Genomic DNA, 109,933 nt, shown 5'->3' with positions numbered 1-109,933 from the left:
CTCTGGCCAGAGCTCAACTGGTTCTCCACAGGCACCACGTTCACCCTGTAGCGCTCGCGTTCTTGCTCTTCCCAGCTGGGGCCACCAACGCCCAGCTTTTCGAGAAAACCACTGTTGAGCTGCTTGAGTTTCTCCTCAGCCCCCTCGTACACAATGATCCGGTCAGCCCCGCTGCTCACGATTTCGTCGACTGGGATCTCCCAGGTGCTGAGAACTCCTTCACCTAAGAGGGGCACGCCCACGGCCCCCATCACGAGTGTGGTGAGTTCTCCGGTTTCGATATCGAAAGAGAAGCCAAGCACCCTGCCGAGTTGCTGGCCCGATTCGGTGATCACCTGGCAGTTGATCACGCGGCTGTAGCGCTCGGGTGAAAAGGCTTCACTCAGTGAATCGGCGGAATCCACGAGGATCACGTCGCCCACCTGACGGATGCGATCGAGGGGCATCCAGCGGGGAAGCCCCGGAAGGAATCGGGTGAGAGGGTTATCGCGCAAACCAAGGGCCACGACTTCGCGGCCGTCAATGTCCACGATCACCTCACCCACCACACCGAGGCGACGTCCGGTATCGCGGGTGATCACCTGGGTGCCCATGAGCTCTGATCTCAGCCAGAGGCGATCACTGGGCACGTTGGCCAGAGGATCATTAGAAGACGACGACAAACTCAACCGCAGGCCTCAGCCGGAGGGATTTGCGCCATTTTGACGCAAGGAGCAGACACCGGCTCGTCAGGCTGCATCTGGAAGGCCAACCACCTGGGTGTGGGCGCCCCGAGCCTGGGTCACGCCGATGGTTCTGGTCGAGGCACCGATCATGGGTCTGCGGTGGCTCACGACAAGGAACTGGGCCTGCTCGGCCTGTCGGGCGATCAGCGCCGCCAGACGCTCCACATTCACGCCGTCCAGAAAACTGTCCACCTCATCGAGGGCATAGAAGGGCGAAGGTCTGAAACGCTGCAGCGCAAACAGGAAGCTCAGAGCGGTGAGAGATTTCTCCCCGCCTGACATCGCCGCCAAACGACGCACTGCCTTGCCCTTGGGGTGGGCGACCAGGGTCAGGCCTCCCTCAAGGGGGTCATCGGCATTGTCGAGTTGGAGCTTGCCGTCGCCATCGGAGAGGCTCGCGAAGATTTCGCGGAAATGACCATCCACTGCTTCGAAGGCCTCCATGAAGGCCTCCTGGCGGAGCGTGGCCACTGTTCCGATCCGCAACAGCAGTTCCTCCCGTTCCTGACTAAGAACAGCAAGGCGTTCGCCGAGATCGCCAAGGCGTTGTTCGAGCTCTTGCAGCTCTTCCAGCGCCAGCATGTTCACAGGCTCCAGGGCCTCCATGCGCCGTTGAAGCTGCTGAAGCTGCTCCTGCAGAGCCTCAAGACCACCGTCACGAACGCCATCGCTGATCTCCGGCAGTGGGTCTGGCAGAGACGATTTCAGCTCCTCCAGGCGAATGCTGCCGCTGCGCAACTGCTCCTCCAGGCCCGCCCGTTCCTCGCGCAACCGTTCCAATTCCCAGCGCGCCTGCTGCAGCCCCTGTCGTTGCTCCGCAACGGTGGCCTCTGCTTCATCGCGGGCGCGACGTTCCTCGCCGAAACGTGTCTGCAGCTCCTGTTGCTGAACGTTGAGGGCATCGCGCCGGGTTTTCAGATCCTGCTGCTGCTGCCGCCAACGGCCATGGGTTTCGGCAAGGGCTTTCACAGCCTCTTGGAGAGATTGTTCCTCGCGTTCGAGAGCCTGCAGCTGATCCGCCAAGCGCTGACCCGACATCTGCCGCTCCCGGTCTTGCTGCAGCAGGGTGTCGCGCTGACGGCGGGCCGCCTCTAAGGCTCCGTCAGCCTGTTCAAGGGTTTGTTGGAGGGCTTGCCAGCGTTCGGCGTCACCGTTGGGTTCCACCTTGGCGTCCTGCTGATCCAGTTGCTGGAGCTCGGTTTGCAGAGGTGTCAGCGCCGTCTCGATGTCCTGGAGGCGACGGTTCTCCTGGCTGCCTGTCTCCTGCAGCTCCTGAAGCCTGCGCTGACGTTGCTGCAGGCGTTCCAGCAGGGGGCCGTGGGAGCGGCGCGCTGCCTGGCGTTCCGCCTCCAGGGCTGCTTGGCGTTGCTCAAGCTGGCGCAATCCCGGGCGTTGCTCCTCAATCTGTGCCGTCAGGCGTTGCTCTTCACGGCAGCAGGCAGCCAGGGTTTCCCCCAGCTCCAGGAGGCGTTGGCGCAGGGGAGCCGCTTCGTCACCGTCGTTGCTCACGCCGAAGCTCAGGCTGCCGCTGCGCTGGCTCAGGCTTCCGCCGGTCATGGCTCCGCTCTTTTCCAGAAGCTCGCCTTCGAGGGTGACGGCCCGGGAGCGGCCCAGGACGCGTCGGGCACTGCCCAGGTCTGTGAAGACCTGGGTGTCCCCGAACACATAGGCGAACACCTCGCCGTAAATCGGTTCGTACCGGATCAGGTCGACGGCTCTGCCGATGAGGCCATCGGCGTTGCCACCGTCCGGTCTGCGTCCGCGGGCCATGGCGGAGCCGCCACCACCGCCAGGGGCCCGGATCTTGTTCAGTGGCAGAAAGGTGAGACGTCCGGCTCTACGGCTTTTCAGTAGATCGATGGCCCGTGCAGCGATGCGGTCGTCGTCCACCACCACCTGTCCCATACGTGCACCGGCCGCCACCTCGAGAGCCATGCGATGGCGCTCCTCCACCTCCCCAAGCTGGGCGACCGGTCCATGGATTCCTTCCAGTCCGGATTCGAGTAGGAGGCGCAGGGCTCCAGTGCCGCGGCTCTCCTGAAGGGCTTCACGCCGACTGTCCTGTCGCGCAATGTCCCGTTCCAGTCGCGTCTGTTCCTGCTCCAGGCGGGCGCGGGTGCGCTGCTGAATCGCCAAGGACTCCGCCAACTGCTGCAGCTGCTCCTGTCCCGTACGGATTGCGTTGAGCAGGGTCTGCCACTCCTGTTCCAGTTGCTCCAGCAGCCTCTGCACCTTGTGGTCTTCCGCACCGTCTTGATCTCGCTCCTGCTCCAGGTCGAGCTTGCGTTCCTCCGCTTGGCGCAGCCGCTCTTTGAGTTGCTGACGCTCATCCTGAAGAGGGGCCAGGGAGGCCTGCAGCTGCTGGCGGCGGGAGCTGCGCTGGCGTTGCTCCTCAATCCAGGTGCCTGAGCGGCCCGCCACCTCGCCCAGCTGCCGGCGGGAGCGTTCCACGGCGGCCTCCGCATCCCGGCAAGCCTGTTCCGCGCGCGCGAGCCCGTCCGGATCAGCGCTGAGCCGAAGCGACTCCGATTCGGATTGAATCTGTCCTCTGCGTCCCTGGAGGTCATGGCGCACGGCCTGAAGCCGTTCGCCCTCCTGCTGGTGCTGGGCGGCCTGCCGATCCAGTTCGCGGCTTTGGGGATCGAGGCCTGCCAGTTCAGCCTGCACGCCTAGCAACTGGTCTTCTCCCAGAGCCTTGACGTTGTCCTGAAGTGTTTTCAGCTTGCTGGCCGCGTCCTGCAGTGTCGTTTCCCGCTCTTCAAGGGCTCGGGAGTCGCGGGCATCCTGATCTCCCAGGTCTTGATGCCGCTGCTGCAGGCGTCGGCGTTCGGCCTGAGCTGCTTCGTAAGCCAGAACCAGTTCCTGCCGGCGACCCAGCTGGAGCTGCTCGCGCAGCTCCTGATAGGCGCGGGCCTTGGCGCAATCCTTCTCAAGCCGCTGACGCGCCGCCAGAAGTTCCTGTTCCACGATCCGGCAGCGTTCCTGCCGTTCCTGCACATCGTCCAGTTTTCTGCGGGTCTGTTCGATGCGGGTGTCGAACAGGGCCACTCCGGCCAATTCATCAATGAGGCCGCGGCGGTCCCGGTTGCTCATCGACACGATGCGGGTCACATCGCCCTGCATCACCACGTTGCTTCCTTCAGGATCGATGCGGAGCCGTCGCAGCTGGGTTTGGAGCTGCTGCAGGTTGCAAGGGATTCCGTCGGCGCTGTAGCTGCTGCTGTAGGAGCCGCCCGGCATCACCCGTAATTTGCGGGTCACCGTCCACTCGGTTTGATCCGGACGGATCCAGGGACCTTCCTCTGGAGCCTCGATGCCCTCTTCGGCGGCATCGGGTTGCCAGTCCGAGAGGTCGAAGCGCACGCTCACCGTGGTCTCGGCTGACTTGCCAGCCTTGAGAACCCCGCTGTTTACAAGATCCGGCAAGCGATCGGCCCGCATGCCACGGCTGTTCGCGAGCCCGAGGCAGAACAGCACGCCATCAAGAATGTTGCTTTTGCCAGATCCGTTCGGACCGGTCACCACCGTGAAGCCCGGCTCCAGGGGGATGCTCATCGCCCCGCCGAAGGACTTGAAGTGCGTGAGCCCAACTTGATTGATATGAACCAACAGGGGCCACGGCTGTCAGCGCTCTGAAATTAGCGAAGCCCCTGAAAAGCTCAAGCGTTGCGTTCAGTTTGTTGATCTCGAGGCTGGCTGAGGCAGCACAGACCCTCGATCATGGAAAGACAGACGGGATCCGGCATCCCGATCGCCGCCATCCCTTCAAGGTCCAGGCTGAACGGCGCATCCACCGTGGCTGGAAGAGTGCCGCGGTACTGCCCCCCCACGACCCGTCGCGCCCAACCCCGTCCTCCGGACACCGCTGCGGCCTCTCGATCGAGCCACACCAGCCGGTGGGGGGGGAGCGGCGTGGCGCTCTGGCCAGGGCCGTTCAGGAGCGGAATCGCTTCAAGCCGCCAGCTGCGGCAACTGTCACCGTCTTCCAATAGAAGGTCGAGATGGCAACCCCGGGGATCATCAGGAGCCCCGAAATGCTCAAGCAGCACGTATCGGTGTGGATCGACGGGCATGGGTTTCATCCGCAGGACACCACCCCTACCCTGCAGGTGGCCACCAGGATCGCCATGGATTCAGCTCCATCCCCTGCCGAGTCGACTGCAGAACCCCAGGATCTGGCGCATCGATTCCGAGATCGCTTTGAAACGCTCCTGCCTGAGATTCAGCGGCGCTGGCCGGAAGTGACGCATCAGGCGCTGGAAGCGACCCGCGGAAGCCTTGATGATGTGGTGCACCTGATTGCCACACACACGGACCGCGCTTCGATGACGGTGCGCCATCAGCTTGAGGAGCTGATGCATCAGGCCGGAGACCGAACTCGCCATCTGGCTGACAGCCTTGAGCCCCTCGAAGAGCAGCTTGAGCAGTTGCTGGATGATCTCAACCGCACCCTGCGGCCGAAAATCGAGAAGCCCCTGCGTGAGCGGCCTCTCCTCTCTGTGGCTGTTGCCGCCGGAGTTGGGGTGTTGGTGGGTGCTTTGCTCAGCGGTGGCCGGCGGTCCTCATGAGCGAATTGCCTCGTTCACAAGAGCCCCGTCCGCGCGGGCTTGGTGCAGCCGCCAGGGTGACGGCCTTGGCAGGCTCCGTGATGGATCTGCACGTGCGCATTGCACTCCAAGAAGTGGATCGTGAAAAACGCCGCTTGATTAGTGGTGGCGTGTTTCTGGCCATGGGCGGCACCTTGATGCTCCTGGCCTTGGTGGCCGGAGAAGCCGCCCTGTTGGTTTGGGTGCTCGAGGCATGGGAGTGGTCCCTGCTTCAGGCGTTGCTCGGTTTGGCTGTGCTCAACCTGGTGGTGGCGGGCATCAGCCTGCGCGTGGGCGGGATGCTGGCCAAGGGCCCTTACCTGCCCCAGACCCTTGAGGGACTGTCGCGCACGACCCGCGCTGTTCTAGGCCGTTGAACTTCAGCGCACGTCGTAGTGCAACCAGCGGCAGTCGATGCCGCCATTGCTGATCGGAATCCTGCGGGTGGCCTTCATGCGCAGAGCTCCAGTGAGCTGGGGGTTGCCACTGAGCACCCACAGCGCCCACCCCGATCCGTGTTCTTTGGCGTAGCGGCCCAAATCGGAATAGAGACTCTCCAGATCGCTTTCCGCGCCGATGCGTTCGCCGTAGGGCGGATTGCACACCAGCGTTCCAGGTTCCTGAGGCAGGGCGAAGTGGTGGAACGATCCTGTCTTGATCTCAACGACGTGCTCCAGGCCTGCGGCCTGGACGTTGGCTCGGGCTTGATCGGCGATGCTTGGATCGGCTTCAAACCCCTGAATCAGGGGAAGGTTCCGCTCCCGGCATGCCCGTGCTTTAGCGCGTTGTCTCTCGGCTTCCCATTGATCCAGATTGAAATCAGCCCAGCTTTCAAGAGCGAAGACACGATCGAGTCCTGGTGGAAGCTGCAGAGCCATCGCTGCTGCTTCGATCAGCAGGGTGCCGGAACCGCAGAGAGGATCCACCAATGGGCTGCTGCCGTCCCAGCCTGAAAGCTGGATCAGACCTGCGGCCAGATTTTCCTTCAAGGGCGCCGCGCCCATGGCCGCGCGGTAACCGCGCCGGTGCAGGCTGCCGCCGGAGCCATCGAGGCTGAGTGTGGCTTCGCCGCGGTGCAGATGCAGGTGCAGGTTCAGATCGGGTTCTTCCAGGTCGATGGACGAGCGTTCTCCCCAAAGGTCCCGCTGCCGATCGATCACCGCATTTTTCACCTGAAGGGCCGTGAAATGGCTGTGATTCAGGCCCGGGGCAGTGCCGGTGACATCCACCCGGAAGCTCATGGAGGGATGCAACCAGCGTTCCCAGTCGAGGGCCTGCTGGATGCCGTCGTAAAGATCATCACGCCCATTGCAGCGGAAATGGCTCATCTCGCGCAGCAGGCGAAACGGCAAGCGCGCCTGTAGATGCAGCCTGTAGAGGCAGGCCATCTCGGCTTCAAAAGACGCCGCACGGCGCAAGGGCTTCACCTCTTTGGCGCCAAGGGCACTGAGTTCGGCAGCACCGATGGCCTCCAGGCCCTGGGGCAGCACGGCGATGCAGGGCAGCCGTCTGTGTGGATGGCGGTGTTCCCTCCCCACGCTGCTGTGCTCCACGTCACCACTGCTGTCAGAATGGCAGTGTCCGGATCTTCCGGACTAGGTGATCCACACCAGTGTTTCGGACAGCGGTTCGATTCCGCTCAGCTCCATTTCTCCCTTTCCGGGGCTGCAATGGTTTCGACGGGGCATGAGGAGGGTGACTGAAGCCTGCTCGGTGAGAGCAAACCCGTAACTGCGAACAACATCGTTCGTTTCTCCCGTCAAGCAGCCCCTGTTGCTGCCTGACCCTTAGGGGAGATGGGGTGAAGTCAGCCTTATCACCCAAATGACTCATGGGGGCTGGAAGGCCCCCTTAATTATTCCAGTGCAGCGGATCTCAAGGGTCCACTTTTATGTTGCTTGGCCGTCCGTGGGCATCCCCGTGGGCATCCCGACCTGTTGCTCGTGTTGTGGGCATCCCAGCTCCAGCTCCGCTTCGGTGATCACCAGAACCGGCCCGAGCTGCTGAATCGTCAGCTGCATGTGATGCCCCAGCAATCGATAGGCCGCGGCAACTGCCTCTGGATCACGGCTCTCCATGCAGCCCATCCAGTCGGTCTCCATCTGATCCAGTTCCGACAGCACCCCAGCCGCCCTCCATCAGCTGCTCCAGCGGGGAATGCTTTCAGCAGTTGCGCCAGACCAATGACCCTCGACACGCAGATGACCATCGCGTTGCTGCAGGAGCTGCTCCTATCCCTTCGTGCCGAAGATGTTGATGGTTGCGGAAGATGACCGCCTAAAGGACTGGCAGATGGGCGCAGCGGTGGCTTGACTGCATGGGAAGGATAAAACTTTGTCTCCGCCTCCGCTTGATGCTCCGCCGCCTCACCATTGGTCTTCTGGCTTTTGCTGTTGCAATGGCGCCTCTGCCTCTCAATGCCCAAGAGGGCAGTGCAGGCGACCTTGGCGTCATGAGCATCAGCCTCAAAGACGTCATCAAGCCACGCGTTGGCATCCAAGGGCAGACCCAAGCTGCTGGCACCCCCAACCAGGCAGGGATTGGTGGCTTCCTTCCCCTCGTCGTTCGAGACAACAGCGTCTTCTTTGCTGACGTGCTCGCCAACGCCAACTTCGCTGATTTCAACAACTACAGCAGCATCATCAACACCACCGTTGCTGGCACCACCATCTCCACCTCATCCCGTCTGGGCTATCGCTGGCTCAATGGCGACCGCAGTTGGATGTATGGACTGAATGCGGGCTATGACACCCGACCAATGAGCACGGGTGATGCCGACACAGGTGTCCCACTATTTGGTACTGAGAAAACTGTTTTCTTCCAGCAGGCTGCTGTGAATGCAGAAGCGGTGAGCGATAAGTGGGCATTCAATGCTTATGCGCTCATCCCAACGGGTGATACCGAGCAGAAGGTCAACTGGTTCTACAACGCTGGAGCACTGGATACCTTTGGCTTGGATGCTGGTTACAACATCACGCCAGCCCTAAAAGCATCTATTGGTTACTACTACCAAAACGGCGATGCAGGGGAAGCAGATGGATCTGGCGTCTTGGGTCGTTTGGCATATGCCATCAACAATGACCTATCCATTGGTGCCAATCTCTCCTACGACGAAGCCTTTGAAACTCGCTTCTCCGCTGACATCAAGTGGCGTTTTAATACAGCAGGAATTTCGCAAAGCGAGAAGCAGAAGAAAGCGTGGGAGAAGCCAACGATTAAGGCATTAACTGAGAGCGTAAAGAGAAGGGATGTGCGTGTTGCTGACCCCCCTGCCGCTAGGCTGATCGATTTTCACGAAATCCCAATGATCCTATTATAGATCATTTATTTCTTCAATAGACCAATAAGAGCCATCATTCAGCCTCCAATACCTGGCACAATTTTCTTCAATTAAGTAACAGTAGTGCGTCAGCAATGGCGGGGTATGTGTTGCCTGCTGTCAACTCACCTTTCACCCAGCAGGTCGCTCCAGGTCACTGATCCATATCCCCCCTCTCGCAGCTGGCGTCAACGTTGGCAACTTGATGTCCGCTTTTAGCGGTTTTCTGTAAAGCTGATCGAATTGCCGTTTTTGTGCTTTAAAAGGATTCCATTGTTGTTATGAGTGCTACTTGTCCAAATGCCGCCATTCTTGTCAGTGAACTCGCCATTGCCCTGATGCGCATAGGTTTCTGTGACACCGTCACCCCAGCGCATCGTTAATGTGAATGGATTCTGAGAGACCGAACAAGGCATCGTTAGTGAGTTGAACGAACAGGTGCCTTTGTATTCGGCTGCTTGGGCGGTGGATGCCAAGGTGGTGGGAATGAGTGTAATAACGGCTAAGAGAAACTTTTTCAAAGTGAAGTGCATGATTCATTGTTCAGAATGCTATCAATTTGGTTGTCACGACCCATGGCAGCGCTGTATTCCGCTGGCATCGAGCGGTTCACCGGAAATCCACCAGAACTGCACCCCAACTGCACCAAGGCTGTGGAGCAGCGTTCACCAGAAGGGCTGTGATCTTGAAGGAGTCGAGGGGGTTCGCTCCCAACTGATTTCACTCAATCATCATGACGAAGATTCTGCTCGCTGCATTGATTCTGTTGATGCCTGCCTCACCGGTTCAGGCTTACAAGGTCCGCTCCGCCCCTTTGCCCGCTCGTCGCTATCAACCAGTTCCATCGGAGCGTTACACACCGGTGCCGACGCGTCGATACCGGCCTGCGCAACCTTCTAGAGCAACCCAAGCGAAGCCCTATCGTTCGCGTCTGGATGCTCCACGCTTTCGCTTCAGATAAAGAACCATTCCCCGCCTCACTGGCGGATCTCGGTTCAAAGGGTTGATCACTGCATGGCCACAGGATTGCCCCGTGCTCCTGCATCGGCCTGGGCACGTCCTTATGCTTTGAACCAATTCCTGCAGAAGCTATGGGTCTCACTGTTATTCGTAACTCCAACGACATTCTTCGGGGCAAAACGCTTACGACGACCAATGTCCTCCAGGGATCTTTGCATCGCCAGGGTGATTACGAACTGGTTGTGTTTGAAATTCCAGCCCATACGTCTCAAAAACCTCATTACCACCGCCATGGGATTATCGACATCTTTATAGTTCAGGACGGTGAAGGCTTGCTTCATCTCAGCAAGATTCGTGATGGAGTTCCTGATCCGGCATCGTGTGAAGTCCATCCACTGAAGGCTGGGGACACCTATGCGCTAAGCGTGGGGACGCTTCATGCAATTGAGACGAAAGATCAACGCATTGTCGTGATGAATATTGCTCAGCCGACCCACAGCGCTTATGTGAATGCCAGTGATGATTCGGCGATTGATATTGTTTTCCCTTGACTTGAATGGTTGGCAGTTCGTCAAGGTGTGATTGCTTGCATGAAGGAATCAATCAAGAAATCTGGCAGTGCTCTGCTAGCTATGGCGCCAATTTTTGCCTCGCTGGTCACAAAATATCGTCTCTTTGGGTGGTTGCTGGTTATTGCGTGGAGAACCTTGCGGGCGACGATTTCAGGTGATTGCATCCTTTGCCCCGCGTGATGGTTTGATGCGGTTTGTTTTTCAAGTGTTTGTTTGTATTCGGAATGAAAATGGCCTTTTGTTGAGAGCTTGCTTTGAAGATTCTTCATGGCATTGCTGCGCAGGTTGGAGCGAATGGCCCCAGGCTCGATCAGGCTTAGGGCAACGCCGCTGCCTCGCAGTTCCATGCGTTGGGCATTCGCCAGTGCTTCGAGGGCATATTTGGATGCGCAGTAGCCACCAACCATTGGTGCTGTGAGCACTCCAAAAATTGAGCTGATGTGCACAATCCTCCCCCATCCCTGATGGCGGAATGTCGGAATAATCGTGTTCGTTAGTTCCTGCAGGCCAAAAACATTGACCTCAAATTGTTTACTGAGGTCCTCGCGTGAGAGGTCTTCCACTGCGCCTGGGATCACGATGCCGGCGTTGTTCACCAGGGCGCCAATGCCGCTTGGACACCTCTTGGCGAGGGATGAGACGCAGTCTTTGATGGAGCTTGGATCCAAAACATCAAGCTGGAGAGCCTGGAAGCCGTGGCTGCGCAGATGAGCAAGATCGTGTTCCGATCTTGCGGTTGGATAGACATTCCAACCTTGATGTCGCAGGTGGAATGCGATGGCTCGGCCAATGCCTGATGAACATCCTGTGACCAATGCTGTTTTGCCCTGCACCGAGGCGGCTTTCATCGTCCTCTGCTTGGAAGGCTCACCTTGTGCAGGGTGTCATTGAGAGGCCTCCATTGCACGAGGTGGTTCGGATCGATCTGATGCGTGTCTAGGCAATTCCAGATGTCTGTTCCTGAAAGGGTCGCCTTGGCCCAGTGGTCGCCTTCGCTTTTCATTTGTTTGCTGTTGTCATCTTTCCAGTCGATCCACTCGATTGTTGGATAGTGGTCAACAAACTGATTGAGAATCACGACCGAAAACTCCATGGCTTCTTTGAGAAATTGCTAGCCCAATCGTAAGGGATCATGAGTCTTGATTGGCTTGTAACGCTTCTAAGGGCTGATCCGCACGCTTGGCGTTGTGGCCAATATGGATCAATCGCTGAATCGGTGCTTCAATCAATCATCCTCAACAGTTCAATGGAAACCACGGTCTGGACGTTCAACCTCAGTGTTCCCTTCGCTGAATGGGCTGCGATTTACGACAGCGACGACGTTGCCAAGATGCACGCCGCTGTGGGTTTGAAATCACTGTTTCGTGGTGTCAGCAAAGACGACCCCAGCCAAGTCTGCGCGGTTCAGCAGGGGCCTGTTGGAGTCGCGCACAAGATCTTTGAAGACAACAAGGAGATGATCCGTGGCGCAGGCCACGTGATCGAAAGCACGGTGATCAGTTCCTACCTCGATGCCTGATCATCCCCCAATCGCCATTGGCGTTGATTCTTTTATTGAGGGATGTAATCCAGAGGGTCGTCAAAGGTTCCCTCACCGCAGGGCGTTTGCGAACGCCCTCCCGGTAGATACTGTTGCTGAATCATTCCGTCCTGGTACTCCTGGCACAGTTCTGCAGGGGTCTGGCTGTCGACCCAGCCTTGGTAATCGCTTGCGATAAATAGCTGGGCGATCAAAAGAGAATTGATCATGGGTGAATGCACCTTTGTGTGGTTTAGATCGGAAGCCCGAGGTCGGCCTCAGGCTGTTGCGATGGTTCTTGTTCTCTAACTGCTGCGGCTTCTGAGCTCGAGTGCGGTTCCACGCCCATGGGGTTCGGGCACCCTCATGGCGATACAAGCCAAGACCGGTAAGGCTGAATTCATCAAGTTTGGTTGATGAATCAATGGTTTCCTACCCACCCGTTCCTTCCTTCGAGCAGTTCCAGCCCGTTCAAGCGATCACTCACCGGCCAAGAATCCTTGCCCTGTATGGCTCGTTGCGTGTCAACTCCTGCTCGCGCTGCCTCACCCTGGAGGCCCAGCGCATCCTTGAGGCCATGGGGGCTGAGGTCAGGGTGTTTGATCCCCATGATCTTCCCCCTTTTGACTCTGAGTTGTCGGATCATCCGAAGGTGAAGGAGCTCAGGGACTTGGTGGCTTGGTCGGAGGGGCAGTTCTGGTGTTCACCAGAACTGCACGGAAATCTCAGTGGTGTTTTCAAAAATCAGATCGACTGGATCCCGCTTCAGAGTGGCGCCTCCAGACCCACGCAAGGGAAAACTCTTGCTCTCGCGCAGGTATCGGGCGGGTCTCAGTCGTTTAATACCGTGAATAGTCTTCGAATTCTTGGTCGCTGGATGCGCATGATCTGCATCCCGAATCAGAGCAGTGTTCCTCGCTCCACAGCTGAATTCAACGACGACTGCACGATGAAGCACTGCACTCCTCGTATCGCGAGCGTTTAATTGATGTGTGCGAGGAATTGATTCGTTTCACCGTTCTGATCCGTTCCAATCAGCGCTTGCTGGCGGATCGTTTCAGTGAGCGTGAGGAGACGGCGCAGATGCTTGAGCAGCGCATGGGCATCGCTGCCATCACCGAAGGCCAATGAGGCGGATGCTTCAACTGTTGAGGCGCTGATCGGCTTCACGTAAAGCCTCGAGGCGCGTATCAACGAGAGATGGAATGCCGAAGAGCTCAAGCCGGTGTTTCACCTTGCCGGCTGCACCGGCTACGAGCACCTGTCGATCGTGTTGCGCCGCCTCCTGCACCATGCGCTCGATCGCCAGGCTGGCCGTGACCCCGAGATGGGGGACATCCGTGATGTCCAGCAGAAGGATTCGGTATTGCCGTACCAACATCATTCGCTCACTGATGCCTTTGGCTGCACCAAAACTCAGAGGCCCTTGCAGTCTGAACAGCATCAGATCATCGCCGCAGCGTTTTAGCAGGGTTTGCTCTTCAGCGTTCAGCGGTTCCTGGTGCTGGTTCATGGTGCCGAGCTGATGGGCGGTGAGGGACTCGATCGTGAGCAGGTTGGCCACGAACATTCCCACCAGCACGGCGCCGATCAGGTCCCAAAACACTGTCATCAGCAGAACACCCCACATCACCAAAGCTGTCTTGAAGGAGAGGCGGTGGGCGCGGCGCAGGAACCCCCAGTCGATGATGTCGACGCCCACCTTGATCAGGATTCCCGCCAACAGGGCCGTGGGGATCCCTTCGGCCAGAGGTCCGGCGCCCAGAAGCAGCACCAGCAACACGATCGAGTGGGTCATCCCCGAGAGGGGGGTGCGTCCTCCGGATTGGATGTTGATCACCGTGCGCATCGTGGCCCCTGCACCTGGCAGCCCGCCGAAGAGTCCGGCCACGCTGTTGGCGATGCCCTGGCCGACCAGTTCGCGATCGGATCGATGCCGTGTGTGGCTGATGTTGTCGGCAACCAAGGAGGTGAGCAACGAATCGATCGCTCCAAGAAGGGCCATCACCAATCCAGCCCGAAGCAGAACCGGCAGATGCTCCTGCCAATTCGGCAAGGTGAAGGTCAGTCCCCCCTCCGGGATGGTGCCGATGCGCGGCAGCTGCTCCGGAAACAGCCACAGCGAGAGCGGCGTGATCAGCACAAGAGCTAGCAGAGGCGACGGGATCACCTGGCTGAGCCGTCGCGGACAGCCGAACACCACCAGCAGGGTGGCGGCACCCACCAACAGCGCCGCCGGCTGGGGGCTGAACTCTGTGAGCACCATCTGCAGCGATTGCAACACGCCGCCGCGGCTGGCGATTCCCAGCAAGGGGCCGACTTGCAGGCAGAGGATGATCACCCCGATGCCGGTCATGAAACCGGAGACCACCGAATAAGGCACAAGCGTGATGTAGCGACCGAGCCTCATCGCTCCCATCAGGATCTGAAAGAGTCCTCCGATCACCACGGCGGCCATCACCAGCGGCAGCAGCTCCCCGCTGCTGAGTTCACGGCTGACGCCAACGGCCGCAAGGCTGCCCACAACACCGGCCACGGTGACGCTCATCGGGCCCGTCGGCCCGCTGACCTGGGCCGGCGTTCCCCCGAGCAGAGCCGCGAAAAACCCCGTCACGATGGCTCCATAGAGCCCATAGATCGCTCCTCCCGGACCAAGGGCGGCATTGCCAAAAGCCAACGCCAGGGGCAGTGCCACCACCGCCGCGGTCAGCCCACCAGAGAGATCGCCACGCCAATGGTTCCAGCTGAAGCCGTGAATCAAAGCGTGCCGGCGTTTGTTCATCACCTCAGGGTGTTGTGCTCATCCCTGACCACACCTGAAGTTCCTCCAGCGATTGCACCCCCTCGCGGCGTTCACCTGACGGCAAGATCCAGGTTGGATAGGCGCGAATTTTTGCTGTTTTGCAGGCAGCGGCCTGAATGGGCAGCTCCTTGGGTTTGGCGCATTCCACGTACGGAAGCTTGATAACCGCATCGCCGAACAGGCGACCTTGCGCCTGACAGGCGGGGCACCGCCAGGATCCGTAGTACAGAACCTTGGTTTCGCTGAGATGGTCAGCCAGAGCCGCTGGGTCGGGGGCCGAGTGCACCATCTCCGCACCGAGAAGACCGAGCCCCGCACTGGAGAGCGTGCCGAGAAGAAAAAGTCGGATCATTTTGAAAATGTACGTGCGCTCGGGCGTACGGGCATCCGGCCTGCTGCCAAGGTCCCGAACTCAGGATGGAACTGGGAGACTCAATAGCAGTGGAGTCCTTGGGCTGAACGATCACCATGGCAGGCAGTGGGTACCGCGATTACTTCAAGGTGCTCGGTGTGGATCGTGGAGCCGATGCTGATGCCATCAAGAGGGCGTTCCGCAAGCTGGCGCGCCAATATCACCCGGATGTGAATCCTGGAAATAAAGACGCTGAGGCCAAGTTCAAGGAAGTCAGTGAGGCTTACGAGGTTCTGTCGGATCCTGAGAAGCGAAAGCGCTACGAACAGTTCGGGCAGTACTGGAACCAGGCCGGAGGCGGTGCTGGCGGTATGGATGTGGATTTCGGTCGGTACGGCAATTTCGATGATTTCATCAACGACCTTCTTGGGCGTTTCGGGGGCCCGGGGGCTGGTGGGTTCGGTGGCGCGCCAGGCGGTTTCGCTGGTGGTGGTTTTCCCGGTGGCTTTGCCGGCGGCGGCTTTCCCCGAGGGGCGTCCCGCCCTCCGGTGAATCTCGATGCAGAGGCCACGGTGAAAGTGAGCTTTGCTGAGGCGTTCCGCGGGGGTGAACGCACACTTTCGGTGAACGACGAACGGGTGCAGGTGCGGATCCCAGCGGGTGTGAAGAATGGCTCTCGCCTGCGACTCAAAGGGAAGGGCAACCTCCAACCCGGCACCGGACGTCGCGGCGATCTTTACTTGAACCTGGAGGTTCAGCCCCATCCCGTGTGGCGCTTCGAGGGAGATCAGCTGCGGGCTGATCTCCCAGTGGCTCTCGATGAGTTAGCGCTTGGAGGCACCGTCACTGTGATGACACCGGACGGTGAAGCCGAAGTGTCGATCCCGGCGGGCACCAGCCCGGGCCGCAGTCTGCGCCTCAAGGGCAAGGGCTGGCCGCTGAAAACCGGTCGTGGAGACCTTCTGCTCACGCTCACCCTGCAGTGGCCGCCTCAATGGTCGGAGACGCAGCGTTCCCTGCTTGAGCGGTTGCGTGAGGAGCGCGGCGATGACCCCCGCCGCGACTGGCTTCAAACCGCTCGGCTCTGAAGAACTTTTCAGGCTTGCGGCCTACGATCGCAGCCTCGATTTGGCCTGCTGATGGACCTCACCTACCGCCCACGTCGCCTGCGCCGCACCGCTTCACTGCGGGCCATGGTGCGTGAAACCAGTCTTTCAGCTGCCGATTTCATCTATCCGCTGTTTGTGCATGAAGGCGCAGCTGTGGAGCCGATCGGGGCGATGCCCGGGGCCAAGCGCTGGAGCCTGGAGCAGCTCACCGGTGAGGTGCGGCGTGCCTGGGATCTCGGAATCCGCTGTGTGGTGTTGTTCCCGAAAGTGTCAGAGGGACTCAAAACCGAAGATGGTGCGGAATGCTTCAACGAGAACGGGTTAATCCCGCGGGCTATTCGACAGCTCAAGCAGGAGCTCCCCGAGATGGCGATCATGACGGACGTGGCCCTCGACCCCTACTCCTGCGATGGCCATGACGGCATCGTCAGCGACCAGGGTGTGGTTCTGAACGATGAAACGATTGAGTTGCTCTGCAAGCAGGCCGTTGCCCAGGCCAGAGCCGGTGCTGATCTGATTGGACCCAGCGACATGATGGACGGTCGGGTCGGGGCGATCCGTGAAGCCCTCGATGACGAAGGGTTCGAGCATGTGGGGATCATTAGCTACACAGCCAAATACTCCTCGGCGTATTACGGGCCCTTCCGCGAAGCTCTTGATTCCGCTCCAAGGGCCGCCGGGAGCAAGCCGATTCCTGGCAACAAGGACACTTACCAGATGGATCCTGCCAATGCTCGGGAGGCCATCACCGAGGCCCAGCTCGATGAACAAGAAGGGGCCGACATCATGATGGTGAAACCCGGTCTCGCCTATCTCGACATCATTCACCGCTTGCGGGAAGAGTCGGAGTTGCCCATTGCGGCTTACAACGTCAGTGGTGAGTACTCCATGGTGAAAGCGGCCGCCGAGCGTGGCTGGATCAATGAGAAAGCCGTGGTGTTGGAGACCCTGCTCAGCTTCAAGCGCGCCGGTGCGGATCTGATCCTCACCTATCACGCTTGTGATGCCGCTGAGTGGTTGAAGCAGGGCTAACAGAAACGAGCTAATCAAGAGTCAGTGCTCGTCGCTTTATGGCTTCAGGTCGTCCGATGCGTTTCTGGAGCCCTCTCCCTTTCGTTTGTGCAGCCGTGGCTTTCATTCTCGCTGGGCATCTGCTCACCAGCGGTGATCGTCAGGATCGTTCAGAGGGATTGGTGCTGTTTGGGAGTGGATTGATCTGCTTCTCGATTGGATGTGTCTGCCGTACGTCATGGGGCATTTCCTTTGCCCAGGCACCTCGCCCTGGGAGGTCGACCTCTAGCCAGAACGACCCCAACCTGCTCTCGCCGGACGTCGAGCACCATTCAGAATGATTTGATTCGATATCCGGTCCATGCCAGTGGTGGAGCGCCTAGGCCACGTCGCCATCCGCGTTGAAGATATGGACAGGGCTGTGGCTTTCTATTCCCAGTTGGGAATGGAGATGGTCTGGAATGCAGACGACTGGTGCTACATGGAAGCCGCTAAGTCCCGTGACGGTCTCGCTCTGCTTGGACCGAACTACAAAGCTGCAGGTCCGCACTTCGCGTTCCACTTCCGTGACCGTGCCGAAGTGGATGCGGTTCACGCTCAATTGAAGGCTTCGGGTGTGGCCGTCGGTGCCGTTCATGATCATCGCGACGGCACTGCCTCCTTTTATCTGCGTGATCCGGAGGGCAACTGGCTGGAAATGCTCTACGAGCCTCCTGGTGGCATTCCCTCCAATCAACCAGGAGCAACCGCAGCCGATTGATGTCTGCACTTCAGGAAACCCTGGAGCTGCTGGAGTGGCCGCGGCTCTGTGACCACCTCGCCAGTTTCGCCAGCACCGTGCAGGGACGTCGTCACTGCAAAATCGATCCCCTTCCCGCCTCGCTCGCAGCCAGCCTCACGCTTCAGGCTCAGACCTTGGAGATGGCGTCCCTGGATGGTGTTCTCGACGGGGGGCTGAGTTTTCAGGGTGTGCGTGATCTCGCTTCAACCTTGTTGCGTTGCAGTAAAGGGGGAGTCGCCTCGGGTGAGGAGCTTTTAGAGGTGGCTGACACCCTGGCTGCTGCCCGCCGTCTGCGCCGCCAGATCGATGAACCGGAGTTGCGTCCTGTCTGCACAACCCTGCTCGAGGATGTGGCGACCTTTCCCGATCTCGAGCAGCGCCTGAAATTCGCCATCGAAGAAGGGGGACGGGTTGCCGATCGCGCCAGCCCTGGTCTCGATGGTCTGCGGCGGCAATGGCAGGAGCTGCGGGCCAGGCGCCGGGACAAGTTGCAGGACGTGATCAGGCGTTGGGCCGCCCATCTCCAAGACACGGTGATTGCCGAGCGCCACGGCCGGCCCGTCCTGGCCGTGAAAGCCGGTGCAGGTGGACAGTGCCCGGGAATGGTGCACGACAGCTCCGCGTCCGGCAGCACGGTGTTCGTGGAACCCAAAGCAGTGATCGATCTGGGGAACAGGCTTGCTGATGTGGATGGCCGGATCCGTGAGGAGGAGCAGCGCGTGCTCGCTGAGCTCAGTGCGGCTGTCGCTGAGCAGGTTGAGGGTCTCGAGCATCTGATGGGGGTGCTGCTCAAACTGGATCTGGCCCTGGCGCGCGGCCGCTATGGGCAGTGGCTCGGTGCAGTCCCTCCCCGTTTGGAGTCAGCCGTTGATGCACCGTTCGAGCTGAAAACGCTCCGCCATCCGCTGCTCGTCTGGCAGGAGCGCAAAGAGCAGGGACCCACCGTGGTGCCCGTCAGTGTGGAGGTGTCGTCCTCGCTGCGTGTGGTGGCGATCACTGGGCCGAACACCGGTGGTAAAACCGTCACCCTGAAGAGCATCGGTTTGGCGGCCTTGATGGCCCGGGCAGGGCTGTGGGTGCCGTGCAGTGGCAGCCCCACCCTTCCCTGGTGTGCCCAGGTGCTCGCTGACATCGGCGATGAGCAATCGCTGCAGCAGAGCTTGTCCACCTTCAGCGGTCATGTGAAACGGATCGGTCGCATCCTGGAGGCGATTCGTTCCGGGCCGGCTCCTGCTCTGGTGCTGCTGGATGAGGTCGGTGCCGGTACTGATCCCAGTGAGGGCACGGCTCTGGCCACAGCACTGTTGCGCACCCTGGCCGATCGTGCACGGCTCACCGTGGCGACCACCCATTTCGGCGAGCTCAAGGCTCTCAAGTACAGCGATTCGCGCTTTGAGAATGCCTCGGTCGCCTTTGACAGCGACACGCTGTCGCCCACCTATCACCTGCTCTGGGGGATCCCAGGTCGCAGCAATGCGCTGGCGATCGCCACCCGTCTGGGGCTGGAAGGCAGTGTGATCGATGAGGCCCGCGCCCTGCTCTCTCCCGCAGGCGATGGTGAGGTGAACACCGTGATTCGTGGCCTGGAGGAACAGCGCATGCGCCAACAGGCAGCGGCGGAAGACGCCGCTGCCCTCCTGGCACGGACCGAACTGCTGCATGAAGAACTCCTGCAACGTTGGGAGAAGCAGAAACAGCATTCCGTTGAACGGCAAGAACAGGGACGACAGCGCCTGGAGACCTCGATTCGTGCTGGGCAGAAAGAAGTGCGTCAGCTGATCCGCCGGCTTCGCGATGACCGTGCTGATGGCGAAACCGCTCGAAAAGCGGGACAGCGACTGCGCAAACTGGAGGATCGTCACCGTCCTGAGCCAGAACGTCGCCGGCATCAAGGCTGGCGACCGCAAGTGGGAGATCGCATCCGCTTGCTGGCCCTGGGCAAAGCCGCCGAGGTCCTGAAGGTGTCCGACGATGGTCTGCAGCTTCAGGTGCGCTGCGGCGTGATGCGCAGCACCGTTGAGCTGTCGGCAGTCGAGAGCCTGGACGGCCGCAAGCCTGACCCCCCAGCTGCTCCGGTGGTGCAGGTGCAGGTGAAGGCTCGGCGGGGGAGCGGCAGTGCCGAGGTGCGGACATCAAGGAACACCGTGGATGTGCGCGGAATGCGCGTTCATGAAGCCGAGTCGGCTGTGGAAGAGTTGCTGCGCGGTGCGAGCGGTCCTGTGTGGGTGATTCACGGCATCGGCACCGGACGGCTCAAGCGTGGCCTCAGGGACTGGTTTCAATCCCTGCCGTATGTGGAACGGGTTGTGGATGCCGAACAGGGAGACGGGGGGGCAGGCTGCAGCGTGGTGTGGGTGCGTTGAGGGCTTCCACCAGTGTCACTTCAGCTCAGGTTGGGCAGAAGTGGCTCGTTGTCGCTCGACCGGGATGATTGGGGCCTGGCAATGGCCTCTCCAAGACGATCGAACAGTCGCCATGCGCTGGGCTCGGCTTCCAGGTGCACGCGGGATCCCGGTCGGGCTTCGAGGTCAGGATCGGCCCGAACCTGAATCAAGTGGCCGCCATCGAGCAGTCGGCAGGTGATCAGTTGTTCGTTGCCTAAAACTTCGCTGTGACTGACATCCGCTGGAAGGTTGCGGTTGGTCGCTGGGGCAATCCGAAGCTGTTCTGGGCGGATTCCGCCGTTCAGATGCTGGCTTTCAAGAGCAGGCAGGGCATCGGCCAAGGCGCCTTCGACTGGTAGGCGACGCTCACCCAGCAGCAGGGTTGCCGCTGAGCCCACTGTCACGGGAAGCACATTCATCGGCGGGCTGCCGATGAACTGAGCAACAAACAGATTTGAGGGCCAGCGGTAGAGCTCCATTGGTGTGCCCAGCTGCTGGAGCCGGCCCTGATTCAGCACCGCGATCCGGTGCCCCATGGTCATGGCTTCCACCTGATCATGGGTGACGTACAGCGTGGTGGTGCCCAGCTGTCGCTGCAGATCAACGATGCGCGTGCGGGTGCTTCCGCGCAACTTGGCATCGAGATTGCTCAGAGGCTCATCCATCAGGAAGACGTCCGGTTGCCGTGCCATGGCCCGTCCCAGCGCCACCCGCTGTTTTTGGCCCCCAGACAGTTCCTTCGGGAGCCGATCCAGCAGCTGATCCAGTTCGAGGGCTTCGGCGACCTCATTCACCCGGATTTCTAGGCGCGCTTCCCGGGGAGAACTCAGCGAGAGAGGCTGAGGAAAGCGTCGGGTGGTGCGATGCAGCTGGTCCTCGATTTGCTGCAGAACAGTGCGCTTGCGGCTTCGCCTCAATCCGAATCCCAGGTTGTCGCGCACGCTGAGGTGGGGATAGAGCGCGTAGCTCTGAAACACCATGGCCACATTGCGCTGGGCCGGTCGCAGGCGACTAACAGGATGATCTCCGATGAAGATTTCTCCGGAACTCGGAGTTTCCAGGCCCGCCATCAGGCGCAGGAGGGTGCTTTTCCCGCAGCCTGATGGGCCGACCAGCACCAGAAATTCCCCGTCTTCAATCGTCAGAGAGAGCTCACGGATCACTTCGACAGGATCGGACCCTCCCCGGGGTGGATAGCTCTTGCTGAGCGCCTCAAAGCGAACGCCTGCCAAGCCCAATCTCCGGCACTGCACGATCCTAGGGTTGGTGGTTGGGCCCATCGAGGGGTTTCGTGCAGTTCATCGATCAGGCACGCATCACCGTGCGGGGAGGGCGCGGGGGCGACGGCATCGTGGCCTTCCGAAGGGAGAAGTACGTCCCTGCCGGGGGACCTTCGGGCGGAGATGGTGGGCACGGTGCCGATGTGGTGCTGGAAGCCGATGCCAACCTCCAAACTCTTCTGGATTTCAAATACAAGCGTCTGTTCGCGGCCATCGACGGACGTCGGGGTGGCCCCAATCGCTGCACCGGTGCCTCCGGGCAACCTCTGGTGATCCGAGTGCCGTGTGGCACCGAGGTGCGCCATCTCACGACGGGGATCCTGTTGGGTGATCTCACGAACCCGGGTGAAAGGCTCACGGTGGCCTTCGGCGGGCGAGGCGGTCTCGGGAATGCGCACTACCTCAGCAATCGCAACCGAGCTCCTGAGAAGTGCACCGAAGGCAGGGAGGGCGAGGAGTGGCCTCTGCAACTCGAGCTCAAGCTGCTCGCTGAGGTGGGCATCATCGGGCTCCCCAACGCGGGAAAAAGCACCCTGATCAGTGTTCTCTCCGCAGCCCGTCCCAAAATTGCTGACTATCCCTTCACCACCCTGGTGCCGAATCTCGGCGTGGTGCGCAGGCCCTCGGGGGACGGCACCGTGTTTGCAGACATTCCAGGGTTGATTGCGGGCGCGGCCCAAGGCGCTGGCCTGGGCCATGACTTTCTACGCCACATCGAGCGCACCCGCTTGCTGATTCATCTGGTGGATGGCGGGGCCGACGATCCTCTCGGCGATCTGCGTGTGGTGGAAAAGGAGCTCGAGGCCTATGGCCATGGGCTGGTGAGCCGTCCACGCCTGCTGGCGGTGAACAAACTCGAACTTCTCGATGAGCAGGGGAGAGAGGAACTGCTGGAGAGTCTGGAGGCCTCGAGTGGGCGTCGTCCTCTGCTGATTTCCGCTGTGATGGGAAAGGGGCTGGATGCCTTGCTGGATCAGGTCTGGCAGCAGCTCGGCGTGTGACAGCCTCCGGTTTGCCCCGGTGTGCGGGGGCACATCCGCCCTTGTCCGATGCCGGTGTCCCGGCGATAAAGGACATGAGGATGAACCCAATCTCATGACTTTTTTCAGTTGCTTTGACGATCAGGGACAACTGATCGCCCGTTGTCAGACCCGTGAAGAGATCGAAGCCCTTCGTCGCCGCGGGCGTCCGATCGCCGAGATTCGCGAGATGAAGCCGGAGGAGTCGGTGGTCTGCAGCCTCACCGGTAGCCCTGCGGACTTCAATGAAGACCAGTGAGTCTTCAGAAGCCCCATGGGCAGGGGGATTTAAAAGCAAAAAGCGGGGCAATCGCCCCGCTTTTCAATGGCACTGAATGGTGAACGGTGAGGCGTCAGTCGTCGTAGACCCGACATTCGTCAGCTTCGGGATTGGCTTCGCAGTAGAGCTCCAGAGGCGTTGGATCGTGGGAATCTTCGGGGTGCTCTTTTTTGTATTCCTGCAAAGACTCCAGCTCTTCACTGATGTGACGAACCTTGGCATCGTTCCCTTCAGCCTTGGCCGACTCGAGTTCGGACTGGTCCTTTTTGATGTGCTCGTCGATGGATTTCATGGAATCGTTGGCGCGTCCAGGCCAATGGCGACGTCCACACCATACGGCTGATGGGCGGACGTGCCAGCGATGAGGGCGGAGACGAGGTTTCCGTAACAACACGCTTGCCACGCACTTGTGTTAACAGCTACCAGAAGATCAGCGTGTGCATCGATCCCATGGTGAGGATCCAGCAGCGACAAGGTCGCCATTTCATGGACGAAGAGGGAAGGGTCTTTTGGATCAACGGCCCAGAAGGCTTCTGCTACCTGTCAGAACAGCGGCAATGGCGATCGGGTCTGACATTCCATCAAGTTCTGGAGTGGAAGCAGTGCGCTCCTTCGGGGCTTGTCAGTCAACGCTTCAGTTCCATCAAGGCAGCCTGCGAGGCGTTTGAACACAACGCGGTGCAGTGGTCACTCGATCTTTACCTGCGGCAGATGGGCGACCAGATGGCCTTGCATCGTTCGGTGAGCGATTACAAGCCCACAGCCATGAAGCTGGCTGAAGCTTCTGGTGGTGGATCCCAGCCAGCTCCATGGGCAGGACAGCCACAGCAGCCTTTGAGTTGCCCTTTGGCCTCAGAGCCTTTGCATCCCCGTCGACGGCGTCGCTCACTCAAGGAGCCAGTTCACTGAGTTCCAACCAGCGCTCTTCGCTCTCTTGAAGTTGCTCGAGCAGTGCGGCCAGATCGTGACTGAGATGGGTGAGGTCACCTTGCCCTGATCCAATCGCCTCCTCAAGATCGGCCTTGCGCTTTTCCAGGTCTGGCAGTGTCCGCTCCAGCGTCTCTAGCTCTCTGGACTCTTTGAAACTGCGGCGGCGTGGGCCTGAATCGGCTGATTTCGCTGGCTTCTTCTTGGGGTTGGCGGACTCTTTCGGAACAGATGATGGCGCGGAGCTGCTCTTCTCCAGGGCGCGTTTGTGCTCAAGGAAGGCGCTGTAGTTGCCCTCGAACCGCTTCAGGCGACCGTCTTCGAAACAGAACAACCGATCAATCGTGCGGTCGAGGAAATAACGATCGTGCGACACCACAACGACACAACCACGGAAATCCTCGAGTAGATCCTCAAGAACACTCAGGGTCTGGACGTCGAGATCGTTGGTGGGTTCGTCCAGTAACAGCACATTGGGCGCCTGGATCAACATCCTGCACAGGCTCAGACGCCTGCGTTCGCCACCCGAGAGTTTGTTGAGAGGGCTGTGCTGTTGGGCTGGGGGAAACAGGAATCGTTCCAGAAGCTGGGATGCACTCAACTGTTCGCCACCGAGGTCGATCCTGGAGGCCGCCTCTTCCACAAATTCGATCACCTTGCGCTCGAGACCGCGTCCCTCGCTGAGAGCATCGGTGTGCTGGTCGAGGTAGCCGAGGTGAACCGTGTCACCAAGCCGCAGGGAGCCGGTGGTGGCCTGGCGGCGGCCAGCGATGAGATCGAGAAGGGTGGATTTCCCGCTGCCGTTGGGGCCGATGATCCCGACTCGATCCTCGGGACTGAAGCTGTAGGTGAAATCCCGCAGCAGCGAGGGCCCTCCCGGCTGGCCATTTGCTGTCACGGACAGCTCTTCGGCCTCGATCACAACTTTGCCGATGCGCCGGCCGACGCTGCTCATCGCGAGCTCCTGCTTGGCTTGCTTCACCGGTGCGGCCTTGAGGGCTTCAATCCTTTCGATCCTGGCTCTCTGTTTGGTGCTTCTTGCTTTCGGCCCTTGGCGCAGCCAGGCCAGTTCGCGACGCATCACGCTCTTGAAGCGCGCGGCCTCTGCGGCATTGGCCACCTCTTGGTCGGCCTTGCGTTGCAGATAGGCGCTGTAATTTCCGTCGATGCTGCTGGCAACCCCCCGTTCAACTTCCACGATCCGGCGCGTCACCTGATCCAGCACGTACCGATCGTGGGTCACCAGAACCACGGCGCCTGGATAGCGATCGAGCCAGCTCTGCAGCCACTCCACTGCCGCGGCATCGAGATGGTTCGTGGGTTCGTCCAGCAAGAGAACATCCGGGCAGGCCACCAGGGCGGAGGCCAAACCCACCCGTTTGCGGTATCCGCCCGAGAGATCCTCCACGGGTCGGTGCAGGTCGGTGATTCCTAGCCGTTGCAGCACCTCCTGGCACTGCTGCTCCAATGCCCAGGCTTCCTCTTCATCCATGCGTTCGCTGAGCGCTCCCAGCTCACCCATCAGGGCCATGTCATCCGGGCTTTGTGCAACGGCTTCTGAAACCTCGCTGAAGCGCAGCAGTAGATCCCGTTTCGCTCCGCATCCAGCAAGAACCTGCTCCAGCACCGTCAGTCCCGGATTCACTCGGCTGTCCTGCCCCACCAGTTCCACTCGCAGTCGGCCTGAGCAGCGACGCTCTCCACTGCCGAGGGGTTCAAGCCCTGCGAGCACCCTCAATAGGGTTGATTTTCCGGCTCCGTTGGGGCCGATCAGGCCGAGGCGGTCTCCCTCCCGCACATGCAGGGTGAGGCCTTCAAACAGTGTGCGGATCCCGAAGTCCTTGGACGCATCAACAAGGCTGATCAGACTCACGGGGTGACGACGTTGCGCTGCGCTTCCAGGTAAGCAAACACGCTCTTGTCGCCGATATCAGCGGCTGGGTCCATTCCGAATTTACGGATCGCCATCATCACAAGGAGAAGAGCAGCAGTCGTGAGCAAGGCAAGGCAGACGTCTGCTGGGAGCAGATTGATCAATCTCCCAAGGAGGGCGATGGGGAGCAGCAGGGTGAGGCCGATGGCCTCGGGTCTGCGGAAACAGAAGAACTCTTTGAAACCGATGCCCGCCATTGCCGCGAACAGGGGACCGATCGCCAGAATCCACAAGGGTTGGCGTTGCAGGGTGGTTAGCGCAGCGGCCGGGCCGTTCAGAGCCAGCAAGACGCACCATCCCAGACATCCCAGTAACCAGAACAGCTTCAAGGCCTGGTGCAACGGACGCAGGTAGATGTGAATCCAGCGCAGGGCCAATCCGAGGGCCGAGGCGAGTGGCAACACCCAGAGCCAGGCCAGTTCACTGCCGAGCTGCCACCACTGCAGCAGACCGGCACTGAGTGCGAGCCCGCTCACGAGCAGCGCGATCCGATACCGATGCACCTCTCGCCGATCCTGTTCGGTGATTGCAAAAGAGCCATAGACGCCTTCGAACTGGCAATTGGCTTCGGTCATGGCAATGCCGGGGAACGTTCTATCAGTGTGCAGAGATCCGGTCCCGCTGGAATGATGCCGCCGGGATTCAACGGGAACAGGGCGCCGAAATAGTCGGCACGCCAGGCCTCGCCATCGCAGGTTTCGGCAACCCCTGGCAGGGTGTAGAAGGATTGGCGCCAGCGCCACAGCGCCGGGAACATCCACAACGGCTGGGCGTTGCATCCAAAGAGCGGGGCGTAGACCAGCTCCCAGCGGATCAACGTGGGGAACAGGCACACATCCGCGATGGTGGGTTGGGCGCCGCAGAGCCAGGGGCCCTGGTGCTGCAGTGCGGCCTCCACCTCGTCGAGAGCTGAGAACAAGGCTGCGCTGGCCTCGTTGTAAGCCTTCTGCGTGCGTGCGAAGCCGCAGCGGTAAACGCCGTCGTTGACAGCAGGTTGCAAGAGTTGGAGCCAGCGTTGAATGCTTGCCTCTAAAGCGGTGGGAGCCAAGTCCATGGCCCCTTCCCCCCCTGGCCATTGATTGAGCGTTTGGGTGAGTGCAGCGCTGTCATTCCCCAGGAGTTGGGGTGTGGGATCAGCTCCACTCCCTGGATCGATCAGAGCTGGGACGGTGGCTCTGTGATGGGGCGGAGTGCCGCAGTGCCGATACAGCGCGAGCAGGGACTCACAGCCCAACCAGGGTGGAACAAGGGACCAACGTCCAGCGCGGTGGTCAGCTGTGGCCATGAGCAGGGTGACGGTACCTTCCAGCCGACGCAGTCGATGCATCAGCCAGGTGCGATGGGCCCAAGGGCAGCTTCTGCCGATCACCAACCGTGGACGCTGTGCGTCGGTACGGAGTTTCAGCCCCGACCTGTCCGGAATCAGCACATCCATTCGGTCGCTCGCAGGGCGCTGGTAACGCCCTTCGTTGTCAGCCGGTCCAAGCCCCTGCATCAGCTGACGCCACTGCCACCGCCAGCCCTCTCTGGCGGTGGCAACAACCAGAGGAGGCAAAGCCATGGTCGATCAGTGACAAGTGGTGTCAGTCTGGGTGCGTTGCCAGGTGCTGGATGGTGAGGCCTCGGGTTTTAGTGGTGGCCGGCACCCACGGCAATGAGATCAATGGGCCCTGGTTGCTCGACCAGTGGCAACAACATCCGAATTTGGTTGATTCTCAGGGTCTCGACGTGCAGCTGGCAATCGGCAATCCTGCAGCTTGCCTGCAGGGCCGGCGCTACCTCGACCGCGATCTCAACCGTTCCTTTCGCCCTGACCTTCTCGAGAAGGCCTCCTCGATGCCTGCTGAGGCGGATCGGGAAATGTTGCAGGCACTGGCATTGCTCGAGCAATTCGGTCCGAAGGGGCAAACGCCCTGCGATCTGGTGGTGGACCTGCACAGCACCACCTCAGCGATGGGCAATTGCCTGGTTGTGTATGGACGCCGACCTGTTGATTTGGCTCTGGCGGCGTTGGTTCAGCACCGACTGGGCCTCCCCATTTATTTGCACGAAGCGGACTCGGCGCAGCAGGGGTTTCTCGCGGAGCGCTGGCCTTGTGGTGTGGTGATTGAGGTGGGACCCGTCCCCCAAAACGTACGTCGCTCGGACATCGTGCTGCAGACCCGCTTGGCTCTCGAAGCTCTGATGGCGGGGATCGCTGCGGTTCGTGATGGGACTGCTCGCTATCCCGACCAGGTTGTGATTCACCGCCACCTGGGCAGCTTGGATCTGCCGAGACGCAGCTCGGGTGAGCCCGATGCTCTGGTTCATCCCAATCTTCAGGGGCGCGATTGGCAGCCCTTGAAGGGAGGGGATCCCCTGTTCATCAATGCTGAATCAAAACCTCTCGGTTTTGAAGGAGAGGATGGGGTGGTTCCTCTCTTTATCAACGAAGCGGCTTACGCGGAGAAAGCCATCGCTCTGAGCTTCAGCAAACAAGAGACCTGGCCTCTTCCCAGGGACTGGAAAGAGGCGTTGTCCCAACTCCTGTGCTGATCTCAGCGGGGCGATCCGTTGTAGATGATGTTGGTGACGCTGCGGCCGTCGGGAGCCACCTGAATCTCGGTTTCCGTGGTGGGGTTGCTTCCGTTTTCAGGCCAGCCTGGTTTGCCGCCCAGAAACTTGAAGGTGTAGCCGCTGGCATCGTCCGTCACCAAGCATTCTCCACCCCCACCACTGGTATTGAACATGCAGGGCTGGGGGCGATAAACGCTGAGACCACCGTTTTCTGTGACGGCGGTGTTACGGGCCAGATTCAAGGCTCGGATCTGGGATGCGGGAACAGGAGCCTGAGCAAGCGCGGGTGCGCCGGCAAGGGTGCTTGTGCCCACAATCAGAGCCAAAGCGGACAGATTGGAAAAATTCATGGTCTTTTGACAGACCTCCCTATGGCACTCACTCAGCAACGGAGTGTCAACAACATCGCCCGGAATATTGATTCGTCAGCGCAAGGGTCCGTTGTAAGGGACTTCCAGGATCCGGTCTCCATCCCTGGAGACCAGAACACTGGTTTCAAGCGATGGACTGGGTGGGTTCTGCTGCTCCCATCCGGGAGCCCCCCCCTTGAACCGGAACAGAAATCCTTCGTTGGTTTTGGACGCCAGGCATGATTGCGCCCCCGTTTCGTACATGCAGCCCGCGGCCCGATAGGACCCCAGGCCACCATTCAGGGATTCCGCACGCATGCGAGCCAGGTTGGCTGCTTTGGTCTGGGCGAATGGCAGGGATTGGTCGGCTCGGACCATCACCATCAGGCTGGTGCTGAGACCGAGTGCCATCCCGATCGATAAAGCAAGGCGACGCATCAGGGCCGTGAACTGCTGGTTGACAGCCTGAATGTTCTGGCTTGTAGATGCATGACCAACTCCTGTATCAGGAATGTCTGGGTGTGACTGGGAGCTCTTTCTAGCCACAGGCCCACGTGCCCTGCTCGAGCGTGCAGGGCAGATCAGTGCGGTCCCCGTTGGCCCAGTAGATGCGAACCCTGTCATCCGCTGTTCCGCTGCGGAAGGTGATGGATTTGATGGGACCTGGTGGCACGCGATTGCCTTGATCTGGCACTGGCGTTGCGGTGTCCAGGCGTTGTTCAAGTTGTTTGAGGCGTTCGTCCAGTCGTTGGATCGCTTGCGTCTGGGAACCGGAATCGTTCCTGTCCCGTTCTGATGAGGTTTGGCAGGAGCTGAGAAGCCCCAAAGTGAGGAGTGCTACGGCTCCGCGGGACACGTTTCTGAACGTTGATCGCAACCTCAGGGGCATGGCCTCTGATCTCAGCTGATCCAGTTTGGCGGGTCAGTGGCTTTCAACCAGTCTTTCGCTCCAGTACACAACGGCGCCCTGCGCTTCCAATTCATTGCGCCGATGGCGTGCGTGCTTGGTTGGCACGGTCTCCTCGAGACGTTGGCCAGCGATCAGCCAGCGGATCAAGACCACACGCGTCTCCTTAAGACTCACGCTAAGAACCTTAAGCGATTCTTTAGCGGTCGTCGACTCCCCGGGAGGCGAGACGGGCCGTAGCTCAACGCTTCTTCACAACGACTTCATAAAGCTGCGGAAAACTTTCGCAATGTTGCTTTACACTCTTGTTTGGCAGGGCATTCCTGCCCTTCCGTAACCGCTCTTCGGAGCCTTCTTTTCCGTACTCATGACCACCACCATTCAGCAGCGCTCCGGCGCCAATGGCTGGCAGTCCTTCTGCGAGTGGGTCACCTCCACCAACAACCGCCTGTATGTGGGCTGGTTCGGTGTGCTGATGATCCCCACCCTGCTGGCTGCCACCACCTGCTTCATCGTTGCTTTCATCGCAGCGCCCCCCGTCGACATCGACGGCATCCGTGAGCCCGTCGCCGGCTCCCTGATCTACGGAAACAACATCATCTCTGGTGCTGTTGTTCCTTCCTCGAACGCCATCGGCCTTCACTTCTATCCCATCTGGGAAGCTGCCTCCCTCGACGAGTGGCTGTACAACGGCGGTCCTTACCAGCTGGTTGTCTTCCACTTCCTGATCGGCATCTTCTGCTACATGGGCCGCGAGTGGGAACTGTCCTACCGCCTCGGCATGCGCCCCTGGATCTGCGTTGCTTACAGCGCACCTGTGGCTGCTGCCTCCGCCGTGTTCCTGGTGTACCCCTTCGGTCAGGGCTCCTTCTCTGACGGCATGCCCCTGGGCATCTCCGGCACCTTCAACTTCATGTTGGTGTTCCAGGCAGAGCACAACATCCTGATGCACCCCTTCCACATGATGGGCGTCGCAGGTGTGTTCGGTGGCTCCCTGTTCTCCGCCATGCACGGCTCCCTGGTGACCTCCTCCCTGGTGCGTGAAACCACCGAGAGCGAGTCCCAGAACTACGGCTACAAGTTCGGCCAAGAGGAAGAGACCTACAACATCGTGGCTGCCCACGGTTACTTCGGTCGCCTGATCTTCCAATACGCCTCCTTCAACAACAGCCGCAGCCTTCACTTCTTCCTGGCTGCCTGGCCTGTGGTCGGCATCTGGTTCACTGCCCTGGGCGTCAGCACCATGGCTTTCAACCTGAACGGTTTCAACTTCAACCAGTCCATCCTTGATGGTCAGGGCCGCGTCCTGAACACCTGGGCTGATGTGCTGAACCGCGCCAACCTCGGCATGGAAGTGATGCACGAGCGCAACGCTCACAACTTCCCCCTCGACCTGGCAGCTGCTGAGTCCACTCCTGTGGCTCTGCAAGCACCCGCCATCGGCTGAGGCTGAAGTCTCCAAAAGATTCAGCGTCAGTTGAATCGGAAAGCCCCCTCTCACGAGGGGGCTTTTTGTTGGGTTTCGGGTCGACCAAGCGGCAGTGCGTCACCCCCAAGGTTGTCCTTCGCTGGATCCACGTCTGATTCAGTCGGCTCAATTGCTTGTTCCGGCTCAGGTGCTGGCATTAACAGTTGTTCGGCTGCGGGTGTCGCTGGATTCGGAGCTACTTCAGGTCCGACAACATCCACCGCAGTGCGCTGCACGACCAATCGGAAATTGATGTCTTGCCGGCGGTTGATTGCTTCCTGCACAGCTGAGACCTGCTTGAAACTGGGTAGGGCTGGATCCGAGACCCGCACGATGACGCGAATGATCGGCGGATCTTGATTCCAGGCGATATCCACGCGCTCCACATCCACAGACTCCCGATCGCCGAAGGTCAGCGTCTCCCGCGTCAGAAAGCTTTCGATGGTCTCTTGAAGCAAGTCCCGGGTGCTGTCCTTCCGGGCTCTGTCCAACAGATTGAAAAAACTACTGCCGAGTGGCAAGAGGAGCAGGCCGGTGAGGGTGAAGCTTGCAGCGCTGAGATGACTGCGTCGGAACACCTGCCTGAATTCGGGATCCTTCCAGGCCATCAACACAAGGCCACCGGTGAGGATGCCCAGCAGGTTGGTGGCGAACAGCAGCCCAGCACCTGCTGCATCGTTCCACTGTTGCTGTGAGAGGAGCAGACCCATCACACACACTGGGGGAACCAGAGCCACAGCGATGGCCGTTCCTGCGAGGGAGCTCACCGCATCGCTGCGCAGCTTGGCGTAGGTGGCGAGGCCACCAGCCACCAGTGCGATCCCGAGATCCAGCAGATTCGGCGTTGTTCGGGTCAGCACTTCAGTGCCGAATCGCGGTAAATCCGCCAGGGATCCCAGCACCAGAGACAAGAGTGTGGTGCTGACCACCCCCACCATCAAGGTGCGCAGTGATCGCCCCAGCAGTTGAATCTCTCCAAGCAGGATTGCAAATGCGGCCGCCCGCAGCGGCATGATCCACGGGGCCACCACCATGGCGCCGATCACCACGGCGGCGCTGTTCGCAAGCAGCCCGAGCGTGGCGATCAGGCTCGCCCCCACGCTCAACACGATGAAGACCTCGTCGAGGGCGGCATCACGCATATGACTGCGGTGCAGCCGTTGGAGCATGCGGCTGGAGTCGCTTTCCGAGTCCATGAACCGTTCGAATCAATCTCAGCAGCCTGATGGATTCAGGATGCTGAACGACGATCCAGGCGCGGAAAGCAACAGACTTTTCAAGCCGATGACCTGACTTGAACAGGCGACCCACGCTTTACGAAAGCGTTGCTCTACCAGCTGAGCTACATCGGCGACCTATGGAAATTAACATTTGGGACCAAGCCCGTCGTCCGTGACATCAGATCAGCAGGGAAACAGGGATTTGGATCCGGCCATGCGTCAGAGACTCCTTCAGGAGTCACGCACTCCCTGGCGGGGGCTCAGACGTCTCCTCTGGGTCGCTTTGTTCGGCTCCGGTGGTCTCGGCCTCTTCGTGATGGCTTTCCGCCTCAGTGCTGGCAATCCCGTCGTTCCCAGTGACCTCTTGATCCAGATCGGAGCGGTCGTTCTGTTCGGAAGCTTGCTCTGGTTCGATCGGCCCAGAACCGAGTCGTGAGCTTTCACTGGGGGACGACCACGTCAGCGTCGGCAGAGTCAGCAGCCCGAAGCCAAAACTGGTTCGATCGCTGCGAATCTGTTCGTCGCTGAGGGGCTCAACGGCAAGAACGGTTTCGTCAGAACGGGTGAGCAGCCAAAGGCTGGAACAGAGTTGTTGCCACTGCCACAGAAGCAGAGAGAGAACCAGGCCCGAGAGCAGCAATCCTGTGAGCCTGCTCCCTTCTCTCACAGGCGAGAGATCAATCACCAAGAGGGCTGAACGGTCGACCCACCAGAGGACCATCAGTAGAAGCACCACGCCGAACACCGTGGCAATTTGCAGCGCGGGTGACTGTTGAAGTGCACTGATCCGTCGCTGGTCCACCTGACGGGTTGAGAGAGGCTGACGCAGCAGCAGCAGTGATCCCCAGTCCACGGGTCGTTGCACCAGCCAGTAACCCGGCGCCACCACAGACAGACTCCAGACCAAAAGGCGTTCCAGGGCTGGAGAGGGCCCGAAGCTGCTGCCAGCAAGAACGAGCCTGAGCAGCTCGAGCTCCAGCGGAATCACGGCCAAGGCCATGAGCTGAAGCCAGAGGAGCGGCTCTCGGCGGGTGATCATCAGGTGGTGAGCTTGCGGCGCTGAGTGACCATCTTGAAGGCTTCAATGCGGTCACCGTCTTGCCAGTTGGCAAAGCGATCCGTGCCCACGCCGCATTCGAAACCAGTCGCCACTTCCTTGACGTCGTCCTTGTTGCGGCGCAGAGAGTCGAGGTCGCCGGCGTAGACGATCTCCTTTCCGCGATGCACACGAACTCTGCAGTTCCGCTGCAGTTTCCCGCTGGTGACGTAGCAGCCGGCTACGGCGCTCTTGCCGATCGTGAACACGGCCCGCACCTCGGCCTCGCCCAGGGCTTCTTCCACGAGCTCCGGTTCCAGCAGGCCTTCCATGGCCAACTGGATGTCTTCCAGGAGCTTGTAGATCACGTCGTAATCACGCACGTCCACACCGTTGGCATCGGCGGCCTTGCGAGCTCCTGAGGCCATGGAGGTGTTGAAGCCCACGATCACGGCTCCGGATGCTGCAGCCAGGTCGACATCCGTTTCTGTGATCTCGCCAGGCGCCGAGAGCAGGACCCTCACCTGAACTTCATCCTTCGGCAACTGTTCGAGCGAGCCAAGAATGGCTTCAACCGAGCCCTGTACATCGGCCTTGAGGATCAGATTGAGCTCCTTGAGGTCGCCGTCATTCGCCTGACCAGACATGGCGGTGAGGGAGACACGGCGCGAAGCCATCTGCTGGGCCAGGCGGGTGGCCCTGGCATCGGAGGCGCGGTCGCCGACCACGGCACGGGCTGACTTCTCATCCGGGTACACCTCAAACTCATCACCGGCCGTCGGCACTTCGCTGAATCCAAGCGCTTCCACCGCACAGGAAGGACCTGCCTCCTTGAGGCGAACGCTGGCGTCATCGACCATGGCGCGGACTTTGCCGAGCACAGGACCGGCCGCCACCACATCGCCCGTTCGCAACGTTCCGTTTTGCACGAGAAGGGTGGCCACTGGACCCTTGGCCTTGTCGAGGTGCGCTTCGATCACCGTGCCACGGGCCAGGCGATCGGGATTGGCCTGCAGATCCTCGACTTCGGTGACCAGCAGGAGCATCTCCAGCAGTTTGTCGATGTTCTCCGACTTGATGGCACTGACAGGCACCATCACCACATCACCGCCCCACTCCTCGGCCAGGAGATTCTGTTCAGACAGCTCTTGCTTCACCCGATCAGGTGAAGCCCCTTCCTTGTCGATCTTGTTGATGGCCACAACGATGGGCACTTCGGCAGCGCGCGCGTGGCTGATGGCTTCGAGCGTCTGAGGCCGCACTCCGTCATCAGCTGCCACCACGAGGACCGCCACGTCTGTGACCTTCGTTCCACGGGCGCGCATGGCTGTGAACGCTTCGTGGCCAGGAGTGTCAAGGAAGGTGAGCCTGCGAGGTTCGCCGCTGTGTTCGATCTCGACTTGATAAGCACCGATGTGCTGGGTGATGCCACCGGCTTCGCCCGCCGCAACACGCGCCTTGCGGATCGCGTCGAGGAGGCTTGTCTTGCCGTGATCCACGTGGCCCATGACGGTGACGACCGGGGGACGGCGGATGAGATGGTCGAGGTCTTTTTCCTCGATCATTTCCACGGTCTTCTTCGCAGCCTCCTCAACGTCGTCCTGAAGGACGGGAACACCGAATTCTTCCGCCACGGTCTCGATCGTGGGCATGTCGAGAGACTGGGTGACCGTGGCGATGATTCCCTTGAAGAAGAGGGATTTGATGATTTCCGAGCTTTCGACACTCAACATGTCGGCCAGCTCCTGAACCGTGAGGTTGTCCTCCGGAACAACGATCATCTCGGGCCTTACCTGCTTCGCTTCCCGAGCAGCCCGCAGCTCCATGGCCCGCCTCCGCTGGCGCTGTCGCGTGGTTTCCTTGCGGCGCTTGCGCATGGCCGCCACCGGTTTCGGTGCAGACTTGTGCTGGGATTTCGGCTTGGAGGGGCGCGCCAGGCTGGCCGACAGCACCATGTTTTCCTGCTCGCCAGCGAATCCACCGGTCTGTGCAGCCAGGGAATCGTCGTTCTCGCCGATGATGTGAACTTTTTGGCGTTGCTTCTGCGGTGAACGGTTGCGCAGAGCGTCCAGCTTGGCGCTGTCATCCCAGTCAGGCCGACCAGGGCGGCGCTGCCCTCCAGGACCAGCGCCGGGCCTGAAGCCGCCGGGGCGCCTTGGGGCTGTCGCTGGCGATGGCGGAGTCGCCGCGGGGCGGGTGACCGGAGGGGTTGCTTTCGGACCGTCTCCTCTTGGAGTGACAGGCGTGCCGTCAGGCCGTCTCGGCGGGGGAGCACCTGGACGTCCGGAAGGTTTCTGGAGCTGCATGAGCTCACCGGGTGCGACCGGTTTGCGCATGCCGGGTGGCATGGCTGGACGGTTGCCGCCGGATGCGGGGCGTGCTCCACCAGGAGGACGGCCACCATCACCTTTGCTTCCGCTGCTGTCTCGACGGATCGGCTTGCCGACAAGCTCAAGGGTGTTCCCACCGGGGCGAGACGGACGGCCCGCTCCAGTTCCAGGCCGCGTGGGCGCTCCGGGGCGCTGGGCACCGGCTGGACGTTGGGGCATATTTCTTTGGCTCCCTGGCGCACTGGGGCGAGGGCTGACAGCCGGTCTTGGAGAACCTGGTCCTGCGTTTTGTCGGGCTGGAGGTCCTTCCGGTCGCTTGGGTTGTGGGCGGCCCACTAATTCGGGCTTGGCAGCCGGCCGTTGCGGTGGGGGGGCATTCCTGTTGACAGGAGTTTTGGGCTGGGGACGGCTCGAGGGTGCATTCGCCGGCCGCGGTGCATCGTTGGGGGAACTTCTCCGGACGGGAGCGGCACCGCGTGGCTTCGGTGCAGGCGCGGAGGGTTGCTGGGGAACCGGGCGTGCAGGAGGCGATGGAGGTCGGCTGACGGTGCGTTCCGGCGCTGGTGCTGGTGCCGGTTTTGGTCTCGGGACCGGTTGCTGTGCCGCTGGTTGCTGGCGTACCACCGGTTTTTGAGGTGCGCTGGTCTGTGGAGCTGCAGCTTTCGGGGTCGCCGGTCGTGAGGGGGCGGAAGGCCTGGCAGGCGGCTGCTGAGGAGATTTCGCTTGCGTCGGCGCAGCCGGCGCGGCAGGGAGTGGTTTGGCTGCGGGTTTTGGCTGTACTGGACGTGCTGGAGCGTTGTTGCTCGAATCTGCAGCTTTTTGAACCGAGAGGATGGCCTTGCTTGGCGCGGGTTTCGCGGGAGAGGCTGCAATGCGCTGTGCGCTCCCTGCCTTTAAGAGGCTGCGGATTTTGCCAGCCTCTGTCTCGCTGATCGAGCTGCTGTGGCTCTTGGCCGCAATGGACAGCTTCTCAGCGGCATCCAGCACGTCTTTGTTGTCCAGACCAAGGTCCTTGGACAGCTCATAGATTCTGACTTTGCCGCTGCTGGTCATTCAGGTCTCCGGTCGGTCCGGGCACGGTGTGCCTCGGGGCACCACTCAAGGTGGGGCCAGTGTTCATCTTGCCTCAGCGACTGTCTCCTTATCAGGGAATAGTCGCTGCTTCAACGTCGCCATCACGCTGTCAGGCACCTGGCATCGCAGGGCTTTCTGCAGTCGTTTCCGACGTTGTGCTTCTTCTAAACAGCTCTCCTGAGGACAGAGATAGGCCGAACGCCCCATTCCGTCATCGAGGAGAACCCCATCCCGATAGTCACGCACAATCCGCCAGAGAAGGCTGCGGTCCAGCAGCTGACGGCAGGCGACACAGCGTCGCAGGATGGGGCGCTGAGGGTTCACCGGGCTCCTTCCTCTGTGGAATCACTGGACTCGGCAGTCGGCTCGCCGGTTTCGGCTGCTTCACCGTCAGGCATCGCAACGTCGTCAACCGTTTCGTCGCCGTACTCCTCCTCATCTTCAGGGAGGGGATAGAGCTCGCGCAGTCGAGCATCTTCCTCGGCTCTGGCGGCCTGTTCTGCGGCCAGACGCTCTTCTGCTTCCCGCTGGAGGGCCTCTTCCTGTTCCCGTTGGGCAATCAGTTCGGACACAACCGCGTCCTCTGAGGCTTGGTCGTATTCGCTGGAATTTTTAATGTCGATCTTCCAGCCCGTTAAACGGGCTGCGAGGCGAACGTTCTGCCCCTCGCGTCCGATGGCGAGGCTCAATTGATCCGGTGGAACCAGCACATGGGCATGCTGCCCGAGAGGATCGACAAGCCGCACCACATCCACCCTGGCAGGGCTGAGGGAATTGGCGATGTACTGACCAGGATCGGAGGACCAGCGGATCACATCGATCTTCTCGCCACGCAGCTCATTCACAACCTGCTGAATCCTCGAGCCGCGTGCACCGATGCAGGCACCAACGGGGTCCACTTCCCGTTCGATGCTGTCAACGGCAACCTTGGTGCGAGGGCCGACCGAACGGGACGGTGGATTGGCTTCTCGGGCGACGGCAACGATGCGCACCGAGCCTTCCTGGATTTCGGGAACTTCGTTCTCGAATAGGTAAACCACGAGCCCTGCGTTGGCTCGGCTTACGAACAGTTGGGGGCCGCGCCTGGGGACTTCGCTGACCTCCTTCAGAAAGACTTTGAAGGTGGCGTTGGCACGGTAATTGTCATTAGGAAGCTGATCCCGTCGTGGAAGCTCAGCCTCCACCTCCGGACGCCCCAGGCCAGAGCTCACGGCCATGATCACGGATTGGCGTTCAAAGCGAATCACGCGGGCTGTGAGGACAGGATCCTCAAGATCGGCGAATTCTTCTTGAATCATCCGACGCTGCTGGTCCCGCAACTTCTGGGCGAGCACCTGCTTTGTGGTGGCAGCTGCCATCCGCCCGAAATCTTCCTTCTCCGGGGTGACATCAAGCACCACGGTGTCTCCAGACTGGGCATCATCGGCGACCTGCATCACCTCTGCCAGGGCGATTTGATGATCTTCACTTTCCACCTCATCAACAATGATCTTGCTGGCGAGAACGCGGTAGCCCTCTTCGTCGAGGTCGAGGGCAACGTCGAAATTGCTGAAATATTCCTCATCGAACGGGTCTTCACCCACTCCTAGATACAGCGTGCGCCGATAACGCTCGTACCCCTTTAGGAGTGCCTCCCGCAAAGCCGCTTCCACCACCTGCGGGGGAAGTTTCTTCTCTTCACTGATGTCTTCGATCAGGTTGGTGAGGCCGGGAAGAAGAACGAGAGCCATCGGGTGCGGAGCGTGAGTAAGGGAAAAAGGAAATGAGTGGGGGAGGTGATTCAGCCGGTCGGACTGATGAGCTGAACGGAAATCACAGAGGGTCTGGGAATGCGTTTGATGCGTCCGCGCACATTCACCTGCACGTGGTCGTCGTTGCGTTCGAGCAGGGAGCCCTGTTGCCGTTGTTCCCTGCCTTCGTCATCGCGATAGAGGACTTCAACCGGGTAGCTGCGGAACGTCTGAAAGTCCCGATCGCTCTGGAGCTGTTCCCCGATTCCAGGACTGCTGATCTCCAGAACATACGCCTCGGTGAGCAGCGCCTGCGACTCGAGAGCTTCACCCATGGGTCCACTGAAGCCTGCACAGTCGTCGAGAGACACATCAGAACCATCACTGCGACGGATCTGCACCTGCACCGTCATGGGCTGCAGGTGCGTGAGAATCTGAATCTCTGCCAGTTCAAAACCGTGCGCTGCAGCTGTGCTGGTTGCAACGGGAATGATGTCCGGCAGGAGTGGATGGGGCAAGGACTCGTCGAGAGGGTGATTCGGGCTCAGGCCCGATGGTTGATGCTGTGATCACCCTCCCGGAGAGAGGAACTCACCAGGCCTTAATCAATGTAAGTGATGGAGGTTCCCCGAGCCCAAGCTCAGACCTTGCCGAGTGTTCAATTGCACCCCTGGACTGAGATTCGGTAACTGAAGCCTGTGGCCCCTGGATCATTGTTCGCACCGATTTTGAAATTCACCTGACCAACGGCTTTTCCGGATGGAACAGTGAACGGACCAAACTGAGCACCGGTGCCGGTCGGCGGCTTCATGGATTCCTGCACGACCCGGAGGTTGCTGCCGTCTGTGAATTTCAGATAGGCCTCGATCGGATAGGCACCCGGGTTGCCATCGGTTGAGTCCGCCGTGAAAAAGAGCTTGAAGCTCTTGTAGGGCTGGTTGACGACGAAATCCGTGTTCCAGTTCGTCCGCCCGACGGCTTTACCCACCAAGCCTTTGGGGCGTTCGACCTGTTTCTTGACGATGTAGGGCTTGGGTCCGTTGCCATTGCCCCCGACGGGCATCAGGAAGGAACAGCCGGCATGGGCTTGAGGTGCCATCGAGACCGCGCCACAGATCGCAGCGAAGCAAAGGGTGATAGCGGCCGGTCCTGATTGGATGCGCATGGTGTGTGAATGAGCTCGAGAAGGGAATGTTGAGCGAGTGCTTTAGGGGCTGGTCGCACTCTCCAGTTCCAGCTTGCTAAGGACCACATCGACAGGGATCTGGCTCGAGAAGCGGCATGCGCAGGTTTCGGCCGCATCGAGACTTCCGTGTTCCCAGTATTTGTTGCTGCCGTTCCCACCTCCGCAGAACCCGTAGTAATCACAGGTCTGTCGACAGCGATCGGTTCCAGCCTGCATCTCCAGCAGCAGCCGCTGGAATGGGGCGGTTTCGGTGGCATCCAAGAGCGAGAGATCGCGGATGTTGCCAAGGTTGAACAATCCGTAGCGCTCGGTTTCCACCGAGAGCAGTTCGGGGTCGAAGGTGGAGAAGTTGCCTTTTGCGTCCACGCTCAGAATCGCGTAGGGGCGGTTCATTTCGTTCTGCAGCAGGCGTTGACCACCGGCGATCATGCCCATCACCTGGTCGAATTCCCTGATGCGCAGAGGAAACCCATCCTGTTGATTGAGAGCCCAGAAACGGGAGAGAAACTCGCGGTAGCGCCCCTCCTTGGCCAGTCCTTGCATCGAGGAGTTGGTATGAACACCCTCCTGCTCCTCCACGTTGAAGCCCAGTGCATGAATCCCCTCATCGCGGAAGAAGGTGTACATGCGCTCGGGTTGATCGAGAGCATCCTCTGTGAGCACGGCGATCGCGTGAAAGTCGATGTTGTGCTTCCTGAGGGTGCGGATGCCATTCAGGGTGTGCCCATGGGATCCCTGGCCATTGCGGAACCGCCTGTGGCTGTTGTGAATCTCTTCAGGACCATCAATGCTCACGCCGACGACGATGTTGTTGCGTTGGAAGCAGTCACACCAGTCGTCGTTGATCAACGTGGCATTGGTCTGGATGTGCTGCTCAATCACCACCCCCTGGGCCTGAAGATCGGCCGTTTCCCGCCTGATGATGTTGCTGGCTTCGTCGTAAAACGCAGTTGGCAGCGTGAGGGGTTCTCCGGCGTGCCAGAGAATCGAAAGATGGGGCCCCCAAAACGGGCTTTCATACACCCGCTCCAGCAGCAGGGGTAGCTGCTGCTGGAGGTTGAAGATGTTCCGCTTCTGCCGGTCTGGCAGGTAGCAGTAGCTGCAGTCGAGATTGCAGAGGGAGGTCGACTGGATCACCAGAAGACCAATGGGGCCGTAGTCAGACGTGTTCACCAGTTCGCGAAACCGCCGCGGTAGCCATTGGCGAAACCACCGCCGCCGCCGTTCGCGAAGCCACGGCCGCCGTTGCCCCAGGCCCGGCCACCGTTGCCCCAGGCCCGGCCGCCGCCGTTGCCCCAGGCCCTGGCGATGGAATCGGGAGTGGTGCCGGTGATGCCGTTGCTGTCGAGGAGAGCCCAGGCCTTCGTTCCCATCCGTTCAATGCGCTGTTCGAGCGCATTGCCAAGATCAGGCTCGCGGTGCACGGCGGCTTTCGAGGACTCGCAGAGGACGGCGCTGGTCGCAAGAACAGCGGCAAGACTGAGCAGACTGGTTTTGTTCATGGTTCAAAAATGGAAATGGACGAACGGGTCGGGGTCAGGACTGCTTGTTGAATTCGGCTGCCGTGGACAACACGATCGTGAAGAAGGTGCCGATTTGGTCATCGCTAAGGCCCACGGTGCTGCCACTGCCGATCCAGTTGTTGATTTCAGTGCGGACTTCGTCGTTGTCGTTGACGTAGGCCGAGAGCAGACGTCCGATGGCCAGGTTGCTCATGTTCAAAAGCTTGGGGGTGGTTCCAGCCACCACGCAGCCAATTCCAGAGCGCGCATAGGGAAGGGCGGGGACCAGCGCTGCTTCGGGAGCGGTTGCAGCTTGGTTGGCCTTCAGCCAGAGACTGTCGCCGCCGAGAACTTTCACCGTTCCGTCCTTGAGCGCGGCAAGTGCTTCGTCGGGGGTGTTGAAGAACTGGAAGGAGGCGTCATCCACCGAAGAGGCCAGAACGTTGGCAGCCACGCTGTCTTTCACCACACCAACCGTTTGTCCGTTCAGGCTGTCGGGGGTTCCATCGTTGCCTTTCGGGGCCAGCACCCTTACCCCACCCATGGCGAAGGGAAGGGTGTACGTGAGGGTGCGTTGGCGCTTCCAGCTGAAGGCCACGCCACAGGCGATATCGGCATCTCCGGAACGAATTTTGTTGAGTCCTTCCTGCGCCGATCCAACGGCAACCGGTTCGATGTCGATGTCTTTGTCTTTTTTCAGCGGGGACACGTTGAGCTGATCCCGGATGGCTTCGAGAACCACGAACGACAAGCCGTCGTAGTTGTCGCCGTCCTTCTTCACCATCGGCAGGGCATCGCCGATCACAACAGCGCGAAGCTTGCCTGTGTCAAAGACGTTGCTGGTCGATTGCTCTGGGGCTGATGCGGAGGATTGTGATCCCGTTTTGTTGTCTGTTTCCTTGTTTTGGCAGGCAACCAGAGCCACGGTGGAGAGGGCGAGCAGGCCAGTGGCGGCTCTCTTGATCAGACGCATGACGACGCAGTCAGGACGTATCTCGCTTACGTCTAGACAGATTGCGCCGAAGCGTCCACTACATCCTCATGGATCATGCCTGATTGGGATCGAGGCCGGTTGGGCTCACGCCCTTAATCCTGGCCACCATCACCGAGCTGAATCGCGCTGATTTCTTCGAAGCCATCACCCGGCATCGTTACCCCGCGTAGAGCAGGATCCTGGTTGATGCACTGCTGCTTCTGTTCGTCGGTTTTGAGGTATTGGCAGACCCTGGCCCAGAGTTTGCTGCGGGTTCCTGGTGTTCCTCTGCTGAAGAGCACGCGATCATTCGCCGAGCCTTCTCCCTGAATCTCGACTTGGCAGAGCGCGCAGCGTTGAGACCTCGGTTCAGTGCTCGTCATCGAAGGAGTTCAACGGTGGGAGCAGGTTAGTGCTCTCACCGGCGGCTGCTTCACCAGCGAATGGTGATTCCGGGACCACCATTTGCCCAGCCAATTCCGCCACCATTTCCCCAGCCGCCATTGCGGAACCCACCGTTTCGCCATCCGCCGTTGCGAAAGCCACCGTTGCCCCAGCCGCCATTGCGCCAGCGGCGCCCACCGCCATTGCCCCAGCCACCACCGTTCCTCCAGTGGCGGGCGAGGAGCTCCTCTTGCGGATGCTGGAGTTGGTCAAGATTCAGCGCATTCACGCGTTGCTCGAGAGCCAGGCCCGGATCAGGTTCAACGAAAACGCGGGCAGAGGCTCCCTGCTGAAGCGTGGAGCAGGCGGCCATCAACGTGAGCAAACTGAGAAGGGGACTTTTGAGTTTCAAGATGATTTCGATGAATGAGGGATAGCGGCTAGTCGTCAGTGAGGCGTCAGTTGGAGCGATCCGTGTCTTGTTGGAATTCCGTCACAGTTGCCAGCACAACGCTGTAGTAGTGGGCGATGTCGTCGACGCTTAAGCCCACAGCACTGCCAGGGCCGATCCAGCTGTTGATCTCTTTGCGAACGGCCTGATCCCCGTCCACGTAATCCTGCAGCACCCGACCGATGGCGAGATTGCCAGCGTCCAAAAGGGATGCATCTCCCTCAGCTACCACGCAAGCCACAGATGTGCGGGCGTAGGGCTGATTCGGCACGAGATCATTTTTGGCTGCGGCTCTCTCGCGGCTGGCTTGCAGCCAAAGACTGTCTCCGCCCAGGATTTCAATCGTCCCGTCTTTTAGAGCCTCCAATGCTGTGGAGGGAGAAGAAAAGAACTTGAACGTTGCAGTTTCAAGGTTGTTGGCCAGCACGGAGGCGGCAACACTGTCTTGCACGACCCCGATGGTCTTGCCTTGAAGACTGTCAGGGGTGCCGTCATTCCCTTTAGGTGCCAAGAGACGGATTCCAGTTGTTGCAAAGGGCAGCGTGTAATCCAGCAGGGTCTGTCGCTCCCAGCTGAAATCCACACCACAAGCCAGATCTGCTTTGCCTTCCTCCAGCAGGGACTGTGCGTCGCGCAGGGTTTTGACGGGGATCGTCTGGATTGCCATCTCCTTCCCATCGGTGTGGCTGAGCTGATCCCGGATGGCTTCGATGAAGACAAAGCTCAAACCGTCGAAGCCCGCGTCTGTTTTCTTCACCAGGGGAAGCTCTTCCCCCACCACGACAGTCCGCAGTTGACCATCGCTCCGTTTGTTCGCTCCAGGCTCAGCCAACGGAGACTTCGCTTGGCAACCAAAGGCCAGAACACTGAGGGCACCGATTAGGGCGGACCTCAGAACGCGATCGGTGGGCATGGGTTGACCACGACTAGAGGGATCTCCCTCTCATTGGTAGGGAAAGCCGGTCAATCTGGCAATTCCGTCTGGCGCTGCCGCAACGGAAGTGCCCATGCTGAAGAGGTGATCAGAAAGGGAGTGGGTGCATGTTGATCTCCATTGATGATTCCTTCCGCACTCTCAATGAGCACCTGCAGGATCTGTCTCGGCATCACCGGATTCTGGTGGCGACGGACAATCGCCCCTATGCCCTGGCTCTGGCCAGTTGTTTTGCCCTGCATCACACCGAACACCCCAGCCGTCTGGTCGGAATTGCCACGACGCAGCGAGAGGCTTTGGCCTGTCTCGATGACGTTCGTGGCCCCCTGTTGGCCTTCGTCAGTGAGCACCTGGAAGGCGGAGATGGGCTCGCGCTCGTGGCAGATCTCAAGCAGCGATCAGTGCCTCAGTCGCCGATCGCCACTGTGTACACACTCGATCAAATCGACTCATCGAGGCTGAAAGAGGTGATGGCCAGCCCTGCGGATGTGGTGCTGGCCCGACCCAGTCTTGATCTGATGTCGATCGTGAATGCGTTGGAATCGATTCTGGCGGGAGTGCGGTTTGTGGATCCTTCGATTCCTTTTGCCCTAAGGAACAACGCATTCAGTGGGACTCATGTGCTGTCGGAGCAAGAGCGTCGGGTGCTTCAGTTGCTTTGCAACGGCTTCACAAACAAAGGGATTGGTGAGGAGCTCTCGATTGCAGAGACCACGGCCAGGGGGCATGTGCAATCCATCATGCGCAAATTGAACGTGAAGGATCGAACCGCTGCTGCTGTTGAGGGCATTCGGCGTCACTGGGTCGATTAATCGCATCAGAACCAGTTGAGCGACTGGTGCGTGACTCGCTTGAGAACGATGAGATCTTCATTGTCTGTGTCTGAAGAGCGCCCTTGGAATCCACGAGCACAGCTGTGATTGCGATTCTTGAATGAACTCCTTGCGGAAAGGATGTGACCGGATCTTCCTTGAATGCAAACAGATGGTGATTTTTGTGAGGCATGGTGCGTCTGAATGAGGCCGCAAACCCTTTGATTGCAGGGTTTTTGTGACCCGAGACCGCGACAATGATGACGGGGCCTTGAGCAACATGAATCCATGGCTCTCATTCAAGTCGGCAATTTTTCTCAGGACATCACTAATTTTGATCCTGCGAATGATCAACTGGATTTCGGCAACATTTCTGTTCACAGCTTGATTCTTGGTCAGGAGCCTGATGGAACGGCCACAATTGTTTATCCATGGCAGCCCAATCAGTTTCAGCGGATTCTTGGCGCGAACGGTCAGGGAATTCAGTGGAGCGACCTGAGCGAAAGTAATTTCGCGCCCGTGGGTAACGAGCATTTGCGGGGAGATATTGGTGGTGTTTTCTCCTGGGAAAAGGGCATTGGCCCTGCCTTTGATCCTGCTAATCCTGACCGGGAAAGCACTGTCTATATTCGCTCGCATGAACGCGATAGTGTGACAACGATTGACAATTTTGATCCTGTCACGGACAAGATTAATTTCCTCTACTTCGGAACGAGAGAGCGTCTTTCAGTCGTGAATGAAGGCTCAGACCTGGTGATCAGCTCTGAACCGATCGGTCAGCGTTTCGTTTTCAAAGGGGTTCAGAAAGAGCAGCTGATCGGCGCCAATTTGGAATTCCATTTCGACCAGATTCAGGAGGATCTTCTCGACAGAGCATTCGGCTTCCAGCCTGAACAGCTGTCCCTGGTGGATCGCACCATGCTCTTCACGCCAGAGGGTGGCCCTACCGATGGTTTTCAAACGCGAGTAGGGGCATTTGTGACGGCCTCCGGAGAAGCTCCTGGGCAGCCCAGGAGTCTGGAAGAGAGCACGCGTCAAATTCAGGAACGTGCCGAACAGCAACAGGTTGCTGAGCAGGCACCTCAGGAGATGGGTTCCGACATATCCATGCCCATGGATATGGGAATGGACATGGATATGGATATGGATATGACGCCTCCCGATCTCACCAAGGTGGTGATGAATCTGCCCGGTGGCTCCAATGTGCATAACAGCTGCCTTCAGCTCGAAGTGGATGGATCCCTTTGGTGGGGTGGCGGTATGGGTGGCAATCTGATTGTCAGGAACCCCATGGGATTTGCCGTTGACGACTGGGAAGTGTCGTTCCTCACTCCCCATGATCAGTTTCAGAGTTGGGCTGGTAACGCAACTGTTGAGGATGCCGGAAACGGTCTCAATCGTGTGACATTCACTCCTGCTGATTGGAATGACAGCATTCCTGCCAATGGTGAGATTTCCATCAGCTTCAATGCGCAGGGCGAAGGGATGCCCAATAGCGGTTCGCTGACTCGCAGCAATTTCTTCGCTCCCGCCCAGACGTCGATGACGATGGAGATGGGGATGGACATGGGAATGGACATGGACATGGATCCGCAGATGGGAATGGACATGTCTGCCATGACGCCCGATGTCATCACGGGTCAGGTGATGGATGCTGTGAATCCCATGGCCTCAGAGCCGCTCGAGCTGATTCGCAATGGTTCTGACTACGCCATTGCCCGTGGTGATGCGTCGATCGCTCTTGTAGGCCGGTCTGGTCAGGCGCTGTCGGATGCCACGTCTGACCGGTGGGACTTTCTCGCGGCGAAGGATGCATTCGGCGGTGGTTTCAGGGTTCTCGCCGAAGGCGAGGGAGACCGTGATGGCCAATTCCGTGTGTTCCGTTTCAGTGAGGAAGGCGAGCTGTTTGGCCGCGGGCGTTGGATCTCTGAGGAGAAGGCGATCAGCTGTGGGTTGGAAGCTTGCTACGGCGTTGACCTCAATGGCGATGGAGAGCTCACGGGAGATTCGGGCTTCCCCATGCCTGGGATGGTCATGGCCGATCAGGGGATGACCGTCTGAGGGCGTTTGTCTCCTCGCTAAACGTTCGATCAATCAACCTTCTCCCAATCCGGAGAAGGTTTTTTATTTGGGGGTGTAATTCTCTGGTTCATCGTTGTCGTCAATCAGCAGCTGATTCCAGGCTGTAAAGGATGAGTTGTGTTTCAGTTGCTTTGGCCTGAGAAAAGCCTGATTTGCGCCTGAAATGTGAATGAGTTTGTCTGAATCTTTCTAGATACCCTTCGGATGAAGGGTTTAACCGAAGGTGGCTTGTTGTCCATGATTTCAGTGTATTTGAATTCGCATCATGGCTTTTTCCGCAGGAGATCTGCATCTGCAGGCCAGTGGAACCTTGTATTGGGGAGGGATGAGTGGAACGCTCACGATCACCAATCCGACCGACAGTGCAATTGATAACTGGTCAGTGAGCTTTGAAACGCCGCACAGCGACTTCCAAAGCTGGGCCGGCGCTGCTGTGGTTGAGGCTCTCGAGGGTGGCGGCTACAGGGTGACGCTGACCCCTGCGGCCTGGAACAGCACGATCGGTGCAGGGCAGAGCATTGATGTCAGCTTTAACGCTGTCAGTGTTGGCCTGGCGAACAGTGGACCACTAACGGACGCACTGTTCTTTACCGACTCGGGCGTGGAACGTTCGGGGTCTCAAGCGGATGGAGAGACCAGTGCTGATGTCAACACCCCACCCCCTGTGGCGAGCACCGCCACAGAGAACAGCACCACGGATGAAGCATCGGTGAGCGATGCACCCGCACGCGTGTTCGAGGTTGATGTTTATTCAGGGGAGGTCACTGACTTCCGCCCTGGTACCGACCGTTTGGACTTTGGTGGTCAGTCTGTTCACAACCTGATTCTTGGCAAAACGGAAGAGGGCTATGTCACCTTCTTGAGCCCCTGGAATGACGCTCAGAAGATGACCCTCGTGGGCGTCACCTACGACCAGCTGGCCCTGGAGGACTACGGCGTTGTCGGCAACGAACACCTCCGTCAAGACCTCGGTGGCGTCGTGTCGTGGGAGTTGGGCATTGGTGAGAAGGATGCCAACACCACCTACATCCGTTCGCATGAGTACGGCAAGGTCGAGACCATCACCGACTTTGATCCGGCTACCGACACGATCAGTTTTCTCTATTACGGCACTCGCGAGCGTCTTTCGGTCATGCAGGACGGTGCTGACTTGGTGATTAAGACCGAGCCCACCGGGCAGACCTTCATCTTTAAGAACACCAACCTGGATGACATCCCAGGCGCCAGCCTGGAATTCCATTTCGATCAGATCGTCGAAGACAACCTCGAGATCCCCTTTGGTCGCTCGGTCGAGATGTTGACCCTCAAAGACCGCACCGTCCTGCTGACTCCCGAAGCCCCTGTCGGTGAACTGACGGATGGCTTCCAGACCCAATCTGGTGATTCGGCGGTGAACGAGCAGCCACCCCACGACAGCCATTCCATGGGCGATCACGGATCGATGGAGATGGATCCGGACATGGACATGGAGTCCGATATGGCTACCGAACCTGAGCCGACTGTTGACGTGGAACCAAGCCCCTCCGGTTTGGTGGTGTCCGCCACCATCACCGGTGGCTGGGCGGGAACCTTCGCTGGAAACGTCACGGTCACGAACACCAGCGGTGCGTCGGTCGGAACGGATTGGTCGGTGAGTTTTGTCTCCGATGCACCGTTGAAGAGCGTCAGCAACTTTGAGTTCATCAATACCCTGCGAGACGATGGCCGCTACGCCATCACCCTCTCTCCCAAGTCTTGGTCAGCCCCACTGGCCGAGGGCTCCGCGCAGAGCTCTTATTACCAAGGCTCGGGAGACTTCACTGATCCGAATCAGGTGTTTGATCTCGCTGCCACGAGCGTCGAAGTGCTTCAGCCGGAGTCGGAGGCGCCGGTGATTGAGCAGCCTGATGCTCCTCAGCAACTGGACGCCAATGACGCCGTCGAGATTCCCAATGTTGAGGACACTCCCGTTGAAGACAGTCCTGTCATTGAAGACAACCCTGTGACGGAAGACAGCACTGTCACCATCGATTACGAACGCCCCAATGGCACAACAGACAAACGGGTGGTGACCTATTTCGAGGAGTGGGGCATCTACGGCCGTGACGTCAACCTGTCGGATGTCGACGGTCAGTCGATGACCCACATGAATTACAGCTTCTTTGATGTGAAGGCGGATGGGTCGATCACCTTGTTCGATCCCTACGCGGCCCTGCAGAAACGCTTTTCCGAGTCCGATCAGGTCAGTCGCACCTTCAGCACCAGTGAGTACGAAGCCATGGCACCGGAGCTGCTGGACATCTACGAAAACCCAGGTCGCTACACCACCACGGAGAGCGGTGACTCGATCACGGTGACCTCGGTTCCCGTGGGATGGAACGGTGTTGGAGATAACGATGCCGGTAACTTCGAGCAATTGCGTCGTTTCAAGGAACTCAATCCGGAGGTCAACCTTGGTTTCGCTCTTGGCGGTTGGACCCTGTCCGATGAATTCAGCACCGCCTACGCCACCCAGGAAGGACGCGACAAATTTGTTAGCGAAACGGTGCGCATTTTCAAAACCTACGATTTCTTCAATGTGGTTGATTTCGACTGGGAATATCCAGGTGGCGGCGGCAATGCGGATAATGCAGTCTCCGCTAGCGATGGTGAAAACTTCGCGTTGGTTCTGCGCGACCTGCGCTCCGCACTCAATGATCTTTCAGCCGAAACCGGGCGCGACTTTGAGGTGTCGATCGCCACGGCCGGTGGTGAAGAGAAGCTGGCCAATCTCAACCTCGAAGGAATTGACCCCTACGTCGATTTCTACAACGTGATGACCTATGACTTCCATGGTGGCTGGGAGGACGTCACAGGCCACCAAGCTGCGATGACCGGTGATGCCAATAACTACGACATCACTGGAGCTGTAGATGTTTTTGAGAGCGCTGGTGTGGATCTGAGCAAGGTAGTTTTAGGGGTTCCGGCTTACACCCGTGCTTGGGGCAATGTGTCGGATGGGGGAACCTTCGGTTATCAGCAACCTGGCTCGGGTCGTGATGCCACCGGTTCATTCGAGGCCGGCGTTTACGACTACAAGGATCTGCTCAACGATGTTGTGACGGGCTCTCGAATTCTCTACTGGGATGACGACAACAAGGCCGCATTCCTCTACGACGGGGACGAATGGAGCTCCATGGAAACCACGGCCACCATTGCCGGCAAAGCGGCCTATGTGGACAAAAAGGGACTCGGCGGAATGATGTTTTGGGCCCTCAGCAACGACGCTGAAGGAGAGGCCAGCCTGGTGAACGCTGCCGATGATCTCCTTCGCCAGGGAGCCAGCTACGCCGAGGTGGTCGGGCGCGCTCCGGAGTTTGATTTTATTGTCGGAGGTGATGGCCAGTTCGGTCTCGACGACTTCCTCCTCTATGTCTGAGTGAGGCCCCTAGCGTGAGCGGAGTTGTTCCGCTCATGCCTGTGGGTTCAGGTCGGTCACTGATGGTCAAGTTTGTGTGGTTGCAGGGGATTTTCGCTGCTCTGTTGTTGATCTTTGTGCAGCCGATGCAGGCGCTTGCGGCGTCCGCTGGTTTGCCTGGCACTCATAGTTTTGTCGCTGATGCGGTCCGTGATGTAGCTCCAGCTGTCGTGCGGATCGACACCGAGCGCTTGGTGGAGCGCCAGCCCTTTGACCCCAACTTGATTGATCCACTGCTGCGAGATCTCCTCGGTGAGCCCAGCTTCGGCTATGGCCCCGAGCGTCAACGCGGGCAGGGATCGGGAGTGGTGATTGACCGCGAAGGGCTTGTGCTCACCAATGCCCATGTGGTGGAGCAGGTGGAGCAGGTGAATGTGACCCTCGCCAGTGGCGAGCAACGCGATGGCGAAGTGATCGGCCGTGATCCGGTCACCGATCTGGCTCTGGTGCGACTGAAAGGGAATGCCCTGCCGCCTGCAGCACGGCTGGGGGATTCCGAAGCCCTCGAGGTCGGCGACTGGGCCATTGCCCTTGGAACCCCTTATGGCTTGGAGCGAACCGTCACACTTGGGATTGTCAGCAGCCTGCACCGCAACATCAGCAGCCTTGGTTTCTCTGACAAGCGTCTTGATCTGATCCAAACCGATGCTGCAATCAACCCTGGCAACTCCGGTGGCCCCTTGGTGAATGCAGAAGGCCGCGTGATCGGGATCAATACGTTGGTCCGTTCAGGCCCTGGGGCAGGCTTGGGGTTCGCAATCCCCATCAACCTGGCTCGCCGGGTGACTGACGAGCTGAAAGCAGCCGGTGAAGTGGTGCACCCCTACCTCGGCGTTCAGTTGATTGCCCTCACGGCTCGTATCGCTCGCGAGCACAACGAAGATCCCAATGCTCTTGTTGCACTGCCCGAACGGGCTGGAGCTCTGGTGCAGTCTGTGCTTCCGGACAGCCCAGCCCAGAAAGCGGGACTGCGCAGGGGTGATCTGGTGATCCAGGCCGGTGAGGTCCCCATCGACGATCCTCAGGATCTGCTGCAGCAAGTGGATCGGGCTGAGATCAACCAGCCCCTTGCCCTGTCGATCATCCGCGGCGAACAGGATCTGCAGGTTTCCGTCAAACCCGAACCCTTGCCAGGATTGAGCTGAAACTCTTGCTACGGTCTCGCCGATCGCTCACGGACCATGTCGGACCTTCAAAACCAGATGAAGCAGGCCGTTGCTGATGCGGCTGTGAAGCAGTTCTGCGACGGCATGGTGGTTGGTCTGGGGTCTGGCTCCACCGCGGCTCTGATGATCAAGGGCTTGGGTGAACGCCTAGCGACCGGTCAGCTAAGCGACATCGTGGGAGTGACCACGTCGTTCCAGGGCGAGGTTCTTGCTGCAGAACTGGGCATTCCTCTTCGCAGTCTGAATGCAGTCGACCGGATTGATCTAGCGATCGACGGTGCCGATGAAGTGGACCCGTCGTTCCAGTTGATCAAGGGGGGTGGTGCTTGCCACGTGCAAGAAAAGCTTGTTGCTGCCCGTGCCGACCGTTTCATTGTGGTGGTCGATTCCACCAAGCTTGTGGAGCGACTGAATCTCGGATTTTTGCTTCCCGTTGAGGTTCTGCCCGGAGCCTGGGTCCAGATCAGCCAACAACTAAAAGCCATGGGTGGCGAAGCCGAATTGCGCATGGCGACTCGCAAGGCCGGTCCAGTGGTGACCGATCAGGGCAACCTGGTTCTGGATGTGCGATTTGAAGGCGGCATCGCAGATCCCGCCTCTCTCGAGAAAGATATCAACAATATTCCCGGCGTCCTTGAGAACGGTCTGTTCGTCAACCTGGCCGACGAGGTGCTCGTAGGACAGATTGACAATGGTGTTGCCAGCGCACGCAGTCTCGAGAAGGCCAGCTGAGTTCAGCGAAGCCGAACCTTCACCGAATTGGCATGGCTGTGCAGTCCTTCACTGCTGGCCAGTTCAACCACGGCTCCACCGGTGGCTTCGAGGGCTTCACGGCTGAATTCGATCAGTGAGGTGTGACGCATGAAGGTTTCCACGCTGAGCGCGCCGCTGTATCGCGCTGCGCCGCAGGTGGGCAGGGTGTGATTCGGGCCCGCGAGGTAGTCCCCTACTGCTTCAGGGCTCCAGGGGCCGATGAAGATGGCTCCGGCTTGCTGGATACGGTCCGCCAGCATGCGAGGGCGCTCAACAAGAAGCTCGAGGTGTTCAGGGGCAAACCGGTCACTTAGCGACGCACAGGTCTCGAGGTTGTCGCAGACCACGATGAGTCCCCACTGCTGCAGCGATTGCCGGCAGATGGCTTCCCGTGGGTGCTTCTGAAGCTGGTGCTCCAATTCAGCAGGCAGCGCCTCTGCCAGGGAGCTTGCAGTGGTGAGAAGGATCGCAGCTGCCAATGGATCATGTTCAGCCTGCGCCAGCAGATCAGCCGCCACCTGCGTCACGTTGGCCGACGCATCGGCAATCACCAACACTTCGCTGGGGCCAGCGAGTGAGTCAATTCCCACCTGCCCATAGACGAACTTCTTGGCCAAGGTCACGTAGAGGTTCCCAGGGCCGCTGATCACGTCAACGCGAGGGATCGTTTCGGTGCCAAATGCCAGTGCGGCAATCGCCTGAGCCCCCCCGATCCGATACACCTCGCGCACCCCTGCCAGGTGGGCTGCGGCGAGAACGGTGCGGTTCACGGTTCCGTCGGATCCCGCAGGGGTGACCATGACTAGTCTCTCCACGCCCGCAGCGCGAGCTGGTACAGCGTTCATCAGCACCGTGCTCGGGTATGAAGCCCGTCCTCCCGGGACGTAAAGGCCTGCGGCCTGGACAGGACGCCAGCGTCGCCCAAGACGCTCACCATGGACTCCTTTGACATCGAGATCCAAGGGCCTTTGACGCTGGTGGAAATCCTGAATCCGCCGGTGGGCGAGTTCCAGAGCATCCCTCAGGTCGGGTGGGGTGGCATCCCAGGCACTCTGAAGTTCAGCGCAGGGGACCTGAAGCGGGTCCGGGTCAAATCCGTCGAACTGCTGGGTGAGTGCTCTTAGGGCCTGATCCCCGTCCCTGCGCACTTGGTCGAGGATGGATTCGACGCTTTTCGCGGCGTCCCGTTGGGATTGCCCGGCTGTGCGTGTCGCGATCTGATCCAGTCGCAGTTCCGCATCGCCGACCGCGTCGGTGCGATGAATCACGGACGCCTCGCTGCTGGAGGTGGGGCTCGATGGGGCTGTCACCGTCTGATCATGCATGGGAACAAGCTAGGTCCAACTCTGGGCAGCAGGTTTGGTTTGAGTGCGCTGAGCTATGGTTATGGATTGTCGATCAGATCAAAGGCTCTGTGGCCAATAACAAGTCCTCAAAGAAGCGCGTCGAGATCGCTGAGCGCAACCGCCTTCAAAACAAGGCTTACAAGTCGTCGATGCGCACCCTGATGAAGCGCTGCTTCAGTGCATGTGAGGCCTATAGCGCCACCCCTGGCGATGAGGCCAAAACCAGCGTTCAATCCAGCATGAACGCAGCGTTCAGCAAGATTGACAAAGCCGTGAAGCGTGGTGTTCTCCATCGCAATGCGGGTGCCCATCAGAAGGCCCGTTTGAGCGTGGCAGTGAAGAAGGCGATCGACCCAGCACCCGCTAGTGCCAGCTGAACTCCGGAACAGTTCCAGCTTTCGGCAGAATGGGTTCTGAAGGCGCGTTTCAGAACCCGATATGGCAGTTCCCTCCCTCATCGACAGTCACTGTCACATCGTCTTCAGGAATTTTGATGAGGATCTTGATGCTGTCGCGTCGCGGTGGCGTGACGCCGGCGTCACGTCGTTGTTACATGCTTGCGTAGAGCCTTCGGAAATCCCTGCGATTCGCGCGCTCGCGGATCGGTTCCCGGAGATGCGGTACTCGGTGGGTGTCCATCCGCTTGATACGCAGCACTGGGCTGAGGACACGCAAGCTGTTCTGCGGGAAGCCGCCTGCGCCGATGATCGGGTGGTGGCCATCGGTGAACTTGGCCTCGATCTTTTTCGTGACAACAACCTTCCTGAGCAGTTGGCCATCCTTCGCCCCCAGCTCGATCTGGCGGTGGAGCTCAACTTGCCCGTGATCGTGCACTGCCGCGATGCGGCCGAGCCCATGCTGGAGGAGTTGCGTGCTCGTCAGGCCCGAGGATGCTGTCCTGCTGGGGTGATGCACTGCTGGGGCGGGACTCCAGAGGAAATGCATCAGTTCCTGGATCTCGGCTTCTACATCAGCTTCAGTGGCACGGTCACCTTCCCGAAAGCTATCCCCACTCACGATTGCGCCAGGCAGGTCCCCCAGGATCGGTTCCTTGTCGAGACGGATTGCCCTTTCCTGGCACCGGTCCCCCGTCGGGGGAAGCGCAACGAGCCGGCCTTTGTTGCGGCAGTGGCATCCCGCGTCGCTGAGCTCAGAGAGCAAACCCTTGAACAGGTGGCCATGACCAGCACGGCCAATGCGAGGACGCTGTTCAGGCTTCCCTGACCATCGATCAGAAGCGTTGAGGCGGAAGTGTAAGATGTTTTATTGGCCTGGCCAGATGCAGTTCACTGTTCTCTGGCTTCCGAAGCGTCCATTACCGATCGGTGCATTGACGACGTCAGCTGTTCTGACCCGAGTGTTCTGAAACCAATGTTGCGGTGGTTGTTCCCCCTCGGGGAGCGACTTTGCTGTCTTGGTTGAAGGTTCACAGCGGTTCGTTCAGTTCTTCCCTTCAGGCCCTTTTTACGTCCACCTTCTGATACTGCAGGTCTCCGCATGAGCAGCAGCGCGATTCAGGTCGCCAAGACCGCCACCTATCTCCCTGATCTGGTGGAGGTGCAGCGGGCCAGTTTCAAGTGGTTCCTGGAGAAGGGCCTGATCGAAGAACTGGAGAGTTTTTCGCCGATCACCGACTACACAGGAAAGCTCGAACTTCATTTCGTCGGCAGTGAGTACCGACTGAAGCGCCCCCGCCATGACGTGGAGGAGGCCAAGCGTCGCGATGCCACCTTCGCTTCTCAGATGTATGTGACTTGCCGGCTGGTTAACAAGGAGACCGGTGAGATCAAGGAGCAGGAGGTCTTCATCGGCGAGCTCCCGCTGATGACCGAGCGAGGCACGTTCATCATTAATGGTGCTGAGCGCGTGATCGTGAACCAGATCGTTCGCAGCCCCGGTGTTTATTTCAAGGACGAGCAGGATAAGAACGGACGCCGCACGTACAACGCGAGCGTGATTCCGAACCGCGGCGCTTGGCTGAAATTTGAAACAGATAAGAACGATCTTTTGCACGTTCGAGTTGATAAGACCCGGAAGATCAATGCCCATGTGCTGATGCGCGCCATGGGCTTGTCTGATAACGATGTGATCGACAAGCTCCGTCATCCGGAGTACTACAAAAAGTCGATTGAAGCGGCCAACGACGAAGGGATCAGCTCTGAAGACCAAGCTCTGTTGGAGCTTTACAAGAAGCTCCGTCCGGGTGAACCTCCCTCAGTGAGCGGCGGTCAGCAACTGCTTCAGACCCGTTTCTTTGATCCCAAGCGTTACGACCTCGGCCGGGTCGGTCGTTACAAGATCAACAAGAAGCTTCGCCTCACGATTCCTGACTCGGTTCGCACTCTCACCCACGAGGACGTTCTCTCCACCCTCGACTATCTGATCAATCTTGAGCTCGATGTGGGCGGGGCCAGCCTCGATGACATCGACCATCTCGGCAACCGTCGCGTGCGATCCGTTGGCGAGCTTCTGCAGAACCAGGTGCGCGTGGGTCTCAACCGACTCGAGCGGATCATTAAAGAGCGCATGACGGTCGGCGAGACCGATTCCCTCACCCCTGCCCAGCTGGTGAATCCCAAGCCGCTTGTCGCGGCGATCAAGGAATTCTTCGGTTCGAGCCAGTTGAGCCAGTTCATGGATCAAACGAACCCGCTGGCTGAGCTCACGCACAAGCGCCGCATCTCCGCCCTCGGTCCTGGAGGTCTCACCCGTGAAAGGGCTGGCTTCGCCGTGCGCGATATCCATCCGTCCCACTACGGCCGCCTCTGCCCAATTGAGACGCCCGAAGGCCCTAATGCTGGTCTGATTAATTCCTTGGCCACCCACGCCAGGGTCAACGAGTACGGCTTCATCGAAACTCCCTTCTGGAAGGTGGAGAACGGCCGGGTTCTCAAGCAGGGTGATCCCATCTATCTCTCCGCTGATCTGGAGGATGAGTGTCGTGTGGCCCCTGGCGATGTCGCCACGGACAGCGATGGCGCGATCCTGGCGGACCTCATTCCCGTTCGTTACCGCCAGGATTTCGAGAAGGTGCCGCCGGAGCAGGTGGATTATGTGCAGCTCTCACCCGTTCAGGTGATCTCCGTTGCCACCTCGCTGATTCCTTTCCTGGAGCACGACGATGCCAACCGTGCCCTGATGGGATCGAACATGCAGCGTCAGGCGGTGCCTCTTCTGCGCCCCGAACGCCCCCTGGTCGGCACGGGCCTGGAAACCCAGGTTGCTCGCGACTCCGGCATGGTTCCCATCTCCCGGGTCAATGGCACCGTCACCTTCGTGGATGCCACCGCGATCGTCGTCCGAGACGAAGACGGAGTGGATCACTCCCACTATCTGCAGAAGTACCAGCGTTCGAATCAGGACACCTGTCTCAACCAGCGTCCGATCGTGCGTCAGGGCGACCCGGTGATCGTGGGTCAGGTTCTTGCGGATGGCTCAGCTTGCGAAGGCGGTGAAATCGCTCTTGGTCAGAATGTTCTGATCGCATACATGCCCTGGGAGGGATACAACTACGAGGACGCGATCCTCGTGAGTGAGCGTCTGGTCAATGATGATTTGTACACCTCGGTGCACATCGAGAAGTACGAGATCGAGGCCCGTCAAACCAAGCTTGGCCCTGAAGAGATCACTCGGGAAATTCCCAATGTGGCCGAAGAAAGTCTTGGCAATCTCGATGAGATGGGCATCATCCGCATTGGTGCCTTCGTGGAGAGCGGCGACATCCTGGTGGGTAAGGTCACTCCCAAAGGTGAGTCCGACCAACCTCCTGAAGAGAAACTGTTGAGAGCGATCTTCGGAGAGAAAGCGCGCGACGTTCGCGATAACTCACTGAGGGTTCCCAGCACCGAGCGCGGCAGGGTGGTGGATGTGCGCATCTACACCCGTGAGCAAGGTGATGAGCTCCCCCCCGGCGCCAACATGGTGGTCAGGGTCTACGTGGCTCAACGCCGCAAGATCCAGGTGGGCGACAAGATGGCCGGTCGTCATGGCAACAAGGGGATCATCAGCCGGATTCTTCCCCGGGAAGACATGCCTTACCTCCCCGACGGCACTCCCGTTGACATCGTTCTGAACCCTCTGGGTGTGCCAAGCCGCATGAACGTCGGTCAGGTTTTCGAACTGCTGATGGGCTGGGCAGCGGCAAATCTTGACTGTCGCGTGAAGGTGGTTCCGTTTGATGAGATGTATGGGGCTGAAAAGTCTCAGCAGACCGTGGAGGCCTACCTCAAGGAGGCGGCCAAGCAGCCAGGCAAGGAATGGATCTACAACCCAGATGATCCCGGCAAGCTTCAACTGATTGATGGCCGCAGCGGCGAGCCCTTCGATCAGCCTGTTGCTGTGGGTTACTCCCACTTCCTCAAGCTGGTCCACCTGGTGGATGACAAGATCCACGCCCGTTCCACAGGTCCTTACTCCTTGGTGACGCAGCAACCCCTGGGCGGCAAGGCTCAGCAGGGCGGCCAGCGTCTGGGTGAGATGGAGGTTTGGGCGCTTGAGGCCTATGGCGCGGCGTACACCCTGCAGGAACTGCTCACGGTCAAGTCCGACGACATGCAGGGACGCAATGAGGCTCTGAACGCCATCGTTAAGGGCAAGCCGATCCCCAGGCCCGGCACTCCGGAATCCTTCAAGGTGCTGATGCGCGAACTCCAGTCCCTGGGTCTGGATATCGCCGTGTTCACTGATGAAGGCAAGGAGGTGGATCTCATGCAAGACGTGAATCCGCGTCGCAGCACCCCAAGTCGTCCCACCTACGAATCCCTCGGCGTTGCGGATTACGACGAGGACTGACGGACTGACGAACGATCTGACACAACGCTTCTTCTCCCTTAACCGTCAATGACAAACAGCAATCTCCGCACCGAAAACCACTTCGACTACGTCAAGATCACGCTTGCTTCCCCTGACCGGGTGATGGAGTGGGGGCAACGCACCCTTCCCAATGGTCAGGTGGTGGGTGAGGTCACCAAGCCCGAAACCATTAACTACCGCACACTCAAGCCGGAGATGGACGGCTTGTTTTGCGAAAAAATCTTCGGACCTTCCAAAGACTGGGAGTGTCACTGCGGCAAATACAAACGTGTCCGTCACCGCGGCATCGTTTGTGAACGTTGCGGTGTCGAGGTAACCGAGAGCAGGGTGCGTCGTCACCGCATGGGCTTCATCAAGCTCGCTGCTCCTGTGTCCCACGTTTGGTATCTCAAAGGCATTCCCAGCTATGTGGCCATCCTGCTGGATATGCCGCTGCGGGATGTTGAGCAGATCGTTTACTTCAACTGCTATGTGGTGCTGGATCCCGGTGACCACAAAGACCTGAAGTACAAGCAGCTCCTCACGGAAGATGAGTGGCTGGAAATCGAAGATGAGATCTACGCCGAAGATTCAGAGATTGAAAATGAGCCCGTTGTGGGCATCGGCGCCGAGGCTCTCAAGCAGCTACTGGAAGATCTAACCCTTGATGAGGTAGCCGAGCAGCTGCGCGAGGAGATCGCCGGCAGCAAGGGGCAGAAGCGGGCGAAGTTGATCAAGCGCCTGCGCGTGATTGATAACTTCGTGGCCACCAACGCCCGGCCGGAATGGATGGTGCTGGACGTGATTCCGGTGATTCCGCCCGATCTGCGTCCGATGGTGCAGCTCGACGGGGGCCGTTTCGCCACCTCCGACCTGAATGACCTCTACCGCCGGGTCATCAACCGCAACAACCGTCTGGCCCGCCTCCAGGAAATCCTGGCCCCTGAAATCATTGTCCGCAACGAGAAGCGGATGCTGCAGGAGGCTGTTGATGCACTGATCGACAACGGCCGCCGCGGTCGCACTGTGGTCGGTGCCAACAATCGACCTTTGAAGTCCCTCAGCGACATCATCGAGGGCAAGCAAGGGCGCTTCCGTCAGAACCTCCTCGGCAAGCGTGTCGACTATTCAGGTCGATCCGTGATTGTGGTTGGTCCCAAGCTGAAGATGCATCAGTGCGGTCTTCCCAAGGAGATGGCGATCGAGCTCTTCCAGCCGTTCGTGATCCATCGCTTGATCCGTCAGAACATCGTCAACAACATCAAGGCTGCGAAAAAGCTCATTCAGCGCGCCGATGATGAAGTAATGCAGGTGCTGCAGGAAGTGATCGACGGGCACCCGATCATGCTCAACCGTGCGCCCACGCTTCACCGTCTGGGCATCCAGGCCTTCGAGCCCAAGCTGGTCGACGGTCGTGCCATTCAGCTCCACCCCCTGGTCTGCCCGGCCTTCAACGCCGACTTCGACGGAGACCAGATGGCTGTGCACGTGCCCCTGGCGATTGAAGCGCAGACCGAGGCACGCATGTTGATGCTGGCCAGCAACAACATTCTGTCTCCAGCGACTGGCGAACCGATCATCACCCCCTCCCAGGACATGGTTCTCGGCGCTTACTACCTCACGGCTCTGCAGCCCGATATCCAGACGGTTGAGTTCGGTGATCGTTCACGTACGTACTCAGATCTTGAGGATGTGATTCATGCTTTCGAAGACAAGCGCCTCGGTCTGCATGACTGGGTTTGGGTGCGCTTCAACGGTGAAGTTGAAGATGACGACGAGCGTGAAGAGCCTGTGAGCAGTGAAACGCTCGCGGACGGTACCCGTTTCGAGCAGTGGACTTATCGCAGAGACCGCTTTGATGAGGATGGAGCGCTGATCAGCCGTTACATCCTCACAACCGTGGGCCGCGTGGTGATGAATCACACGATCATCGACGCGGTGGCAGCCACCTGACGCTCAACTTCGATTCGCTCGTCTTTTTCTTCCTCTCCTCTCAGCGCTGTCATGACTTCCACTCCTTCCAAGTCCCGCAAGTCTTCTAAGGGATCCAAGGCCTCGAAGGCCGCCAAGGCTGCTGCCTCTGCTCCTGAGACCCGTCCTCTGGCAAAAACTCCACCCCCCTTCCGCAACCGGGTTGTGGATAAGAAGGGTCTTAAGCAGCTAGTGGCCTGGGCTTACAAGCATCACGGCACCGCGGCCACATCGGCCATGGCCGACCAGCTCAAGGATCTCGGATTTCGTTACGCCACCCAGGCGGCTGTCTCCATCTCCGTGGACGACCTCAAGGTCCCGGAAGCGAAGCAGAACCTGCTTGGACAGGCTGAGGAGCTGATCACCGCGACGGAAGAGTCCTATCGCCTCGGGGTGATTACTGAGGTTGAGCGCCACACCAAGGTGATTGATACCTGGACGGAGACCAATGAGCGTCTGGTGGATGCGGTCAAGAAGAACTTCAATCAGAACGATCCGCTCAACTCCGTGTGGATGATGGCCAACTCCGGCGCCAGGGGAAACATGTCCCAGGTGCGCCAGTTGGTGGGTATGCGCGGCCTGATGGCGAACCCCCAAGGGGAGATCATCGACCTGCCGATCCGTACCAATTTCCGTGAGGGACTCACCGTCACGGAGTACGTGATCTCCTCCTACGGCGCGCGCAAAGGTCTGGTTGATACAGCCCTGCGCACGGCCGACTCCGGCTACCTCACCCGCCGACTCGTGGATGTGGCGCAGGATGTGATCGTCCGCGAGGACGATTGCGGGACCAGCCGTTGCATCTTGGTGAAGGCCGAAGACGGCAAATACGGCAGTCGACTGGTGGGACGTCTCACCGCCGATCAAGTGGTGGGTGCTGATGGCGAGGTGTTGGCTGAGCGCAACACCGAAATCGATCCACCCCTCTCCAAGCGCTTCGAGAAAGCGGGCGTTCAGGCGGTGAGCGTGCGTTCACCGCTCACCTGTGAGGCCAACCGTTCCGTCTGCCGCAAGTGCTACGGCTGGGCGCTGGCTCACAACGAGCTGGTCGACCTCGGTGAGGCAGTCGGCATTATTGCCGCTCAATCCATTGGTGAACCGGGCACCCAGCTCACCATGCGGACGTTCCACACCGGAGGTGTGTCCACCGCCGAGACCGGTGTGGTGCGCTCAAAGTTCGAAGGAACGGTGGAATTCGGTGCCAAGGCGCGCGTGCGCCCCTACCGCACCCCCCATGGCGTTAACGCCCAGCAGGCAGAGGTTGATTTCAACCTCACGATCCAGCCCTCTGGCAAAGGCAAGCCCCAGAAGATCGAGATCACCAACGGTTCTCTGCTTTTCGTGGACAACGGTCAGGCCATCGACGCCGACGTCACCGTTGCTCAGATCGCAGCCGGTGCGGTGAAGAAAAGTGTGGAGAAAGCCACCAAGGACGTGATCTGCGACCTGGCTGGACAAGTCAGCTACGACCCCTCCATCCAGCCCCGTGAGGTCACCGACCGTCAGGGCAACATCACCCATAAGGCCCAGCGACTCGGCCGGATGTGGGTGCTGGCTGGCGATGTGTACAACCTGCCGCCGAATGCGCGTCCGGTGGTGACCGCCGGCGCGACTGTGACGGAGGGCCAGGTGCTTGCTGAGGCGAGTCAGGCGACTGAGTACGGCGGCGCGATTCGCCTGCGTGAAGCCCTTGGTGATTCCCGTGAGGTGCAGATCGTCACAACGGCCATGACTCTCAAGGATTTCAAACTCCTGGGTGAGTCAACCCACGCTGGTGAGATCTGGAATCTCGAGGCCAAAGACGGCACCCGTTATCGACTCAACACCATTCCCGGCAGCAAGATCGGCAGTGGCGAGGTGGTCGCTGAACTCAACGATGATCGGTTCCGCACCCAGACCGGTGGTCTGGTGCGTTTCGCTCCTGGACTCGCCATCAAGAAAGCTCGCTCTGCCAAGAACGGCTACGAGGTGAACAAGGGGGGAACCCTGCTCTGGATTCCCCAGGAAACCCATGAGATCAACAAGGACATCTCCTTGCTGATGATCACTGACGGCCAGTGGATTGAGGCTGGCACTGAGGTGGTCAAGGACATCTTTAGTCAGACGGCTGGCATCGTCACCGTCACCCAGAAGAACGACATCCTCCGCGAGATCATCGTTCGCAGCGGCAGCTTCCATCTCTGCACCGACAAGAAAGCGCTGGAGCGCTTCCAGGGTGATGGCGTGATGGTGAACCCCGGGGAGCCGATCGCCAAGGGGATCAACACCGAGACCATGGTTTTTGTGCAAACGGTGGAAACACCTGAAGGCAGCGGTCTCCTGCTCCGCCCGGTTGAGGAGTACACGATTCCAAACGAGGCTCAGCTGCCCGATCTGGGGCACGTCAAACAGCCCAATGGACCTCACCTTGGCCTCAAGGCCAGCCAGCGTCTTGCCTTCAAAGACAACGAACTGGTCAAGTCCGTGGAGGGTGTTGAGCTTCTGCGCACGCAGTTGATGCTGGAGACCTTCGACACCACGCCTCAGATGACTGTGGATGTGGAAGCAGTCCCCGACAAGCGCGCGAAGACGATCGAACGTCTTCAGCTCGTGATCCTCGAGAGCATCCTGGTTCGACGTGACACCATTTCCGACTCCAGCCACGGATCCACCCATACCGAGCTTCAAGTGGAAGATGGCCAGTCGATCAAGGCTGGTGAGGTGATTGCCACCACCCAGATCCTTTGCAAGCAGATGGGTGTCGCCCAGATGCCCGAGGCCACGGCTGAGGAGCCTGTGCGCCGCTTGATCGTGGAGCGTCCGGAGGACACGCTCACCATCACCACCAACTCCCAGCCTGTTGTGACCGTTGGTCAGCGCATCGTGGATGGAGAAGAACTCGCTGCAGGACATCCCTCCGACTGCTGTGGGGAAATTGAGAAGGTTGAGAGCAAGAGCGTCACCCTGCGTCTGGGCCGGCCTTACATGATCTCGCCGGATTCTTTGCTTCACGTCCGCGACGGTGATCTGGTGCAGCGTGGGGATGGCCTCGCTCTGCTGGTGTTCGAACGTCAGAAGACGGGTGACATCGTTCAGGGTCTGCCGAGGATCGAGGAACTGCTGGAGGCCCGCCGTCCTCGCGAATCAGCGATTCTCTGCAAGAAGCCAGGCACCGTTGAGATCAAACAGGGTGAGGATGATGAGAACACCACGGTGACGGTGATCGAGGCGGACGACGCCGTCTCTGAGTATCCGATTCTCCTGGGGCGCAACGTGATGGTGAGTGACAGTCAGCAGGTGACTGCTGGCGAGTTGCTCACTGACGGCCCCATCAACCCGCATGAGCTGCTGGAGTGCTTCTTCGAGGATCTGCGCAGCCGCAAGCCCTTGATGGAAGCGGCCCAGGAAGCCATCGCCAAGCTCCAGCACCGTCTGGTGACTGAGGTTCAGAACGTCTACAAGTCCCAGGGCGTTTCCATTGACGACAAACACATCGAAGTGATTGTTCGTCAGATGACCAGCAAGGTGCGCGTTGAGGATGCAGGGGACACCACCCTGCTGCCCGGTGAGCTGATCGAGCTCCGTCAGGTGGAGGACACCAATCAGGCGATGTCGATCACCGGAGGGGCTCCTGCCGAGTTCACCCCTGTTCTTCTTGGAATCACCAAGGCGTCCCTGAACACCGACAGCTTCATCTCCGCCGCGTCCTTCCAGGAAACCACCCGTGTTCTCACCGAAGCGGCCATTGAAGGCAAGAGCGATTGGCTGCGTGGACTCAAGGAGAACGTGATCATCGGTCGCCTGATTCCCGCTGGTACTGGCTTCAGCGGCTTTGAAGAAGAGCTGAAGGCCGAAGCCGGTCCGCATCCGGACATCCTTGCGGAGGATCCTGCTGGCTATCGCCGCATGCAGAACCTGCGTCCTGACTACACCGTGGACATGCCTGCGGCGCCAGTCGCTGATGCCACCGCGGTTCTTGACGATCCCAGCGATGCCGATCTGGAGGCCACCCGCAGTCGCCACGGCATTGAAGCTGGCAGCAACTTCGCTGCCTTCGCAAGGCCTGATGCCGACAACGAGCTGAAGGAAGATCAGGTGGTGGATGCTGAGGCTGTTGAGGGTCTGCAGGAAGAGGGGCTGCTCAGCGATGAATGAAGGGTGCGGCTTTCACCGCGATCGTCCGTCCAATCTCCCCAAACTGTCCCTCCAGGTCAGCCCTGCTCATGATTGAACCCACCACGATTCCCGTACGTCGCCTTCCCCGGTATGGGTTTCATACCCATACCGAACTGCTGAATGGCCGTATGGCCATGCTCGGGTTCATCGCGCTCTTGGCTGTGGAAATCAAGCTTGGCCATGGACTGCTGGTCTGGTGATCAGTACTGCGCAGTCCAAAACGCTGCTTGGGCTCGGGGCTTCTGAGCTGGAACGCTGGGCTGTCACCCATGGACAATCCGCCTTCCGGGGCCGACAGCTTCATGACTGGCTCTACGCCAAGGGAGCGCGAGATCTCCAGGAGATCACGGTGCTCCCGAAATCTTGGAGGGCGTCCCTTCAGGACAGTGGGGTGAGCATCGGACGCTTGAAGGAGCAGGACCGCAAGGTGGCCGCCGATGCCACAACCAAACTCCTTCTGGGAACCGACGACGGGGAAACGCTCGAGGCCGTTGGTATCCCCACCGATCAGCGCCTCACCGTGTGTGTCTCAAGCCAGGTGGGATGCCCGATGGCCTGCCGTTTTTGCGCCACAGGAAAAGGGGGGCTACAGCGCTCGCTTCACACCCACGAGATCGTCGCGCAGGTGCTGAGCGTGCGCGAAGTGATGCAACGCAGGCCATCCCATGTGGTGTTCATGGGCATGGGGGAGCCGCTGCTGAATATCGAGGCCGTTCTGGATGCGATTCGCTGTCTCAACGACGATCTCGGAATCGGTCAGCGCCGGATCACGGTGAGCACGGTGGGGGTGCCGCGCACGCTTCCCCAGTTGGCGGAACTGGCCATGGAGCGGCTTGGTCGCGCCCAGTTCACCTTGGCGGTGAGCTTGCATGCCCCTAACCAAACACTGAGGGAAGAGCTGATTCCCACGGCGCATGCCTACCCCTATGACGCACTCCTGGATGATTGCCGGCATTACTTGGCGATCACCGGCAGGCGGGTGAGCTTCGAATACATCCTGTTGGGCGGTCTCAATGACCATGCAGCTCATGCCGAGGAACTTGCTGATCGGGTCGGTGGTTTCCAGAGCCACGTGAATCTGATCGCGTACAACCCGATTGAAGAAGAAGAATTTCAGCGACCAAAGCGGGATCGCATCGAGGCATTCCGGCGCGTGCTGGAAGGTCGTGGGGTGGCCGTGAGCCTGCGCGCCAGTCGCGGGCTTGATCAAGATGCTGCCTGTGGACAACTCCGCCGACGCTCGCTCTGAGCGTGGTTCAGGTGGCATCTCGATTGGGATCGAAGGCTCCCCGTGGCAGTCGCTCTCGCCAGGGCGCCACGACCGTGAGTAAGAGCAGCGAGGGCACGGCGGCTGCGACCGTGAGGCCGAAAAAGCTGCTCCAACCCACCTGGGAGGCGACCAGGCCTCCGGGAGTGGACAGAACGGAGCGACTGAGGGCATAGATCCCGGAGAGCAGGGCGTACTGGGCTGCTGAAAAGCGCGGGTTGCACAGACTCATCAGTAGAGCCAGGAAGGCGCTCACCACCATCCCGCTGCAGAAGTTCTCCACGCTCACGGCGATCAACAGACCTTGGAAGCCACCTCCGAAACGAGCCAGAGCCCAGTAAGCCAGATTGCTGAAGGCTCCGATCACGCCATACACCCAGAGTGCTCGGTTGAGGCCAAGCCGGGAGAACCAGGCACCGCCCACCGCCGTGCCGGCCATGGCAGCGCCGATCCCCCATCCCCCCTGAATGGTCCCGATGGTTTCGGGGGAGAAGCCGCTCTGGATCAGAAAGGGCACCGCCATCAAGCCCAGCAGGCCATCGGGCCAGCGATAGAGCATCACCAGCACCAGGATCTGGAGGGCCCGTCGTGGTCCGGTTCGGCCGAGAAATTCACGGGCTGGCCCGAGTACGGCTTCCCGCAGGTTGGGCACGGGATGTTGAATCGCTTGCAACCGAGGCGCCAGCACGGTGATCGGTGCGATCGCCAGCATCAGAACGCCGGCTGTGGCGAAGGCGGCCTGCCAGCTAAAACGGCCGGCGATCAGGAACCCACCGGCGCCGATGAACAACATCGCACCGCGATATCCGAGTGTCGCCGCCGCTGCTCCTCCTCCCCTTTCCGCTTGGGGCAGCAGATCGGTTCGATAGGCATCCAGCACCACATCCTGGGAGGCGCTGAGGATGGCGACCCCTAGGGCCGTGAGCCCGATGGTCAGCACGACGGCCTGCGAGGCGCTTGGCTGCAGACGGGTGAAACTGAGGAGGCCGATCCCCAGGAGCACCTGAAGCAGGGCCATCCAGCCCCGCCGCCGGTCGGGCCAGGGAATCGCCCAGCGATCCATCAATGGGGCCCAAAACAGTTTCAGGGTGTAGGGCAGCTCCGTCAGCCCCAGCAAGCCCACCATGGCAACGGGGACACCGCTTGCGGTCAGCCACCCCTGCAATAGGGTGCTGATCGACATCAGTGGCAGCCCACTGGCGAAGCCTTCCACCCCGACGGCAAGGATGCGACGCCAGGCACCCGCCTGAAGCGCCTCGGAAGTTGGTCGTTCGTCAGTGCTGACGCTCATGCTGCTGCTCGCTTTCCGCGCAGAATGTTCGAAAACATTGACGCCGTGTCCTTTTTTCGTACCACCTTGCTGCCCATCCTGATCGTGGCGCTGTTCGCTCTGGCCCTGGTGGCTGTCAGTGCACGCATCTGGCTTCCTGGAGACATGCTGGCTCCCGCACCGATCAGCTGAGATTACGATCAGCACATGGGAGAGGCATTCAGCTCCAAAAGGAATGATGCGATGGCTGATCTGGCCATTGATCCTGATGTGCTCGCCAGTGAGCTGGCCGCTGAGTTGCTGGGGGATCCCCTCGATGACATCGCTCCAGATGACCCGGAGCATGATGCGCTTCAGGCAGCCAGAGCCTGTGATGAAGGACTGGAATGGCTGAATCAAGGCCATGACCAGTACCTGCAGGGTTTGCGTGTGTTCTGTGAGCACCGGGACCCCCGAGCTGTTCCCCTGCTGCTGCCGCTGCTGGACAATTCCTGCCCCGTAGTGCGGATGAGTGCGGTGTACGCCCTGGGGCGTAATCCCTCAACCCAAGCCGTTCAGCCCTTGCTCGGGCTTCTTCAGCTCGACAGCAACGCCTATGTCCGCAAGGCCACAGCCTGGAGTCTCGGCAATTACTCGGATGCTCCAGTTCTCAATCCCTTGATTCGCGCCCTGCAAACGGATGTGGCATCGGTGCGTCTTTGGGCCTCTGTCTCCCTCGCCGAGGCTGGTGGTACCTCCGCAGCAAAGGCCGATTTGGCTGCAGGGCAGTTGCTCGTCAGCCTCCAGATCGACGGTGAGCCCGTTGTGCGCAGCAACTGCATCTGGGCTCTTGCCCGCTTGCATGAACATCTGGTGAAACCTCGCCAGGATCAGGTGGTGGAGGCGTTTGTCAACGCACTGCTCAAGGATGGTGAGGCGACCGTTCGCGATGAGGCTCGAACGGCTCTTGAGCAGCTGGATGATCCCGAGCTTGTGGACCGATTGAAGACCCTTCTTGATGAGGGACTGCTGCTCTGAGCGGATCGGTTACAGGGCTCTCCAGACAAGGTCTCTCGCCTCTAGCATTTGTCCAACTCTGTGGTGGTGCATGCCTCAGCGCACAGTGCGATTCCGAATTCGTCCCGACGGTCGCGTCGAGGAAACGGTTGAGGGGATCGCCGGTGACGGCTGCCTGCAGCTCACGGATCGCCTGGAAGCGGCCCTTGGCATCGTTGAACGGCGCGAGTCCACATCCGAGGCGTTTGCCACCGCCCAAGACCTCCACCAGACCCAGTTCGTCGAGCCCTCCTGATGTCTCACTTCAGCACCGTCAAGACTGAACTTCGCCAGCTCGAGCCACTCCGTGGCGCTCTCGAAGACCTTGGTTATGCCCCTGATGCAGGCACGCAGACCGTGCGTGGTTACCGCGGTCAAACCGTGGACGCAGAGCTGATTGTTGCCATCGAGGGTGGTGCTGATTTCGGGTTCCGTTGGAATGCAACCAGCGGTGCCTACGAATTCGTGACCGATCTCGATCTTTGGCGTCAATCGGTCCCTGTGGAGCGTTTCCTGTCCCAACTCACCCAACGCTACGCACTGCGTGCCGTGCTCGAAGCCAGTCGTCTGGAGGGGTTTGATTTGGCGCACCAGACCACTGGTCAGGACGGTTCGATTGAACTGGTGGTGACCCGTTGGGACGCCTGATTCAGGCCTTCCAAGCGTGAAGGATCCGTCTGCAGCGGCTTATTCCGCCTCCTCTCTTGAAAGTCTCAATGTTTCGGGGTTCGAACCTGTCCTGGGTGGCGAGCTGCGTGAACGGGCTGTCTGGGTTGACGAGGCTGTGTGTATCGGCTGTCGCTATTGCGCCCACGTGGCTACCAATACCTTCGCGATCGAACCCAACCTCGGGCGTTCACGGGCTATTCGCCAAGATGGTGATAGCAGTGAACGGATTCAGGAAGCGATCGAAACCTGTCCTGTGGACTGCATTCACTGGGTTCAGTTCGACGAGTTGCCTGCACTGAGACGGCAGCTTGATGCTCAGGAGCTGCTTCCCCTCGGATTGCCGTCACCGGCAAGGCCGCGGCGGCAGTTGCCCCGCGGCACCCAAAGGGACTGACGCGTATGACTGGGACTGGTCTCCCGACCCGCCGATTCGGACGCACCGAGCTCTCCATGCCGGTTCTCTCCCTTGGAGGAATGCGCTTTCAGCAGAGCTGGAGCGATCTTGATGCGAAGGCGATCACGGTGCAGTCTCAGCAGTTGCTGCAACGCACCCTCGAACGTGCTGTCGACCTTGGTTTCCATCACATCGAAACGGCACGGCATTACGGAAGCTCAGAGCGGCAGCTGGGCTGGGCCATGCCTGATTGTCCTGACCCAGGCCGCATTCTTCAAACCAAAGTCCCCCCCCAGCAGGATCCTTCCCTGTTTGAGGCTGAGCTGGAGCTCAGCATGCAGCGGTTGGGGGTGCAGCGTGTGGATCTGCTCTCCATCCATGGCATCAACAGACGGGACCATCTCGCCCAGACGATCAGGTCAGGAGGTTGCCTCGAGGTGGTGCGGCGTTGGCAGGCGTCGGGGCGGATCGGTCATGTGGGTTTTTCCACCCATGGAGAGACCGATGTGATCGTGGAAGCGATTGAGACTGACGCCTTCGATTACGTGAACCTGCACTGGTATTTCATCCGGCAGGACAACGAACCGGCGATTGCTGCTGCGCACCGCCATGACATGGGTGTGTTCATCATCAGTCCGACAGACAAGGGGGGCCACCTGCACACGCCTGCACAACGGCTGATCGAGCTGACTGCCCCTTTCCACCCCATCGTCTTCAACGATCTGTTCTGTCTGCGGGATCAGCGTGTGCATACCCTCAGTGTGGGTGCAGCCTGCCCTCAGGATCTGGACTTGCATCTGGATGCTGTCAGTCGACTGGCTGACGCCCAGACACTCGTGAGTCCCATCGAGGCCCGCTTGCATCAGGCCGAGGTGGAGGCCCTCGGGCACGACTGGTTTAGCAGTTGGCGGCAAGGTCTTCCCGGATGGCAAACCACTCCCGGAGAGATCAATCTGCCCGTACTCCTTTGGCTCCATAATCTTGTAGAAGCCTGGGGCCTGGAGGGCTATGCCCGGGCCCGTTACGGCCTTTTGGGCAGGGCTGGGCACTGGTTCCCTGGGGCCAATGCTGATGCGCTTGATCGCGACGTGAGTGAGGACGACCTGGATGCGGCCTTGCTCGACAGTCCTTGGCGGTCCTCCATCCCAGAGCGTCTGCGCAACCTGCGTGAGCGGGTGGGAGGCGAACGTCAGGAGCGGTTGTCGTCAGCCTGAGCGCCGAGAGGCTGCTTGCCGGGAATGCCAACGGCACGTGGGTACAGCTTCGGTGTGGGCTTCTCGGGCATCAGCCGGATCACGGTGCGGGGGCCGCGTGCCGATGGCAGCTCACAGCGTTCAATCGCCACCGTTTTTGCTTTCAGCAAGGCGAGAGCAGGATCCAAATCGCTCTGGTCCTCCGGTTGCCAACGCCCTCGATAAAGCAAGGCCTGTCCGTTGGCATGCAGTAGCGGAACCAGATATTCGGCCACCACAGGAGCCGAGGCCACGGCCCGGGCCATCGCCAGATCAAACCGGCCTCTGCAGCTGGGGTCCTGCCCCGTCCGTTCCACCCGTTCGGTGCGGACTCTGACCCGTTCTGCCATCCCAAGGGAACGGGCCATGGCCGCCACCGCTGCGGTTTTACGGCCTACAGAATCCACCAAGGTCAGCTCCGCTCCTGGGAGAGCGATGGCGACCGCAAGGCCAGGGAATCCACCGCCAGTGCCGACGTCGATGCAGCGACGGGGTTGGTCGGCGGTGTCCAGTTCGGGTTGCAAAGGCCAGAGACTGTCCAGCACTTGGGTAATCCAGAAGTCTTCTCCCTCGACGAGCCTGGTGAGGTTCACCCTGCTGTTCCAGTCCCGCAGTAACTGCTGGAGAGCGATCAGTTGTTCGCGTTGCACCGAGTCAGGTGTCCAGCCCAGCTTGGACCAGAGCTCCTGCCCCGGAGCAGCGAACGGCGTTGACTCAGGCATAACGGCCCTCCCCTCTCTCCTTTCTAGAGTGTTTCTGTGCCCGGGGACTCCGCTCAACGCATGCCATCCTCGGTTCAGGATCTCAGCCATTACGAGCGCCTTGGAGTTCCCCAAGGCGCGGATACAGAAATGCTGCGGCAGGCCTTCCGCAGGCTCAGTAAAGCTGTGCATCCCGACACGACCCGTTTGCCGGCCAAGGATGCCGCCAGGCAATTCCGTCTGCTTCGGGAAGCCTATGAGCAATTGGCTGATCCGCGCTTGCGGCGTCTTTACGACGCAGCGCTGGAGGAGCGGAATGCCAGCGCTGTTGCGGCCAACGCCCCACCCTTGCCGGTGCCCCATGCGATCGGTCAGCGACGCCCCCTCTCCGGTGGGGAATGGACGTCGCTGCTCCTGCTCGCGGGGGCGTTGTTGCTCTGCCTCCTGCTAGGGGTCGGTGTGGCCTGGAATCGGGGGCTGGCGCTCCAGGTCCAGCCGAGTTGGCTGGTGGAAGAGCAGACTCGACTCATCGATGTCGATCCTGGTGGTTTTGATGGCACCGCTTCCTCCGCCAGAGACTCCGCTGAACCAGCACTCTCTGCAGGCTCTTGAAGAATGGCTGCGGGTTTTGGGGGCTGGACGCAGCGAGGACGATCTCTGTGACTGGATCTGGGAGCAGCCTGGATGGAGCGCTCGCTTGCGGCTGGATCAGGAGGGACTGGGAGTGACCTGGACGTCCTCCCAGCCCGCGAAGTCCTGCGCGTTTCCCTACGGACTGCCACGGAAGGATGTGGAAGCAGCCCTCAGGCTTGGTCCCTGAGGGCGTCTAGTCCGATTTCAATGCCTTCGTAGCACTGATCCAGCTGAGCATCGCTGATGCACAGGGGAGGCAAGAGATACACCACATCCCCTAAGGGACGAATCAGTACCCCGTGCTTTCGCACCAGGCTGCGCAGGATTTTCCCGGCGGGGTTGAGATACCCCTGGGTGCTCTCGGTCACAAGGTCGAAGGCTGCAATCGTTCCGCACAACCTTGGCCGTTGGACCTTGGGGTGGCCGGCCAAGCGTTCTAGACGGGGCTGATGCCTGTCTTGAAAGTTCTGGTATTTCTCAGGCTCGGCTTCGAGCAGGTCGAGACTGGCATTGGCGGCTGCACATCCCAATGGGTTGGCCGTGAAGCTGTGGCCATGCCACAGGGTTCGGGTGGGATCGCTCCCTAGGAATTCCTCGAAGATCGCCTCCTTGGCCATTGTGATTCCCATGGGCAGGAATCCTGCGGTCAATCCTTTGGAGAGCGCGACCAAATCGGGTTGGATTCCTGCCCGCTGGGATGCAAGCAAGGCTCCGCATCGGCCAAAGCCTGCCAGCACCTCATCGGCGATCAGCAAACTGCCCGCCTGTCGAACCCGCTGTTCTACGGCTTGCAGAAAGCCAGGACGGACCATGCGCATTCCTCCGGCTCCCTGGATCAGCGGTTCCAGGATCACGGCTGCTGTTGGTGTGGTCAGCGCTTGCTCCAGGGCCAGCAAGGCGTCCTGTTCGCGTTGGTCCACCGTGTCGTCGTCCCAGTGTGTGTGCGGCCAGGGCACCCGGGCGACGGGGAAGAGGAGCGGATCAAAGGGCTCGCTGAACAGGCTACGGGCGCCAACGGCCATCGCTCCGAAGGTGTCGCCGTGATAGGCCCCGTCAAAAGCGATCAGTTGCTGGCGAGGCTCTCCCCGGTTGTGCCACCACTGCACGGCGGTTTTCAAAGCCACTTCCACCGCTGTGGATCCGTTATCCGAGAAGAACACGCGATCGAGGCCGGTGTGCTGGGCCAAGCGTTGGGCGAGCCTTTCGGCCTGGGGATGGGTGAATTCCGCAAAGATCACCTGTTCCAGCGTGGCAGCCTGCTCGGCGATGGCTGCCGCTACCACCGGGTGCGCATGGCCGTGCAGAGTCACCCACCAGCTGCTGATTCCATCGATCAGGGGCTCCCCCTCGGCACGGTGCAGCAAGGCCCCTTCGCCCCGCACCACCTGCTCGAGTGGCGGAGTGGTGGTGATGGATGTGAAGGGTGGCCAGAGGTTGGGGTGGTGGTTCCGTGACACTGGGCATGCGCGACTGCCTGTTGTCATCATGAGCTTGCGTCCGGATGGTGCATCGATGGCCTTCACAGAAGCCAGCCGCCGTAATGGACAGCCAAGGTCTCGACGGTTTGTGGACCCCGCGACCTCCCAGCCTCGATGCCAGCAAGGCAGCGAGGGCTGTCGCAGCATTTTTTTCGAAGGAGGATGGCCCTCGATCAAGGCCCGGCTCGAGATGCGTGGCTGGTCCCCTTCCCAGGTGGAGCAGATCCACGAACAGTTGCGCCAGGGGTGGCCCCTCACCATGGCGGTGCGTCACGTGGCGCTGATGCTGGGCCGCTGTCCCATTCGCTCCAGGCCCATGGGTTGAGCCTGAATGGCAGTCTCTAGCGACAGACCTCGCTGTCGCGTTCCCCTTGGGTCGCGACCGGTCCGCAGTTGAACCAGCGCACCAGCTGAACTTCAACATCCGTGAATAGCACCAGAATGCCTCCACAGAGCAGGACAACGGCCACAGTGGCCCAGGTCTGTCGGCTGGTCATCGGCGATCCGGGCTGTTCATCAAGGCCCTGAACTTAAGGCCCAGCCTCTGCTTCTGCCACGCACACTTGAGTGTCTCTGCGTTGAGAGGATGAAGGGGAGGCAGCTCCGCCAGCACTGGAACCCCTCCGAGCTCTTCCAGGGTTCGAGGGTTGTCGGGGTGCAGGGGGCCGTTGAGAATCAGCCCGATCACAGGAATACCTCGGCTTGCCAAGGCTTCAAGACTCAACAAGGTGTGATTGAGCGTGCCCAGGCCGCTGCGGCAGACCAGGACTACCGGGAGATTCCAACGTTGCAGTTGGTCGATCTGTCTCCAGGTGCGCGTGAGCGGAACGTGCAGACCTCCGGCCGTCTCCACCACCAGTGGGGTGTTGCTGCTGGGCAACTGCAGCATTCCCGGCTCGAGGACCCGGTTCTCAAGCTCTGCTGCCCAATGGGGTGAGACGGCAGCTTTGAACGCGTAGGTCTCCGGGATCCAGCGGTGTTCGGGCAGTTGCAGCAGATCAATCACCCTCTGACGATCGCCGCCTCCCTCCAGTCCGCTCTGCACTGGCTTCCAGTACGTGGCCTCCAGTCCCTGAACCAGTAACGCGCTCACCACGGTCTTCCCTACGTCGGTGTCTGTGCCGCAGACCACGAGCCGGAGAGGAGCAGAACTTGGATTCATCCGCGAATCAGCAGCAATTGGATCACCCAGGTGAGTCTGAGCTGGCCATCGCTTTGGCGGTCGCTCCACCCTTGCTGAAGACGACGCCAGTCCCGCAGCGGCAGAGGGGATTGAGGACTGGTGCCAGCCCCGATCCGGCGCAAAGGTTTGAGCAGTAACGGCAGGCTCGGAGAGGTCACGGTGTAAGACACCCGGCGCGTCATGCGCAGCTGTTGCGCAGGAATGGTTTTCAGTAACGCGTCGGTGGAAGGGAACGGCAGTGCGGTGCAGCGCACCCCGCAGCGCCTGGCGCTTTGGTGCCACTGGGGGAAGCATCCCTCCACAGGGAGAGCAACCGCGAGGAGCCCAGCGGGGGCCAACCGCAGGATCCATTGTTGAAGAAGGTGCTGTGGTTCTGGAAGCCAGTGCAAGCAGAAGCTCGAGGCCAGAAGGGTTGGCGCCTCGCTCCAATCCGGTAGCCCCGTCGTGAGATCCCAGTGCAAAACCTCGGCGTCGTCGGGATGACCGCGCAGCATCGCCTCGCTGCCATCGATGCGCTGCACCTTGCGACCTGGGTGGAGTTGCTCCAGCGCTTTAGCAAGCTGACCGGTCCCAGTTCCTAGATCAACCCAGAGCCCGTCAGCGATCCCTTCCCGCCGACAGAGTTGGGCCAGTCGCCAGGCCACCGAGCGTTGCAACCGCGCGGATCGGTCATACCGTTCGGCAGCACGATCGAATTCCCGCAGAACGCGGACTTGCCAGGCGTGCGGTTTCATCCGGGCTGCCCGATGTCTTGCTCAAGCCACTGTCTGACGTGAGTGAGCAGGTCAGGCATCAGCAGTGCATGCCCCACGTTGGGGAGCAGCCAGTGCTCGGGTGCTTGCTCAAGCAGGTTGTCGAGTTCGCTGCGCAGGCACCGGCTTGCCTCCGGCGTCACGATGGCGTCGCATTCCGCTTCCACGATCAGCACGCGGGCGCTCGCCGGCAGGCCTGGGGGGAGCCCGTTGGTGGTGCTCAGGCGGTCGAGATCGGCTCGCAGCCGTTCCCGTCCTGCAGCCGTCAGGCCCTGGGAGCCAGGACTGGGCGGAAGAGCGCTGACATCTGTGGGCGCGGCAGCACGCTGCAGAAATGTTTGCAGCATGGCGGCTTCTCCGGGGCTGCCAATCGCGCATCTCATCCCTTCAAGCCCAGCCCTCAGCGCACGGCCCTGCCGTCCTGCGGGAACGAAGCGTCCGAAGCTGGCCAGCAGCACGGCATCTGTGGCCTGGGCCAGCACGCTGGCGTCCAGCAGATGCGGTCCAAGGGAGTGGGCGATGACGGCCCGTCGCTGCGGCGCCGTCGGATCAGGTGGTGCACTCCAGACGGGAGCAACTGGGTTGCGGCCGCCATAGCCGCGCTCTCCATTGACCCAGTGCCATCCATGGTGTTGGAAGGATCGTGTCCAGGCTTCCCAGACGGTGCCATCCGAGCTCCAGCCATGCATCGCAATGACCTGTTTCATTGCCGGAGGCTGCCGTGTCCAAGGGTGTTCACCAACGCGTCCAAGGCCTCATCGGACTGATGGTGATGCAGTACCAGTCTCAGGCGGGCCGTGCCCTCCGGCACGGTTGGAGGACGGATGGCAACGGTGAGAACCCCTGCTGCCTCAAGCTGTTGCTGGTAGTCCAGTGTTGGCTGATCACCCCCCACCAGCAGCGGCAGGATCGGTCCAAATCCCGCGGGACGGGACCAGCCCTGGGCCTCAAGGCGATCTCTCCAGCGATTGCTCTGTCGCACTAAGTCGGTTCCCCAACAGGGATGGCGTTTCAGAAGGTCCAATGCCGCCAACGCGGCGGCCGCCAGGGGTGGCGCCAGGGCTGTGGTGTATCGGAAGGCTCCGCTCGTTTGCAGGAGTGCGTCGGCCTGCTCTTGATTGCAGGCGAGGAAAGCTCCACCGCTGCCGAAGGCCTTGCCAAAGGTGCCGCTGATCATGGCGATGCCCTCCACGCCCAGGCCAAGGCCTCGTCCCTCATCTCCGAGGACCCCGAGCGCATGGGCTTCATCCAGGAGCAGATGGGCGCTGTAGGCCCGACAAAGTGCGGCTAGGGCCGGCACATCCGGGCTGGTGCCCTCCATGCTGAACAGGCTTTCGCTGATCACCACCAGGCGTGCATCCGGGCGCTGGCTGCGGCATGCCTGCAGTTGGTGTTGCAGAGCGCTGAGATCATTGTGGGCAAAGCGCTTCAGCTGGGCTCCACTGGCCTGGACTCCCACCAGCAGCGAATGGTGGATCAAGCGATCGACCAGCACCGTGGTGTGACGGTTGGCCAGGGCCAACACCGCCGCGAGGTTCGCTTGAAATCCGCTCGGAAACAGAAACACCCTGTCGCGTTGCAGCCAACCGGCCAGGGCCGCCTCCAGACGGTCATGCACCGGCCGGCTTCCTGTGACCAGCCTGGACCCACCGGCACCGACACCACTGCGTTGCAATTCACCCTCGGCCGCGGCGATTAACTCCGGGTGGTGACTCAGCCCGAGGTAGTCATTGCTGGCCAGATCCACCAGGGCTGGGCCTGTTTCGGCATCAATCACGGGATGCAGGCCTTCGCCATCGTGGGATGGCGCCCAGGTGCGCAGTCGTCGACGGCGGGTGGGTGGGACTGTCATAGCCACCACTTTGGGCCCTGGTCGCCCTGCAGAGTGAGGGTGAATTTGCTGCCGTTTCCATCGGAAGCGGTTGAGGGGTTGGAGCGCTTCACTCTTTTCTTTCCGTTGTGGACCCTGCTGGCAGCGTTGCTCTCACTGCTGCAGCCCGACTTGTTCACCTGGGTGGCAGGGCCGGTGATCGTCTGGTCTCTTGCTCTGATCATGCTGGGCATGGGGCTGGGTCTCTCTCCCGCTGATTTCCGCCGGGCCATGATTCCGCCGCGGGCTGCCCTGATCGGTGTGGGAGCTCAGTTTCTGGTGATGCCGGCTCTTGCTGCATCGCTGGCCTGGGTCCTGAAGCTGGAGCCGCCCCTGGCTGTTGGGCTCATCCTGGTTGGGTGCTGCCCAGGGGGGACAGCCAGCAATGTGGTGGCTTTGATCGCTCGGGCTGATGTTGCGCTCTCGGTGGTGATGACGTCGCTGAGCACCCTCCTGGCCGTTGCGGTGACTCCCCTGCTCGCGAGTGCACTGGCGGGCCGCTATGTGCCGGTGGATGGCTGGACTCTGCTGGTGAATGTGATGCAGGTGGTGTTGGTTCCGGTGACGGTCGGCGTGGCGATTAAGCAGGGGCTGCCACGCCTGGCAGCCAGAGTGCAGCCTGTGATGCCGCCGCTGGCGGTCGTGGCGATTGCCTTGATCGTTGCGGGAATCGTGGGCAGTCAGCGCGAGGTGCTTCTGCGTCAGGGAGGCCTGCTTGTGCTGGCCACGGCTCTTCTTCACGGTGGTGGCTTCCTGCTCGGTTTCCTGCTGCCGGCCCTTCTGGGTGAACCCAGGGCTGTACGCCGCACCATCAGCATTGAAGTTGGGATGCAGAACTCAGGACTGGCGGTTGTTCTGGCGCGATCCGGTGGCTTTGCGAATCCGCTCACCGCTCTCCCAGGGGCGATCTCCGCTGTGATGCATTCCCTGCTGGGCAGTCTCCTGGCGGCCTTGTGGCGAAAGCGTCCCTAAGATCCCGCCATGAAGGATCAGGACCCCCAGGCTGCACAGCCCGCCAGTGTGGGATCTCCTGATCCGGCGCAACTCTTCCCCTTCCCTCTGGATGACTTCCAGCTGGAAGCGATCGATGCTCTCAATCAGGGGCATTCCGTAGTCGTGAGCGCCCCGACGGGATCTGGCAAGACCCTCGTGGGTGAATACGCCATTTACCGGGCCATCGCCCATGGCCAGAAGGTGTTCTACACCACGCCTCTCAAGGCTCTTTCCAATCAGAAACTGCGCGACTTTCGTGAGCAGTTTGGGGCCGACAACGTCGGTTTGATGACTGGTGACCTCAGCGTGAACCGTGAGGCCTCGATCGTGGTGATGACCACAGAGATCTTCCGCAACATGCTTTACGCGGAAGCGGATGAGTGTGATGACCCGCTAGCGGATGTGGAGGCGGTGGTGCTCGATGAATGCCACTACATGAATGACTCGCAGCGCGGCACGGTTTGGGAGGAGTCGATCATTCACTGCCCATTGCCAGTGCAGCTGGTGGCGCTGTCCGCCACGGTTGCCAATGCCGGTCAGCTCACCGACTGGATTGAACGGGTTCATGGCCCAACGCGTCTGGTGCTCAGCGACTTCAGACCCGTCCCCCTCCAGTTCAGTTTCTGCAGCGCCAAGGGCCTGCATCCGTTGCTGAATGACCAAGGCACCGGCTTACATCCCAACTGCAAGGTGTGGCGTGCTCCCAAGGGAAACAAGCGCAAGGGACGCTCTCAACGCCCTCCCCAGCCCGAGCCTCCGCCGATCAGTTTTGTGGTCGCTCAGATGGCGGAGCGGGAGATGTTGCCGGCGATCTATTTCATCTTCAGTCGCCGGGGGTGTGACAAGGCTGTGCGTGATCTCGGGGTGCAGTGTCTGGTCAATGAGTCCGAGCAAGCGCGTATCCGTGAACGCCTCAAGGCCTACACCGCGGCCAATCCTGAAGCCGTACGCGATGGCTTGCATGCCGATGCGCTCCTGCGAGGGATTGCGGCTCACCACGCCGGCGTGTTGCCGGCGTGGAAAGAGCTGATCGAGGAGTTGTTCCAGCAGGGCTTGGTGAAGGTTGTGTTCGCAACGGAAACCCTTGCCGCTGGGATCAACATGCCTGCGCGCAGCACCGTGATCGCCGCTCTCTCCAAGCGCACGGAGCGGGGCCACAGGCCGCTGATGGCCAGCGAATTCCTGCAGATGGCCGGTCGTGCCGGTCGGCGTGGCTTGGATTCAAAGGGCTATGTGGTGACGGTGCAGAGTCGTTTTGAAGGGGTGCGAGAGGCGGGGCAGCTGGCCACAAGCCCAGCGGATCCCCTTGTCAGTCAGTTCACACCCAGCTACGGGATGGTGCTCAATCTCTTGCAGCGCCACGATCTGGCCAAGGCTCGGGAGCTGGTTGAACGAAGCTTCGGCCGCTATCTCGCCAGTCTCGATTTGGTTGAGGAGGAGGAGATTCTTCAGCAGCTGCGTCTTCAGCTCGGGCAGTTGCAGGGCACCGCCGGTGATGTGCCCTGGGAAGATTTCGAAGACTATGAAAAGTTGCGCAGCCGTCTCCGCGAAGAAAGGCGGTTGTTGCGCATCCTTCAGCAGCAGGCCGAAGAAACCCTTGCCCACGAGCTCACGCTGGCACTTCAGTTCGCCAGCGTTGGCACGCTGGTCAGTCTGAAGGCTCCCCAGTTGCGCGGTGGAGTCACGCCGGCGGTGATTGTGGAGAAATGCGAGGGCCCCGGTCAGTTTCCGCTTCTGCTTTGCCTCACCAACGACAACGTCTGGCTCTTGCTGCCCTGTCAGGCGGTGGTCAGCCTTCATGCCGAACTCAGCTGTCTGCAGGTTGAAGGGCTGCAGACGCCTGAGCTGGGACGCGCTGGAGAGCTTCGCCATGGAGATCAGCAGAGCGGTGGCCTCGCTCTCGCTGTGGGCCACATGGCCCAACGCCATGACATGACCACACCCCAGTACGACCTTGCCGGGGAGGTTCTGACCCAGTTGCAGTCTGTTCAGGAGCTTGAGGCTGAGCTGGAAGTCCATCCAGCCCATCGTTGGGGGGATCGCAAACAGCTCAAGAAGCACCGGCGGCGCATGGAGGAGCTGGAACTGGAAATCACCGAGCGCCAGCAACTGCTCCATCACCGTGCCAACCGGCACTGGGACACGTTTGTTGCCTTGATGGAGATCCTTCAGCATTTCGGAGCTCTCGACGACCTGGTGCCCACGGAAATCGGCAGAACCGTGGCGGCTCTGCGGGGCGACAACGAGTTATGGCTGGGTCTCGCGTTGATGAGTGGCCATCTCGATGATCTGCCTCCAGCTGAACTCGCAGCGGTGTTCGAAGCGATTAGCACCGAAGTGAATCGCCCCGACCTCTGGAGTGGCTTTCCGCCGCCGCCGCGGGCGGAAGAAGCTCTTCATGATCTCTCGGGAATTCGTCGGGAACTGCTGCGGGCTCAGGAACGTCACCGGGTTGTGGTGCCTGCCTGGTGGGAGCCTGAACTCATGGGACTTGTGGAGGCCTGGGCCCGCGGTGTGGCCTGGAATGATCTGATCGCCAACACGTCGCTGGATGAGGGTGATGTGGTGCGGATCATGCGACGCACCATTGATCTGCTGGCACAGGTTCCTTACTGCGAGGCGATCAGCGAGCAACTGCGCAGCCATGCCCGACAGGCGCTGAAAGCAATCAATCGCTTCCCTGTGGCGGAAGCGGATGATTTGCTCAAGGCTGCAGCGGCGGAATCAGAGCCGTTGAATCCAGCGACCGAGAGGGCTGCCTAACCTTTCAGCAAATGGCTCCTAGCCCTGTTCAGCGGCCATGGAGGCTGGGTCGACGACGCGATCGAACACCTCAGCGCTGACGTAACCCAGGTCCAGAGCGGCGCTTCTCAGGTCTATTCCCTGTTCGTGCGCGTATTTCGCAATCGCGCTTGCTTTGTCGTACCCAATCACCGGGGTGAGTGGGGTGACAAGCATCAGGGACTGCTCCACATCCCTTTGAATGCGGGCGCGGTTGGGTTCGATCCCCTCAACCATGGCCACCCGAAAACAGTGGCAGGCATCCGTGAGCAGGGTGATGGCCTGCAGCAGGTTGAAGCCGATCAGCGGTTTGTACACATTCATCTGCAGATGGCCACCGGCACCGGCCATCGCCACCGCAGCATCCAGCCCGATCACCTGGGTGCAGACCATGGCCATCGCCTCGCACTGGGTGGGATTCACCTTGCCCGGCATGATCGAACTGCCGGGCTCATTTTCCGGAAGATGCAGTTCGGCGAGACCGGCTCGAGGTCCGCAGGCCAGCAGGCGGATGTCATTGGCGATTTTGAGCAGGCTCACTGCCAGAAGCCTGAGCTGTCCCATGGTGTTGACGAGTCCGTCGTGGCTGGCCATCACGGCGAACTTGTTGGGGGCTGTGGTGAAGGGCAGGCCTGTAAGCCGCTTGAGCTCGGCTGCCGCCTCGACTGAAAAGCCCTTCGGGGCGTTGAGCCCCGTTCCCACCGCTGTGCCTCCCAAGGGCAGAGGCAGGATTTCCTCCAGGCTGGTGTCGATGCGTCGCGCTGCGGTTCCGATCTGATCTCTCCAGGCTGATGCTTCCTGGCCGAGGGTGAGCGGGACCGCATCCTGAAGGTGGGTGCGGCCGATCTTCACGATGGATGCCCAGTCGTTCGATTTGACGCCAAAGGCCTCTTTCAGTTGTTGCAGTTCCGGTTGAAGGCGGCGGCTGATCGCTTCCGCGGCCGCCACATGGATGGCGGCCGGGAAGGCATCGTTCGTGGACTGGGACCGGTTGACGTGATCATTCGGATGGATGGGTCGATGGCTGCCGAGAGCTTCCCCAGCACGCAGCGATGCCAGATTGCTGATCACCTCGTTGAGGTTCATGTTGGTCTGCGTGCCGCTGCCGGTTTGCCAGACCCTCAGAGGGAATTGATCGTCGTGGCTTCCTTCGGCGACTGCAGCGGCGGCTTCAACAATCAAGTCGCGCTGCTCGTTGCTGATCACACCGTGTCGCGCATTCACGATCGCCGCTGCCTGCTTGATGCGAGCGAGCGCATGAATCAGTGGGGTTGGGATCCGATCCTCGGCGATGGCGAAATTCTGCAGGGAGCGCTGGGTCTGAGCGCCCCATAACGCCTCAACAGGCACATGCACCGTGCCCATGCTGTCGTGTTCCGTGCGGGTCGCGTTGGTCATGAGTTCGAATTGGGCCTCAGCACAAGGGCAATGATCAGCAGCATCCCGCTGACGCTCACCACCACATAGATCCAGTCTGCGTAGGGGGTCCAGAACATGACGCCGTCAACTCATCAGAGCTTCAGCCGGTCCCAGATCACGCCCAGGTTGGCTTGATGGAGCTCCGTACTGAAGCACTCCTCCAGCTGTTGGCTGCTGAGTTTTGCGGTGACCTCAGGGTCGCCGGCGAGGTTGGCGTGGAAATTGCCCCCCTCGGTGTTCCAGGCGCTGTGTGCGTTCCGCTGCACCACTCGGTAGGCGTCTTCCCGGCTCATCCCGGCATCGACGAGGCCGAGTAGAACCCGCTGGCTGAATACCACACCCCCGTAAACATTCATGTTTCGGCGCATGTTGTCTGGGTACACGCCAAGACCGGCCACCACAGCTGTCATCTCCCGGAGCATGAAATGCAGCGTGACCGAACAGTCCGGAAGCATCATCCGTTCAGTGGAGCTATGGCTGATGTCCCGTTCATGCCAGAGAGCCACATTTTCAAGGGCAGCGACGACATAACTGCGCAGCACCCTGGCCAGACCACTGATGCGTTCACTGCGGATCGGATTGCGTTTGTGGGGCATGGCTGAACTGCCTTTCTGGCCCTTGGCGAAGCTTTCCTCCACCTCCAGTACATCGGTGCGCTGAAGATTGCGGATCTCGGTCGCAAACCGGTCGAGGCTTGCTCCCACCAGAGCGAGGGTCTGGATGTAATCCGCATGACGATCGCGTGAGATCACCTGTGTGCTCGCCGTGTCAGGGATCAGGCCGAGACGTTCACAGGTCAGTCGCTCCACCTCCGGGTCGGTGTTGGCGTAGGTGCCCATGGCGCCACTGACCTGGCCCACGGCCACATCGCGTTCGAGGCGTTCGAGACGCTCAGCGTTGCGACGGGTTTCTGCCAGCCAGCCTGCGAGCTTGAAGCCGAAGGTGATCGGTTCGCCATGGATGGCGTGGGAGCGGCCGATCATCACGGTGCCCTTGTGCGCCTTCGCCAGGGCTGCGATGGCCATATCCAGGGCCATCAGTTCCTGTCTCAAAAGTGATACGGAAGCTTTGAGCTGAAGCGCCAGGCCGGTATCCAGCACGTCACTGCTGGTCATGCCCACGTGGATGTAGCGCCCAGCATCCCCGACATGCTCATTCACGTTGGTCAGGAACGCGATCACGTCGTGACGCACCTCGGCTTCGATCTCGAGGATCCGCTCCGGTTCGAAGGCCGCCTTGTTGCGGATGTCCTCCATGGCTGGCTCAGGGACGCGCCCTAATGAGCAGTTGGCTTCACAGGCGGCGACCTCCACATCGAGCCAACTCTGATACTTGGCACGGTCGGTCCAGATCGCGCCCATCTCGGGCAGGGTGTAGCGCTCGATCAAGGGCTCGCAGACGAACGGTCAATCCATGACCTTACGGCGACGTGGAGGTTCAGGCCGAGCGCAGGCGACGGTGGTCAACCTCCCATTGCACATGCTGCCCCCAAGATTGCTGCCGAACCAAGCAAATGCCTCCACGGCATTCGATCACCTGGAACGGGGGCAGATCATTGGGATGATTGTCGATTGTGACGAAAGTTCCTGGGTGTAGGAGCTCCAGAACGTTGCTGTTGTTGCGGCAGCGGCGGTGGGGAGGCTGCTTGGCGGACATGTCCGTGGGGCGGCTCGGAACGATCCTCCCGGACATCAACGGATTCAGGGGTGAACCCCATGACTTTGTTCGGATTTCAACTCTGCTTTTATGAAGCAGTGCCCCGAAAACAACGACTAGATCTGCATCTGCTGACGCTAGGCCTGGCGGCATCCCGTCAGCAGGCGCAACAGCTCATTCGTGCCGGGAAGGTGCGCGATCGCCATGGTCAGCGCTTGGAGAAGCCTGGTTATGAAGTTGCCGAAGACACGGTTGTCCGGGTGGAACAACCGCCGCGATTCGTTTCACGGGGCGGGGACAAACTTCTTGCGGCGTTGTTGGCGTTCCCCATCGAGGTCGAGGAGCGGGTGTGTGTGGATGGCGGGATCTCCACCGGCGGCTTCACCGATTGCCTGCTTCAGCATGGAGCGCGCCGGGTGTATGGAATCGATGTGGGGTACGGCCAAACCGCTTGGAGCCTCCGCACCGATGAACGGGTGGTGCTGAAGGAACGCACCAACTTGCGACGACTGATTCCGGAGCAGCTTTTCGCTGAGAATGATCCAAGGCCCACACTGGCTGTAGCCGATGTGTCGTTCATTTCTCTGCAGCTTGTGCTTCCGGCTCTTTCCGGCTTGCTGCAGTTGGATGACCAGGGTGATCGGTGCTGTGGTTGTGAAGCTGTGCTGCTGGTGAAGCCGCAGTTCGAAGTGGGGCGCGACCGCGTGGGCAAAGGCGGCGTTGTTCGCGACCCAGCTGCGCACCACGATGCCATTGCCACCGTGATTGCTGCAGGCAATACCTTGAATTGGAGAGCTCGCGGGCTTGTGGGATCACCGATCACCGGACCCGCTGGAAATCACGAATATCTGTTGTGGCTGAGCGGATCAGGTGATCCCTCGGTCACAAGAGAGGTGATCGAGGGAGAGGTCACAGCAACCCTCAAGCGTTGATCCGGGCGTCAGAGGGCAGCGCCATCACGATCACCGGTACGGATCCGAACCACGGTCTCGACGGCTGAGATGAAGATTTTTCCATCGCCGATCTCGCCGGTTTTTGCAGCTTCAGCGATGGCGGTGACGACCGTGTCCACCCTGGCGTCGTCGACGACCACTTCGACCTTGAGCTTCTGCAGAAATTCAACAGTGAACTCGGACCCGCGATACCGCTCAACCTGACCTTTCTGCCGGCCGAATCCGCGCACTTCACTCACAGTCATGCCGACAATTCCGGCATTGACCAGGGCGAGCTTCACATCTTCCAGCTTGAACGGACGAATAACAGCTTCAACTTTTTTCATGTCAGAACCTTCAGGCGTTTAGGGGTGGATCAGGTCGGAACTTACCGAGTGGGGGAGAGGGTCGGAAGAGGGGCGACGTTTAAACCCGCCCGGGTGGCGTCCTGCCAAAGGGCCTCAGCGTCCAATCGCGACACAGTCACCCGTCCATCGGCGAGAAGTTCCCAGTGCTGGGACTCGAAGTGGGTTTGGAGCCAGAGAATTCCGTGAACGCTGGCAGGGGTCAATCGGTAGGAATGGCCGTCTGCCAGCAGTTGGAGATCCATGAAATCGGCTTGAGGTATAACCCCATTACGGCTGGTCTTTGACCCAGTCGTTGTTCGAACCGATACCAAATCAGGATTTGGCTTGTTGCTGTCTGTGCTGATAAACGCTGCCGCGATAGTGCAGTTCGACGGTGTCGGTCTCTGCAGCCTGATGGCGCAGGGGCGCTTCGTAGTGACTTCCGCGGTAGGTGTGATCGACCCGTTGGTCGCTCAGCCGTTCGTGCTGAGCGGGGTCGTAGGCAATGCCTCGGTACGTGCGTTGGAGAGTGGTCATGAGATGAGCCTCGAAGGGGGTGGTGGTTGTCCCGATTGCAGGTCGGGGCCGCTTCGTGGGAAGGAGCGTTGCTTCGCCGCGCGAGTGGCTACTTCCGGCTGGAAAGGCGACGCATGACCGTCACCTGAGCTCAACGTTTTGTCCTTCAATGCAGTTCTATCTCAAAAGTGTTGTTCATAGTGAACACTTTGCTGATCTGGTTGGAAGAAATTCAGTGAATGCCCTGCCCTGAAAGCTTTGGGCTTCTCCGGCTGGGATTTAGGTTCTTTACAAACCGTTGCTTCTGATGCCCGCCATGAGCGCATCCCCTGCAGAAACGACCCGAACGCCTCTCTATGGCGAGCGAGCGATTGCCGAGGCTCAGTTGATCTGTTTCGACAACCCTCGGCCTGGTCGGCCTTACGAGGTCTCGATTGAATTGCCTGAATTCACTTGCCTCTGTCCCTTCTCGGGATATCCGGATTTCGCCGTTTTGCGGCTTCTGTACCAACCTGGCCCGCGCGTCGTTGAGCTGAAGGCGATCAAGCTCTATGTGAATGGTTATCGCGATCGCACCATCTCCCATGAAGAGGTGGCCAACCGGATTCTTGATGATCTGGTGTCAGCCTGCGACCCGGTTTGGATGCAGCTTGAAGCTGATTTCTATCCCCGAGGGAATGTTCATACCGTCGTCCGTGTCAGCCATGGGACACGTCAACCCTGCTGATGAGTTGCGGGAGTTCTGCAGCGAAACCCAAGAGGTTTCGATTGCAAAGCCCGCCGATATGCAGTCGTTGATGCTTGTTGTCGCTGATCACCCAGATCTGACGCGTCGCAACCATGCTGAGCGCTCCGCCCAGAAGCGTGATGGCAAAACCGGCATAGACCAGAGGCACTCCGGGGTCACGTTTGAGCAGCAGCCCACTGGCAGGGAGGATGTCGATCACCTTCAGGGGTAAGCCCCTCACCTCTGTTCCTTCGCCTCCGGGGCGGAGATTGGTGATCAGTGCACCGTCCGAGCCGAACACCTGCACCGGACCCTGTTCACTGCTGGTGCTCAAAAAGACGGGTTCACTGCCGTCAGGACGCGTCGGCAGGACAAGCCCCCAGATCTGGTCCCCCAGCTCCGGGAACGTGCTGAGTGGAAGCTGCAGCATCGGACTCCTGCCGATCTGCACCGTGATGGCAGCTAAGGACCAGTCGGCTTGGTACACCGTCATGCCCTGGTAGCGGAGTGGGTGGTTCACGCTGATCGTGCGGAGCTCATCCTCTTGCCCTGGTGGTGACAGGGTCAGCGTCGACTGGAATTGTTCGGGGCGTCCGGCAGGGTCCCGCGTGATCGAAAACTGCTCAAGGGTGAGACTGAGGCGATTGGCGCCTGCTGGATCGAGAAGATCTAGAGATCGTCCTGGTGCCAGAAAGCGTTCCAGGCGCTGTCCGGCGAGAGCTCCCCAGGCGGCGCCGATCAGCAAGAGCACCAAACCCGTGTGAACCAGCAGAGGGCCGACGCGTCCCACGACGCCGCGGCGAGCGGCCAAGCGATCTTGATGCTGTTTGACCTGCCAGCCCCGCGATTTCAGTTCTGTCGCCAGGCTGGATAGGGCTCCATCGCTGCTTGCACAGCTGAGTGTTTCCGCCAGGGCCAGTTTGCTCAGCTGACGCGGACGGGTGTAATCAATCCAACGCATCGCTGCTTGCAAAGCCGGCCATTGCCTGCGCCAACTGCAAAGCATCAGGGCGACGCCAAGCCAGGCGAGTAGGAACAGAAACCAAATGCTTGAGTAAAGGTGATCCAGCTGAAAGGCCAGCATCTGGTCACCATTGATCAATCCAAGCCATGGATCGGCATTGAACCGTTCCAAATACAGCTCAGGCGCTTCTTGCTGAGGAAGGATCGTTCCCACAGCACTGGCCGCCGCAATGAGCAGCAGCAGCGCAATGGCCAGGCGAAGGTCGGAAAGAATCGCCAGTAAGCGATTGAATGTGCGCATCGTTAAACCAGCCGCGCAAGCAGCGTGAGTGATCCCACCGTGATCAGCACGGCTCCGCTGATGCTCGGGATCCATTGGCTCACGGGGCGGAGCGCCATCAATTTCGGCAGGGAAGCAGCCATGCTGCCCGCCAAGAGCAAGGGCAGGACCTGGCCGATCCCGAAGCTGCTCAGAAATAGAACGCCGATCACAACATTGCCTGTGCTGGCGATCCAGCCGAGTAGAACGGCCAGCACAGGAGTTGTGCAGGGCGAGGCCGCCAAGCCAAAAGCAAGACCAGCGGCCAGGGGGGCCAGTGGCGCTGGCACTCGGTTGCTCCAGGCCTTGGGGTCAGGGCCCGCCGGCAGGGGGATACGAACCACACCCAGAAGATTGAGGCCCATCACAATGGCGAGTCCCGCCACCAGGGTTGGGATCAGCCCTGGCACCTGGCCGTAGATTCCGCCCAGCAAGCCGCTGAGACTTCCCAGCATCACCAGCGCACCAACGATTCCGGCTGAAAACGCCAGGCTGCGTTGCCAGGGGGCCTGCCGACCTTCAAAGCCGGCCAGATAAGCGAGGGTGACCGGTAGAAGGGAGAGGGAGCAGGGACCAAGGCTGGTCAAGGCTCCTCCAATCAGAACCACGCCGAGACTGAGGGGGCCTGGTTGTGCCAGGGCGTGATTCAGAAGCTGCTCAGCGTTGCGTGCCAGATCTGAAAGCGCTAGGTCGAGGAAGGCGATGGTCGTGCCGGTCGGCCGGAAATTACAGAACTTAAGCCTATCGATCAGAGCTTCAGTGCCGCTGCAGAGGCCTGCTCGATGCTCTTTGGCCGCGGCCTCCTATCAGTCCGGTGGATTCCAGAGAGCAGCGGATGAGCAGTCCCACAATCATCAGGCTGGAGAGCAGCGAGTTTCCCCCGTAACTCATCAGGGGCAGAGGCAGCCCTGTTGTTGGCATGGCCCCGGAGGCCACGGCCACATTCATGATGGACTGGCCAACCAACAGTGTGGAACAGCCAATGGCAACAAGGCGCGCCTGATTGCTGCGGCAGCGCAGCGCCACGCGTAGGCCCAGATAGCCAATCAGCATCAAGAAGAGCAGTAGAAGCAGTGAGCCCACGAGCCCAAATTCCTCGGCGTACACCGCAAAAATGAAGTCGGTGCTTTGGATCGGCAGATATTGCAATTTCTGAGTTGAAAGGCCGAATCCCTCTCCGAACACACCACCCGAGCCAATGGCCAGAAGACTTTGAATCAGCTGATAGCCATCACCCTGAGGGTCTTTCCAGGGGTTCAGGAAGGAAATGACCCTGAGGCGTTGATATTCATTGATCAAAATGCTCGCCGTGCCCAGAACAGCGCCTCCGATCGCCGTTCCGAACAGTTGAACGAGAGGCAAGCCCGCCGAAAAGGCCATCAACCAGATCAACAACCCACTCAACGCTGCGGTGCTCAGGTTGGGTTGTTTCAGGATCAGAAGGACTAACAGCCCAAAACTCCCGAGCCACAACAGCTTCTGATCCAGGCCGGTGCGTTTCCAGTGAGCGAAGAGGTTGGCTGCTTGCAGCACTACAAACGGTTTCACGAGCTCAGATGGCTGGATCTGGATCGGTCCGATCACGAGCCAGCGACTGGCACCGTTCACCGTGGTTCCCATCACCAGCGTGGCGGCAATGAGCAGGCATCCAATCCATAGAGCAGGGCCAGCCAGTTTCAGCCAGCGCCTCAGATTGGTTGACGCCGTGAACGCCATCAAACTCCAGCTTGCGGCCATCCACACCAGTTGCCGCTTGAGGTAGTAAGCCCCCTCACCCTGCTCACGCGCTGCAACCCACCAGCTGGCAGAAGCCAGTACTAGTAAGCCTGCAAGGCTCCAGATGGCTGTGAGCGTGAGCAACAGGCGTGCTTCTGCGGGCCACAACGACCAGTCGAGGGGGAGGTGACGTTCCCAGAACGACCTCGAATCTTTTTCGGGATTCGTGCGAGTCCTCACGGTGCCCGACCGTGAGGATCGACTCCTCCTGGACATCACGGACGGGCTGCTCAAGAGTGCAAAAGGGAATAAGTGTATTGAGCCGTCTCAACCACGATTTGCCAAGGGATTGGTCATAAAAAAACCCGGCTTAAGGCCGGGTTCGCAAGCGTTAGGACTGCCTTCAGTTTCCGACATTCACCTGGCGTGAGCCAGTGCAGAGTTCAACCTTGATGATCCGTCCTCCCTGCTTTTGGATTCGCTGTTGTTCAGCAAACCAGCTGTCGTACGGAACCCACTTGGTGAAGAAGGTGTTCTGCAATTCGCGCTGGGTCCGAACCTTTTCAGGGCTCGGAATGCAGGCGGTGACTTTGAACAACCGCATCGGACTCAGTTGCCGAGACCGGAACAGATGTAGTCGAAGTAGACACCCATCTCCTTGCCTGCGTCGGGGCCGACGAGGGAAGCGGTGACTTCTTTCATGGCCTGAATGGCCTGGACGGTGGCACCAATGGGCACACCGAGGGAGTTGTAGGTCTCCTTGAGGCCGTTCAGAACCCGCTCATCGAGGATGGAGGTATCACCAGCCAGCATGGCGTAGGTGGAATAACGCAGGTAGTAATCCAGATCGCGGATGCAGGCTGCATAGCGACGGGTGGTGTACATGTTGCCGCCCGGACGGGTGATGTCCGAGTACAGGAGAGCCTTGGCCACTGCATCACGAATGATCGAAGAGGCATTGGCACTGATGGTGGCAGCAGCCTTCACGCGCAGCTCACCACTGGCGAAATAGCTCTCAAGGCTGCTCATGGACGTCGTGTCCAGGTAGAGACCCTGAACATCGGACTTGTTGATGACGTTGGTGATCGCGTCTTGCATGGATCAGAGGTGACGGAAAGGGGCGTGAAGTCCGGTGATTCAGGCGAGGGCGCCGACCACGTAGTCGAAATAGAAGCCAGCTTCCTCGGCGTCGGCGCCACTGAGGATGCCCATGGCGACGGTCTTCATTTCACGGACCGCTTCAGCCATGGCTTCAAGGGGGGTGCCCAGGGAGCGATAGAGCTCACGGGCGCCGATCACTCCGATTTCTTCGATGGGGGTCACATCGCCTGCGACGACCCCGTAGGTCACGAGACGCAGGTAGTAATCCATGTCACGAAGACAGGTTGCGGTCATTTCCTCGCCGTAGGCATTGCCTCCGGGAGAGATCACGTCGGGACGTTTCTGAAACAGCTGGCCGCCAGCCGTTTTGACGATGCGCTCACGACTCTCGCTGAGAACCTGAGCGACTCGAAGACGACGCTGTCCGCCGCCGACGAAGGCCTTGATCTGGTCCAGTTCTCCTGGACTGAGATAGCGGGCTTCGGCGTCCGCGTTGATGATCGAGTTGGAGACGATGCTCATGCAGTTCTACCTCGAAGCAAGCGGCCGCCCGTAGGAGACCGATATCCGGTGTGTGGTGGTGGGTGATCTCGACTGAGATCGGAGAGCAGCTTAAGGGCCGCTGGTGCTCAGATCGTGGAGATTCGAGCTTGAAGGCCTTCAGATGTTGTATCTGTTGACCTTCGGGGATGCAGTCGGGCATCACCTGAAAGGTGGAGCCGATCGAGTGTGATTCTCAGGCAGCTGCCAGGCAAGGTTTGGGGCTGGTAACAGATCTTCATTCCGAGCCCAGGTTTTTGATAATCAGGCATTAAAAAGCCAGTGGTTGAGATACCACTGGCGTTGTTATTTGCGGGTTGTCGTAATCGGAAATCAAGGGTGCTGCGTCAGTTGAGCAGCGCTTACAAGGCTTGGCTGGGTGGTGGTGTCAGTCCGGCGTTGCCGCTGTAAAGGGATGCTGTGCGGGTGAGCGTTGACTGGGCCACGCCTGGTTGCGAGTTCAGGCCTCGGAAGCCAGGAACCTCAGAGGGCTCGAATCCGAGCTTGGAACGAAGTTCCAGTAACTCCTGCACAGCTGCTCTTTGCCCTGATTCCGCTCTCACGACCAGAAAACGACTCGTTTCTGATGGCGTGGATGCCCTGCCAACCAGCGCCATCGTCGCTGCGGTGGCAGCGCGTAACGGCGCCATCCTGGAGAGTCTTTCTAGGAACGCTTCGCTGGTGGCGACTTCAGCCACAAACCCCTCGAGATCGATCTGACCATCGCGCAGTCGGGATTCGCTGGTGATGAGTCGTTCGCTTTCCAGTGGGACCCGGTTGAGAAGCTGCCTGTAGGTGGCATCAACAACCTCTCTCAGCTCTGATTCGCTGGGATTGCGTGGAAGTGAACTCTTCACCGGCAGTCCTGATCGACGCAGATAACCAGTGGCGTCTCCCAGGGGCAAAGCCGACTGCATTCCCTGCTTGCCTGGGTCCTGTTGGATGGTTCGGCTGAACCGGGAGTCGATCGTTCGGCTCCAGGTTTTTGCCGCCTCCTCGGGAGATGTTGTTCCCTGCGGACGCCGACGCATCAGCGCTGTCCACTGGGACGCCGGCATGGAGCCCACGTCGGCACGCCACTGACCCGCAACGGTTTGCGTTTGACGCTTCAGATTTCTATTGGTGACATCGCTGGTTGTGCGCAGGCGATCATTCCTGACTGGATCGGGACGACGTCCCATGGCCAAGTCGACCACAGCGGTGAGATCGATGGGGCGTCGCAGGGCGGGCGCCCGGCGCGTGTTCAGATCAGCTGGCGTAATGAATCGCTCGTAGGGAACGGTGTCCTCACCAAAGCAATCCTTGTAATCCTGTCCGTTGATCAACGCATCAACCAGACCGTAGAAGCCTTGGCGGGCAGCGGTATCGAAAAGAGCATCAATTTCCCAGCGACCAAAGGTGGGTCGCCCCAGAAGTCTGCGATGCATCACTTCGATGGCTTTGGTGATGTAGAGACCTTCCCAGTAACGACGACGGAACGCGTTGGAGCGGGCGACGGCACGCACGAAGTCGCGAAGACTGATATCTCCGTTTTCAAGACGAGCTTCCTCTGAGCTGAGCCGCTCTCCTGCGTAGCCGGCTGTTCCGAGAACCTGCACGTAAACCGCTTTGATCACAGCCTGGGTGGAGGATTCGGTGTTGCGAATGCTGGGTTGACCTCCTCGGCGAGGCACGGCGGCGCCTCCCGTTGCGATCTGCTGAAGCCGCAGCACTCTCGGGCCGACCTTGCGGGGGCGGCTGCCTCGGAACTGAGGACTGTCCATCTGACCGGGCTGGGCCATGCCATTGCTGACAAGCAATCGGCGGGTGTCGTAGCTGAAGGGTGCTGGTCGCGTTGCGACCGATGCCGTTGACGAGGGGAAGATCGCGCCGTACTGGTTGCCGACGGGATCATTGCCGCCGCCGTAGACATGCTGATCCGCGAGCGGCTGGCGGTAGGAGGCGTAGAGCGTGACGTACTGAGGAGCCCCCTCGAAGGGTGCGCTGAACCGGAACAAACGACGGTTGGATCCCCAGCCGGCGCTTTCCTGGGCTTCTTCACCCAGATCTCGGAGGTAGGGAACCGTTTCCTCCCCAAAGGTTTGGGCGTACTCACTGCCGTTCACGAGGACATCAACCAATCCGTTCAGGCCCTGCTCGCTCACGATCGAGAACGCTTTGCGGAATTCTTCGAGGGAGCTGATGCCACGGCCGAGGAAATGTCGGTAGGCCAGTTCCACGACGCGACTGTTGACAAAGCGGCCGTAAAACTGGGTTCGATACTCCTTGCTCCGGCCAAGAGCGCGAATGAACTCGCGCATGGAGATCTTGCCCTGCAAGAGCTGGCTTGCCTCGGTTCGACAGGGGGTTTGGGAGTAGCCCTTGGCGATGTCTCTCTCGAAAACCTGTCGATACGCGGCTTTTACGACTTCAGCTTTCTCGGCGCCGGAGAGGCCGGGACGCATTTCGAAGCGCTGGGCTGACTCGGCGGCGAGGGCATAGATCGCTGGCAGCTGCAGGCCCTGGCGGACGGCACTTCCAGGCTTTTGTCGTGTGGATGGGGTGGCGACGGCCAGTTCCTGGAGAAGAACGTTGAAGCAGTCGATCGTTAGACGGCGCGCTTCCGGTAGCTCACGAAGCAGCTGGGCCGAGGCCGCACGCATTTCCTGCAGCGCCACATTGGTCGCCGTTAACGAGCAGTTCTTGAGAAGAATGTCGCGAAGCCCTCGGGTGTTCACCGAGAGAATGCTTGGGTCTCCGGCGACAAGGGCATAGCCCACATAACGGAGAAACCAGCCCATGTCGCGCACGGATTTGCGCATGAACGCCGGGCCGTATTTGGCCACGCTGATGGCGTTGAACCCCGTGGGAAGCACCACACGAACATCGGCATCGCCGCTCGTTCCATCCAGAAGCCTGGTGAGGAAGTTGCCGCGCTTGCTGGTTCCGCTTTCTCCTGTGAAGGTGCGGACCGATTGTTGAAAGGCGACCTGATCTGCCGCCAGGGGTGTGTCATCACCCACCTTCCGATCCTCTCCAGTTGTGAGAGGGCTTTCGAGGAAGGAGAGGGGTGTGCCGCCCACGAAGATTCTGTTGGCCGCACGGGCCACGATCGACTCAGCGTTGGCCGCAATGATCCGCGAGGCCTCGAGCCTGTCGTTGCCGCTGCGGAAAAAAGTGATGAGCGAGTCCAGCTCCCCACCATCGGGGAAACGATCCTGCTGCTCCGCTTGGCGAACGCTGGAGAGCGGCAGTGTGTCGTACAGCTGGGGGGAGACCCTGGGGCTGCCGCTGCTGGCGGTCACGGTCATGAACGGAAGCAAGCCGGATCCGGCCAGGTTACGGCTCGTGCCCAGAGCACCTGGAGTGCCATGAACAAATGTTTGCAGGGGTTGCTGTCAGCAGTGACGCATTGCGAGGGCGCATGAAATGCTCCATCGCAAGCCGATCGGCCCCTGGAGCCCGCAGCTGATGAATCCAACCCCATCCGACGCAGCCACCCCGGTGGTGAGTGATTTCTACGACCGTTTCCCCTATCCGGGTGATCCCATCCAGGACGGCCCACCTCCTGGTTACAACTGGCGGTGGTGTCTGGAGAGCGTCGATGGCGCCGTGAGGGGAGAGATCCTTGGTCGTGATCATGCAGCGACGCCTCTCCGCATCCTTGATGCAGGCTGTGGGACTGGCGTGAGTACTGACTATCTCTGCCATCTCAACCCTGGAGCCGAGGTGCTGGCCGTCGACATCAGCGCCGGTGCTCTGGATGTGGCCAGAGAGCGGTTGCAGCGCTCCAGAGGAGCGCATCAGGTTCGATCACTGCGTCAGGAGCAGCGGAGCCTTCTGGATCTGAACGGTGAAGGGCCGTTCGACTACATCAATTCCGTTGGTGTGTTGCATCATTTGCGTGAGCCTCTGGCTGGCCTTCAAGCGCTTGCTGCGCTGCTGGACGATGACGGCTTGATGCATCTCTTCCTTTACGCGAATGCTGGACGTTGGGAGATTCACCGCACGCAGAAGGCCCTGACCAGGCTTGGCGTGGGACAGAACAGTGAAGCCCTGCGTCTTGGCCGGGAGCTGTTCGATGTGCTCCCTGAATCCAATCGCCTGCGCCGTAACCATGAACAGCGGTGGTTGATTGATACCGCGGCCGACGCCAACTTCGCAGACATGTACCTGCATCCGCAGGAGACCAGCTACGACCTCGAGACGCTGTTTGCCCTAATCGAGGCCTCAGGGCTGCATTTCGTTGGTTTCTCTAATCCTTCGGTCTGGGACCCGGCTCGACTTCTGAGCGGTGATCTACTTGCACGGGCACAAACACTTCCGATTAGGGATCAGTGGTTTCTGATTGAGGATCTCGATACGGAGATCAGTCATTTCGAGTTTTTTGTTGCGCGGAAGCCACTTCAGAAGCGGCGCTGGGAAGACGATGGACAGCTGTTAAGAGCGCGGACGCGCCGTCAGTCCTGTGTATGGGGTTGGCCTTCCGCCAGCTTGCTGGGTCCTGATCTTGAGCCGATTGCTTTGTCTGCGCAGGAAAAGCAGCTGCTCGAGGCCGTGGACGCCCATCCTGAGCATTCTCTTGGTGAGCTTGGTCTCGGCCCTTGGACGGCTGATGTGGCAAGGGCTCTGATCCAACGCCGTCTGCTTTTTCCCATTGCTGAATCAGGGGGGGGCGGGGAAAACGCGTGATAGATTCCGCGCGCTTTCTCAGGCGTTGTTTGCTGGCTACCACTCCGATCGAATCAAGTGCAGCATCTGTTGCGACCGATTCGGGTATGGGGGAGTACGCCAAGCTTCAGCGGCGTCTGATGCTGGCCACCCTCCTCGTTTCCCTGGCTGCGGCTCTTGTCGCTCTTGTTCGATTCGATGTTCTGGTGGCCCGCAGCCTGCTGGTGGGCTCGTGTGCTGGTCTTCTGTACCTGCGCTTACTCGCCCGCAGCGTGGCCAGGCTCGGCGGAGGTTCCCGTCAGGTTGGGCGATTTCAGTTGGTGGTGCCAATGCTTCTCATCGTGGCGGCGGCCAAACTTCCCCAGCTCGAACTTCTCCCCGCCTTCATCGGGTTTCTTCTCTACAAGCCCGCTTTGATTCTTCAGACCGTCATCGACGCCTGAATTCGCGCACTTATCACCGTCATGGTTCCGTCGCTCCTCAATCTGCCTTTCGCCGAACTCGAGGTTGGTCAGCATCTTTATTGGCAGATCGGCAATCTGAACCTGCACGGCCAGGTTTTCCTTAGCTCTTGGGTCGTGATCGGCTTGCTGCTTCTGCTCGTTGTGAGTGGAACCCGCAAGATGGAACGCGATCCCAAGGGGGTTCAGAACCTGCTGGAATACCTCTGGGATTACCTGCGGGAGCTCGCACGGGAGCAGATCGGCGAGAAGGCTTATAGAGACTGGCTTCCTTTCGTTGGAACCCTGTTTCTGTTCATCTTCGTGTGCAACTGGGGTGGTGCTTTGATTCCCTGGCGCCTGGTCGAGCTTCCCAATGGAGAGCTCGGTGCCCCGACAGCCGACATCAACACCACAGTGGCCATGGCTCTGCTGGTGTCTCTCTCTTATTTCTATGCGGGCCTGAGCCGCAAAGGGCTGCGTTACTTCGAGTACTACGTGGAGCCGACCCCGATCATGCTCCCGTTCAAGATCATCGAGGACTTCACGAAGCCTCTTTCGCTCTCGTTCCGTCTCTTCGGAAACATTCTTGCTGACGAACTGGTGGTGGCTGTTCTTGCCTTCCTTGTGCCTGTGCTGGTACCGCTTCCCGCCATGTTCCTCGGCCTATTTACCAGTGCCATCCAGGCTCTGATTTTCGCCACCCTCGCCGCGAACTACATCGGCGAGGCTGTGCACGAAGAGGCCCACTAGGTCTCGTCGTGCCTTTCGCAGGTCCCCCGTGATCTGCTAAACACATCGCGCGCAGGTCCGGGTGGAACCGGGCCCGCCCTCCATCGTGAGGGTGTCCCGGGCGCGTCCTGCCCTTTCCGCGCTCATCCTGCGCATCTCCAACCGCTTTCCACCAATGAGTGATCTGACCTCCGCCGCTTCCGTTCTGGCCGCCGCCCTTGCGGTGGGTCTCGCCGCCATCGGCCCTGGTATCGGCCAGGGCACCGCAGCCGGTCAGGCTGTGGAAGGCATCGCCCGCCAGCCTGAAGCTGAAGGCAAGATCCGCGGAACCCTGCTGCTCTCCCTGGCCTTCATGGAAGCTTTGACCATCTACGGCCTGGTGGTGGCACTGGTTCTTCTGTTCGCCAACCCCTTCGCCGGCTGATCAGATTCGGATGCAGGGTGACTTCGCGTCACCCCACTCCTCTGATCCGCTCGATTTGACTTACCCAATCGCATCCTTCCATGACCTGGCTTCTGCTCGCTGAAGCAGGTGTTCCGGAGGGAGGTCTTTTTGACCTCGATGCCACCCTTCCGCTGATGGCGGTTCAGGTGGTTCTCCTCACCTTCCTGCTCAATTCCCTGTTCTTCCGGCCGGTCGGCAAGGTCGTGGAGGATCGCGAGGGTTACATCGCGACCAGTCGTGCTGATGCCAAGCAAAAGCTTGAGCAAATCAAGCGACTGGAAGCCGATCTCCAAGATCAACTCCGTGGAGCCCGTCAGGCCGCTCAGGCCGCCATCGTCGAGGCTGAACAGGAAGTTGATCGTTTGTACCGCGAGGCTCTTGCCGAAGCGGAGGCCGAAGCCAATCGCACTCGCGAAAAAGCCCGGCGTGAGATCGAGACCCAACGAGAATCCGCCCAGGCTCAGCTCATGAGTCAGGTGGATCAGCTCAGTGCCCAGATCATCAACAGACTTCTGGCCGCCTGACGATGACCATGTCTTTCCCACTCTTTGCCTCGGAAGGCGGGTTCGGCCTGAACCTCAACCTTTTCGAGACCAACCTGATCAACCTCGTCATTGTGATCGGGGTTCTGTACTGGTTCCTCAAGGGCTTCCTAGGGGGAATCCTTGAGCGCCGCCGGCAGGCGATTCTGAAGGACCTTGAGGATTCCGAGGGCCGGCTGCGTCAGGCCACCACCGATCTGGCCCGTGCCCAGGAGGACCTCGCTGCTGCTCAGCAGAAAGCAGAGAAGATCCGGGCCGATGGCAAATCCAGGGCTGAAGCCATCCGCAAGGATGGTGAGATGCGCACGATCAATGCCATGGCTGCTGTTAAGCAGGATGCCCTGGCTGATCTGAATGCAGAAGGTGCTCGCCTCACCGAACAACTCCGCCGCGAGGCCGCACTGGCTGCGATCGACAAGGCAATGACAGAACTTCCTGGACGTCTTGATGCAGCGGGCCAGTCCCGCTTAATCGATGCCTCCATCAGCAATCTGGAGGACGCCTGATGCCACTGCTGAATACCCTGGCGACTCCGTACGCCGAAGCTCTTCTGCAGGTCACCGACGGTCGCAGCGAATCAGAGGAGGTCGCCGCTCAGTGCAAGGAACTCCTTGCTGTCTGGGAGTCCAGCACCCCCCTGCGCGAAGCCATGACATCGCCGGTGCTTGAGCCTGCTGCCAAGAAAAAAGCCCTCGGACAACTTCTGGCAGAGCAGATCAAGCCATCACTGATGAACCTTCTCAAGGTTCTGGCTGATCGGCAGCGCTTGACCGCTCTTGATGCCGTTCTGCGCCGCTATCTGGAGCTGTACCGCGAATCCCGCAACATCTCCTTGGCTCACGTCCGCAGCGCTCAAGCCTTGTCTGACGATCAGACCAAAGCCCTCACGGCAAAGGTTCAGTCCATGGTCGGAACCGGTTCCGTTGAGATTGATCTGACCATCGATGCCAGCCTGATCGGTGGCTTCGTGATCAACATCGGCTCTCAAGTTATCGACGCCAGCCTGTCTGGTCAGGTTCGTCGCCTTGGGCTTTCGCTCGCGAAGGCGAGCTGAGCACCTCTCCCTTCATCCCCACGCTCCTCCTCTCACGCCCCTTTCCAGGGTTTACCCGCCATGGTTTCCATCCGTCCCGACGAGATCAGCGCCATCCTCAAGCAGCAGATCGAGGACTACGACAAGTCCGTTTCGGTCAGCAATGTGGGTTCCGTCCTGCAGGTGGGCGACGGCATTGCTCGTGTCTACGGCCTTCAGCAAGTGATGGCCGGGGAACTCGTTGAGTTCGAAGACGGTACTGAGGGCATCGCGCTCAACCTCGAAGACGACAATGTCGGCGCTGTGCTGATGGGTGAGGGCCTGGGGATCCAGGAGGGCAGCACCGTTCGGGCCACCGGCAAGATCGCATCCGTTCCTGTCGGCGATGGCCTGCTTGGTCGTGTGGTGAACCCTCTGGGCGTTCCCCTCGATGGCAAAGGCGATCTGGGTGCTTCTGAAAGCCGTCTGATCGAATCACCGGCCCCAGGCATCATTCAGCGCAAGTCGGTGCACGAGCCGATGCAAACCGGAATCACCGCGATCGACGCGATGATTCCCATTGGCCGTGGTCAGCGTGAGCTGATCATTGGCGACCGTCAGACCGGCAAGACCGCTATTGCCATCGACACGATCCTGAATCAGAAGGATCAAGATGTCGTCTGCGTTTACGTGGCCATCGGTCAAAAAGCAGCGTCTGTTGCTCAGGTGACCGAAGTGCTGCGTGAGCGTGGCGCCCTCGATTACACGGTGATTGTGGCGGCCAATGCCTCTGACCCTGCGGCACTGCAATACCTGGCTCCTTACACCGGTGCGTCGATTGCCGAGTACTTCATGTACAAGGGCAAAGCCACTCTGGTGATCTACGACGACCTCTCCAAGCAGGCTCAGGCTTATCGCCAGATGTCCCTGCTGCTCCGTCGTCCGCCCGGTCGTGAGGCCTACCCCGGAGATGTGTTCTATTGCCACAGCCGTCTGCTGGAGCGTGCAGCCAAGCTGTCTGATGCGATGGGCAAAGGTTCGATGACGGCACTGCCCATCATTGAGACCCAGGCTGGTGACGTGTCCGCGTACATCCCAACCAACGTGATTTCGATCACCGATGGTCAGGTGTTCTTGAGTTCCGATCTGTTCAACTCCGGTCTGCGCCCTGCCATCAACGTGGGTATTTCCGTGAGTCGTGTTGGTGGCGCTGCCCAAACCAAGGCCATCAAGAAGATTGCCGGCACGCTCAAGCTGGAGCTCGCTCAGTTTGACGAACTAGCTGCCTTCTCTCAGTTCGCCTCCGATCTTGACGCGGCAACCCAGAAGCAGCTCGGCCGCGGAAAGCGCCTGCGCGAGCTGCTCAAGCAGTCCCAGTTCAGCCCGCTGATCCTTGCTGAACAGGTCGCCATCGTTTACGCCGGTGTGAAGGGTTTGATCGACGACGTGCCTGTGGATCAGGTGGTTCAGTTCTCTCGTGAGCTCCGCGAATACCTCAAGAGCAACAAGCCTGAGTTCATCGAAAAAATCCAAACCGAGAAGGTTCTCAGCCCTGAGGCGGAGACCATGCTCAAAGAGGCCGTCGCTGAAGTCACCTCCACCATGCTGGCTACGGCCAACTGAGGTCCTGAGACATGGCAAATCTCAAAGAGATCCGCGATCGGATCAAATCAGTTAAGAACACCCGCAAGATTACCGAGGCCATGCGCCTTGTGGCTGCAGCCAAGGTGCGTCGTGCCCAAGAGCAGGTTCTGCGTAGCCGACCCTTTGCGGATCGTCTGGCCAGGCTTCTGGAAAATCTCCAGGCGCGCATGCGCTTTGAAGATGCCGACGCCCCCCTGCTCGAGGAACGTTCCCTTGAAACTGTCACTCTCATGGCGGTGACTGGTGATCGTGGCCTGTGCGGTGGCTACAACGCCAACATCATCAAGCGCACTGAGCAGCGTTTTGCTGAATTGCAGGGCAAGGGCTACAAAGTGAATCTCGTGTTGATCGGTCGAAAGGCCATCAGCTACTTCACCAATCGCAGCTATCCGATTCAGGCCACATTCACTGGGCTTGAGCAGGTGCCAACGGCTGATGAAGCTGGATCTGTGGCGAACGAGGTGTTTGCGGAGTTTCTTTCCGAAACCACCGACCGGGTTGAAATTATTTTCACCAAGTTCATCAATCTGGTGAGCTGCAAGCCCGTTGTTCAGACCCTTCTTCCGCTTGATCCTCAGGGCATCGCTGATGCTGATGATGAGATCTTCCGCCTCACCACCAAAGACGGAGATCTCAGGGTGGAAACAGGTTCGGCTCCCGCCAACACGCAACCGGAGCTCTCCTCCGAGATTGTGTTTGAGCAAAGCCCGGATCAGCTTCTGAACGCCCTCCTGCCTCTCTACTTGCAGAATCAGGTGTTGCGTTCCCTTCAGGAGGCTGCGGCCTCGGAGTTGGCGAGCCGAATGACGGCCATGAACAATGCCAGCGACAACGCTAAGGCTTTGGCCAAAACTCTGACCCTTGACTACAACAAAGCCCGTCAGGCTGCGATTACCCAGGAGATTCTTGAAGTGGCTGGTGGTGCAGCTGCTGTTGGTTGATGAGACATTCGTCAATCTGATTGCCTCAAGCCGGCCTTCGTGCCGGCTTTTTTGTTGAAATCCAAGCGCCCCTTCAGCGTGGTGCATGAACGATGCTGGAGGTCTGCTGCCCCTTCGATGTGGAGCTTCACAGCCTTTTCCCAACGGTGGTGGCCACCGAGCGGATGGCGATGGACCCCTTGACGCTGGCGGGGCAGCTGCAGACACTTCTGAGCCTGCGGGGCGAGGCGGTTAGTAATCCCGATGAAGGTTGTGCATGGACCGGGGATCTCCATGGCATCTGGCAGCTGCATCAACATCACGACTTCCGATCCCTGGCGGATGAGGTGATTGCGCGGGTTTGGATGTATCTGGAACGCACAGGATTTGATCTGGACCAGATCGCCTTGCACCTCCAACGGTGTTGGCCTGTGCTGAGCATGGCTGGGCAAGTGGTGGGTCGGCATCACCATCCCAACGCCCATGTCAGTGCCGTTGTGTATCTGAGTGGTGATGGTCAGGGGCAGGAGGGAGCCCTATGTCTACATGCAAGGCATCAACTGAATGAGCTCGTTCCAGGGCTTGCCGTGGGCCATGGCGGGCCGATCCGTGAGCATCACTCTCATAATCAGAGCCTCTGGACTCTGAACCCTGAACCCGGTCTTCTGGTGATCTTTCCGTCCCGGTTGGATCACAGTGTCAGCCACAACAACGATGAGGAGTCACTACGGGTGTCGATCAGTTTCGACTTCGTGCTTACGGCCCTGGCTTCGTCTGCGCCAGCGGAGTACCTGGCGCCCCATCCCCATCAGTGGCATCGCTGTGAGCGGCCGTTGTCCTGAGAGGATGCGGTCTTCCAGGACAATCTCGAACGGATGAGCGATTCCACGGCAGCGACCTTCGCCATCAGCGTTGAGCTGGATGGGCAAACCCATCAGTTTCAGTGCGGCGCTGATCAGACCGTGCTTTCAGCCGCTGAAGCAGCGGGAGTGGCGGTGCCCAGCTCCTGTTGTGCCGGCGTGTGCACGACCTGTGCTGCCCGCATCCTCGATGGAACCGTGCATCAACCGGATGCCATGGGAGTGAAGGAAGAGCTCCGCCAAGACGGCTTTGCACTGCTGTGTGTGAGTTATCCACGCTCAGACCTCAAGGTGCTTGCGGGTCAGGAGGATGCCCTCTACGAAGCGCAGTTTGGTCAGTATCAGAAGTGAGGATTGAGTCGCTTCAGCTGCAGCTCGCGCTCCCAGCCCACCGAACGGCCTCGGATTGGCGTCGGAGGATCCTGGACCATTTGCGAGTGCACGGCGAGCCGCTGCGCTGGGCGATCACGTCGGTGATGGATTCACCAGAGGGTGGCTCTGAGGTGGTGATCGAAGCGGTGATGCTTCAGCACGAGGGGTGACGTGATGGCTGCCGTCTTCCCCACACTGATGATTGTGCCCACGGGGATTGGATGCGAGATCGGAGGGTATGCCGGTGATGCGCTGCCGGCTGCGCGGGTACTCGCGGCGGCCTCGGGCTGTCTGGTGACCCACCCCAATGTGATGAATGGGGCCGCCCTCTACTGGAGCGACGAACGCATTCTTTACGTGGAGGGATGGGGGCTTGATCGTTTTGCAGCTGGGGAGCTGGCGCTGCGAGGAGGACGGCGGCAGCGGGTTGGCTTGCTGCTCGACGCTGGGATCGAACCGTCGCTTCGGGACCGCCACCTCCAGGTTGCCGATGCCTGTCGCGCCACGCTCGGCTTGGAGATTGGCCCGGTGGTCACTACGGATGTCCCTCTCGAAGTCACGCTGCGGCAGGGGGAGAGTGGGGTGAGCTGGGGCTCGCTCGAGCGTCCTGATGCACTGCTTCGCGCTGGGGAGAAGCTGCGTGAAAGGGGCGCAACGGCGATCGCTGTGGTGGCTCGATTTCCGGATGATTCCGGCAGCGAAGCGTTGCAGGCTTATCGCCATGGCAGCGGCGTGGATGGGTTGGCTGGTGCGGAGGCGGTGATCAGCCATCTGCTCGTGCGGCATCTTCAGATCCCCTGTGCCCACGCACCGGCTCTGGCTCCTTTGCCCCTTGATCCTCAGCTGGATCCGCGGGCGGCAGCCGAAGAGCTGGCGCATACTTTTCTCCCCTGTGTTCTCGTGGGGCTCAGTCGTGCACCCGATCTGATTCAGTCGGCATCAGCGCAGCCTGGAGATCTGCTGGCTTCCGGGCTTGGGGCCCTTGTGGTGCCGGAGGGTGCTTTAGGGGGTGAGGCCGTCCTGGCCTGTTTGGAGCGGAACGTCCCGGTGATTGCCGTCACCAACCCTTCTGTGCTGCAGGTGTCGTCCCATTCCATGGGACTTGAGGGACGGGTGGTTGCTGCTGCGACCTATGCCGAAGCTGCCGGGTTGCTGCTGGCGATGCGGGAGGGGGTGGCGTTGCCATCGCTGCAGAGGCCTCTTTTGCCTCTGGACTGCTGTTCCAGCACTCGAGACTGATCGCATGGCCAGGGGGTTTGCAGGGTCCGCTGCTGATCGGGATGCGTGTCCTTGTGGTTCCGGTGCCCCGTTGGCGTCATGTTGCGGTCCTTTTCATCAGGGACTGGCGAAGGCGCAAACGGCTGAACAGTTGATGCGGTCGCGTTACAGCGCTTATGCGCTGGGTGAGATTGAGTATTTGATCGGCACGCACCCTGAGCCACAAACTCCGCTTCAGCAACGGCGTCGCGAACTACGGTCCAACAGCCGTCAGCTCCGATGGATGGCACTCGAAATCCTCGCTGTGGAAGGTGGTGGCATCGAGGATTGCCAGGGCACTGTTCAGTTTGCAGCGCATTTCGTCGCGTCTGGACAGCGCAGATGTTTAAAGGAAACCTCGCTGTTTCAGAGACGGGATGGGCAGCTCAGTGGGGAATGGCTTTACATCCGAGCCCTGTGATGGCTTCAGCGCAGGCATGCCATGGGATGGCGTGGCGGAACGTTTAAGGCCTTTGCGACGCCGGGGTGGCAGACCGCTCCTTTCACGGTGTTCAAGCCAGACAGCAATTCCGGCCGTTCCGTGACGGCTTCTTCCAGTCCTCGACCAGCGATGCCAAGGATGTAGGGGAGCGTGACACTGACCAGGGCTTCGGTGGACGTGAACGGTACGGCTCCCGGCATGTTCCCGACTGCGTAGTGCTGCACCCCGTGGATGCTGATCGTGGGATCGGTGTGGGTGGTCTCCCGACTCGTGGCGATGCATCCGCCCTGATCGATGGCCACATCCACGATGGCTGAACCAGGTTTCATCTGTTTCACCATCTCCTCGTCGACCAGTGTCGGGGCCCGCCCTCCGGGAGTGAGCACGGCACCAATGAGCAAGTCGGCGGTCGGCACGAGCCGCTCCAGCAGTCCCCGGCTGCTCACCACACTCATCAATCGTCCTCGCCGGTCGGCCTCCAGGCTGCGCAACCGCTCCGGTGATCGATCCAGGAGCATCACCTCGGCATCCATGGCTGCTGCAAGCCGTGCCGCATTCCAGCCGACGGTGCCGGCACCCAGCACCACCACCCTTGCCGGTTGAACACCGGTGCAGCCACCGATCAGCACACCACGGCCGCCATTGGGCCGCTCCAGCAAGCGCGCGCCCACCTGAGCCGCGAGACGGCCAGCAATTTCGCTCATCGGCGCGAGCAGGGGCAGGCTGCCGTTTTCCAGTTGCACCGTCTCGTAGGCCACACCCGTTGTTCCTGCATCCAGCAGCGCCTGGCCCACCTGGGGATAGGCCGCGAGGTGCAGATAAGTGAAGAGCACCATGTCATCGCGCAAAAGACCGAATTCCTCCGGCTGCGGCTCTTTCACTTTCACCACAAGGTGAGCGGCCCAGGCGTCGTCGCGGTCGACCATGCGTGCACCAGCTGATGCAAAGGCGTCATCGCCGATGCCGGCACCGGCTCCCGCACCGTGTTGGATGCGCACTTCCAGCCCTTGAGTCACCAACTCCCGCACGCCATCCGGTGTCAGGGCGACCCGCTGCTCATCAGCTTTGATCTCAGTAGGCACCCCGATACTGGCCATCGGGGCCGTCAGAACGGAATGAGCCATGGAAGGCAGAGATGTGTTCTCAATCTGGCTCAGATGGCTGCAATCGGCAGCCGCCAGCCACTGCCGAAGGCTTGATTGCTCACTTTCAGAAGCGGGGGGGCCTGTCGCCGCTTGAATTCAGCCCGGCGGAACAAACGTTCAATCCGGTTCACATCCTCAGGATCATGCCCGGCGCTGATCAGCTGCACACCACTCATTCGATGTTCGATCAGATCCACCAGCAATGGGTCCAGCCGCCCGTAGTCAGGCAGTGAATCACTGTCTTTCTGGTCTGGTCGCAGTTCGGCGCTCGGTGGTTTTTCAAGAATGGCTCGTCCGATCAACGGGCCATCAACGGCCAGCCCCAGTTCGGACCGACAGGCACCGGCCTCTGGGCTGTCGAGCCAGTGGCAAAGGGCGAACACGGTTGATTTGTAGAGATCGCCGATCACCGCCAAACCGCCGTTCATATCGCCGTAGAGGGTGCAGTAGCCCACGGCCAGTTCGGATTTGTTGCCCGTGGAGAGCAGCAGTTGCCCCTGCTGATTGGCCATGGCCATCAACAGGGTTCCGCGGATGCGTGATTGCAGATTTTCGGCTGTGATCCCAGATGGCTCGGCGTCGAGGGCTGGTGTGAGCGTGGCCTCAAAGTCGTCCATCAGGGTTTGAATCGGCACGATCCTTGAGGAGATGCCCAGGCGTGCTGCCAGAGCCAGGGCATCTTCGAGCGAACCGGCGGAGCTCCAGGGAGAGGGCATCAGCAGGGTCTGAACTTGTTCAGGGCCCAGGGCGGCGGCGGCGATCACCGCCACCAAAGCCGAATCAATGCCGCCACTGAGTCCGAGAAGCGCCTTTTTGAATCCGCATTTGATTGCATAGTCCTTGACTCCTGTCACCAGTGCTCGGAACAGCGCCTCGAGGCCGGCGTCTTGGTCTTGCCCTTGATGGTGGGGATGGGGGGCCTGCTCGCTTGGGCTTGCTGGTAATTGCGCCGTCCACACCGCTGTGCTGACGCAGAAGCCGGGCAGCTGCAGCAGCGGGGTGCTCTTCCCTGGAGCCATCACGAAGCTGGCGCCATCGAAGACCAATTCATCGTTCCCGCCCACCTGATTCACATACACCACAGGACATTGCAGGCGTGCAGCTGCACGGGCTGCGAGCTCACGGCGGAGGGTCGCCTTGCCCCGGCTGAAGGGAGAGGCCGAGCAGTTGATCAAGGCGTCAATGCGTTCGGGCATTAAGGCTGCGATGGGATCCGGGCCTACCAGGCGTCGCTCCTGGAGCTCCTGGTCCACCCAGAGGTCTTCGCAGATGGTGAGGCCCAGGTGCCAGTCGTGGTGGTTCACGCGCAGGCTGATGGTGGACGGACTGCCGCTGGCGCGGAAATAACGGGTTTCGTCAAAGACGTCGTAGCTGGGCAACAGCTGCTTGCGGGCGACAACACGCCATCCCCCCGCCTGCACCAGCGCCATCGCGTTGTAGAGCCTGGGGTGTTGCTGATCAGGGGCCACCTCGGCCACACCAACGAGGAGGGCCACATCCAGTTGTGCGGCATGCAAGCGCTGCTGCAGTCCGTCTAACGCCTGTTGTTGCTGCTCGAGGTGAGCGGAGCTGAAGAGCAGATCCCTCGGTGGGTAGCCCCAGAGAGACAGCTCCGGCGTGACCAGGAGGTCCGCACCGACCTGGCCGTCCACCTGGGTCGCATCCAAGGCCGCGTGAATGCGATCGGCATTTCCCAGAAGGTCCCCCACCAAGGGATTGATCTGGGCCAGGGCGATACGCATCAGCACTCAGGCGGAGGAGGAGTGGAAGCCGTACAGATTGTGCTCCAGCAGCAGAGGCCAGAGCGTGTCGGGGATCTGGTCATCGCCACTGGCCTGGCGGACCGCTGAGCTGGCGGTGGCTGGGATATCAAGGGACAGAATCCTTGGACGGGCACCGAGGCGTTCGAGGCCCTGCAAGTCGCCATCCTCGATGGGCCAACCTTTGCGGGGAACAATGCCCAGTTCACAGAGACCGAGCCACTGATCGCAGTGTTTCCAGCGAGGGATCTGCGTGGCCAAATCGCTTCCCACCACGAAGCAGAGAGAGGATTCAGGCCAGCGTTGTCGTGCTCGCTCCAGCGTGGTGATGGCATAGGGACTGCTGAGATCCTGAGCCAGTTGCAGGCGAGGGTTACCGATCGTCTGAACGACACGATCCAGCAGATTGCTGCGTTGCTTGAGCTCGGCGCCATGGCGTTTGGACGGGTTGTCACTCGCCCACGTCACCACTCTCGGAAACTCCCCGAGAAGACCTTCAAGCAGGGCCTGATGACCAATGGTGGGGGGATCCGCGCTGGTTCCCAGAAGTGCAATCGTGCCTCTGCTCATGGCAGCAGCGATTTCAGGGCCGGACGCGTCGGCGCATCCGGCCAGCGATGCATCAGTCCGATCAGACCGCGGTCTGTGCGGCACAGACGTCGCATCAGGCTGATAGGAATCGGCTGGTTGCGGCGACCGCGACCGCGTTCCTCCAGCAGCCAGCGGGCTGTCAGTCGGCCGGTTCGGCGGGTGGTGTGAACCGCCAGAGCCGCCTGGGCCACCGCCACCGGGGCTGCCGGGGCCAAGCTCAGCCCAGCGCTGAAGGGTGCCGCTAGCAGAAGCAGCTGGCGTATCACTCCCAGACTTATCTGCAGCCCCAGCTGTGCTCCCCCAATCAGGGCATTCTGGCCACCGAGCTGACGGAGCAGTCGGCGGGCTGCTGGGCCTCCCAGGGGAAGGTCGTACAGCGCACAGAGCTGGCTCACCAAGGCGGCATCACAGGCCATGCCTCCCGCAAGATCGAGCAGCATTAAAGGATTGGCGGCCAGCGCTGCTGCCTTGAGGGCGGCGTAGCGACCGATCAGCCCCTGCGCTTCCCGACGGCGCCGCAGCAGACGGCCGGTTTCGAGTTGCTGCTGAATGCTCGTCGCTTGCCGCAGGCTGTTCAAGAGCAGCAGGCTTTCGCCGTGCTCAGCCAGCAGCAGTGACAGGTGGGTCTCTAGACGCGCCACATCGGCCGGCTGCTGCTGGCTGCGGATGCGTCCGTCGCTGAGCTGCACAGCCCGCCGTGGCGCCGCCGCCGCGACAACCGGCGCTGGGAGCCCGTGCGGCAGGCGGCGTTTGATGCTGGCGAGCAGAGGAGCCAGCTCATCGTTTGGCCAGCAATCGCAGCGATTCAAAACGGTGACCACCGGTTTTCCCTTTTTCTGGAGGGTGGCGAGTGCATCGAGCTCAACCTGGGTGATGTCCCCATCCAGCACCAGCAACACCAGGTCGGCGTTCAAGGCCACGCGCCCCGCCAGGCGAGCCCGGGCTGGGCCATCGACCTCATCGATCCCTGGTGTGTCCACCAGGTCGACGGCTTGCAGTCCTGGAATTGGTTTCGGCCAGGGAGTGCTCTGCTGTTGTCTCGTGCAGCCATGGGCCACATCCGTGGCCATCAGCGACTGGCCCACAAGGGCATTGACCAAGCTCGACTTGCCGACGCCGACTCTGCCGAACACGGCGATCCGAACCCTGCTCTCCTCCAGGCGATGCAGCTGGTGATCCAGGGTTTTGAGGGCACCGCTCAGCAGACCCTGCTCAAGGGCGGTCAGGTTGAGCTGGTCTTTCCACAGTCGTAGTACCTGTGCCTTGGATGCCATCGCAGGGGAGGTGGTCATGGGATTCCGCTGCCTCCTCCCTTGCGCCACCATCCAGCAAGGACGGCCAGGACGGCATCGGGGCCGATGACTCCGACGAAGCCTCCGAATTCATCCACCACGACGCGCACGCCGGCATTGTCACGTCGAAACGCGGTTAACAGTCGATCAGCGCGGATCATCTCCGGAACGAATTCGGCTGGTTCGCTCAGATCCAATGGAGTGAGTTGGCCGCGGTTCTGAACCAGCGCACTCAAGAGGCTGTCCCGGTTGGCCACTCCCAGAACCTTGTCCACCGCGTCGCCAAGCACGACCCACCACTGGGCTTCATTCTCGATCAGTGCGTCCCGGAGTTCATCCAGGCGGGTCGCGCCATCAAGGGTGGGCGCTGCCACTCGCGGGATCATCAGGTCGCGGGCGGTGAGATCGTTGAGCTGGAACACCTTGGCGATCATGGCGGCCTCATCCGCTTCGATCTGACCCTTCTGCGAACCGAGTCTGGCGAGAAGCCGGATCTCTTCCTCATCGGTGCTGATCTCGCTCTCCTCCGTGATGGCCGGCAGCAGTCGCTCAAGCAGCAGAACGAGGGGGCGCATCATGACGCCGAGCCAGTGCAGCACGGGGGCACTGGCCAGAGCCACAGGCAGGGCCAGGCGACTGCCGATCGCTTTGGGCAGGATCTCGCCCAGCAGAATCACCAGAACGGTGAGGCTGATGGAAAACAGCGGCAGCGCGACGCTGCTGCTGTCCATGCGTTTGAACAGCCAGGCGGCATAACCCCCAAGCATCAGGCTGCCAAAGATGTTGAAGCCGTTATTGGCAATCACCAGCACGGACAGGGTGCGTCCAAGGCGTTGTCGCAGCTGCGCAAGTCTGCGAGCACCAGCGACCGGACGGGGACGTGCGGCGAGCTCATGGACGCGGATGGGATTGACCGTGAGCAGCGCTGCCTCCACACCCGAGCAGAGGGCTGATCCAGCCAGCACCACCAACACCAGGATCAGCAGGATCAGCAGGTCGGAGGTCATGGGGGTGTGCTTTGCCTGCCATCCTGACGGTTACTCGGCGACCTGTCTCTTTCGTGGCTGATTGCACCTCCATCGTTGATATCGCTTGTCATGCGGATCGTCGTCAGCGGTTCATGCACGATTTGGGAGGTGCTGCTGCTGTGATCCCTGCAGCC

The 109,933-nt window shown here is 60.1% G+C and carries 114 protein-coding genes, 1 tRNA gene, 3 pseudogenes and 1 riboswitch (2 of these 119 running past the window's edge); of the genes and pseudogenes, 56 read left to right on the top strand and 62 right to left on the bottom strand.

Annotated elements, in window-relative coordinates; genetic code table 11:
- From SynPROS71_RS11390 to SynPROS71_RS11380, 3 genes are all read right to left on the bottom strand, one after another.
- On the bottom strand, positions 1-668 hold the 5' portion of the coding sequence (locus SynPROS71_RS11390; RefSeq protein ID WP_186595189.1) for a PRC-barrel domain-containing protein. It extends 442 nt beyond the left edge of the window; 668 of the gene's 1,110 nt are visible here — the first part of the coding sequence; it begins with the start codon at positions 666-668; the stop codon falls past the left edge of the window.
- Positions 669-728: 60 nt separating this feature from the next.
- The gene (gene smc, locus SynPROS71_RS11385; protein WP_370586823.1) at positions 729-4,280 is read right to left on the bottom strand and encodes a chromosome segregation protein SMC; all 3,552 of its coding nucleotides are present in this window, start codon (positions 4,278-4,280) and stop codon (positions 729-731) included.
- Positions 4,281-4,384: 104 nt separating this feature from the next.
- Positions 4,385-4,798, bottom strand: a complete 414-nt coding sequence (locus tag SynPROS71_RS11380) for a hypothetical protein (RefSeq protein ID WP_186595185.1) — start codon at positions 4,796-4,798, stop codon at positions 4,385-4,387.
- A 54-nt stretch (positions 4,799-4,852) separates the two neighbouring features.
- Between SynPROS71_RS11380 and SynPROS71_RS11375 the strand changes: the two genes are divergently transcribed.
- Positions 4,853-5,293 (top strand): hypothetical protein, encoded by a 441-nt coding sequence (locus tag SynPROS71_RS11375; RefSeq protein WP_255442519.1) that lies wholly within the window; start codon positions 4,853-4,855, stop codon positions 5,291-5,293.
- On the top strand, positions 5,290-5,688 hold the full coding sequence (locus SynPROS71_RS11370; protein ID WP_186595183.1) for a phage holin family protein: 399 nt from the start codon (positions 5,290-5,292) through the stop codon (positions 5,686-5,688). The genes SynPROS71_RS11375 and SynPROS71_RS11370 overlap by 4 nt, the downstream gene beginning before the upstream one ends.
- A gap of 3 nt (positions 5,689-5,691) precedes the next feature.
- On the opposite strand, the gene SynPROS71_RS11365 is transcribed toward SynPROS71_RS11370, so the two are convergent.
- Both SynPROS71_RS11365 and SynPROS71_RS11355 read right to left on the bottom strand, forming a co-directional pair.
- Positions 5,692-6,864: a class I SAM-dependent RNA methyltransferase gene (locus tag SynPROS71_RS11365; RefSeq protein ID WP_186595182.1), complete on the bottom strand. Its 1,173-nt coding sequence runs from the start codon at positions 6,862-6,864 to the stop codon at positions 5,692-5,694.
- Positions 6,865-7,200: 336 nt separating this feature from the next.
- A complete protein-coding gene (locus SynPROS71_RS11355) occupies positions 7,201-7,434 on the bottom strand; it encodes a hypothetical protein (RefSeq protein ID WP_186595181.1) in 234 nt (77 codons plus the stop codon).
- A 230-nt stretch (positions 7,435-7,664) separates the two neighbouring features.
- Here SynPROS71_RS11355 and SynPROS71_RS11350 point away from each other — a divergent pair, with 230 nt between their 5' ends.
- Complete coding sequence (locus SynPROS71_RS11350; protein WP_186595180.1) at positions 7,665-8,630, top strand: carbamoyl-phosphate synthase L chain; 966 nt, start codon at positions 7,665-7,667, stop codon at positions 8,628-8,630.
- Positions 8,631-8,845: 215 nt separating this feature from the next.
- Here the strand turns inward: SynPROS71_RS11350 and SynPROS71_RS11345 are convergent, their stop codons facing one another.
- Positions 8,846-9,163 carry a hypothetical protein gene (locus SynPROS71_RS11345; protein ID WP_186595179.1) on the bottom strand — a complete coding sequence of 106 codons (318 nt, stop codon included), beginning with the start codon at positions 9,161-9,163 and terminating at the stop codon, positions 8,846-8,848.
- A 558-nt stretch (positions 9,164-9,721) separates the two neighbouring features.
- Here SynPROS71_RS11345 and SynPROS71_RS11340 point away from each other — a divergent pair.
- A complete protein-coding gene (locus tag SynPROS71_RS11340; RefSeq protein ID WP_186595178.1) occupies positions 9,722-10,141 on the top strand; it encodes a cupin domain-containing protein in 420 nt (139 codons plus the stop codon).
- 20 nt (positions 10,142-10,161) lie between these two features.
- Here the strand turns inward: SynPROS71_RS11340 and SynPROS71_RS11335 are convergent, their stop codons facing one another.
- On the bottom strand, positions 10,162-11,010 hold the full coding sequence (locus SynPROS71_RS11335) for an SDR family NAD(P)-dependent oxidoreductase (protein ID WP_186595177.1): 849 nt from the start codon (positions 11,008-11,010) through the stop codon (positions 10,162-10,164).
- Entirely contained in the window at positions 11,007-11,255 is a 249-nt protein-coding gene (locus SynPROS71_RS11330) for a hypothetical protein (protein WP_186595175.1), read from the bottom strand. Before SynPROS71_RS11330 ends, SynPROS71_RS11335 begins: the two co-directional genes overlap by 4 nt.
- 153 nt (positions 11,256-11,408) lie before the next feature.
- On the opposite strand from SynPROS71_RS11330, the gene SynPROS71_RS11325 reads away from it, so the two are divergent.
- Positions 11,409-11,681, top strand: coding sequence for a DUF3764 family protein (locus tag SynPROS71_RS11325; protein ID WP_186595173.1), 273 nt, complete (start codon positions 11,409-11,411; stop codon positions 11,679-11,681).
- A gap of 32 nt (positions 11,682-11,713) precedes the next feature.
- Here SynPROS71_RS11325 and SynPROS71_RS11320 read toward each other — a convergent pair whose 3' ends face one another.
- On the bottom strand, positions 11,714-11,911 hold the full coding sequence (locus SynPROS71_RS11320) for a hypothetical protein (RefSeq protein ID WP_186595171.1): 198 nt from the start codon (positions 11,909-11,911) through the stop codon (positions 11,714-11,716).
- A 194-nt stretch (positions 11,912-12,105) separates the two neighbouring features.
- Between SynPROS71_RS11320 and arsH the strand changes: the two are divergent.
- Positions 12,106-12,812, top strand: a pseudogene (gene arsH / locus SynPROS71_RS11315) (arsenical resistance protein ArsH).
- 10 nt (positions 12,813-12,822) lie between these two features.
- On the opposite strand, the gene SynPROS71_RS11310 reads toward arsH, so the two are convergent.
- Together SynPROS71_RS11310 and SynPROS71_RS11305 are read right to left on the bottom strand one after the other, a co-directional pair.
- Positions 12,823-14,463 (bottom strand): SulP family inorganic anion transporter, encoded by a 1,641-nt coding sequence (locus SynPROS71_RS11310; RefSeq protein ID WP_186595169.1) that lies wholly within the window; start codon positions 14,461-14,463, stop codon positions 12,823-12,825.
- Between the two features lie 4 nt (positions 14,464-14,467).
- Positions 14,468-14,836, bottom strand: a complete 369-nt coding sequence (locus SynPROS71_RS11305) for a hypothetical protein (protein ID WP_186595167.1) — start codon at positions 14,834-14,836, stop codon at positions 14,468-14,470.
- Positions 14,837-14,952: 116 nt separating this feature from the next.
- Here SynPROS71_RS11305 and SynPROS71_RS11300 point away from each other — a divergent pair, with 116 nt between their 5' ends.
- The 4 genes from SynPROS71_RS11300 to SynPROS71_RS11285 all read left to right on the top strand — a co-directional run bounded on the left by SynPROS71_RS11300 (position 14,953) and on the right by SynPROS71_RS11285 (position 20,100).
- The gene (locus SynPROS71_RS11300; protein WP_186595165.1) at positions 14,953-15,924 is read left to right on the top strand and encodes a DnaJ C-terminal domain-containing protein; all 972 of its coding nucleotides are present in this window, start codon (positions 14,953-14,955) and stop codon (positions 15,922-15,924) included.
- A 51-nt stretch (positions 15,925-15,975) separates the two neighbouring features.
- Positions 15,976-16,977 (top strand): porphobilinogen synthase, encoded by a 1,002-nt coding sequence (gene hemB / locus SynPROS71_RS11295; RefSeq protein WP_186595163.1) that lies wholly within the window; start codon positions 15,976-15,978, stop codon positions 16,975-16,977.
- 340 nt (positions 16,978-17,317) lie between these two features.
- Entirely contained in the window at positions 17,318-17,716 is a 399-nt protein-coding gene (locus SynPROS71_RS11290; RefSeq protein WP_186595161.1) for a VOC family protein, read from the top strand.
- Entirely contained in the window at positions 17,716-20,100 is a 2,385-nt protein-coding gene (locus tag SynPROS71_RS11285) for an endonuclease MutS2 (protein WP_186595159.1), read from the top strand. Before SynPROS71_RS11290 ends, SynPROS71_RS11285 begins: the two co-directional genes overlap by 1 nt.
- Before the next feature lie 20 nt (positions 20,101-20,120).
- Here the strand turns inward: SynPROS71_RS11285 and SynPROS71_RS11280 are convergent, their stop codons facing one another.
- Positions 20,121-21,353, bottom strand: a complete 1,233-nt coding sequence (locus tag SynPROS71_RS11280; RefSeq protein ID WP_186595157.1) for an ABC transporter ATP-binding protein — start codon at positions 21,351-21,353, stop codon at positions 20,121-20,123.
- A 59-nt stretch (positions 21,354-21,412) separates the two neighbouring features.
- On the opposite strand from SynPROS71_RS11280, the gene obgE reads away from it, so the two are divergent.
- Both obgE and SynPROS71_RS11270 read left to right on the top strand, forming a co-directional pair.
- Entirely contained in the window at positions 21,413-22,402 is a 990-nt protein-coding gene (gene obgE, locus SynPROS71_RS11275) for a GTPase ObgE (protein ID WP_186595155.1), read from the top strand.
- Between the two features lie 94 nt (positions 22,403-22,496).
- Positions 22,497-22,679, top strand: a complete 183-nt coding sequence (locus SynPROS71_RS11270) for a hypothetical protein (RefSeq protein ID WP_186595153.1) — start codon at positions 22,497-22,499, stop codon at positions 22,677-22,679.
- A gap of 94 nt (positions 22,680-22,773) precedes the next feature.
- On the opposite strand, the gene SynPROS71_RS11265 is transcribed toward SynPROS71_RS11270, so the two are convergent.
- A complete protein-coding gene (locus tag SynPROS71_RS11265) occupies positions 22,774-22,992 on the bottom strand; it encodes a CP12 domain-containing protein (RefSeq protein ID WP_186595151.1) in 219 nt (72 codons plus the stop codon).
- A gap of 158 nt (positions 22,993-23,150) precedes the next feature.
- On the opposite strand from SynPROS71_RS11265, the gene SynPROS71_RS11260 reads away from it, so the two are divergent.
- On the top strand, positions 23,151-23,609 hold the full coding sequence (locus tag SynPROS71_RS11260) for a hypothetical protein (RefSeq protein WP_186595149.1): 459 nt from the start codon (positions 23,151-23,153) through the stop codon (positions 23,607-23,609).
- On the opposite strand, the gene SynPROS71_RS11255 is transcribed toward SynPROS71_RS11260, so the two are convergent.
- From SynPROS71_RS11255 to SynPROS71_RS11245, 3 genes are read right to left on the bottom strand one after another with little or no spacing between them, the layout of a single operon-like run.
- On the bottom strand, positions 23,590-25,500 hold the full coding sequence (locus SynPROS71_RS11255) for an ABC-F family ATP-binding cassette domain-containing protein (protein WP_186595148.1): 1,911 nt from the start codon (positions 25,498-25,500) through the stop codon (positions 23,590-23,592). The genes SynPROS71_RS11260 and SynPROS71_RS11255 overlap by 20 nt on opposite strands.
- Positions 25,497-26,135, bottom strand: a complete 639-nt coding sequence (locus SynPROS71_RS11250; protein WP_186595147.1) for a DUF2301 domain-containing membrane protein — start codon at positions 26,133-26,135, stop codon at positions 25,497-25,499. Before SynPROS71_RS11250 ends, SynPROS71_RS11255 begins: the two co-directional genes overlap by 4 nt.
- Complete coding sequence (locus SynPROS71_RS11245; protein ID WP_186595146.1) at positions 26,132-27,121, bottom strand: glutathione S-transferase C-terminal domain-containing protein; 990 nt, start codon at positions 27,119-27,121, stop codon at positions 26,132-26,134. Before SynPROS71_RS11245 ends, SynPROS71_RS11250 begins: the two co-directional genes overlap by 4 nt.
- A gap of 50 nt (positions 27,122-27,171) precedes the next feature.
- On the opposite strand from SynPROS71_RS11245, the gene SynPROS71_RS11240 reads away from it, so the two are divergent.
- Entirely contained in the window at positions 27,172-28,095 is a 924-nt protein-coding gene (locus SynPROS71_RS11240; protein ID WP_186595145.1) for an aspartoacylase, read from the top strand.
- Positions 28,096-28,097: 2 nt separating this feature from the next.
- On the opposite strand, the gene SynPROS71_RS11235 is transcribed toward SynPROS71_RS11240, so the two are convergent.
- The 4 genes from SynPROS71_RS11235 to SynPROS71_RS11220 form a co-directional block, all read right to left on the bottom strand.
- The gene (locus SynPROS71_RS11235) at positions 28,098-28,466 is read right to left on the bottom strand and encodes a hypothetical protein (RefSeq protein ID WP_186595144.1); all 369 of its coding nucleotides are present in this window, start codon (positions 28,464-28,466) and stop codon (positions 28,098-28,100) included.
- 75 nt (positions 28,467-28,541) lie between these two features.
- Positions 28,542-28,904, bottom strand: a complete 363-nt coding sequence (locus tag SynPROS71_RS11230; protein ID WP_255442140.1) for a hypothetical protein — start codon at positions 28,902-28,904, stop codon at positions 28,542-28,544.
- Positions 28,905-29,004: 100 nt separating this feature from the next.
- Positions 29,005-29,355 carry a hypothetical protein gene (locus SynPROS71_RS11225; RefSeq protein WP_186595142.1) on the bottom strand — a complete coding sequence of 117 codons (351 nt, stop codon included), beginning with the start codon at positions 29,353-29,355 and terminating at the stop codon, positions 29,005-29,007.
- A 33-nt stretch (positions 29,356-29,388) separates the two neighbouring features.
- Positions 29,389-29,529 carry a hypothetical protein gene (locus SynPROS71_RS11220; protein WP_186583367.1) on the bottom strand — a complete coding sequence of 47 codons (141 nt, stop codon included), beginning with the start codon at positions 29,527-29,529 and terminating at the stop codon, positions 29,389-29,391.
- A gap of 211 nt (positions 29,530-29,740) precedes the next feature.
- Between SynPROS71_RS11220 and psbA the strand changes: the two genes are divergently transcribed.
- Positions 29,741-30,820: a photosystem II q(b) protein gene (psbA, locus tag SynPROS71_RS11215; protein ID WP_006040880.1), complete on the top strand. Its 1,080-nt coding sequence runs from the start codon at positions 29,741-29,743 to the stop codon at positions 30,818-30,820.
- Positions 30,821-30,870: 50 nt separating this feature from the next.
- On the opposite strand, the gene SynPROS71_RS11210 is transcribed toward psbA, so the two are convergent.
- Both SynPROS71_RS11210 and SynPROS71_RS11205 read right to left on the bottom strand, forming a co-directional pair.
- The gene (locus SynPROS71_RS11210; protein ID WP_186595141.1) at positions 30,871-32,037 is read right to left on the bottom strand and encodes a DUF389 domain-containing protein; all 1,167 of its coding nucleotides are present in this window, start codon (positions 32,035-32,037) and stop codon (positions 30,871-30,873) included.
- A gap of 83 nt (positions 32,038-32,120) precedes the next feature.
- Positions 32,121-32,193, bottom strand: a tRNA-Thr gene (locus SynPROS71_RS11205).
- Between the two features lie 82 nt (positions 32,194-32,275).
- Between SynPROS71_RS11205 and SynPROS71_RS11200 the strand changes: the two genes are divergently transcribed.
- On the top strand, positions 32,276-32,497 hold the full coding sequence (locus SynPROS71_RS11200; protein WP_186598058.1) for a DUF3493 domain-containing protein: 222 nt from the start codon (positions 32,276-32,278) through the stop codon (positions 32,495-32,497).
- 45 nt (positions 32,498-32,542) lie between these two features.
- Here SynPROS71_RS11200 and SynPROS71_RS13935 read toward each other — a convergent pair.
- From SynPROS71_RS13935 to grrP (SynPROS71_RS11145), 12 genes and pseudogenes are all read right to left on the bottom strand, one after another.
- Positions 32,543-33,100, bottom strand: a pseudogene (locus tag SynPROS71_RS13935) (low-complexity tail membrane protein); the annotation flags it as partial.
- Entirely contained in the window at positions 33,100-36,480 is a 3,381-nt protein-coding gene (gene infB, locus SynPROS71_RS11195; RefSeq protein ID WP_186595139.1) for a translation initiation factor IF-2, read from the bottom strand. The pseudogene SynPROS71_RS13935 and the gene infB, both read right to left, overlap by 1 nt.
- Before the next feature lie 63 nt (positions 36,481-36,543).
- The gene (locus SynPROS71_RS11190; RefSeq protein ID WP_186595138.1) at positions 36,544-36,825 is read right to left on the bottom strand and encodes a YlxR family protein; all 282 of its coding nucleotides are present in this window, start codon (positions 36,823-36,825) and stop codon (positions 36,544-36,546) included.
- Positions 36,822-38,231, bottom strand: a complete 1,410-nt coding sequence (gene nusA / locus SynPROS71_RS11185; protein WP_186595137.1) for a transcription termination factor NusA — start codon at positions 38,229-38,231, stop codon at positions 36,822-36,824. The genes SynPROS71_RS11190 and nusA overlap by 4 nt, the downstream gene beginning before the upstream one ends.
- Positions 38,232-38,281: 50 nt before the next feature.
- Entirely contained in the window at positions 38,282-38,749 is a 468-nt protein-coding gene (rimP, locus tag SynPROS71_RS11180; protein ID WP_186595136.1) for a ribosome maturation factor RimP, read from the bottom strand.
- A gap of 140 nt (positions 38,750-38,889) precedes the next feature.
- Positions 38,890-39,330 carry a hypothetical protein gene (locus tag SynPROS71_RS11175; protein ID WP_186585970.1) on the bottom strand — a complete coding sequence of 147 codons (441 nt, stop codon included), beginning with the start codon at positions 39,328-39,330 and terminating at the stop codon, positions 38,890-38,892.
- 108 nt (positions 39,331-39,438) lie between these two features.
- Positions 39,439-40,590: a cyclophane-forming radical SAM/SPASM peptide maturase GrrM/OscB gene (gene grrM / locus SynPROS71_RS11170; RefSeq protein ID WP_186595135.1), complete on the bottom strand. Its 1,152-nt coding sequence runs from the start codon at positions 40,588-40,590 to the stop codon at positions 39,439-39,441.
- Positions 40,587-40,919, bottom strand: coding sequence for a GrrA/OscA1 family cyclophane-containing rSAM-modified RiPP (gene grrA / locus SynPROS71_RS11165; RefSeq protein ID WP_186595134.1), 333 nt, complete (start codon positions 40,917-40,919; stop codon positions 40,587-40,589). Before grrA (SynPROS71_RS11165) ends, grrM begins: the two co-directional genes overlap by 4 nt.
- Before the next feature lie 34 nt (positions 40,920-40,953).
- Entirely contained in the window at positions 40,954-41,892 is a 939-nt protein-coding gene (grrP, locus tag SynPROS71_RS11160; protein ID WP_186595133.1) for an extracellular substrate binding-like orphan protein GrrP, read from the bottom strand.
- Between the two features lie 113 nt (positions 41,893-42,005).
- Positions 42,006-42,275, bottom strand: a complete 270-nt coding sequence (locus tag SynPROS71_RS11155; RefSeq protein WP_186595132.1) for a hypothetical protein — start codon at positions 42,273-42,275, stop codon at positions 42,006-42,008.
- A gap of 50 nt (positions 42,276-42,325) precedes the next feature.
- Positions 42,326-42,661 (bottom strand): GrrA/OscA1 family cyclophane-containing rSAM-modified RiPP, encoded by a 336-nt coding sequence (gene grrA, locus SynPROS71_RS11150; RefSeq protein WP_255442518.1) that lies wholly within the window; start codon positions 42,659-42,661, stop codon positions 42,326-42,328.
- A 73-nt stretch (positions 42,662-42,734) separates the two neighbouring features.
- On the bottom strand, positions 42,735-43,640 hold the full coding sequence (gene grrP / locus SynPROS71_RS11145) for an extracellular substrate binding-like orphan protein GrrP (protein ID WP_255442138.1): 906 nt from the start codon (positions 43,638-43,640) through the stop codon (positions 42,735-42,737).
- Between the two features lie 128 nt (positions 43,641-43,768).
- Here grrP (SynPROS71_RS11145) and SynPROS71_RS11140 point away from each other — a divergent pair, with 128 nt between their 5' ends.
- The 5 genes from SynPROS71_RS11140 to rpiA all read left to right on the top strand — a co-directional run bounded on the left by SynPROS71_RS11140 (position 43,769) and on the right by rpiA (position 51,889).
- Positions 43,769-44,473, top strand: a complete 705-nt coding sequence (locus SynPROS71_RS11140; protein WP_186595128.1) for a response regulator transcription factor — start codon at positions 43,769-43,771, stop codon at positions 44,471-44,473.
- 288 nt (positions 44,474-44,761) lie between these two features.
- Positions 44,762-46,534 (top strand): cellulose binding domain-containing protein, encoded by a 1,773-nt coding sequence (locus tag SynPROS71_RS11135; protein WP_186595126.1) that lies wholly within the window; start codon positions 44,762-44,764, stop codon positions 46,532-46,534.
- 286 nt (positions 46,535-46,820) lie between these two features.
- A complete protein-coding gene (locus tag SynPROS71_RS11130; RefSeq protein ID WP_186595124.1) occupies positions 46,821-49,952 on the top strand; it encodes a glycosyl hydrolase family 18 protein in 3,132 nt (1,043 codons plus the stop codon).
- 125 nt (positions 49,953-50,077) lie between these two features.
- Positions 50,078-51,136, top strand: coding sequence for a trypsin-like peptidase domain-containing protein (locus tag SynPROS71_RS11125; protein ID WP_255442517.1), 1,059 nt, complete (start codon positions 50,078-50,080; stop codon positions 51,134-51,136).
- Positions 51,137-51,172: 36 nt separating this feature from the next.
- Positions 51,173-51,889, top strand: a complete 717-nt coding sequence (rpiA, locus tag SynPROS71_RS11120; RefSeq protein ID WP_186595123.1) for a ribose-5-phosphate isomerase RpiA — start codon at positions 51,173-51,175, stop codon at positions 51,887-51,889.
- Between the two features lie 2 nt (positions 51,890-51,891).
- Here the strand turns inward: rpiA and hisD are convergent, their stop codons facing one another.
- Positions 51,892-53,235, bottom strand: coding sequence for a histidinol dehydrogenase (gene hisD / locus SynPROS71_RS11115; protein ID WP_186595122.1), 1,344 nt, complete (start codon positions 53,233-53,235; stop codon positions 51,892-51,894).
- A gap of 89 nt (positions 53,236-53,324) precedes the next feature.
- Here hisD and rpsT point away from each other — a divergent pair, with 89 nt between their 5' ends.
- The 7 genes from rpsT to rlmN all read left to right on the top strand — a co-directional run bounded on the left by rpsT (position 53,325) and on the right by rlmN (position 65,422).
- Positions 53,325-53,633 carry a 30S ribosomal protein S20 gene (gene rpsT / locus SynPROS71_RS11110; protein ID WP_186595121.1) on the top strand — a complete coding sequence of 103 codons (309 nt, stop codon included), beginning with the start codon at positions 53,325-53,327 and terminating at the stop codon, positions 53,631-53,633.
- Between the two features lie 61 nt (positions 53,634-53,694).
- Complete coding sequence (locus tag SynPROS71_RS11105; protein WP_186595120.1) at positions 53,695-54,480, top strand: TatD family hydrolase; 786 nt, start codon at positions 53,695-53,697, stop codon at positions 54,478-54,480.
- 273 nt (positions 54,481-54,753) lie between these two features.
- Positions 54,754-58,047, top strand: coding sequence for a DNA-directed RNA polymerase subunit beta (gene rpoB, locus SynPROS71_RS11100; protein WP_186583348.1), 3,294 nt, complete (start codon positions 54,754-54,756; stop codon positions 58,045-58,047).
- A gap of 48 nt (positions 58,048-58,095) precedes the next feature.
- Positions 58,096-60,000, top strand: coding sequence for a DNA-directed RNA polymerase subunit gamma (locus tag SynPROS71_RS11095; protein ID WP_186595119.1), 1,905 nt, complete (start codon positions 58,096-58,098; stop codon positions 59,998-60,000).
- Between the two features lie 51 nt (positions 60,001-60,051).
- A complete protein-coding gene (locus SynPROS71_RS11090; RefSeq protein ID WP_186595118.1) occupies positions 60,052-64,152 on the top strand; it encodes a DNA-directed RNA polymerase subunit beta' in 4,101 nt (1,366 codons plus the stop codon).
- A 68-nt stretch (positions 64,153-64,220) separates the two neighbouring features.
- The gene (locus SynPROS71_RS11085; protein WP_186583345.1) at positions 64,221-64,373 is read left to right on the top strand and encodes a chlorophyll a/b-binding protein; all 153 of its coding nucleotides are present in this window, start codon (positions 64,221-64,223) and stop codon (positions 64,371-64,373) included.
- Positions 64,370-65,422 (top strand): 23S rRNA (adenine(2503)-C(2))-methyltransferase RlmN, encoded by a 1,053-nt coding sequence (rlmN, locus tag SynPROS71_RS11080; RefSeq protein WP_186595117.1) that lies wholly within the window; start codon positions 64,370-64,372, stop codon positions 65,420-65,422. The genes SynPROS71_RS11085 and rlmN overlap by 4 nt, the downstream gene beginning before the upstream one ends.
- A 7-nt stretch (positions 65,423-65,429) precedes the next feature.
- Here the strand turns inward: rlmN and SynPROS71_RS11075 are convergent, their stop codons facing one another.
- Positions 65,430-66,731, bottom strand: a complete 1,302-nt coding sequence (locus tag SynPROS71_RS11075; protein ID WP_186595115.1) for an MFS transporter — start codon at positions 66,729-66,731, stop codon at positions 65,430-65,432.
- A 24-nt stretch (positions 66,732-66,755) separates the two neighbouring features.
- Between SynPROS71_RS11075 and SynPROS71_RS11070 the strand changes: the two genes are divergently transcribed.
- The 6 genes from SynPROS71_RS11070 (at position 66,756) to SynPROS71_RS11045 (ending at position 70,022) form a co-directional block, all read left to right on the top strand.
- On the top strand, positions 66,756-66,902 hold the full coding sequence (locus SynPROS71_RS11070; RefSeq protein WP_186598111.1) for a hypothetical protein: 147 nt from the start codon (positions 66,756-66,758) through the stop codon (positions 66,900-66,902).
- 15 nt (positions 66,903-66,917) lie between these two features.
- Positions 66,918-67,727: a HEAT repeat domain-containing protein gene (locus SynPROS71_RS11065; RefSeq protein ID WP_186595113.1), complete on the top strand. Its 810-nt coding sequence runs from the start codon at positions 66,918-66,920 to the stop codon at positions 67,725-67,727.
- A 70-nt stretch (positions 67,728-67,797) separates the two neighbouring features.
- A complete protein-coding gene (locus SynPROS71_RS11060) occupies positions 67,798-68,001 on the top strand; it encodes a DUF2997 domain-containing protein (RefSeq protein ID WP_186595112.1) in 204 nt (67 codons plus the stop codon).
- Positions 68,001-68,393, top strand: coding sequence for a DUF1257 domain-containing protein (locus SynPROS71_RS11055; RefSeq protein WP_186595111.1), 393 nt, complete (start codon positions 68,001-68,003; stop codon positions 68,391-68,393). The genes SynPROS71_RS11060 and SynPROS71_RS11055 overlap by 1 nt, the downstream gene beginning before the upstream one ends.
- 16 nt (positions 68,394-68,409) lie before the next feature.
- On the top strand, positions 68,410-68,808 hold the full coding sequence (locus tag SynPROS71_RS11050; protein ID WP_186595110.1) for a ferredoxin: 399 nt from the start codon (positions 68,410-68,412) through the stop codon (positions 68,806-68,808).
- Positions 68,809-68,813: 5 nt separating this feature from the next.
- Positions 68,814-70,022: an aldo/keto reductase gene (locus SynPROS71_RS11045; RefSeq protein WP_186595109.1), complete on the top strand. Its 1,209-nt coding sequence runs from the start codon at positions 68,814-68,816 to the stop codon at positions 70,020-70,022.
- On the opposite strand, the gene rsmG is transcribed toward SynPROS71_RS11045, so the two are convergent.
- Positions 69,998-70,762 carry a 16S rRNA (guanine(527)-N(7))-methyltransferase RsmG gene (rsmG, locus tag SynPROS71_RS11040; protein WP_186595108.1) on the bottom strand — a complete coding sequence of 255 codons (765 nt, stop codon included), beginning with the start codon at positions 70,760-70,762 and terminating at the stop codon, positions 69,998-70,000. The two genes, SynPROS71_RS11045 and rsmG, sit on opposite strands and share 25 nt — an antisense overlap.
- Before the next feature lie 60 nt (positions 70,763-70,822).
- Between rsmG and SynPROS71_RS11035 the strand changes: the two genes are divergently transcribed.
- Together SynPROS71_RS11035 and SynPROS71_RS11030 are read left to right on the top strand one after the other, a co-directional pair.
- Positions 70,823-71,353 (top strand): J domain-containing protein, encoded by a 531-nt coding sequence (locus SynPROS71_RS11035; RefSeq protein ID WP_186595107.1) that lies wholly within the window; start codon positions 70,823-70,825, stop codon positions 71,351-71,353.
- Entirely contained in the window at positions 71,340-71,561 is a 222-nt protein-coding gene (locus tag SynPROS71_RS11030; RefSeq protein WP_186598055.1) for a DUF3143 domain-containing protein, read from the top strand. The genes SynPROS71_RS11035 and SynPROS71_RS11030 overlap by 14 nt, the downstream gene beginning before the upstream one ends.
- On the opposite strand, the gene bioA is transcribed toward SynPROS71_RS11030, so the two are convergent.
- The gene (bioA, locus tag SynPROS71_RS11025) at positions 71,545-72,831 is read right to left on the bottom strand and encodes an adenosylmethionine--8-amino-7-oxononanoate transaminase (protein WP_255442134.1); all 1,287 of its coding nucleotides are present in this window, start codon (positions 72,829-72,831) and stop codon (positions 71,545-71,547) included. The two genes, SynPROS71_RS11030 and bioA, sit on opposite strands and share 17 nt — an antisense overlap.
- Before the next feature lie 28 nt (positions 72,832-72,859).
- Between bioA and SynPROS71_RS11020 the strand changes: the two genes are divergently transcribed.
- Positions 72,860-73,177, top strand: a complete 318-nt coding sequence (locus SynPROS71_RS11020; protein WP_255442133.1) for a hypothetical protein — start codon at positions 72,860-72,862, stop codon at positions 73,175-73,177.
- Between the two features lie 16 nt (positions 73,178-73,193).
- On the opposite strand, the gene SynPROS71_RS11015 is transcribed toward SynPROS71_RS11020, so the two are convergent.
- The 5 genes from SynPROS71_RS11015 to SynPROS71_RS10995 are packed head-to-tail and all read right to left on the bottom strand — an operon-like array spanning position 73,194 to position 76,639.
- Positions 73,194-73,349: a hypothetical protein gene (locus SynPROS71_RS11015; RefSeq protein WP_186595104.1), complete on the bottom strand. Its 156-nt coding sequence runs from the start codon at positions 73,347-73,349 to the stop codon at positions 73,194-73,196.
- Positions 73,346-74,014 carry a dethiobiotin synthase gene (bioD, locus tag SynPROS71_RS11010; RefSeq protein WP_186595102.1) on the bottom strand — a complete coding sequence of 223 codons (669 nt, stop codon included), beginning with the start codon at positions 74,012-74,014 and terminating at the stop codon, positions 73,346-73,348. The genes SynPROS71_RS11015 and bioD overlap by 4 nt, the downstream gene beginning before the upstream one ends.
- Positions 74,011-74,769, bottom strand: a complete 759-nt coding sequence (locus SynPROS71_RS11005) for a methyltransferase domain-containing protein (protein WP_186595100.1) — start codon at positions 74,767-74,769, stop codon at positions 74,011-74,013. Before SynPROS71_RS11005 ends, bioD begins: the two co-directional genes overlap by 4 nt.
- Entirely contained in the window at positions 74,766-75,494 is a 729-nt protein-coding gene (locus tag SynPROS71_RS11000; protein ID WP_186595098.1) for an alpha/beta hydrolase, read from the bottom strand. Before SynPROS71_RS11000 ends, SynPROS71_RS11005 begins: the two co-directional genes overlap by 4 nt.
- Positions 75,491-76,639 (bottom strand): aminotransferase class I/II-fold pyridoxal phosphate-dependent enzyme, encoded by a 1,149-nt coding sequence (locus tag SynPROS71_RS10995; RefSeq protein ID WP_186595096.1) that lies wholly within the window; start codon positions 76,637-76,639, stop codon positions 75,491-75,493. The genes SynPROS71_RS11000 and SynPROS71_RS10995 overlap by 4 nt, the downstream gene beginning before the upstream one ends.
- A 39-nt stretch (positions 76,640-76,678) precedes the next feature.
- Between SynPROS71_RS10995 and SynPROS71_RS10990 the strand changes: the two genes are divergently transcribed.
- Positions 76,679-77,629: a bile acid:sodium symporter family protein gene (locus SynPROS71_RS10990; RefSeq protein WP_370586822.1), complete on the top strand. Its 951-nt coding sequence runs from the start codon at positions 76,679-76,681 to the stop codon at positions 77,627-77,629.
- A gap of 9 nt (positions 77,630-77,638) precedes the next feature.
- Positions 77,639-80,413 carry an RNA helicase gene (locus SynPROS71_RS10985; protein ID WP_186595092.1) on the top strand — a complete coding sequence of 925 codons (2,775 nt, stop codon included), beginning with the start codon at positions 77,639-77,641 and terminating at the stop codon, positions 80,411-80,413.
- A gap of 18 nt (positions 80,414-80,431) precedes the next feature.
- On the opposite strand, the gene fumC is transcribed toward SynPROS71_RS10985, so the two are convergent.
- Genes fumC through SynPROS71_RS10965 form a run of 4 tightly spaced genes read right to left on the bottom strand, consistent with a single transcriptional unit; the run spans position 80,432 to position 83,506 of the window.
- Positions 80,432-81,829, bottom strand: coding sequence for a class II fumarate hydratase (gene fumC, locus SynPROS71_RS10980; RefSeq protein WP_186595090.1), 1,398 nt, complete (start codon positions 81,827-81,829; stop codon positions 80,432-80,434).
- Complete coding sequence (locus tag SynPROS71_RS10975; RefSeq protein ID WP_186595088.1) at positions 81,826-81,927, bottom strand: adenylosuccinate lyase; 102 nt, start codon at positions 81,925-81,927, stop codon at positions 81,826-81,828. Before SynPROS71_RS10975 ends, fumC begins: the two co-directional genes overlap by 4 nt.
- Before the next feature lie 15 nt (positions 81,928-81,942).
- Complete coding sequence (gene purB / locus SynPROS71_RS10970) at positions 81,943-83,238, bottom strand: adenylosuccinate lyase (protein WP_186595086.1); 1,296 nt, start codon at positions 83,236-83,238, stop codon at positions 81,943-81,945.
- Positions 83,239-83,287: 49 nt separating this feature from the next.
- On the bottom strand, positions 83,288-83,506 hold the full coding sequence (locus tag SynPROS71_RS10965) for a hypothetical protein (protein WP_186595084.1): 219 nt from the start codon (positions 83,504-83,506) through the stop codon (positions 83,288-83,290).
- 98 nt (positions 83,507-83,604) lie between these two features.
- Between SynPROS71_RS10965 and SynPROS71_RS10960 the strand changes: the two genes are divergently transcribed.
- Entirely contained in the window at positions 83,605-84,438 is an 834-nt protein-coding gene (locus SynPROS71_RS10960; RefSeq protein ID WP_304623127.1) for a TlyA family RNA methyltransferase, read from the top strand.
- An 8-nt stretch (positions 84,439-84,446) separates the two neighbouring features.
- Here SynPROS71_RS10960 and SynPROS71_RS10955 read toward each other — a convergent pair whose 3' ends face one another.
- The 3 genes from SynPROS71_RS10955 to SynPROS71_RS10945 all read right to left on the bottom strand — a co-directional run bounded on the left by SynPROS71_RS10955 (position 84,447) and on the right by SynPROS71_RS10945 (position 85,322).
- Complete coding sequence (locus SynPROS71_RS10955; RefSeq protein ID WP_186583324.1) at positions 84,447-84,785, bottom strand: P-II family nitrogen regulator; 339 nt, start codon at positions 84,783-84,785, stop codon at positions 84,447-84,449.
- Positions 84,786-84,826: 41 nt separating this feature from the next.
- Entirely contained in the window at positions 84,827-85,048 is a 222-nt protein-coding gene (locus tag SynPROS71_RS10950; RefSeq protein ID WP_186595081.1) for a hypothetical protein, read from the bottom strand.
- 70 nt (positions 85,049-85,118) lie between these two features.
- Positions 85,119-85,322 (bottom strand): DUF4278 domain-containing protein, encoded by a 204-nt coding sequence (locus SynPROS71_RS10945; RefSeq protein WP_186595080.1) that lies wholly within the window; start codon positions 85,320-85,322, stop codon positions 85,119-85,121.
- 62 nt (positions 85,323-85,384) lie between these two features.
- Positions 85,385-85,460, bottom strand: a riboswitch (Glutamine riboswitch).
- Between the two features lie 157 nt (positions 85,461-85,617).
- Here SynPROS71_RS10945 and queF point away from each other — a divergent pair.
- The gene (queF, locus tag SynPROS71_RS10940; RefSeq protein WP_186595079.1) at positions 85,618-86,028 is read left to right on the top strand and encodes a preQ(1) synthase; all 411 of its coding nucleotides are present in this window, start codon (positions 85,618-85,620) and stop codon (positions 86,026-86,028) included.
- Here queF and SynPROS71_RS10935 read toward each other — a convergent pair.
- The 7 genes from SynPROS71_RS10935 to SynPROS71_RS10905 all read right to left on the bottom strand — a co-directional run bounded on the left by SynPROS71_RS10935 (position 86,000) and on the right by SynPROS71_RS10905 (position 93,957).
- Positions 86,000-87,292: a cytochrome c biogenesis protein ResB gene (locus SynPROS71_RS10935; protein ID WP_186595078.1), complete on the bottom strand. Its 1,293-nt coding sequence runs from the start codon at positions 87,290-87,292 to the stop codon at positions 86,000-86,002. The two genes, queF and SynPROS71_RS10935, sit on opposite strands and share 29 nt — an antisense overlap.
- Before the next feature lie 2 nt (positions 87,293-87,294).
- On the bottom strand, positions 87,295-87,960 hold the full coding sequence (locus tag SynPROS71_RS10930; protein ID WP_186598053.1) for a cytochrome c biogenesis CcdA family protein: 666 nt from the start codon (positions 87,958-87,960) through the stop codon (positions 87,295-87,297).
- A 106-nt stretch (positions 87,961-88,066) separates the two neighbouring features.
- Entirely contained in the window at positions 88,067-89,302 is a 1,236-nt protein-coding gene (locus tag SynPROS71_RS10925; protein ID WP_186595077.1) for an FtsW/RodA/SpoVE family cell cycle protein, read from the bottom strand.
- Between the two features lie 127 nt (positions 89,303-89,429).
- Positions 89,430-89,630: a phycobilisome linker polypeptide gene (locus SynPROS71_RS10920; RefSeq protein ID WP_006043293.1), complete on the bottom strand. Its 201-nt coding sequence runs from the start codon at positions 89,628-89,630 to the stop codon at positions 89,430-89,432.
- Between the two features lie 5 nt (positions 89,631-89,635).
- Positions 89,636-90,124, bottom strand: coding sequence for an allophycocyanin subunit beta (apcB, locus tag SynPROS71_RS10915; RefSeq protein ID WP_186595076.1), 489 nt, complete (start codon positions 90,122-90,124; stop codon positions 89,636-89,638).
- Between the two features lie 39 nt (positions 90,125-90,163).
- Positions 90,164-90,649 carry an allophycocyanin subunit alpha gene (locus tag SynPROS71_RS10910; RefSeq protein ID WP_006043295.1) on the bottom strand — a complete coding sequence of 162 codons (486 nt, stop codon included), beginning with the start codon at positions 90,647-90,649 and terminating at the stop codon, positions 90,164-90,166.
- Between the two features lie 380 nt (positions 90,650-91,029).
- Positions 91,030-93,957 (bottom strand): phycobilisome rod-core linker polypeptide, encoded by a 2,928-nt coding sequence (locus SynPROS71_RS10905; protein ID WP_186595075.1) that lies wholly within the window; start codon positions 93,955-93,957, stop codon positions 91,030-91,032.
- A 160-nt stretch (positions 93,958-94,117) separates the two neighbouring features.
- Here SynPROS71_RS10905 and SynPROS71_RS10900 point away from each other — a divergent pair, with 160 nt between their 5' ends.
- The 14 genes and pseudogenes from SynPROS71_RS10900 (at position 94,118) to SynPROS71_RS10835 (ending at position 103,962) form a co-directional block, all read left to right on the top strand.
- Positions 94,118-95,338 (top strand): bifunctional 2-polyprenyl-6-hydroxyphenol methylase/3-demethylubiquinol 3-O-methyltransferase UbiG, encoded by a 1,221-nt coding sequence (locus SynPROS71_RS10900; protein ID WP_186598052.1) that lies wholly within the window; start codon positions 94,118-94,120, stop codon positions 95,336-95,338.
- 86 nt (positions 95,339-95,424) lie between these two features.
- Complete coding sequence (locus tag SynPROS71_RS10895) at positions 95,425-95,760, top strand: hypothetical protein (protein ID WP_186595073.1); 336 nt, start codon at positions 95,425-95,427, stop codon at positions 95,758-95,760.
- A gap of 21 nt (positions 95,761-95,781) precedes the next feature.
- On the top strand, positions 95,782-96,510 hold the full coding sequence (gene atpB / locus SynPROS71_RS10890; RefSeq protein ID WP_011933914.1) for a F0F1 ATP synthase subunit A: 729 nt from the start codon (positions 95,782-95,784) through the stop codon (positions 96,508-96,510).
- A 154-nt stretch (positions 96,511-96,664) separates the two neighbouring features.
- A complete protein-coding gene (atpE, locus tag SynPROS71_RS10885) occupies positions 96,665-96,913 on the top strand; it encodes an ATP synthase F0 subunit C (protein ID WP_006911576.1) in 249 nt (82 codons plus the stop codon).
- 80 nt (positions 96,914-96,993) lie between these two features.
- Complete coding sequence (locus SynPROS71_RS10880) at positions 96,994-97,458, top strand: F0F1 ATP synthase subunit B' (protein WP_186595072.1); 465 nt, start codon at positions 96,994-96,996, stop codon at positions 97,456-97,458.
- Between the two features lie 2 nt (positions 97,459-97,460).
- Positions 97,461-97,982 (top strand): F0F1 ATP synthase subunit B, encoded by a 522-nt coding sequence (locus SynPROS71_RS10875; RefSeq protein ID WP_370586821.1) that lies wholly within the window; start codon positions 97,461-97,463, stop codon positions 97,980-97,982.
- Positions 97,982-98,530: an ATP synthase F1 subunit delta gene (atpH, locus tag SynPROS71_RS10870; RefSeq protein WP_186595069.1), complete on the top strand. Its 549-nt coding sequence runs from the start codon at positions 97,982-97,984 to the stop codon at positions 98,528-98,530. Before SynPROS71_RS10875 ends, atpH begins: the two co-directional genes overlap by 1 nt.
- 60 nt (positions 98,531-98,590) lie before the next feature.
- Entirely contained in the window at positions 98,591-100,111 is a 1,521-nt protein-coding gene (atpA, locus tag SynPROS71_RS10865; RefSeq protein WP_006043305.1) for a F0F1 ATP synthase subunit alpha, read from the top strand.
- Positions 100,112-100,122: 11 nt separating this feature from the next.
- Entirely contained in the window at positions 100,123-101,073 is a 951-nt protein-coding gene (locus tag SynPROS71_RS10860) for a F0F1 ATP synthase subunit gamma (protein ID WP_186595067.1), read from the top strand.
- 92 nt (positions 101,074-101,165) lie between these two features.
- Positions 101,166-101,894, top strand: coding sequence for a 2OG-Fe(II) oxygenase family protein (locus tag SynPROS71_RS10855; RefSeq protein ID WP_186595065.1), 729 nt, complete (start codon positions 101,166-101,168; stop codon positions 101,892-101,894).
- 33 nt (positions 101,895-101,927) lie between these two features.
- The gene (locus tag SynPROS71_RS10850) at positions 101,928-102,263 is read left to right on the top strand and encodes a 2Fe-2S iron-sulfur cluster-binding protein (protein ID WP_255442130.1); all 336 of its coding nucleotides are present in this window, start codon (positions 101,928-101,930) and stop codon (positions 102,261-102,263) included.
- A gap of 195 nt (positions 102,264-102,458) precedes the next feature.
- Positions 102,459-103,523: a DUF3326 domain-containing protein gene (locus SynPROS71_RS10840; protein WP_186595061.1), complete on the top strand. Its 1,065-nt coding sequence runs from the start codon at positions 102,459-102,461 to the stop codon at positions 103,521-103,523.
- A 4-nt stretch (positions 103,524-103,527) separates the two neighbouring features.
- Positions 103,528-103,614 (top strand): annotated as a pseudogene (locus SynPROS71_RS14015) (SEC-C metal-binding domain-containing protein); the annotation flags it as partial.
- Complete coding sequence (locus SynPROS71_RS10835; RefSeq protein ID WP_370586876.1) at positions 103,594-103,962, top strand: YchJ family protein; 369 nt, start codon at positions 103,594-103,596, stop codon at positions 103,960-103,962. The pseudogene SynPROS71_RS14015 and the gene SynPROS71_RS10835, both read left to right, overlap by 21 nt.
- 5 nt (positions 103,963-103,967) lie before the next feature.
- Here the strand turns inward: SynPROS71_RS10835 and ald are convergent, their stop codons facing one another.
- Genes ald through SynPROS71_RS10810 form a run of 5 tightly spaced genes read right to left on the bottom strand, consistent with a single transcriptional unit; the run spans position 103,968 to position 109,778 of the window.
- Positions 103,968-105,107, bottom strand: coding sequence for an alanine dehydrogenase (gene ald / locus SynPROS71_RS10830; protein ID WP_186595057.1), 1,140 nt, complete (start codon positions 105,105-105,107; stop codon positions 103,968-103,970).
- Positions 105,108-105,136: 29 nt separating this feature from the next.
- Positions 105,137-106,870, bottom strand: a complete 1,734-nt coding sequence (locus SynPROS71_RS10825; RefSeq protein WP_186595055.1) for an NAD+ synthase — start codon at positions 106,868-106,870, stop codon at positions 105,137-105,139.
- A gap of 6 nt (positions 106,871-106,876) precedes the next feature.
- Positions 106,877-107,458: a nicotinate-nucleotide adenylyltransferase gene (locus SynPROS71_RS10820; RefSeq protein WP_186595053.1), complete on the bottom strand. Its 582-nt coding sequence runs from the start codon at positions 107,456-107,458 to the stop codon at positions 106,877-106,879.
- The gene (locus SynPROS71_RS10815) at positions 107,455-108,771 is read right to left on the bottom strand and encodes a GTP-binding protein (RefSeq protein WP_186595051.1); all 1,317 of its coding nucleotides are present in this window, start codon (positions 108,769-108,771) and stop codon (positions 107,455-107,457) included. Before SynPROS71_RS10815 ends, SynPROS71_RS10820 begins: the two co-directional genes overlap by 4 nt.
- Complete coding sequence (locus tag SynPROS71_RS10810) at positions 108,768-109,778, bottom strand: CNNM domain-containing protein (protein WP_186595049.1); 1,011 nt, start codon at positions 109,776-109,778, stop codon at positions 108,768-108,770. The genes SynPROS71_RS10815 and SynPROS71_RS10810 overlap by 4 nt, the downstream gene beginning before the upstream one ends.
- A gap of 53 nt (positions 109,779-109,831) precedes the next feature.
- Here SynPROS71_RS10810 and SynPROS71_RS10805 point away from each other — a divergent pair, with 53 nt between their 5' ends.
- Positions 109,832-109,933 carry the start of an aminopeptidase P N-terminal domain-containing protein gene (locus SynPROS71_RS10805; RefSeq protein ID WP_255442128.1) on the top strand. It continues 1,251 nt past the right edge of the window, so 102 of the gene's 1,353 nt are visible here — the first part of the coding sequence; its start codon is at positions 109,832-109,834; its stop codon lies beyond the right edge, outside the window.

Origin of the sequence: Synechococcus sp. PROS-7-1, from assembly GCF_014279795.1 — a bacterium.
Lineage (GTDB): Bacteria > Cyanobacteriota > Cyanobacteriia > PCC-6307 > Cyanobiaceae > Synechococcus_C.
This window is presented reverse-complemented; position numbering and strand designations above follow the sequence as displayed.

What these genes read in the sequence shown, in the direction of transcription:
- SynPROS71_RS11075 (WP_186595115.1), bottom strand. Translation starts at nt 66,731, where the DNA reads ATGAGCGTCAGCACTGACGAACGACCAACTTCCGAGGCGCTTCAGGCG.
- SynPROS71_RS10815 (WP_186595051.1), bottom strand. Translation starts at nt 108,771, where the DNA reads ATGACCACCTCCCCTGCGATGGCATCCAAGGCACAGGTACTACGACTG.
- SynPROS71_RS11105 (WP_186595120.1), top strand. Translation starts at nt 53,695, where the DNA reads ATGGCAGTTCCCTCCCTCATCGACAGTCACTGTCACATCGTCTTCAGG.
- apcB (WP_186595076.1), bottom strand. Translation starts at nt 90,124, where the DNA reads ATGCAAGACGCGATCACCAACGTCATCAACAAGTCCGATGTTCAGGGT.
- SynPROS71_RS11175 (WP_186585970.1), bottom strand. Translation starts at nt 39,330, where the DNA reads ATGGCACCTCAAGCCCATGCCGGCTGTTCCTTCCTGATGCCCGTCGGG.
- SynPROS71_RS10910 (WP_006043295.1), bottom strand. Translation starts at nt 90,649, where the DNA reads ATGAGCATCGTCTCCAACTCGATCATCAACGCGGACGCCGAAGCCCGC.
- SynPROS71_RS11125 (WP_255442517.1), top strand. Translation starts at nt 50,078, where the DNA reads ATGCAGGCGCTTGCGGCGTCCGCTGGTTTGCCTGGCACTCATAGTTTT.
- infB (WP_186595139.1), bottom strand. Translation starts at nt 36,480, where the DNA reads ATGACCAGCAGCGGCAAAGTCAGAATCTATGAGCTGTCCAAGGACCTT.
- SynPROS71_RS11035 (WP_186595107.1), top strand. Translation starts at nt 70,823, where the DNA reads ATGCCATCCTCGGTTCAGGATCTCAGCCATTACGAGCGCCTTGGAGTT.
- SynPROS71_RS10965 (WP_186595084.1), bottom strand. Translation starts at nt 83,506, where the DNA reads ATGTCCGCCAAGCAGCCTCCCCACCGCCGCTGCCGCAACAACAGCAAC.
- SynPROS71_RS10950 (WP_186595081.1), bottom strand. Translation starts at nt 85,048, where the DNA reads ATGGATCTCCAACTGCTGGCAGACGGCCATTCCTACCGATTGACCCCT.
- SynPROS71_RS10820 (WP_186595053.1), bottom strand. Translation starts at nt 107,458, where the DNA reads ATGAGCAGAGGCACGATTGCACTTCTGGGAACCAGCGCGGATCCCCCC.
- SynPROS71_RS10850 (WP_255442130.1), top strand. Translation starts at nt 101,928, where the DNA reads ATGAGCGATTCCACGGCAGCGACCTTCGCCATCAGCGTTGAGCTGGAT.
- SynPROS71_RS10825 (WP_186595055.1), bottom strand. Translation starts at nt 106,870, where the DNA reads ATGCGTATCGCCCTGGCCCAGATCAATCCCTTGGTGGGGGACCTTCTG.
- SynPROS71_RS11270 (WP_186595153.1), top strand. Translation starts at nt 22,497, where the DNA reads ATGACTTTTTTCAGTTGCTTTGACGATCAGGGACAACTGATCGCCCGT.
- SynPROS71_RS11340 (WP_186595178.1), top strand. Translation starts at nt 9,722, where the DNA reads ATGGGTCTCACTGTTATTCGTAACTCCAACGACATTCTTCGGGGCAAA.
- SynPROS71_RS10945 (WP_186595080.1), bottom strand. Translation starts at nt 85,322, where the DNA reads ATGACCACTCTCCAACGCACGTACCGAGGCATTGCCTACGACCCCGCT.
- rpoB (WP_186583348.1), top strand. Translation starts at nt 54,754, where the DNA reads ATGAGCAGCAGCGCGATTCAGGTCGCCAAGACCGCCACCTATCTCCCT.
- SynPROS71_RS11380 (WP_186595185.1), bottom strand. Translation starts at nt 4,798, where the DNA reads ATGCCCGTCGATCCACACCGATACGTGCTGCTTGAGCATTTCGGGGCT.
- SynPROS71_RS11140 (WP_186595128.1), top strand. Translation starts at nt 43,769, where the DNA reads ATGTTGATCTCCATTGATGATTCCTTCCGCACTCTCAATGAGCACCTG.
- atpH (WP_186595069.1), top strand. Translation starts at nt 97,982, where the DNA reads ATGCCACTGCTGAATACCCTGGCGACTCCGTACGCCGAAGCTCTTCTG.
- bioD (WP_186595102.1), bottom strand. Translation starts at nt 74,014, where the DNA reads ATGAATCCAAGTTCTGCTCCTCTCCGGCTCGTGGTCTGCGGCACAGAC.
- rsmG (WP_186595108.1), bottom strand. Translation starts at nt 70,762, where the DNA reads ATGCCTGAGTCAACGCCGTTCGCTGCTCCGGGGCAGGAGCTCTGGTCC.
- SynPROS71_RS10925 (WP_186595077.1), bottom strand. Translation starts at nt 89,302, where the DNA reads ATGTCCAGGAGGAGTCGATCCTCACGGTCGGGCACCGTGAGGACTCGC.
- SynPROS71_RS11210 (WP_186595141.1), bottom strand. Translation starts at nt 32,037, where the DNA reads ATGGACTCGGAAAGCGACTCCAGCCGCATGCTCCAACGGCTGCACCGC.
- SynPROS71_RS10920 (WP_006043293.1), bottom strand. Translation starts at nt 89,630, where the DNA reads ATGCGGTTGTTCAAAGTCACCGCCTGCATTCCGAGCCCTGAAAAGGTT.
- SynPROS71_RS10905 (WP_186595075.1), bottom strand. Translation starts at nt 93,957, where the DNA reads ATGACCGTGACCGCCAGCAGCGGCAGCCCCAGGGTCTCCCCCCAGCTG.
- SynPROS71_RS11240 (WP_186595145.1), top strand. Translation starts at nt 27,172, where the DNA reads ATGGTGAGGCCTCGGGTTTTAGTGGTGGCCGGCACCCACGGCAATGAG.
- SynPROS71_RS11285 (WP_186595159.1), top strand. Translation starts at nt 17,716, where the DNA reads ATGTCTGCACTTCAGGAAACCCTGGAGCTGCTGGAGTGGCCGCGGCTC.
- SynPROS71_RS11335 (WP_186595177.1), bottom strand. Translation starts at nt 11,010, where the DNA reads ATGAAAGCCGCCTCGGTGCAGGGCAAAACAGCATTGGTCACAGGATGT.
- SynPROS71_RS11375 (WP_255442519.1), top strand. Translation starts at nt 4,853, where the DNA reads ATGGATTCAGCTCCATCCCCTGCCGAGTCGACTGCAGAACCCCAGGAT.
- SynPROS71_RS11300 (WP_186595165.1), top strand. Translation starts at nt 14,953, where the DNA reads ATGGCAGGCAGTGGGTACCGCGATTACTTCAAGGTGCTCGGTGTGGAT.
- SynPROS71_RS11235 (WP_186595144.1), bottom strand. Translation starts at nt 28,466, where the DNA reads ATGAATTTTTCCAATCTGTCCGCTTTGGCTCTGATTGTGGGCACAAGC.
- SynPROS71_RS11310 (WP_186595169.1), bottom strand. Translation starts at nt 14,463, where the DNA reads ATGAACAAACGCCGGCACGCTTTGATTCACGGCTTCAGCTGGAACCAT.
- SynPROS71_RS11095 (WP_186595119.1), top strand. Translation starts at nt 58,096, where the DNA reads ATGACAAACAGCAATCTCCGCACCGAAAACCACTTCGACTACGTCAAG.
- SynPROS71_RS11290 (WP_186595161.1), top strand. Translation starts at nt 17,318, where the DNA reads ATGCCAGTGGTGGAGCGCCTAGGCCACGTCGCCATCCGCGTTGAAGAT.
- psbA (WP_006040880.1), top strand. Translation starts at nt 29,741, where the DNA reads ATGACCACCACCATTCAGCAGCGCTCCGGCGCCAATGGCTGGCAGTCC.
- hisD (WP_186595122.1), bottom strand. Translation starts at nt 53,235, where the DNA reads ATGCATGATCAGACGGTGACAGCCCCATCGAGCCCCACCTCCAGCAGC.
- SynPROS71_RS11345 (WP_186595179.1), bottom strand. Translation starts at nt 9,163, where the DNA reads ATGCACTTCACTTTGAAAAAGTTTCTCTTAGCCGTTATTACACTCATT.
- grrA (WP_186595134.1), bottom strand. Translation starts at nt 40,919, where the DNA reads ATGAACAAAACCAGTCTGCTCAGTCTTGCCGCTGTTCTTGCGACCAGC.
- grrP (WP_255442138.1), bottom strand. Translation starts at nt 43,640, where the DNA reads ATGCCCACCGATCGCGTTCTGAGGTCCGCCCTAATCGGTGCCCTCAGT.
- SynPROS71_RS10840 (WP_186595061.1), top strand. Translation starts at nt 102,459, where the DNA reads ATGGCTGCCGTCTTCCCCACACTGATGATTGTGCCCACGGGGATTGGA.
- SynPROS71_RS11225 (WP_186595142.1), bottom strand. Translation starts at nt 29,355, where the DNA reads ATGCCCCTGAGGTTGCGATCAACGTTCAGAAACGTGTCCCGCGGAGCC.
- SynPROS71_RS10995 (WP_186595096.1), bottom strand. Translation starts at nt 76,639, where the DNA reads ATGACAGTCCCACCCACCCGCCGTCGACGACTGCGCACCTGGGCGCCA.
- SynPROS71_RS11000 (WP_186595098.1), bottom strand. Translation starts at nt 75,494, where the DNA reads ATGAAACAGGTCATTGCGATGCATGGCTGGAGCTCGGATGGCACCGTC.
- SynPROS71_RS10955 (WP_186583324.1), bottom strand. Translation starts at nt 84,785, where the DNA reads ATGAAAAAAGTTGAAGCTGTTATTCGTCCGTTCAAGCTGGAAGATGTG.
- SynPROS71_RS11250 (WP_186595147.1), bottom strand. Translation starts at nt 26,135, where the DNA reads ATGACCGAAGCCAATTGCCAGTTCGAAGGCGTCTATGGCTCTTTTGCA.
- atpB (WP_011933914.1), top strand. Translation starts at nt 95,782, where the DNA reads ATGGTTCCGTCGCTCCTCAATCTGCCTTTCGCCGAACTCGAGGTTGGT.
- nusA (WP_186595137.1), bottom strand. Translation starts at nt 38,231, where the DNA reads ATGGCTCTCGTTCTTCTTCCCGGCCTCACCAACCTGATCGAAGACATC.
- ald (WP_186595057.1), bottom strand. Translation starts at nt 105,107, where the DNA reads ATGGCTCATTCCGTTCTGACGGCCCCGATGGCCAGTATCGGGGTGCCT.
- SynPROS71_RS11135 (WP_186595126.1), top strand. Translation starts at nt 44,762, where the DNA reads ATGGCTCTCATTCAAGTCGGCAATTTTTCTCAGGACATCACTAATTTT.
- fumC (WP_186595090.1), bottom strand. Translation starts at nt 81,829, where the DNA reads ATGACCAACGCGACCCGCACGGAACACGACAGCATGGGCACGGTGCAT.
- SynPROS71_RS11320 (WP_186595171.1), bottom strand. Translation starts at nt 11,911, where the DNA reads ATGATCAATTCTCTTTTGATCGCCCAGCTATTTATCGCAAGCGATTAC.
- SynPROS71_RS11350 (WP_186595180.1), top strand. Translation starts at nt 7,665, where the DNA reads ATGCTCCGCCGCCTCACCATTGGTCTTCTGGCTTTTGCTGTTGCAATG.
- SynPROS71_RS11330 (WP_186595175.1), bottom strand. Translation starts at nt 11,255, where the DNA reads ATGGAGTTTTCGGTCGTGATTCTCAATCAGTTTGTTGACCACTATCCA.
- SynPROS71_RS11085 (WP_186583345.1), top strand. Translation starts at nt 64,221, where the DNA reads ATGATTGAACCCACCACGATTCCCGTACGTCGCCTTCCCCGGTATGGG.
- SynPROS71_RS11065 (WP_186595113.1), top strand. Translation starts at nt 66,918, where the DNA reads ATGGGAGAGGCATTCAGCTCCAAAAGGAATGATGCGATGGCTGATCTG.
- SynPROS71_RS11130 (WP_186595124.1), top strand. Translation starts at nt 46,821, where the DNA reads ATGGCTTTTTCCGCAGGAGATCTGCATCTGCAGGCCAGTGGAACCTTG.
- SynPROS71_RS11045 (WP_186595109.1), top strand. Translation starts at nt 68,814, where the DNA reads ATGACTGGGACTGGTCTCCCGACCCGCCGATTCGGACGCACCGAGCTC.
- SynPROS71_RS10935 (WP_186595078.1), bottom strand. Translation starts at nt 87,292, where the DNA reads ATGCGCACATTCAATCGCTTACTGGCGATTCTTTCCGACCTTCGCCTG.
- SynPROS71_RS10985 (WP_186595092.1), top strand. Translation starts at nt 77,639, where the DNA reads ATGAAGGATCAGGACCCCCAGGCTGCACAGCCCGCCAGTGTGGGATCT.
- rpiA (WP_186595123.1), top strand. Translation starts at nt 51,173, where the DNA reads ATGTCGGACCTTCAAAACCAGATGAAGCAGGCCGTTGCTGATGCGGCT.
- queF (WP_186595079.1), top strand. Translation starts at nt 85,618, where the DNA reads ATGAGCGCATCCCCTGCAGAAACGACCCGAACGCCTCTCTATGGCGAG.
- SynPROS71_RS11325 (WP_186595173.1), top strand. Translation starts at nt 11,409, where the DNA reads ATGGAAACCACGGTCTGGACGTTCAACCTCAGTGTTCCCTTCGCTGAA.
- SynPROS71_RS11370 (WP_186595183.1), top strand. Translation starts at nt 5,290, where the DNA reads ATGAGCGAATTGCCTCGTTCACAAGAGCCCCGTCCGCGCGGGCTTGGT.
- SynPROS71_RS11060 (WP_186595112.1), top strand. Translation starts at nt 67,798, where the DNA reads ATGCCTCAGCGCACAGTGCGATTCCGAATTCGTCCCGACGGTCGCGTC.
- grrP (WP_186595133.1), bottom strand. Translation starts at nt 41,892, where the DNA reads ATGCGTCTGATCAAGAGAGCCGCCACTGGCCTGCTCGCCCTCTCCACC.
- SynPROS71_RS11260 (WP_186595149.1), top strand. Translation starts at nt 23,151, where the DNA reads ATGGTGAGGATCCAGCAGCGACAAGGTCGCCATTTCATGGACGAAGAG.
- SynPROS71_RS10880 (WP_186595072.1), top strand. Translation starts at nt 96,994, where the DNA reads ATGACCTGGCTTCTGCTCGCTGAAGCAGGTGTTCCGGAGGGAGGTCTT.
- SynPROS71_RS11305 (WP_186595167.1), bottom strand. Translation starts at nt 14,836, where the DNA reads ATGATCCGACTTTTTCTTCTCGGCACGCTCTCCAGTGCGGGGCTCGGT.
- SynPROS71_RS11230 (WP_255442140.1), bottom strand. Translation starts at nt 28,904, where the DNA reads ATGCGTCGCCTTGCTTTATCGATCGGGATGGCACTCGGTCTCAGCACC.
- SynPROS71_RS11245 (WP_186595146.1), bottom strand. Translation starts at nt 27,121, where the DNA reads ATGGCTTTGCCTCCTCTGGTTGTTGCCACCGCCAGAGAGGGCTGGCGG.
- smc (WP_370586823.1), bottom strand. Translation starts at nt 4,280, where the DNA reads ATGAGCATCCCCCTGGAGCCGGGCTTCACGGTGGTGACCGGTCCGAAC.
- SynPROS71_RS10860 (WP_186595067.1), top strand. Translation starts at nt 100,123, where the DNA reads ATGGCAAATCTCAAAGAGATCCGCGATCGGATCAAATCAGTTAAGAAC.
- SynPROS71_RS10975 (WP_186595088.1), bottom strand. Translation starts at nt 81,927, where the DNA reads ATGTTCTGGACCCCCTACGCAGACTGGATCTATGTGGTGGTGAGCGTC.
- atpA (WP_006043305.1), top strand. Translation starts at nt 98,591, where the DNA reads ATGGTTTCCATCCGTCCCGACGAGATCAGCGCCATCCTCAAGCAGCAG.
- SynPROS71_RS11055 (WP_186595111.1), top strand. Translation starts at nt 68,001, where the DNA reads ATGTCTCACTTCAGCACCGTCAAGACTGAACTTCGCCAGCTCGAGCCA.
- SynPROS71_RS11015 (WP_186595104.1), bottom strand. Translation starts at nt 73,349, where the DNA reads ATGACCAGCCGACAGACCTGGGCCACTGTGGCCGTTGTCCTGCTCTGT.
- SynPROS71_RS11020 (WP_255442133.1), top strand. Translation starts at nt 72,860, where the DNA reads ATGAGCTTGCGTCCGGATGGTGCATCGATGGCCTTCACAGAAGCCAGC.
- SynPROS71_RS10855 (WP_186595065.1), top strand. Translation starts at nt 101,166, where the DNA reads ATGCTGGAGGTCTGCTGCCCCTTCGATGTGGAGCTTCACAGCCTTTTC.
- SynPROS71_RS11070 (WP_186598111.1), top strand. Translation starts at nt 66,756, where the DNA reads ATGTTCGAAAACATTGACGCCGTGTCCTTTTTTCGTACCACCTTGCTG.
- SynPROS71_RS10875 (WP_370586821.1), top strand. Translation starts at nt 97,461, where the DNA reads ATGACCATGTCTTTCCCACTCTTTGCCTCGGAAGGCGGGTTCGGCCTG.
- SynPROS71_RS11200 (WP_186598058.1), top strand. Translation starts at nt 32,276, where the DNA reads ATGCGTCAGAGACTCCTTCAGGAGTCACGCACTCCCTGGCGGGGGCTC.
- SynPROS71_RS11090 (WP_186595118.1), top strand. Translation starts at nt 60,052, where the DNA reads ATGACTTCCACTCCTTCCAAGTCCCGCAAGTCTTCTAAGGGATCCAAG.
- SynPROS71_RS10895 (WP_186595073.1), top strand. Translation starts at nt 95,425, where the DNA reads ATGGGGGAGTACGCCAAGCTTCAGCGGCGTCTGATGCTGGCCACCCTC.
- SynPROS71_RS11155 (WP_186595132.1), bottom strand. Translation starts at nt 42,275, where the DNA reads ATGACGAGCACTGAACCGAGGTCTCAACGCTGCGCGCTCTGCCAAGTC.
- SynPROS71_RS10900 (WP_186598052.1), top strand. Translation starts at nt 94,118, where the DNA reads ATGAATCCAACCCCATCCGACGCAGCCACCCCGGTGGTGAGTGATTTC.
- SynPROS71_RS11005 (WP_186595100.1), bottom strand. Translation starts at nt 74,769, where the DNA reads ATGAAACCGCACGCCTGGCAAGTCCGCGTTCTGCGGGAATTCGATCGT.
- SynPROS71_RS11265 (WP_186595151.1), bottom strand. Translation starts at nt 22,992, where the DNA reads ATGAAATCCATCGACGAGCACATCAAAAAGGACCAGTCCGAACTCGAG.
- SynPROS71_RS10810 (WP_186595049.1), bottom strand. Translation starts at nt 109,778, where the DNA reads ATGACCTCCGACCTGCTGATCCTGCTGATCCTGGTGTTGGTGGTGCTG.
- atpE (WP_006911576.1), top strand. Translation starts at nt 96,665, where the DNA reads ATGAGTGATCTGACCTCCGCCGCTTCCGTTCTGGCCGCCGCCCTTGCG.
- hemB (WP_186595163.1), top strand. Translation starts at nt 15,976, where the DNA reads ATGGACCTCACCTACCGCCCACGTCGCCTGCGCCGCACCGCTTCACTG.